The organism is Microcystis aeruginosa FD4, assembly GCF_009792235.1.
Classification (GTDB): Bacteria; Cyanobacteriota; Cyanobacteriia; order Cyanobacteriales; family Microcystaceae; genus Microcystis; species Microcystis viridis.
In genome coordinates, this window is sequence record NZ_CP046973.1 from 3,105,523 (window position 1) to 3,220,865 (window position 115,343).

Annotated in this window: 100 protein-coding genes, 3 tRNA genes, 1 other RNA gene and 13 pseudogenes (2 of these 117 only partly in view); 49 read left to right on the plus strand and 68 right to left on the minus strand. The window is 44.5% G+C overall.

All coding sequences use genetic code 11. The annotated features are described in order from the left end of the window. Positions 1-321 carry the start of a glycosyltransferase family 4 protein gene (locus tag GQR42_RS15690; protein ID WP_158200665.1) on the minus strand. 864 nt of this gene lie to the left of the window's left edge, so the window shows 321 of its 1,185 coding nt (coding positions 1-321); it begins with the start codon at positions 319-321; the stop codon falls past the left edge of the window. A 63-nt stretch (positions 322-384) separates the two neighbouring features. On the opposite strand from GQR42_RS15690, the pseudogene GQR42_RS15695 reads away from it, so the two are divergent. After that, positions 385-858, plus strand: a pseudogene (locus GQR42_RS15695) (ISL3 family transposase); the annotation flags it as partial. A gap of 135 nt (positions 859-993) precedes the next feature. On the opposite strand, the pseudogene GQR42_RS30045 reads toward GQR42_RS15695, so the two are convergent. After that, positions 994-2,192, minus strand: a pseudogene (locus tag GQR42_RS30045) (RNA-guided endonuclease InsQ/TnpB family protein). A 320-nt stretch (positions 2,193-2,512) separates the two neighbouring features. Between GQR42_RS30045 and GQR42_RS15705 the strand changes: the two are divergent. Further along, positions 2,513-4,564 carry an NAD(P)H-quinone oxidoreductase subunit 5 gene (locus GQR42_RS15705; RefSeq protein ID WP_002774199.1) on the plus strand — a complete coding sequence of 684 codons (2,052 nt, stop codon included), beginning with the start codon at positions 2,513-2,515 and terminating at the stop codon, positions 4,562-4,564. A 318-nt stretch (positions 4,565-4,882) separates the two neighbouring features. Here the strand turns inward: GQR42_RS15705 and GQR42_RS15710 are convergent, their stop codons facing one another. Continuing rightward, the gene (locus GQR42_RS15710; protein WP_233271031.1) at positions 4,883-5,035 is read right to left on the minus strand and encodes a hypothetical protein; all 153 of its coding nucleotides are present in this window, start codon (positions 5,033-5,035) and stop codon (positions 4,883-4,885) included. Positions 5,036-5,875: 840 nt separating this feature from the next. On the opposite strand from GQR42_RS15710, the gene cysK reads away from it, so the two are divergent. From cysK to GQR42_RS15730, 4 genes are all read left to right on the plus strand, one after another. Next, the gene (cysK, locus tag GQR42_RS15715) at positions 5,876-6,856 is read left to right on the plus strand and encodes a cysteine synthase A (RefSeq protein ID WP_158200667.1); all 981 of its coding nucleotides are present in this window, start codon (positions 5,876-5,878) and stop codon (positions 6,854-6,856) included. A 349-nt stretch (positions 6,857-7,205) separates the two neighbouring features. Then, positions 7,206-8,165: a serine O-acetyltransferase EpsC gene (epsC, locus tag GQR42_RS15720; RefSeq protein WP_158200668.1), complete on the plus strand. Its 960-nt coding sequence runs from the start codon at positions 7,206-7,208 to the stop codon at positions 8,163-8,165. A gap of 75 nt (positions 8,166-8,240) precedes the next feature. Continuing rightward, on the plus strand, positions 8,241-9,173 hold the full coding sequence (locus tag GQR42_RS15725) for a family 2A encapsulin nanocompartment shell protein (RefSeq protein WP_002750434.1): 933 nt from the start codon (positions 8,241-8,243) through the stop codon (positions 9,171-9,173). Then, positions 9,139-10,845 carry a family 2A encapsulin nanocompartment cargo protein cysteine desulfurase gene (locus GQR42_RS15730; protein ID WP_233271032.1) on the plus strand — a complete coding sequence of 569 codons (1,707 nt, stop codon included), beginning with the start codon at positions 9,139-9,141 and terminating at the stop codon, positions 10,843-10,845. Before GQR42_RS15725 ends, GQR42_RS15730 begins: the two co-directional genes overlap by 35 nt. Positions 10,846-11,629: 784 nt before the next feature. Here the strand turns inward: GQR42_RS15730 and plsY are convergent. The 5 genes and pseudogenes from plsY to GQR42_RS15755 form a co-directional block, all read right to left on the minus strand. Next, entirely contained in the window at positions 11,630-12,286 is a 657-nt protein-coding gene (plsY, locus tag GQR42_RS15735; protein WP_158200669.1) for a glycerol-3-phosphate 1-O-acyltransferase PlsY, read from the minus strand. Between the two features lie 69 nt (positions 12,287-12,355). Then, positions 12,356-12,802 (minus strand): annotated as a pseudogene (locus GQR42_RS15740) (SDR family oxidoreductase); the annotation flags it as partial. A gap of 42 nt (positions 12,803-12,844) precedes the next feature. Then, positions 12,845-14,032, minus strand: a complete 1,188-nt coding sequence (locus GQR42_RS15745; RefSeq protein ID WP_158200670.1) for an RNA-guided endonuclease InsQ/TnpB family protein — start codon at positions 14,030-14,032, stop codon at positions 12,845-12,847. A gap of 91 nt (positions 14,033-14,123) precedes the next feature. Continuing rightward, positions 14,124-14,306, minus strand: a pseudogene (locus GQR42_RS15750) (3-oxoacyl-[acyl-carrier-protein] reductase); the annotation flags it as partial. 806 nt (positions 14,307-15,112) lie between these two features. Beyond that, positions 15,113-15,886 carry a PspA/IM30 family protein gene (locus GQR42_RS15755; protein WP_158200671.1) on the minus strand — a complete coding sequence of 258 codons (774 nt, stop codon included), beginning with the start codon at positions 15,884-15,886 and terminating at the stop codon, positions 15,113-15,115. 220 nt (positions 15,887-16,106) lie between these two features. On the opposite strand from GQR42_RS15755, the gene GQR42_RS30050 reads away from it, so the two are divergent. Then, entirely contained in the window at positions 16,107-16,247 is a 141-nt protein-coding gene (locus tag GQR42_RS30050; RefSeq protein ID WP_371730722.1) for a DUF6444 domain-containing protein, read from the plus strand. A 688-nt stretch (positions 16,248-16,935) separates the two neighbouring features. On the opposite strand, the gene GQR42_RS15765 is transcribed toward GQR42_RS30050, so the two are convergent. Continuing rightward, the gene (locus GQR42_RS15765) at positions 16,936-17,412 is read right to left on the minus strand and encodes a response regulator transcription factor (protein WP_233271034.1); all 477 of its coding nucleotides are present in this window, start codon (positions 17,410-17,412) and stop codon (positions 16,936-16,938) included. A gap of 303 nt (positions 17,413-17,715) precedes the next feature. Beyond that, positions 17,716-18,717, minus strand: a complete 1,002-nt coding sequence (locus tag GQR42_RS15770; protein ID WP_158200674.1) for a DUF4438 domain-containing protein — start codon at positions 18,715-18,717, stop codon at positions 17,716-17,718. 52 nt (positions 18,718-18,769) lie between these two features. On the opposite strand from GQR42_RS15770, the pseudogene GQR42_RS30055 reads away from it, so the two are divergent. Further along, positions 18,770-19,407: pseudogene (locus tag GQR42_RS30055) on the plus strand (Uma2 family endonuclease). Between the two features lie 28 nt (positions 19,408-19,435). Here GQR42_RS30055 and GQR42_RS15780 read toward each other — a convergent pair. From GQR42_RS15780 to GQR42_RS15820, 9 genes are all read right to left on the minus strand, one after another. Further along, positions 19,436-20,491 (minus strand): peptidoglycan-binding protein, encoded by a 1,056-nt coding sequence (locus GQR42_RS15780; protein ID WP_158200675.1) that lies wholly within the window; start codon positions 20,489-20,491, stop codon positions 19,436-19,438. An 18-nt stretch (positions 20,492-20,509) separates the two neighbouring features. Further along, entirely contained in the window at positions 20,510-21,373 is an 864-nt protein-coding gene (locus tag GQR42_RS15785) for a hypothetical protein (RefSeq protein WP_158200676.1), read from the minus strand. A 24-nt stretch (positions 21,374-21,397) separates the two neighbouring features. Next, on the minus strand, positions 21,398-22,489 hold the full coding sequence (locus GQR42_RS15790) for a hypothetical protein (protein WP_158200677.1): 1,092 nt from the start codon (positions 22,487-22,489) through the stop codon (positions 21,398-21,400). Positions 22,490-22,531: 42 nt separating this feature from the next. Further along, positions 22,532-23,026, minus strand: coding sequence for a hypothetical protein (locus GQR42_RS15795; protein WP_158200678.1), 495 nt, complete (start codon positions 23,024-23,026; stop codon positions 22,532-22,534). Then, positions 23,027-24,982 (minus strand): hypothetical protein, encoded by a 1,956-nt coding sequence (locus tag GQR42_RS15800; RefSeq protein ID WP_158200679.1) that lies wholly within the window; start codon positions 24,980-24,982, stop codon positions 23,027-23,029. Positions 24,983-25,061: 79 nt separating this feature from the next. After that, positions 25,062-26,345, minus strand: coding sequence for a hypothetical protein (locus GQR42_RS15805; protein ID WP_158200680.1), 1,284 nt, complete (start codon positions 26,343-26,345; stop codon positions 25,062-25,064). A gap of 24 nt (positions 26,346-26,369) precedes the next feature. Next, positions 26,370-27,317 (minus strand): hypothetical protein, encoded by a 948-nt coding sequence (locus tag GQR42_RS15810; RefSeq protein WP_158200681.1) that lies wholly within the window; start codon positions 27,315-27,317, stop codon positions 26,370-26,372. Positions 27,318-27,351: 34 nt separating this feature from the next. Further along, complete coding sequence (locus GQR42_RS15815) at positions 27,352-28,383, minus strand: hypothetical protein (protein ID WP_158200682.1); 1,032 nt, start codon at positions 28,381-28,383, stop codon at positions 27,352-27,354. 627 nt (positions 28,384-29,010) lie between these two features. After that, positions 29,011-29,091 (minus strand) — tRNA-Leu (locus GQR42_RS15820). A 73-nt stretch (positions 29,092-29,164) separates the two neighbouring features. Here GQR42_RS15820 and lgt point away from each other — a divergent pair. Both lgt and GQR42_RS15830 read left to right on the plus strand, forming a co-directional pair. Beyond that, positions 29,165-30,016, plus strand: coding sequence for a prolipoprotein diacylglyceryl transferase (gene lgt / locus GQR42_RS15825; protein ID WP_158200683.1), 852 nt, complete (start codon positions 29,165-29,167; stop codon positions 30,014-30,016). A gap of 12 nt (positions 30,017-30,028) precedes the next feature. Next, positions 30,029-30,979 carry a branched-chain amino acid ABC transporter permease gene (locus GQR42_RS15830; protein WP_158200684.1) on the plus strand — a complete coding sequence of 317 codons (951 nt, stop codon included), beginning with the start codon at positions 30,029-30,031 and terminating at the stop codon, positions 30,977-30,979. Between the two features lie 6 nt (positions 30,980-30,985). Here the strand turns inward: GQR42_RS15830 and GQR42_RS15835 are convergent, their stop codons facing one another. The 3 genes from GQR42_RS15835 to GQR42_RS15845 form a co-directional block, all read right to left on the minus strand. Further along, on the minus strand, positions 30,986-31,984 hold the full coding sequence (locus GQR42_RS15835) for a Gfo/Idh/MocA family protein (protein WP_158200685.1): 999 nt from the start codon (positions 31,982-31,984) through the stop codon (positions 30,986-30,988). 329 nt (positions 31,985-32,313) lie between these two features. Beyond that, a complete protein-coding gene (locus GQR42_RS15840) occupies positions 32,314-32,589 on the minus strand; it encodes a hypothetical protein (protein WP_158200686.1) in 276 nt (91 codons plus the stop codon). Between the two features lie 388 nt (positions 32,590-32,977). Continuing rightward, on the minus strand, positions 32,978-33,526 hold the full coding sequence (locus tag GQR42_RS15845; protein WP_158200687.1) for a DUF721 domain-containing protein: 549 nt from the start codon (positions 33,524-33,526) through the stop codon (positions 32,978-32,980). Positions 33,527-33,605: 79 nt separating this feature from the next. Here GQR42_RS15845 and GQR42_RS15850 point away from each other — a divergent pair, with 79 nt between their 5' ends. The 6 genes and pseudogenes from GQR42_RS15850 to GQR42_RS15875 all read left to right on the plus strand — a co-directional run bounded on the left by GQR42_RS15850 (position 33,606) and on the right by GQR42_RS15875 (position 37,125). Continuing rightward, positions 33,606-34,496 (plus strand): hypothetical protein, encoded by an 891-nt coding sequence (locus GQR42_RS15850; protein WP_158200688.1) that lies wholly within the window; start codon positions 33,606-33,608, stop codon positions 34,494-34,496. Between the two features lie 22 nt (positions 34,497-34,518). Then, positions 34,519-35,175 (plus strand): PspA/IM30 family protein, encoded by a 657-nt coding sequence (locus tag GQR42_RS15855; RefSeq protein ID WP_158200689.1) that lies wholly within the window; start codon positions 34,519-34,521, stop codon positions 35,173-35,175. Beyond that, positions 35,168-35,350 (plus strand): hypothetical protein, encoded by a 183-nt coding sequence (locus GQR42_RS15860; protein WP_158200690.1) that lies wholly within the window; start codon positions 35,168-35,170, stop codon positions 35,348-35,350. The genes GQR42_RS15855 and GQR42_RS15860 overlap by 8 nt, the downstream gene beginning before the upstream one ends. 115 nt (positions 35,351-35,465) lie before the next feature. Continuing rightward, a pseudogene (locus GQR42_RS15865) lies at positions 35,466-36,355 on the plus strand (IS630 family transposase); the annotation flags it as partial. Between the two features lie 140 nt (positions 36,356-36,495). After that, positions 36,496-37,011 (plus strand): GNAT family N-acetyltransferase, encoded by a 516-nt coding sequence (locus GQR42_RS15870; protein ID WP_002736326.1) that lies wholly within the window; start codon positions 36,496-36,498, stop codon positions 37,009-37,011. 40 nt (positions 37,012-37,051) lie between these two features. Further along, positions 37,052-37,125 (plus strand) — tRNA-Pro (locus tag GQR42_RS15875). 247 nt (positions 37,126-37,372) lie between these two features. Here GQR42_RS15875 and GQR42_RS15880 read toward each other — a convergent pair. The 4 genes from GQR42_RS15880 to rpsT form a co-directional block, all read right to left on the minus strand. After that, positions 37,373-41,377, minus strand: a complete 4,005-nt coding sequence (locus GQR42_RS15880) for a DNA-directed RNA polymerase subunit beta' (protein WP_158200691.1) — start codon at positions 41,375-41,377, stop codon at positions 37,373-37,375. A gap of 328 nt (positions 41,378-41,705) precedes the next feature. After that, complete coding sequence (gene rpoB / locus GQR42_RS15885; protein ID WP_158200692.1) at positions 41,706-45,017, minus strand: DNA-directed RNA polymerase subunit beta; 3,312 nt, start codon at positions 45,015-45,017, stop codon at positions 41,706-41,708. Positions 45,018-45,199: 182 nt separating this feature from the next. Beyond that, positions 45,200-45,979 (minus strand): TatD family hydrolase, encoded by a 780-nt coding sequence (locus GQR42_RS15890; RefSeq protein WP_158200693.1) that lies wholly within the window; start codon positions 45,977-45,979, stop codon positions 45,200-45,202. A gap of 50 nt (positions 45,980-46,029) precedes the next feature. Beyond that, positions 46,030-46,323 (minus strand): 30S ribosomal protein S20, encoded by a 294-nt coding sequence (gene rpsT, locus GQR42_RS15895; RefSeq protein ID WP_002737368.1) that lies wholly within the window; start codon positions 46,321-46,323, stop codon positions 46,030-46,032. A gap of 293 nt (positions 46,324-46,616) precedes the next feature. Here rpsT and gmd point away from each other — a divergent pair, with 293 nt between their 5' ends. After that, entirely contained in the window at positions 46,617-47,699 is a 1,083-nt protein-coding gene (gmd, locus tag GQR42_RS15900) for a GDP-mannose 4,6-dehydratase (RefSeq protein WP_158200694.1), read from the plus strand. A 196-nt stretch (positions 47,700-47,895) separates the two neighbouring features. Here the strand turns inward: gmd and GQR42_RS15905 are convergent, their stop codons facing one another. Continuing rightward, positions 47,896-50,136, minus strand: a complete 2,241-nt coding sequence (locus GQR42_RS15905; RefSeq protein ID WP_158200695.1) for a glycoside hydrolase — start codon at positions 50,134-50,136, stop codon at positions 47,896-47,898. 802 nt (positions 50,137-50,938) lie between these two features. Between GQR42_RS15905 and GQR42_RS15910 the strand changes: the two genes are divergently transcribed. Further along, positions 50,939-51,232, plus strand: a complete 294-nt coding sequence (locus tag GQR42_RS15910; RefSeq protein WP_158200696.1) for a hypothetical protein — start codon at positions 50,939-50,941, stop codon at positions 51,230-51,232. Positions 51,233-51,319: 87 nt separating this feature from the next. Next, a pseudogene (locus tag GQR42_RS15915) lies at positions 51,320-52,391 on the plus strand (WD40 repeat domain-containing protein). Positions 52,392-52,407: 16 nt separating this feature from the next. Here GQR42_RS15915 and rnc read toward each other — a convergent pair. The 3 genes from rnc to rnpB form a co-directional block, all read right to left on the minus strand. Further along, on the minus strand, positions 52,408-53,112 hold the full coding sequence (gene rnc, locus GQR42_RS15920; RefSeq protein WP_158200697.1) for a ribonuclease III: 705 nt from the start codon (positions 53,110-53,112) through the stop codon (positions 52,408-52,410). After that, complete coding sequence (locus GQR42_RS15925; RefSeq protein ID WP_158200698.1) at positions 53,103-53,399, minus strand: hypothetical protein; 297 nt, start codon at positions 53,397-53,399, stop codon at positions 53,103-53,105. Before GQR42_RS15925 ends, rnc begins: the two co-directional genes overlap by 10 nt. Before the next feature lie 61 nt (positions 53,400-53,460). Then, an RNA gene (rnpB, locus tag GQR42_RS15930) (RNase P RNA component class A) lies at positions 53,461-53,956 on the minus strand. Positions 53,957-54,349: 393 nt separating this feature from the next. Here rnpB and GQR42_RS15935 point away from each other — a divergent pair. Beyond that, a complete protein-coding gene (locus GQR42_RS15935; protein WP_158200699.1) occupies positions 54,350-55,177 on the plus strand; it encodes an alpha/beta fold hydrolase in 828 nt (275 codons plus the stop codon). Here GQR42_RS15935 and GQR42_RS15940 read toward each other — a convergent pair. Beyond that, on the minus strand, positions 55,155-56,309 hold the full coding sequence (locus GQR42_RS15940; RefSeq protein WP_158200700.1) for a histidine kinase: 1,155 nt from the start codon (positions 56,307-56,309) through the stop codon (positions 55,155-55,157). The genes GQR42_RS15935 and GQR42_RS15940 overlap by 23 nt on opposite strands. A 147-nt stretch (positions 56,310-56,456) precedes the next feature. Here GQR42_RS15940 and GQR42_RS15945 point away from each other — a divergent pair, with 147 nt between their 5' ends. Then, positions 56,457-58,046 (plus strand): glycoside hydrolase family 57 protein, encoded by a 1,590-nt coding sequence (locus GQR42_RS15945; RefSeq protein WP_158200701.1) that lies wholly within the window; start codon positions 56,457-56,459, stop codon positions 58,044-58,046. Between the two features lie 344 nt (positions 58,047-58,390). Here GQR42_RS15945 and GQR42_RS15950 read toward each other — a convergent pair whose 3' ends face one another. Then, complete coding sequence (locus GQR42_RS15950) at positions 58,391-59,899, minus strand: serine/threonine protein kinase (RefSeq protein ID WP_158200702.1); 1,509 nt, start codon at positions 59,897-59,899, stop codon at positions 58,391-58,393. 943 nt (positions 59,900-60,842) lie between these two features. Here GQR42_RS15950 and cruF point away from each other — a divergent pair. Together cruF and cruG are read left to right on the plus strand one after the other, a co-directional pair. Next, positions 60,843-61,757, plus strand: coding sequence for a gamma-carotene 1'-hydroxylase CruF (gene cruF / locus GQR42_RS15955; protein WP_158200703.1), 915 nt, complete (start codon positions 60,843-60,845; stop codon positions 61,755-61,757). A 1-nt stretch (position 61,758) separates the two neighbouring features. Then, positions 61,759-62,949, plus strand: coding sequence for a 2'-O-glycosyltransferase CruG (gene cruG / locus GQR42_RS15960; RefSeq protein WP_158200704.1), 1,191 nt, complete (start codon positions 61,759-61,761; stop codon positions 62,947-62,949). A 320-nt stretch (positions 62,950-63,269) separates the two neighbouring features. Here cruG and GQR42_RS30060 read toward each other — a convergent pair. Next, positions 63,270-63,452: pseudogene (locus tag GQR42_RS30060) on the minus strand (hypothetical protein). Positions 63,453-63,488: 36 nt separating this feature from the next. Between GQR42_RS30060 and GQR42_RS15965 the strand changes: the two are divergent. Further along, a pseudogene (locus tag GQR42_RS15965) lies at positions 63,489-63,731 on the plus strand (hypothetical protein); the annotation flags it as partial. 148 nt (positions 63,732-63,879) lie between these two features. Here GQR42_RS15965 and GQR42_RS15970 read toward each other — a convergent pair. Beyond that, the gene (locus tag GQR42_RS15970) at positions 63,880-64,857 is read right to left on the minus strand and encodes a glycosyltransferase (RefSeq protein ID WP_158200705.1); all 978 of its coding nucleotides are present in this window, start codon (positions 64,855-64,857) and stop codon (positions 63,880-63,882) included. Between the two features lie 271 nt (positions 64,858-65,128). On the opposite strand from GQR42_RS15970, the gene GQR42_RS15975 reads away from it, so the two are divergent. Beyond that, positions 65,129-65,320 (plus strand): DUF2949 domain-containing protein, encoded by a 192-nt coding sequence (locus GQR42_RS15975; RefSeq protein WP_002738067.1) that lies wholly within the window; start codon positions 65,129-65,131, stop codon positions 65,318-65,320. A 230-nt stretch (positions 65,321-65,550) separates the two neighbouring features. Here GQR42_RS15975 and GQR42_RS15980 read toward each other — a convergent pair whose 3' ends face one another. The 3 genes from GQR42_RS15980 to GQR42_RS15990 all read right to left on the minus strand — a co-directional run bounded on the left by GQR42_RS15980 (position 65,551) and on the right by GQR42_RS15990 (position 67,293). After that, the gene (locus GQR42_RS15980) at positions 65,551-66,009 is read right to left on the minus strand and encodes a nitrate reductase associated protein (RefSeq protein ID WP_158200706.1); all 459 of its coding nucleotides are present in this window, start codon (positions 66,007-66,009) and stop codon (positions 65,551-65,553) included. A 76-nt stretch (positions 66,010-66,085) separates the two neighbouring features. Beyond that, the gene (locus tag GQR42_RS15985) at positions 66,086-66,925 is read right to left on the minus strand and encodes a prephenate/arogenate dehydrogenase (RefSeq protein WP_158200707.1); all 840 of its coding nucleotides are present in this window, start codon (positions 66,923-66,925) and stop codon (positions 66,086-66,088) included. Positions 66,926-66,930: 5 nt separating this feature from the next. Beyond that, positions 66,931-67,293: a cupin domain-containing protein gene (locus GQR42_RS15990; RefSeq protein ID WP_158200708.1), complete on the minus strand. Its 363-nt coding sequence runs from the start codon at positions 67,291-67,293 to the stop codon at positions 66,931-66,933. A 103-nt stretch (positions 67,294-67,396) separates the two neighbouring features. Between GQR42_RS15990 and GQR42_RS15995 the strand changes: the two genes are divergently transcribed. Then, positions 67,397-67,849 carry an SRPBCC family protein gene (locus tag GQR42_RS15995; protein WP_158200709.1) on the plus strand — a complete coding sequence of 151 codons (453 nt, stop codon included), beginning with the start codon at positions 67,397-67,399 and terminating at the stop codon, positions 67,847-67,849. 104 nt (positions 67,850-67,953) lie between these two features. On the opposite strand, the gene GQR42_RS16000 is transcribed toward GQR42_RS15995, so the two are convergent. Beyond that, positions 67,954-69,525: a hypothetical protein gene (locus tag GQR42_RS16000; RefSeq protein WP_158200710.1), complete on the minus strand. Its 1,572-nt coding sequence runs from the start codon at positions 69,523-69,525 to the stop codon at positions 67,954-67,956. A gap of 266 nt (positions 69,526-69,791) precedes the next feature. On the opposite strand from GQR42_RS16000, the pseudogene GQR42_RS16005 reads away from it, so the two are divergent. Then, positions 69,792-70,136, plus strand: a pseudogene (locus GQR42_RS16005) (transposase family protein); the annotation flags it as partial. Positions 70,137-70,296: 160 nt separating this feature from the next. Here GQR42_RS16005 and GQR42_RS16010 read toward each other — a convergent pair. Next, on the minus strand, positions 70,297-71,301 hold the full coding sequence (locus tag GQR42_RS16010) for a glycoside hydrolase family 10 protein (protein ID WP_158200712.1): 1,005 nt from the start codon (positions 71,299-71,301) through the stop codon (positions 70,297-70,299). A gap of 415 nt (positions 71,302-71,716) precedes the next feature. Beyond that, on the minus strand, positions 71,717-72,151 hold the full coding sequence (locus GQR42_RS16015) for a peroxiredoxin (protein WP_158200713.1): 435 nt from the start codon (positions 72,149-72,151) through the stop codon (positions 71,717-71,719). A 241-nt stretch (positions 72,152-72,392) separates the two neighbouring features. Between GQR42_RS16015 and GQR42_RS16020 the strand changes: the two genes are divergently transcribed. The 3 genes from GQR42_RS16020 to pta all read left to right on the plus strand — a co-directional run bounded on the left by GQR42_RS16020 (position 72,393) and on the right by pta (position 76,747). Beyond that, on the plus strand, positions 72,393-74,189 hold the full coding sequence (locus GQR42_RS16020; protein WP_158200714.1) for an N-acetylmuramoyl-L-alanine amidase: 1,797 nt from the start codon (positions 72,393-72,395) through the stop codon (positions 74,187-74,189). 276 nt (positions 74,190-74,465) lie between these two features. After that, entirely contained in the window at positions 74,466-74,654 is a 189-nt protein-coding gene (locus tag GQR42_RS16025; RefSeq protein WP_158200715.1) for a hypothetical protein, read from the plus strand. Continuing rightward, entirely contained in the window at positions 74,651-76,747 is a 2,097-nt protein-coding gene (gene pta, locus GQR42_RS16030) for a phosphate acetyltransferase (protein ID WP_158200716.1), read from the plus strand. Before GQR42_RS16025 ends, pta begins: the two co-directional genes overlap by 4 nt. 346 nt (positions 76,748-77,093) lie before the next feature. On the opposite strand, the gene GQR42_RS16040 is transcribed toward pta, so the two are convergent. Genes GQR42_RS16040 through GQR42_RS16055 form a run of 4 tightly spaced genes read right to left on the minus strand, consistent with a single transcriptional unit; the run spans position 77,094 to position 78,119 of the window. After that, positions 77,094-77,351 (minus strand): type II toxin-antitoxin system VapC family toxin, encoded by a 258-nt coding sequence (locus GQR42_RS16040; protein WP_158200717.1) that lies wholly within the window; start codon positions 77,349-77,351, stop codon positions 77,094-77,096. A 23-nt stretch (positions 77,352-77,374) separates the two neighbouring features. Further along, positions 77,375-77,593: a DUF2281 domain-containing protein gene (locus tag GQR42_RS16045; protein WP_158200718.1), complete on the minus strand. Its 219-nt coding sequence runs from the start codon at positions 77,591-77,593 to the stop codon at positions 77,375-77,377. A 33-nt stretch (positions 77,594-77,626) separates the two neighbouring features. Next, positions 77,627-77,896: a type II toxin-antitoxin system RelE family toxin gene (locus GQR42_RS16050; protein WP_158200719.1), complete on the minus strand. Its 270-nt coding sequence runs from the start codon at positions 77,894-77,896 to the stop codon at positions 77,627-77,629. Between the two features lie 7 nt (positions 77,897-77,903). Further along, a complete protein-coding gene (locus GQR42_RS16055) occupies positions 77,904-78,119 on the minus strand; it encodes a hypothetical protein (protein ID WP_158202494.1) in 216 nt (71 codons plus the stop codon). Positions 78,120-79,019: 900 nt separating this feature from the next. Between GQR42_RS16055 and GQR42_RS16060 the strand changes: the two are divergent. Continuing rightward, a pseudogene (locus GQR42_RS16060) lies at positions 79,020-80,529 on the plus strand (hypothetical protein). Between the two features lie 429 nt (positions 80,530-80,958). Then, positions 80,959-81,525 (plus strand): hypothetical protein, encoded by a 567-nt coding sequence (locus tag GQR42_RS16065; protein WP_158200720.1) that lies wholly within the window; start codon positions 80,959-80,961, stop codon positions 81,523-81,525. Between the two features lie 124 nt (positions 81,526-81,649). Here the strand turns inward: GQR42_RS16065 and GQR42_RS16070 are convergent. Both GQR42_RS16070 and GQR42_RS16075 read right to left on the minus strand, forming a co-directional pair. Beyond that, a pseudogene (locus GQR42_RS16070) lies at positions 81,650-82,090 on the minus strand (YqiA/YcfP family alpha/beta fold hydrolase); the annotation flags it as partial. Between the two features lie 33 nt (positions 82,091-82,123). Next, complete coding sequence (locus GQR42_RS16075; protein WP_158200721.1) at positions 82,124-83,305, minus strand: RNA-guided endonuclease InsQ/TnpB family protein; 1,182 nt, start codon at positions 83,303-83,305, stop codon at positions 82,124-82,126. A gap of 128 nt (positions 83,306-83,433) precedes the next feature. On the opposite strand from GQR42_RS16075, the gene tnpA reads away from it, so the two are divergent. Further along, a complete protein-coding gene (gene tnpA, locus GQR42_RS16080; RefSeq protein WP_233271037.1) occupies positions 83,434-83,790 on the plus strand; it encodes an IS200/IS605 family transposase in 357 nt (118 codons plus the stop codon). 76 nt (positions 83,791-83,866) lie between these two features. Here the strand turns inward: tnpA and GQR42_RS16085 are convergent. The 4 genes and pseudogenes from GQR42_RS16085 to GQR42_RS16100 form a co-directional block, all read right to left on the minus strand. Further along, positions 83,867-84,079 (minus strand): annotated as a pseudogene (locus tag GQR42_RS16085) (YqiA/YcfP family alpha/beta fold hydrolase); the annotation flags it as partial. A gap of 11 nt (positions 84,080-84,090) precedes the next feature. Continuing rightward, complete coding sequence (locus GQR42_RS16090; protein WP_045362894.1) at positions 84,091-84,396, minus strand: DUF2973 domain-containing protein; 306 nt, start codon at positions 84,394-84,396, stop codon at positions 84,091-84,093. Between the two features lie 98 nt (positions 84,397-84,494). Next, positions 84,495-84,902, minus strand: a complete 408-nt coding sequence (locus tag GQR42_RS16095; protein ID WP_158200723.1) for a DUF2605 domain-containing protein — start codon at positions 84,900-84,902, stop codon at positions 84,495-84,497. 15 nt (positions 84,903-84,917) lie between these two features. Next, positions 84,918-85,544, minus strand: coding sequence for a TenA family protein (locus GQR42_RS16100; RefSeq protein ID WP_158200724.1), 627 nt, complete (start codon positions 85,542-85,544; stop codon positions 84,918-84,920). A gap of 157 nt (positions 85,545-85,701) precedes the next feature. On the opposite strand from GQR42_RS16100, the gene GQR42_RS16105 reads away from it, so the two are divergent. Together GQR42_RS16105 and GQR42_RS16110 are read left to right on the plus strand one after the other, a co-directional pair. After that, positions 85,702-85,908 carry a hypothetical protein gene (locus tag GQR42_RS16105; protein WP_002732891.1) on the plus strand — a complete coding sequence of 69 codons (207 nt, stop codon included), beginning with the start codon at positions 85,702-85,704 and terminating at the stop codon, positions 85,906-85,908. A gap of 41 nt (positions 85,909-85,949) precedes the next feature. Next, positions 85,950-86,849: an amino acid ABC transporter substrate-binding protein gene (locus GQR42_RS16110; RefSeq protein WP_158200725.1), complete on the plus strand. Its 900-nt coding sequence runs from the start codon at positions 85,950-85,952 to the stop codon at positions 86,847-86,849. A 108-nt stretch (positions 86,850-86,957) separates the two neighbouring features. Here GQR42_RS16110 and GQR42_RS16115 read toward each other — a convergent pair whose 3' ends face one another. From GQR42_RS16115 to GQR42_RS16155, 9 genes are all read right to left on the minus strand, one after another. Next, positions 86,958-87,302 (minus strand): HepT-like ribonuclease domain-containing protein, encoded by a 345-nt coding sequence (locus tag GQR42_RS16115; protein WP_158200726.1) that lies wholly within the window; start codon positions 87,300-87,302, stop codon positions 86,958-86,960. After that, positions 87,299-87,592, minus strand: coding sequence for a nucleotidyltransferase family protein (locus tag GQR42_RS16120; protein ID WP_158200727.1), 294 nt, complete (start codon positions 87,590-87,592; stop codon positions 87,299-87,301). The genes GQR42_RS16115 and GQR42_RS16120 overlap by 4 nt, the downstream gene beginning before the upstream one ends. 165 nt (positions 87,593-87,757) lie before the next feature. After that, positions 87,758-88,213, minus strand: a complete 456-nt coding sequence (locus GQR42_RS16125; protein ID WP_158200728.1) for a PIN domain-containing protein — start codon at positions 88,211-88,213, stop codon at positions 87,758-87,760. Then, the gene (locus GQR42_RS16130) at positions 88,210-88,464 is read right to left on the minus strand and encodes a hypothetical protein (protein ID WP_061432203.1); all 255 of its coding nucleotides are present in this window, start codon (positions 88,462-88,464) and stop codon (positions 88,210-88,212) included. Before GQR42_RS16130 ends, GQR42_RS16125 begins: the two co-directional genes overlap by 4 nt. Before the next feature lie 521 nt (positions 88,465-88,985). After that, positions 88,986-89,321 (minus strand): type II toxin-antitoxin system PemK/MazF family toxin, encoded by a 336-nt coding sequence (locus GQR42_RS16135; protein ID WP_158200729.1) that lies wholly within the window; start codon positions 89,319-89,321, stop codon positions 88,986-88,988. Beyond that, positions 89,322-89,576 carry a hypothetical protein gene (locus tag GQR42_RS16140; RefSeq protein ID WP_158200730.1) on the minus strand — a complete coding sequence of 85 codons (255 nt, stop codon included), beginning with the start codon at positions 89,574-89,576 and terminating at the stop codon, positions 89,322-89,324. It lies immediately after the preceding gene. 220 nt (positions 89,577-89,796) lie between these two features. Then, on the minus strand, positions 89,797-90,195 hold the full coding sequence (locus tag GQR42_RS16145; protein ID WP_158200731.1) for a type II toxin-antitoxin system VapC family toxin: 399 nt from the start codon (positions 90,193-90,195) through the stop codon (positions 89,797-89,799). A gap of 9 nt (positions 90,196-90,204) precedes the next feature. Then, the gene (locus GQR42_RS16150) at positions 90,205-90,459 is read right to left on the minus strand and encodes a hypothetical protein (protein ID WP_158200732.1); all 255 of its coding nucleotides are present in this window, start codon (positions 90,457-90,459) and stop codon (positions 90,205-90,207) included. Positions 90,460-90,555: 96 nt separating this feature from the next. Next, positions 90,556-91,734, minus strand: a complete 1,179-nt coding sequence (locus tag GQR42_RS16155) for a PEP-CTERM sorting domain-containing protein (RefSeq protein WP_158200733.1) — start codon at positions 91,732-91,734, stop codon at positions 90,556-90,558. A 192-nt stretch (positions 91,735-91,926) separates the two neighbouring features. Between GQR42_RS16155 and GQR42_RS27835 the strand changes: the two genes are divergently transcribed. From GQR42_RS27835 to GQR42_RS16165, 3 genes are all read left to right on the plus strand, one after another. Further along, positions 91,927-92,112 carry a hypothetical protein gene (locus GQR42_RS27835; protein ID WP_199273371.1) on the plus strand — a complete coding sequence of 62 codons (186 nt, stop codon included), beginning with the start codon at positions 91,927-91,929 and terminating at the stop codon, positions 92,110-92,112. Then, on the plus strand, positions 92,105-92,317 hold the full coding sequence (sipA, locus tag GQR42_RS16160) for a regulatory protein SipA (RefSeq protein ID WP_043995397.1): 213 nt from the start codon (positions 92,105-92,107) through the stop codon (positions 92,315-92,317). The genes GQR42_RS27835 and sipA overlap by 8 nt, the downstream gene beginning before the upstream one ends. A 66-nt stretch (positions 92,318-92,383) precedes the next feature. Beyond that, positions 92,384-93,334, plus strand: coding sequence for a transposase (locus GQR42_RS16165; protein ID WP_158200734.1), 951 nt, complete (start codon positions 92,384-92,386; stop codon positions 93,332-93,334). Here the strand turns inward: GQR42_RS16165 and GQR42_RS16170 are convergent. The 5 genes from GQR42_RS16170 to cobA all read right to left on the minus strand — a co-directional run bounded on the left by GQR42_RS16170 (position 93,321) and on the right by cobA (position 97,117). Continuing rightward, on the minus strand, positions 93,321-94,919 hold the full coding sequence (locus GQR42_RS16170) for a peptide ligase PGM1-related protein (RefSeq protein WP_158202495.1): 1,599 nt from the start codon (positions 94,917-94,919) through the stop codon (positions 93,321-93,323). The genes GQR42_RS16165 and GQR42_RS16170 overlap by 14 nt on opposite strands. Positions 94,920-95,085: 166 nt before the next feature. Beyond that, complete coding sequence (gene psaJ / locus GQR42_RS16175) at positions 95,086-95,214, minus strand: photosystem I reaction center subunit IX (RefSeq protein WP_002738148.1); 129 nt, start codon at positions 95,212-95,214, stop codon at positions 95,086-95,088. A gap of 45 nt (positions 95,215-95,259) precedes the next feature. Beyond that, on the minus strand, positions 95,260-95,754 hold the full coding sequence (locus tag GQR42_RS16180) for a photosystem I reaction center subunit III (RefSeq protein ID WP_045362915.1): 495 nt from the start codon (positions 95,752-95,754) through the stop codon (positions 95,260-95,262). 132 nt (positions 95,755-95,886) lie between these two features. Then, entirely contained in the window at positions 95,887-96,306 is a 420-nt protein-coding gene (locus tag GQR42_RS16185; protein ID WP_158200735.1) for a secondary thiamine-phosphate synthase enzyme YjbQ, read from the minus strand. Between the two features lie 10 nt (positions 96,307-96,316). After that, complete coding sequence (gene cobA / locus GQR42_RS16190) at positions 96,317-97,117, minus strand: uroporphyrinogen-III C-methyltransferase (protein ID WP_158200736.1); 801 nt, start codon at positions 97,115-97,117, stop codon at positions 96,317-96,319. A 445-nt stretch (positions 97,118-97,562) separates the two neighbouring features. Here cobA and GQR42_RS16195 point away from each other — a divergent pair, with 445 nt between their 5' ends. Then, positions 97,563-99,863, plus strand: a complete 2,301-nt coding sequence (locus tag GQR42_RS16195; RefSeq protein ID WP_149985571.1) for an N-6 DNA methylase — start codon at positions 97,563-97,565, stop codon at positions 99,861-99,863. An 11-nt stretch (positions 99,864-99,874) separates the two neighbouring features. Here GQR42_RS16195 and GQR42_RS16200 read toward each other — a convergent pair whose 3' ends face one another. From GQR42_RS16200 to GQR42_RS16210, 3 genes are all read right to left on the minus strand, one after another. Beyond that, positions 99,875-100,654 (minus strand): hypothetical protein, encoded by a 780-nt coding sequence (locus GQR42_RS16200; protein ID WP_158200737.1) that lies wholly within the window; start codon positions 100,652-100,654, stop codon positions 99,875-99,877. Between the two features lie 315 nt (positions 100,655-100,969). Further along, positions 100,970-101,242: a ParE family toxin-like protein gene (locus GQR42_RS28875; protein WP_002770838.1), complete on the minus strand. Its 273-nt coding sequence runs from the start codon at positions 101,240-101,242 to the stop codon at positions 100,970-100,972. After that, positions 101,239-101,466, minus strand: coding sequence for a hypothetical protein (locus GQR42_RS16210; RefSeq protein WP_158200738.1), 228 nt, complete (start codon positions 101,464-101,466; stop codon positions 101,239-101,241). Before GQR42_RS16210 ends, GQR42_RS28875 begins: the two co-directional genes overlap by 4 nt. A gap of 545 nt (positions 101,467-102,011) precedes the next feature. Here GQR42_RS16210 and speB point away from each other — a divergent pair. From speB to GQR42_RS16235, 5 genes are all read left to right on the plus strand, one after another. Next, complete coding sequence (gene speB, locus GQR42_RS16215; RefSeq protein ID WP_158200739.1) at positions 102,012-102,911, plus strand: agmatinase; 900 nt, start codon at positions 102,012-102,014, stop codon at positions 102,909-102,911. A 46-nt stretch (positions 102,912-102,957) separates the two neighbouring features. Beyond that, positions 102,958-103,031 (plus strand) — tRNA-Val (locus tag GQR42_RS16220). 166 nt (positions 103,032-103,197) lie between these two features. Continuing rightward, positions 103,198-104,352 carry a DNA double-strand break repair nuclease NurA gene (locus tag GQR42_RS16225; protein WP_158200740.1) on the plus strand — a complete coding sequence of 385 codons (1,155 nt, stop codon included), beginning with the start codon at positions 103,198-103,200 and terminating at the stop codon, positions 104,350-104,352. A gap of 31 nt (positions 104,353-104,383) precedes the next feature. Further along, positions 104,384-106,162, plus strand: a complete 1,779-nt coding sequence (locus GQR42_RS16230) for an ATP-binding protein (protein ID WP_158200741.1) — start codon at positions 104,384-104,386, stop codon at positions 106,160-106,162. A gap of 2 nt (positions 106,163-106,164) precedes the next feature. Beyond that, positions 106,165-107,235 (plus strand): Druantia anti-phage system protein DruA, encoded by a 1,071-nt coding sequence (locus GQR42_RS16235; RefSeq protein WP_158200742.1) that lies wholly within the window; start codon positions 106,165-106,167, stop codon positions 107,233-107,235. Positions 107,236-108,222: 987 nt separating this feature from the next. Here GQR42_RS16235 and GQR42_RS16240 read toward each other — a convergent pair. Continuing rightward, entirely contained in the window at positions 108,223-108,648 is a 426-nt protein-coding gene (locus tag GQR42_RS16240) for a M10 family metallopeptidase C-terminal domain-containing protein (protein ID WP_158202496.1), read from the minus strand. 503 nt (positions 108,649-109,151) lie between these two features. Here GQR42_RS16240 and psaA point away from each other — a divergent pair. From psaA to GQR42_RS16265, 5 genes are all read left to right on the plus strand, one after another. Then, on the plus strand, positions 109,152-111,401 hold the full coding sequence (gene psaA / locus GQR42_RS16245) for a photosystem I core protein PsaA (protein WP_371730748.1): 2,250 nt from the start codon (positions 109,152-109,154) through the stop codon (positions 111,399-111,401). 178 nt (positions 111,402-111,579) lie between these two features. After that, positions 111,580-113,793 carry a photosystem I core protein PsaB gene (gene psaB / locus GQR42_RS16250; RefSeq protein ID WP_002785240.1) on the plus strand — a complete coding sequence of 738 codons (2,214 nt, stop codon included), beginning with the start codon at positions 111,580-111,582 and terminating at the stop codon, positions 113,791-113,793. A gap of 407 nt (positions 113,794-114,200) precedes the next feature. After that, complete coding sequence (locus GQR42_RS16255; RefSeq protein ID WP_158200743.1) at positions 114,201-114,692, plus strand: DUF29 domain-containing protein; 492 nt, start codon at positions 114,201-114,203, stop codon at positions 114,690-114,692. A gap of 317 nt (positions 114,693-115,009) precedes the next feature. After that, on the plus strand, positions 115,010-115,300 hold the full coding sequence (locus GQR42_RS16260) for a nucleotidyltransferase family protein (RefSeq protein ID WP_002770783.1): 291 nt from the start codon (positions 115,010-115,012) through the stop codon (positions 115,298-115,300). Beyond that, a protein-coding gene (locus GQR42_RS16265) for a HepT-like ribonuclease domain-containing protein (RefSeq protein ID WP_158200744.1) crosses the window boundary here: on the plus strand, positions 115,290-115,343 show its 5' portion. 300 nt of this gene lie beyond the right edge of the window; only the first 54 of its 354 coding nucleotides appear in the window; its start codon is at positions 115,290-115,292; its stop codon lies off the right edge, out of view. Before GQR42_RS16260 ends, GQR42_RS16265 begins: the two co-directional genes overlap by 11 nt.

The window sequence follows — 115,343 nt, forward strand, 5'->3', positions numbered from 1 at the left end:
ATAACTCTCTAAAATATCGGCAATTTTGGGCAGAGCAAGAGACATTAAGGGATAATATATAGACAGATAAGGCAACAGTTTAAGTTTATCCTGAAGACTGATGCCAATTTGATGAACTGGAATATGATCGATTGTATAATTTTGACTTTTTTGGGGTGCTTTAAGGGTAGTTCCTAGCAGCCAATCCGTGCGATTTTGGTTCCAATGGGTAATAACTTGAATTGGGTGTTTTTGGTGCAGTTTTTGGGCTAAAAGATGTTGATGCAGTTGCGCTCCACCGATGGCGGGGGGGTAGGCTGTTAAGGTGTAAAGTAGTTTCATATAAGTTTAATTAAGACTGTCTGCTGTGGTTTTTAACCAGAGGATAAAACTATTAATATCTTTGCGGAAAAAAGAGCCGTAGAAGCGCAGAAAAATAAAAAACATAAAGCGGAAAAAGAAGCCAAGCTAGAAGTTTTAAAGCGAAGTAAATATAGCCTGTTAAAAAATGAAGAAGATTTAACGGAACCCCAAAAAATCAAACTAGAAGCTATCAAAAAAACTTGGCCAAATTTGAAAGAGATGCACGAATTAAAGGAAGAATTCAGAAAGATTTACGAAACCTCAAAGAATCCGACAGAAGGACTGCTATCCATCTCGGAATGGTTGGCAAAATCCTCCAGTGTTTTTACCAAGAGTTTTCAAACAATCCGAAACTGGTTTGGAGAAATCATTAGTTATTTTGAGCGAAGAACAACGAATGGGGTGGTCGAGGGAATCAACAATAAACTTAAACTAATAAAAAGAAGAGGCTATGGCTTTAGAAACTTTTGTAATTTTTGGGTTAGAAGTATCTTGTCTTGGCATCTTGTATGTTGATTTAGCATAAAGAGTAACGAAGAGCCTTTGATCGTTTCCTTGCTTTCGTGGTTATTTGTTGACACTCCCTTCGCACTAAGCGCTTCGGGATTCTTGGTTCCGCTGAGTTTCCTTAACCTGACAGGACCTATCCAATCAAGTCAGAGGGAATCTCTCCCCAAGTGTATCAGTTTCTGTGTGTCCCACCGTACTTAGTCCCCTTTTCAGAATGTTGATAGCGGCGTTAATATCTCTATCTTCTACATAGCCACAGTGAGGACAAATAGGGGTTCTTGTGGATAGAGATTTAGGGACTTTTTGACCACAATTAGAGCAATTTTGACTCGTGTTATGGGATGGTATGGCTACGGTAGCCTTACCATATTTAAAGCCAAAATATTCTAACCGTTGTCGAAAAGTTAACACTGAGCTTTGTCGAAGTGTTGACCAAGCCACATCATTAATAGATTTAGCTAGTTTAGAGTTTTTTACCATGCCTTGAATATTTAAGTTGACCTGAGCGATGAAATCGTTAGATTTAATGACGCGCCATGCCTCTTTTGAGGGCATTGCCTCTACGTTGCCTACTTATTCTTAAATGTTTTCTAGCAGCTCTCTTTCTGTCCCTTTGGTAGTTGTTTGATTGGGGTTGACCTTTTCTAAACTTTTGGGATTTCTTCCGATTCAAACGGCTTAATCTTTTTTCCGCCTGGCGATAGTATTGCCGTATTTCTACTGTTTCCCCATCACTATTAGCGTAGAAAACTTTTAAACCTACATCCAATCCTACACATCTTTTAGTTGGTTCTAGGGGTTTAGCATATTCCCGAATATCAACGCTTAGGCAAAATTGGACATAATAACCATCTGCTCGTTTAACAATCCTAACTCGTTTAATTTGGTCAATAGGGTAAAAGTTTAGGTCTCTAGTTCCTTTTAGTTTAACCGTGCCAATGTTTTTCTTATCTGTGAAAGTAATTTTTTTTCTATCCTCCGATAGTTGACCTCCACAGTTTTTATATTCCACAGAACGATTATTTTTCTGAAATTTGGGATAACCTTTTTTACCTTTTATTTTTTTTCTTACAATTATCATAGAAACGAGCAATAGCTGACCAGTCCCGTTCTGCTGATGCTTGTCTAGCAGTAGAATTTAAAGCATCGACAAACTTGAAATGTTGGGCGAGAACTGCTCAATATTTATTGAGAGAATATTTATCGATTTTGTCTTCTCTCTTGGCATCCATCCAAAGCCTTAATGCTTTGTTTCTGATGAATTGTACTGTACGAATAGCTTCATCGATGGCAGAACACTGACTTGGTTTGACCACGGCTTTCATTTCTAAGACAATCATTGTTTATCGACCTCAAACAACTTCTTTTAAGTTAACCTGTACAGCACAGATTGTCAAGATTTTAGTTGACATTGAGCCTTTACATTGAGCCTGTCGAAATGTGTCGAAGTGTGGCCACTGAGCTTTTACATTGAGCCTGTCGAAATGTGTCGAAGTGTGGCCACCGAAGCTCTGTCGAAGTGTCGTGCTTTCATCCCGTCGCTAAAAGCGAGGGTCTTGACTCCGACATTTGAGATAAACACTTTCTTAAGAATTAACCTATGTCACAATAGATGAAGATAAACCAAATAGTATGAAGTTGTAAACTAGGTATTTACTGAATGGAACCGCTTTATCAGTACGCGTGGCTAGTTCCCGTCCTACCCTTGGTAGGCGCTACCCTAGTCGGCGCGGGCTTAATTTCCTTTAATGAAGTCACCAATCGTCTGCGACAGGTGAATGCTGTATTGATCATTTCTACCCTCGGCGCGTCGATGGTGCTGTCTTTTGCGCTGCTGTGGAGTCAAATCAATGGACACGCTCCCTATACCCAAATGATCGATTGGGCATCGGCGGGTAACTTTCACCTGAAAATGGGTTATACGATCGATCACCTCAGCGCTTTAATGTCGGTTATCGTCACCACCGTGGCCTTTTTGGTGATGATTTATACCGATGGTTACATGGCCCACGACCCCGGTTATGTGCGTTTTTACGCCTATCTGAGCATTTTTAGCAGTTCTATGCTCGGTTTGGTCATCAGTCCCAACCTCGTCCAGATCTACGTTTTCTGGGAATTGGTAGGGATGTGTTCCTATCTGCTGGTAGGTTTCTGGTTCACTCGTCCGGCGGCCGCCGAGGCCTGTCAAAAAGCCTTTGTTACCAACCGCGTCGGTGATTTTGGCTTATTACTAGGAATGCTGGGTCTTTTCTGGGCCACCGGCAGCTTCGAGTTTGATATCATGGGTGAACGTCTAGAGGAATTAGTCTCTTCTGGAGCCATTGCCGGCAGTTTAGCGGCATTATTCGCCGTTTTAGTCTTCCTTGGCCCCGTGGCCAAATCAGCCCAATTTCCCCTTCATGTCTGGCTACCGGATGCCATGGAAGGTCCGACCCCGATTTCGGCCCTGATTCACGCCGCCACCATGGTGGCCGCCGGAGTTTTCCTGATTGCCCGGATGTATCCCGTTTTTGAGCCAATTCCCACGGCGATGACGGTAATTGCTTGGACGGGCGCTTTTACTGCCTTTCTCGGGGCAAGTATCGCCCTCACCCAGAATGATATCAAAAAGGGTTTAGCCTATTCCACCATCTCCCAATTGGGTTATATGGTTATGGCTATGGGTATCGGCGCTTATAGTGCGGGGTTATTCCACCTGATGACCCACGCTTATTTTAAAGCGATGTTGTTCCTCGGTTCCGGTTCGGTCATCCACGGTATGGAGGATGTGGTCGGTCATGAGCCGGTTTTAGCCCAAGATATGCGGATGATGGGCGGTTTACGCAAGTATATGCCCATTACTGCCCTAACTTTCCTGGTAGGAACTCTGGCCATCTGTGGGATTCCTCCTTTCGCTGGTTTCTGGTCGAAGGATGAAATTCTCGGTTTAGCTTTTGAGGCGAACCCAGCTTTATGGTTAATCGGTTGGGGTACTGCCGGTTTAACAGCTTTTTATATGTTCCGGATGTACTTTAACACCTTTGAAGGGGAGTTTAGAGGCACTAATAAGGAGATTAAACGCCGACTGTTAGCCAATGCGGGTGCGATTCCGGCCTTTGGACCGGGGGCAATGAATGTTAAGCAATTGGACTCGGAAGCACAGGAAGAAGACAACCACGGCCATCATGCCCATGAACCCCACGAATCGCCAATTACTATGACTTTACCTCTCATGATTTTGGCGGTTCCCTCTTTGTTAATCGGTTTGGTGGGTAAACCTTGGCAGAATTTCTTCGAGGGTTTTATTCATGTTCCTAACGAAGTAGTGGAAGAAGTTCATGCTTTTGATTGGACAGAGTTTTTAATCATGGCGGGTAATTCGGTAGGGATTGCTTTAATCGGGATTACTGTCGCTTCTTTGATGTATCTCCAGAAGAAAATTGACCCCGCAACTATTGCCGAAAAATTCCCCGCTCTGTATCGTTTTTCCCTGAACAAGTGGTACATTGATAATCTGTATGATCGAGTTTTTGTCCAGGGTTGTCGTCGTCTCGCACGGCAAATTATGGAAGTGGATTATCGCGTTATCGATGGGGCAGTGAATTTAACTGGTTTAGCTACTCTTGTCAGTGGTGAAGGTCTCAAATACCTCGAAAATGGTCGCGCCCAATTCTACGCTTTAATTGTCTTTGCCGCAGTTTTGGGTTTAGTAATTGTCTATAGTCTGGTGTAGATTTTTAATCCGTTGACTAAAGATTTTTGGGGGCGCAAAGCCCCTTTTTTCAGCTTTAAGTCCCCCTTTTTAAGGGGAATTTAGGGGGATCAGGAAAGGTGCATTTCCTATTTGTGACTTTCTCTCACATATAGGTGAGCAGCAGAAGTTATTAAAAGAGGACGAAGGCAATTCGCCCCTACAATAATATTATTGCGCCAATGGTAGGGGCGCATCGCGTGCCATTGGTGTCAACTTAATGAAATAGGCCTCCAATTTTGTTGAGAGGGACCTTCTCGACTTTGTGTGATAATTTTTGCTTATGGAATATTAAAGTGCTTATTGGGCAAGACTTTTAGGACTATTTTGCGGATATTCTATCAGTATAGACCTCGTTTCCACACAGAAACCAGAAGAGCCAGCAAGGGATTGGGGAATACCTAAAACCTGCACAATCATGTTTAAACAGGGAAAATGGTACGCCTCAATCACAATGGAATGCACTCCTAATTTGGCTCTCCTCGACTTTGTGTGATAATCGGTGCTTATCATTCGTAGGAGTCTTGCCAGACAAGGCTTTAAAGACTATATTTCCCGAAAATTATCGGCTGCATCTCCTATTTATGACTTTCCCTCACCTATGGTGAGCAGCAGCAGTTATTCAAAGAGGGCGAATGCAATTCGCCCCTACAATAATATGATTGCGCCAATGGTAGGGGCGCACCGCGTGCGCCCAAAATGTCCTCTAGATATTTCGACAAAATTGAGATGCACCCAAATTATCCCTATTCTTCTTCCTTTCACACAAAAACCAGAAGAGCCCCTTGCTTTTCCTCGGATTTTAATTTTACCGTGGAAGTTAGACAGAGTTAAAAAGCCATGATGACCAGAAGAATCAGACTGATCCCAATTTAGTATGCCATTTATAAATTTAGAAAAACTCAATCTCTTTCTTGCTAAAGATTACAGAGCCTAAAATCCAACAGGAAGGTTATCGAGAGCCGAAATCATTGTATGAAAACTGTTTGAGAAATTTGTCTTCGATCTTTAGCATACTGAACTCAGATGAGCCAAGAATCAATTGACCAACCAGCACCATCAGGGTAAGTCCAACGGCTCGGCTGAACGGTGGAGACTGATGCGGATTCGTTCAACCTCATGGTCCCACCCCGCTTGATTGTAAAGATTTGTTTAACTTGACCAGAGGTTGATAGTGCATAGGCTAAGATGAATTTCAAATGGATTCAAAATGAAGTTCAAGTGAATTTTAAATGAATCTAAGATGAACCAATCTGGTGAACTGTCGTATTTTAATCATGGAGTTGCCATTTTGTGAGTAAGAAATGGTTCGCGGATAACAGTTTGTCGATCGGGCGGACTCCTCTAGTGCGCCTTAATCGAATCGTTGGCAACAGTCACGCCACGGTTCTGGCCAAGATTGAAGGTCGCAATCCGGCCTATTCGGTCAAATGTCGTATTGGTGCGGCCATGATCTGGGATGCAGAACAACGGGGATTATTAGGGCCGGGCAAAGAACTGGTGGAACCTACCAGTGGCAATACAGGCATTGCCCTAGCCTTTGTAGCCGCCGCTAAGGGGATTCCCCTCACCCTGACCATGCCTGAAACCATGAGCTTGGAGCGGCGCAAACTGTTGCTCGCCTATGGGGCCAATCTGGTGTTAACAGAAGGGACTAAAGGCATGACCGGAGCAGTGGCAAAGGCAGCAGAAATTGCCGCATCTAATCCCACTCGCTATGTGTTGTTGCAACAGTTCCGCAATGCGGCCAATCCCCGCATCCATGAGGAAACCACCGGCCCCGAAATTTGGCAGGACACAGATGGGGCGATCGATATTCTCGTGTCGGGTGTGGGAACGGGCGGAACCATTACGGGAGTTTCGCGCTATATCAAAAAAACCCAAGGAAAACCGATTTTATCGGTAGCGGTGGAGCCAGAAGCCAGCCCCATACTATCCCAAGCCCGGGCAGGTCAGCCCTTAAAGTCTGGCCCTCACAAAATTCAGGGCATTGGGGCGGGGTTTATTCCCGAAGTTCTGGATTTATCCCTCGTGGATGGGATTGAAACCGTTGCCAACGAAGAGGCCATTCTTTATGCCCAACGGTTGGCCAAGGAAGAAGGGATTATCTCTGGCATTTCCTGCGGTGCCGCCGCTGCCGTCGCCGCTCGCTTGGCAGAACAACCCGAACACCAAGGCAAAACCATTGTCGTGATTTTGCCAGATTCCGGAGAACGGTACTTGAGTTCCATCCTGTTCCAAGGGGTATTTAATGAGCAAGGGTTCGTGGCTTGACATCCTCGCCGCCCTAAAAGTGCGGCGATTCCTAAACCTCACGATTTAAGTTTCTGCTTCCACCACCGTCGCATACCACAGTTAAAAAACCATGTACTGTCTTACACAGAGTCCACAGACTTTCGCCCCATTTCAGAAGCCCGATTCCGTGTGTCCCACGGTACGTTGACCGCCTATAGCTTCTTGTACTTGTTGCGCGCGACTTTTTACCCGGCCAAGCTTTTCTGGTCGGAACCCCCTAAGCCCAGTTTTCAAGGTGCTGCGCCGTCCACTTGGTTTTCGAGACTGGCCTTTTAATTCTAACGTAAAGCCAACCTAGAACGGCGGGGTTTCAGACCCAAAATTTCCCATGACGAGCGAGTATCCGAGCAGTTCCAGCGCTCTCTCCCAACCGCCCCTGTCCTTGGCTCTCGATGAGATTATCGCTCAATTGTCCAAACCTCGTGGCGAGTCGTTCCACAGTTGGTCTCAATCACGAAGCCATTTCCCCTTGCCCTCCCGTGAGGCCTTATTTCGGATTGTCGATCGACTGCGTGCCGTTCTCTTTCCCTATCACTTTGGCAATCCCGATTTAGGCGAAACATCCAGCCGCTATTTTATCGGTCATACCCTCAATGAAGTCCTGCAACTGCTGCATCACCAAGTTTGTCGCGAACAGTGGTTGCTGGGGTCACAGTTGCACTTGCATGCAGACCAGATTGAGACGCACGCCCAAGAAACGGTACAAGCCTTTGCCACTCAATTACCCCATCTGAAAGCTCTACTGGAAACGGATATCACGGCGGCCTATCGAGGTGATCCGGCAGCCAGAAATTTAGATGAAGTATTGTTTTGTTACCCCGGGGTAACGGCAATCACTTATCACCGCATTGCCCATGCCCTGTATCGGTTGGACTCGCCGTTGTTGGCGCGGATTATCAGTGAAATTGGTCATTCCTTAACGGGGATTGACATTCACCCCGGTGCCTCGATCGGCAATAGTTTCTTTATCGATCATGGGACGGGGGTGGTGATTGGGGCCACCACGGTGATTGGAGATCGCGTGCGCCTTTACCAAGCGGTCACGCTCGGCGCGAAAAGCTTTCCCCGGGACGAATCGGGCAGTTTGATCAAAGGTCAAGCCCGTCATCCGATTATTGAAGATGATGTGGTGATTTACTCAGGTGCAACGATTCTCGGTCGGGTAACTATCGGTCGGGGCGCCACCATCGGTGGAAATGTTTGGTTAACCCGCAGTGTGCCGCCGGGGGGTTTTATCTCCCAGGCTCAACTACGACAGGAAATGTTTGATGACGGCTCTGGAATTTGAAGGGCTGTCCGACTGTGAATGTTCGGCCATGACAGTCGCTTTGTTACTTTTTCTTAAATTGGAGGATTTAACTCAATGACCTATACCCAAGATCATGAATTGCAACTGGCTTTGGGAGATGCTGCCGCTCGGCAGTTAGCCAATGCCACGAAGACCGTTCCTCAGTTATTGACCATTTCGCCCCGTTGGTTCGTTCGCCTCTTGCATTGGCTACCCGTTGAAGCGGGGATTTATCGTCTCAACAAAGTCAGGGATGCTTCCCGCGTTGAGGTGGCCTGCTCTGAACGAGATGAGCGGGAGCTGCCCGAAACCTTTGTGGATTACGAAGAGACCCCCCGGGAGTATTTCTTGAGTGCGGTGAATACGGTACTGGATGTTCACACTCGCGTGTCCGATCTCTACAGCAGTCCCCACGATCAGATCCATGAACAATTGCGCCTGACGATTGAAACGCTGAAGGAACGTCAAGAAAATGAGTTGATCAACAACCATGAGTACGGATTGCTCAACAATATTGTTGATTCCCAGAAAGTACAACCTCGCAATGGTGCGCCCACGCCAGACGATTTGGATGAGTTGCTGGTGAAGGTGTGGAAGGAACCGGCATTTTTCCTCGCCCATCCCAAAGCGATCGCGGCCTTTGGCCGAGAAGCAACCCGACGGGGTGTACCTCCTGCTACGGTGTCATTATTCGGGTCTCAGTTTATTACCTGGCGGGGCGTGCCTTTGATTCCTTCCGATAAGTTGGCCGTGAATGAACAAGGCAAAACCAATATTTTGTTATTGCGGGTAGGAGAAAGCCGTCAAGGGGTGGTCGGTCTCTATCAGCCCAATTTACCCGGTCAACAGGGAGTTGGCTTGTCGGTGCGATTTATGGGGATTAGTCGCAAGGCGATCGCCTCTTACCTAGTCTCCCTCTACTGTTCGTTGGCAGTGTTGACCGACGATGCGGCGGCCGTACTGGAGAACGTTGATGTCAACCAATACCACATCTACGACTATGACTAACCCCGAACTGATCCCTGAAAAGGCGGGGGGGAATCTACCCGCTGTATCCCCGCCCACGACTGCCCCAACTGAGGTCGAGAACATTTCTCTTAACCCCTTATTCCAACCTGAAGTTTTTGAGCATCTCGCCCAGACGATAATTCAAGAACTACAACGGCACGACCTTAAGGCCGGGGCGGCGAAGGGGTTGAGTACAGAGCCGGGTGATCTGGTGCCATCCACCGCAGCAACCTACCCAGCTGCTGTGGGCGAACAGCCCATAGTTCCCTTCGACGTAGCTCAGGGTAAACCCTTCGCTGTACCCTTAGCCACCCCCTCTTTCTACTTCATCGAAGAGTTAGAAACAAAAATCCCCGACCTTCCGGCGGTAGTGGCCAAACCGGGCCAGCTTGTTCAAGTCCCAGCGATCGATCCCCTTTTTGTCCCCCATGCCAGCGGGCGAAGCGTTCAACGACCTAGCTTCTTTGATGTTCATACCATTCGCCAGGATTTTCCCATCCTGCAAGAACGGGTCAATGGCAAACCACTGATCTGGTTCGACAATGCCGCAACAACTCAAAAGCCCCAAGCAGTCATCGATCGCCTCGTTCATTTCTATAGCCATGAAAATTCCAATGTGCATCGTGCGGCCCATGAATTAGCGGCTCGCTCCACCGATGCTTACGAAGCGGCCAGAGATACGGTACGCCGTTTTCTCAATGCCTCATCTGCCAACGAAATCATTTTCGTGCGGGGGACAACGGAAGGCATTAATCTGGTGGCAAAAAGCTGGGGACAACAAACCCTGCAAGCGGGGGATGAGATTGTCCTCACCCATCTAGAACATCATGCCAATATTGTGCCTTGGCAGCAGCTAGCTGCCCAAACGGGAGCAAAACTGCGGGTTGTCCCCGTGGATGACCACGGGCAGATTTTACTGGCAGAGTACCAACAATTACTCAACTCTCGCACAAAACTGGTGGCCTTTTCCCATGTTTCCAATGCCTTGGGAACCATTACCCCCGCCAAACAAATCATTGACTTAGCCCATCGGGTCGGGGCCAAAGTCTTGTTAGATGGCGCTCAATCGGTTTCCCACATTCCGATCGATGTTCAACAATTAGGCTGTGATTGGTTCGTCTTTTCTGGGCATAAAGTCTTTGGTCCGACAGGGATCGGGGTACTTTATGGTCAAGAAGACCTGTTGAATGCCACGGTTCCCTGGCAAAGCGGCGGCAACATGATCGTGGATGTGACGTTTGAGCGCACCGTGTATCAGGCGGCTCCCACTCGCTTCGAGGCCGGAACGGGCAATATTGCCGATGCCGTTGGCCTAGGGACGGCCTTGGATTATGTTCAGCAGATTGGTTTGGCCACCATTGCCAATTACGAGCATGAACTTCTGGAGTATGCCACTGCGGGACTAGCAACCATTCCGGGGTTGCGTTTGATTGGGACGGCAACCGATAAGGCCGCCGTGCTTTCCTTTGTGCTGGAGGGATTTGATGTGGAAGTCATCGGACAGGCCCTGAACCGGGAAGGGATTGCCGTGCGGGCAGGCCATCACTGCGCTCAACCCATTCTGCGACGCTTTGGTCTAGAGGCAACGGTGCGCCCTTCCTTGGCCTTCTACAATACTAAAGCCGAGGTGGATGCGCTGGTGGCTGCGTTGGAACGTTTGCAACACGAATAAACTGACTGGAATAGGTGCGGCAGCTCCTACACCTATTCCAGTTCCCCCTGAACTGCCACATATTTAGGGTTTGCTGAATAAGTCCCCAGAGGGAATCTAGAAGCCACACAGTTGGCAAAATGGTAGTTTCGTCACTTAGTTTCTGACTTTTATCTGGCGAGCGCTAATGAAAGTGCAAGGGTTTTGAGTCCCTCGGATCGATTTCTCAACGTTTGTTTCTGGCACTTTTCTTGAAAAAAAAGTCCCTAAACCCTTTTCTAGCCAGGCTTTCACTGATATTCAGCCAGCCCTATTTAAATAGTATAACTGAACTTCCCCCATACATATCTACTACAATAGCCGAAAACCCTTATCCATCAATGGATACACCCATTGACTTTTCTTAATGTACCCATGTAATTTGTAACATCTCTCAATGAACAAGAATTCTCTCAATTTGTTAGAATGATAGCCATGTATAACTCTTGCAAATTAATTAGGGTTTGCTGAAAAAGTTTTTCGTGGGGGTAGGGTGTGGGGTGTAGGGTGTGGGGTGTAGGGTTTTACCGATTTTGAGGGTGTCAATTACCTAATTTTCAGGGAAAAAGTCCCTGAATTTTCCCCCCGATCACTCCCAGGTCTGGTACTTTTTGATTTCCCAAAAGTCTAAAAGTCTTACCCAACAAGGTTTTTAGATTTATTGGGGGTTTCCCTGATTTGTACCCAGTAACGGAGCGGCGGAAATTCTCTTAATGCCTGATACAGCACAGGTTATGGCCTTTTGTCAACGGGGAAGTTCAGTTATTTAACTTACTTCCGATGATTGCTGTACTTTCTGACCTATTTTCGGTTCCGTCCCTGCCAACAATCTTTTAATATTACCCTGATGACGAACAATCACATAGATTCCCGCCATCAAACTAAATAAAATATAGGGGAGAGGTTGACCCAAAACAACCATTAAAATATTCACCACCAGCGCCCCGATAATCGAACCTAAAGAAACAATCCGGAAAAGTGCGAGCATAACTAAAAAACTAGCAAAAGTTCCGAAAGCCACTAGGGGATTCATCACTAATAAAACCCCTAAACTGGTGGCGACGGATTTACCACCGCTAAAATTCAAGAAAATCGATTTACTATGACCGATGACTGCCCCCAATCCTGCCCCGATAATTAACCAGTAATACCAACTTTCTGGGAGAGGATTGACATCCATAAAATATAGTCCTCGTACCAGGGCCACCGCCGCCATTCCTTTCAACATATCAATTAATAACACCGTCGCCCCGGCAGATTTTCCCAGAGTTCTCAACACATTGGTGGCCCCAGTGGAACCAGAACCATAGTCACGAATATCGATACCTTTGCTGTATTTACCGATTAAATAACCCGTGGGAATCGAACCGAGTAGATAGGATAAAAGCAAGATACTAAGACTGATAAGAATCGGAATAAGCATAAATTAACCCCAATTTTTAGCAAGAGCGAGCGCCGTTATCAGTGTATCAGCCTGAAGACAAAAAACCACTCATAGGGAACCATAGACGGGAATTGCCGCCCTGCGCAAGTCTTTCGCCCCTTCCCCCGCCAGAAAACAGATCACCTCGGCTAGAGATTCGGGACTAACCCAGTCCTTGGCATTTGCCTCTCCCATCGCTTCCCGGTTGCTGGGACTGTCGATAATACTGGGCAAAACTACGTTAGCGGTAATATTAGTCTGTTTGGTTTCTTCTGCGATCGCTTGGGTTAAAGCCACTACCGCCGCTTTCGAGGCACAATAGGCGGCCAAATTCGCCCCCGGTTGTACGGCACCACGAGAACCGATAGTGACGATACGACCATAATTATGAAGTTTCATCGGGCGTAAACAGTGTTTACACCGTAAAAAAGTGCTATGGAGGTTTAAATCGCACATTTTTAGCCAATCTTCATAGCTAAACTCCTCCGTCGCCCCCATGGTAAAACCCCCGACTAGTTGACATCCTCACCGCCGTAAACGGACGGTGATTCCCAAACCTCACGATTTGGGTTTCTGCTTCTTTCCCGAAGGATTTTTCGCACCTGCCTTAACAGATTTACTCTGTTCTGGTCTTATGGTCGCGAACCGGACTGACACCGCAAGTCCTGCGGCCAAAATGTTTTTACTAGCGTTAATATCTCGGTCATGGTGCGTCCCACAGTCTGGACAATCCCATTCTCGAATATTTAACGGCATTTTCTCAGCAATATACCCGCAATTACTACACCTTTTAGAGCTAGGAAACCATCTATCTACTTCGAGGTAATTTTTCCCGTACCAACGGCATTTATAAGCTAATTGTCGGGTAATTTCTCCCCAACTAACGTCAGATATTGCCTGAGATAATTTCGGGTTTTTGACCAGATTCTTGACGGCTAAATTCTCAACTACAATCGTTTGGTTTTCACGAAATAATTGAGTGGTTAGCTTATGTAAATGGTCTTTTCTGCTATCGGTGATTTTGGCGTGAATCCTGGCTACTTTGATTCTCGCTTTTTCCCGATTCTTTGAGCCTTTCTGTTTTCGAGAAAGGCTTTTCGATGCTCTTCGCAGTCTCTGATAATGCTTTTTAAAATGCTTAGGATTAGATACTTTGTCACCATCGCTGGTAATCACAAGGCTACTAATTCCTAAGTCAATTCCGATGGCTTTATCTGTTACTGGTAGAGGCTTAATTGTTGGGTCATCAAATCTAATTGAAATATGCCAGCGTCCTGAGGGATGTAATCTGACTGTTACTGTACTTGGTTCACAGCTTTCTGGTATTTGTCTTGACCATCGAATCGGTAAAGGTTCTGTGCATTTAGCTAAATAGATTTGTCTGTCTTTAAATTTAAAAGCAGATTTGGTAAATTCGGCACTTCCTCCTTGATGTTTTTTCCTAAAGTTAGGATACTTAGTACGACCAGCAAAGAAGTTAGTAAAAGCTGTTTGTAGGTGTCTTAACCCTTGTTGTAAAGGTACACAACTAACTTCGTTTAAAAAGTCTAATTCTTCTTGCTTTTTCCAATCGGTTAGCATTGAAGAAGTTTGAGCATATCCTACTCTTTCTTGCTTTTCGTACCAAGCTTGTGTTCTGAGATGGAGAGCTTTGTTGTAAACCAATCTTACACAGCCCAAAGTGCGCCGCAATAGCGACTCTTGTTCGGGTGTGGGGTAAAATCGAAACGAATAGGCTTTTTCCATGGGGAGCATTTTAGCATATATTTGGTAAATGCGCTAGTATTTAACGGTAAAGCCGTCGTAGAACGACGGGGTTTCAGACCCAAAATTTTCGATGAATTAAGACATCGACCCGACCGAGATCATCAATTAATCTAGCCACGGCAGTTTCTTGGGTTAAATCCACCCTGACAAAGCGAATACGCTCAAATTCCGCCGCACTCAGCCGAGATTTCAGACGACCCACCTCCCTTTCCTCCCGATAGGTCATGGTCAGATGACCGCCATGGTTTGACACTCCCCGAAGCACTCATGAGAGGGATTCTCGAAGCTCATCACTGCGCTTTCTGGTTTCCCCTACTCACGTCTTACACAATGAGGTTCTATCCGAACCGACTAGAATATCACTTGTTATCTAGTTGTCCACTCGTGGATAGATCTCCCAGCGTTTTGGTCTTTCAACCAAGATTCGGGTATGCCCTACCCTATCTGCCTTAGGCCAAATGTTTTTAGTTTATTTCAGTCTGGGAAAAGACTTACTCCCCTGTTTTAAGAGTTTTCGGGTGGCTCTTGTCTTCTTTTTTCTCCTCAAAAGTGCCGTACTATTGCAACGGGATTTTCCCCTCGGTGAGCGGCATTTCAACCTGTTGACCCTTAGATTTTAACACAACTGTTTAGAGTTGTGCTTCGTGTCACTGAGCCTGTCGAAGTGCTGTTCTATATTGGCGGAGCCTTTCATCTCCGAGGTAAAACCGAGGGTTCCTTCAAGCCGACATTTAAGGTAAAATCGCCGGAGTGACTCCTAAACCAAGTCCTCCCGTGCCGCCAGTCAGCAATACCCGTTTATAGATTATCCCAAATCAGGTTCTTCGTTACTTGGTATGGTTCGATCGGGGGGCATAAATCGACTAAATCCTTATCTGGCAAGAGACTTAATTGATTAGTTCGTTCTAGAGGGAAAACAATTGACAAAAATCGCAGCAATGTTTTTCTCTATATGGGTTTCATCCATTATAAAGAAAGACATTGCATAACACGAACCGAAGAACCAAAATAATGAATAGAGACGTACCGTAGATAATACGTCTCGACAATCTTAAAGTTTTACAGTTCTTTTAACTTTGATCGCAATTCCTCTAACTCCGCATCCACTGCCGAATCGCTGACGGTGGTTGCTTGGGGTAAAGTGGGTTGACTAGACGTTGTACCGGGTAATGCTCCCCCAGACATTTGCGCTTTTAGCAGTGCCAATTCATCATCCACATCGCTGCCCGCTTCTAGTTTAGCGAATTCCTGTTCGATGCCGATGCCACCCAATTCACCGTAAGCTTGACTACTGGCTTCTAACTGCATAACTTTTTCTTCCATGCGCTCAAAAGCGGACATGGAACCACTGGTATCGATACCGCCGAGGGTTTTTTGGAGTTCTTCGTTAGCTTTTGCGGCTCTAGAGCGAGCTACTAACATATTTTTCTTGGTTTTTGCCTCAGAAATCTTACTTTCGAGTGCAATCAAGTTTTTTCTCAGACTATCTACCTGTAGCGTTTGCTGATCCAGTTGATTTTTGAGAATTGCGGCGGTTTCCGTGTAATCTTTCTTGCGTTTAAGAGCTTCCCGGGCGAGAGTTTCATCCCCTTTAGAAAGGGCTAATTTGGCTCTTTGTTCCCATTTATTGGCCTCTGACTGCTCTTTGCTGTATTTTTGTTCCGTTTGTCGTTGTTCTGCGATCGCTCTAGCGACCGCTTGGCGCAGCTGTACTAGATCTTCTTGCATATCACTGACAGCTTGCTCCAGAATCTTTTCTGGATCTTCAGCCTTGCTCACCATATCATTGAGGTTAGCTCGGACAACTCGGCTAAGGCGATCGAATAAACCCATGACGCTCTTGTTCCTCTCGGTGTGTACTAAATCAGTTAACTGTTCTTAAAATTTCCTATCTTGCCTGACGGCTTATTCTCTAATATAAACTACGGGAGCTAGGTTAGGGGATAGGGGGTAGGGTTTTGGGAGTTGGGCTATTAGGGTTTTGGGGTTTTAGGGTTTTAGTTGAAATTTCGTAACTACCGAGGTAGAGAAAAAAGGTGGTAGAATCTGAACCATGACTTACGAAGAACAAGCCAACAGAATTAAAGCATTAAAGAAGGAAAATCAAACTCTGCGGGAAAAGATAGCCGAGCTTGAGAGAAGACTGGGATTGAATAGTCAGAATAGTTCTCAGCCCCCTCAACAGAGGGACTGAAGAAGGAACAAAGAACAAAAAGTTTCAGGAAAGCAAGTGGAAAGAAGTCGGGAGGACAACGCCAATTCAAAAATGAAACGCACGACTCCTTAAGAGTTGACAGAGAAAGGCTGATCAGCTATTGTCCGATCAACGCAAAAACAAATCAGACCCAAAAACGAAGCCCCGACATCTTAACATAGAACAAAGAAACCTGCTCTACCAACTTAGTCAAGAGGGAAATTTATCTCAACGGCAGGTGAGCGAGACTCGCCCCAAAAACGCCAAACAACCCTTTAACCGCCAATTCAGACTTGAATTGGCGGTTCTTTTTTTGACTTGATCTCCTTCTCGGTAGGAATCAGGTCGAAGAACAGCGGGGGGGGAATTACGGGGGGGGAACTTTTTCTATATAGGGTTTGCTGAAAAAGTTTTTCCTGGGGGCGGGGTGTGGGGTGTAGGGTTTTCCCCATTTTCAGGGGGTCAATTAGCTAATTTTCGGCGAAAAAGTCCCGGAATTTTCCCCCCCGATCACTCCCATATCCGGTACTTTTTGATTGACAAAAGGTCTAAAAGTCTTACCCAACAAGGTTTTTAGATTTATTCAGCCAACCCTATATACACGACTACTATTCTAGCAAATATGCTCCATCCCGTCGGCTCTTGTAGTAGATATGTATGGGGGGAAGTTCAGGTATACCTTAGCTAATCAAATAGTTGCTAATTCCTGAACATCGAAATCTGATTGCAACAGTTGAATGAGAGCGGCACAGCGGTAGACCATAGCGGCACGACTATCTACCCCTAATTTGGCAAAAATTCGCCGTAAATAGGTAGCAACAGTCCATTCACTAATATGTAAGCGATGGGCTATCTGTTTATTAGCCTGTCCCAGTGCGACTAGGGTGGCAATTTGTAGTTCTCTTTCCGAGAGGAGTTGGGCGATTTCTTGAGCGGAAGATTTAATTTGACCAGATACATCGAGAATAATAAAATATTGACCGTTGACTTCAAATTGATCCACCTCAACAAAAGATTTTTTTAATTCTTTTAAATAATTTTTTTCCTGATCTGTCTTTAGATGGATGATACAGTAGTGATGATCGTGCTTATAAATTTCTGAAACCACTTGATAGGATGCAGCGGTGAACAAAGAGCCAAGGTTTTGCTGATGCTGGTTATTCATTGTCTTTTCTTTCCTAACTTGTTTTCTGACTAAATAAAAGCTTCGTCTATCTGGGAAATAGGAAACGATCAATAAAAGTAGGGGCAGGAAGGTCTTGTCAAGATTACAGTAATATACTTCTGCAAATAATTGGGACAATCTTAACATTTAATTTGGGAATATAGATTAGGGAAAAAATCGAGGTTTTAATCAAGACAAAGCTTGATTTGCTATAACCGATTATTGTAAAAGTTTACAGAAAAAAATTGCTAATAAATTAGAAAAACTTAACAATAATTGAGTTTCTAGCTCAACCATAAAAAATTAAGTGCGACTAACAGAAACTTCCCCAGACCGAGGGGTAATACCAGAAGAATTGACCAGAGGAGAATAGACTTGGGCGGGAGGTAGCGATCGCAAATTAAACAGAGCGGCAAAATTAGCCCTGCTATCGTAGAGAGGTCGTAAACGTTGGCAGCAACCCGTTAATAAAGGCATAACCCCAGGACCATGACCACTGACCGTACTATCGCCATGGACGATAATCCCGAAAGTAATCCGACCTTGACGGTAACTAGGCCCGTGACGGGTATCCGCCGAGCCAATGGCAACCAAATCGCCGAATCGAAGAGTATCAAGACGATAGCGGCGGCGAAGTTGTGGATCGAATAGCTGAATATCGTAATCACCACGCCAGACCGTATTTTTGCCCAATCCTGAACCCATAGCGGCAGCGGGGATAAAATGAGTCACGGGGACTTGTAAACCGCGAGCAGTGGGAATTAAACCCCAACGTCGCAGGAAATCGGGGGAACAGTTAAATAAACGCAGATCTGGATAGTCTAATAATTTTAACCCCAAACCATAACTATAGATTTGCACTCGATCGCCGATCCGTAGGCGACGCAAAACCGCAGGGGGAAAATCTACCAAAACATGGTCCACTCCGCCATGTTTTCCCGTCACCAGACCCGATTGACCCGTGGCAGGTCCAGTAATGACTCTAGCGCGATTGCCCAGACAAGCATAGGTAATCAGGGCGAGATTCGGGCCGCGACGACTGCCGATAATTTCCCGACTATTATTATGGAGAGCCACCCCCGGTTCAATATGATCCCCCATTAAACCCACACAGCGATCGCCAACCCGTTGATTGAGGACAATTCCCCCAGTGGCCGGAAGGATTCGGGGTATGCCATCATGACCGATACGATAGGGATTAGTCTGACCGACCGGATGGGCAATTTGACCGGCAACGGCCACCATTACTAAGTCTGGTTGGTTAATACGGAGAGAATTGGCACTATCTGGTCGTGAATTATTCATATATCAGTTATCACTATTCTAAAATGGAAGCATAGGATTTTTGCTTGAATCTATGACTGCAACACTGCTCGCACCGCCGGCTGAAATAATTCACCTGTCCGGGATTAGCTGGAAAACCTACGAAACGCTGCTAGAAGAAATGAGCGATCGCCGTCTGCGGCTGACCTACAATCGTGGCAATTTAGAAATCATGGCTCCTTCGACCGGACACGAAAGATTCAAGAAAGTGGCAGGGCGATTTGTTGAGACAATAGCTGAAGAACTCCAGATTCGGATAGAACCCTTGGGGTCCACAACCTTTAAACGCCCTCAATTAAGTTAAGTGGTGCAGAACCGGATGAATGTTTTTACATTGATAATATTGAGGCGGTTCGGGGGAAAAAGCGACTGGACTTAAATGAAGACCCTGCACCAGATTTAGTCATAGAAGTTGATGTCACCAGCAGTTCCCAAAATCGCCTTCAGGTTTATGCAGATCTAGGCGTGGCAGAGGTTTGGGTTTATAATGGGGAATCTCTGCTCATCCAACAATTACAAAATGGCACTTATATCACCTCCCCAACAAGTCAGTTTTTTCCTAATTTACCCATCTTAGAAATTGCCATATTTTTACAACAAGCTGAAACAGTGGATTACCTAGAGTTAGTAAAAGCATTTCGGAATTGGGTAAGAAGTCAGAGGGAAAAATAAAAGGAAGATTTTTCAATTCCCTCAAATTTCAAAGAACCCCTGCATTACGCAAGTGCCTATCAATTTTGATTCGCCGTTCCTGATCCACTCTTTGCCAAGCCGAAGAAAATCCTTGTCTTTGACCACTGGTAAAGTAGCTGCGATAGAGTGCCGGTCTCATGTGCCATAATCGAATTCCTCGTGCTGCATCTATAGGACTTCCTCCTGCGCGGGTAACTTGTGAAAATAATTCAGCATATTTGCGAATTGGACGGGCAATCTCTTCATCCGGTGTACTATCCCAGGGAAAGGCAGTTTGAGAAACACCTGCTAGTGAACGCCAAGCATCGCGGTTGAACTGAAATACTCCCCAAGCACTGATGTAAGGTCTACCTTGCCGTTGAGACGGTGGGAGGATATTGAATATATTGGCAGGTCGAGCAAATATGCCTTTACTCTCTGTATGAGCCAAATGTCGGACTGTTGTGACGAATGTTTGACCTAAGCCTGTTGAACGAGCAATTTGCTCAATATAAGCTAAAGCAGCCCCTGTCCGACTTGCTTGCCTTGCAGATGCTGGTAGCCCTGGAGGGCGGCGAGATCTCCACCTCGGACCATATTCCTGACCGGCTGCCACTTCATAGGCAATCCCAGATGTAATGCCTCCTCTGGGGCTGGCAGGAATCGACCCTTCAGGTTGAGTCATCCTCATTTGGCTTTGCATTCGACCCCAAGTATTCCGTCCGATAATCCCATCGGCAGTCAGTCCCTGTCTTTGCTGCCAACAGGCGATCGCCTCAGATAAGTCTTGCCAACCAGGGCTGTAGTTGGGTCGAAGGCAGCCTGTGGAGGCTAAAAAGCGGACGATCGCATCATAATGAGACTGCCATCCAAGTTGGCCAGATAAGACCTGGTTGCGCTGGACTGCTCTGCTCATTTGACTAGCAGTGAGAAACTGATCAACATCTTCAAAGTCGTCTAGAATCTCATCAATTGCTTCGTCAAGTTCGTCAGTTAGCCAGTCATCAAAGTGATCCCTTCTCAAACGGCGTGAATGGGAGAAAGGGAAATAGCCATGAATTCCTCTGTCTAAAGCTTCTAACATTTTCCTATTACCTCTACTTCAAATCTCATACCAAAATCCCCTTGCCCCCCGCCAAAAATCAAATTTTTCTCCCCTAGTTTCTGACCAGTCGTCCAATTCCAATTCGCTCGCAGAAATATCTTCGGACCAGGTGGGAGGAGGATCGATCCTGATTGCTTCTGGAACTACTAAATGCAGAACTACTGGGTGGAATCCCATCCAGAGTAATTTGGAGACTCCAGACTGAATGAATAACTGGCGTAATTGTTCCCGTTCCAAAGCAGCGATCGCATCTTGTTGGTCAATTTCCTGACAGTTGATACCCCAACTCTCCAGAGTGGAACAGATTACTGGGGGTAAGTTGCGGGCCCGATCTTCCGGGGAACGATGGGTTAGGATAAAGGCTGACCCCAAGGCGGCACTCAAAGCGATCGCATCTCGAAAAGCATAGCCGAGGATATCGGTGTGAATTTGTCTATCTAAACTACGGGCTAACCATTCCCAACGACTGACCAAACTGCTGTCGGTTTCTTTGGGCAAAAGGGATTCACCAAGCCCATCGCCGATCCAAAATAGATGATGATTACCTAAATCCGTCTCTAGTCGCAGTCTTTCCCATTCCCGCAAAGTGCGACGGGTTTGGGCAGAAAGTTCCGGGGTGAGAAGGGATGGGCAATTGCCCTTCTCTGGGGACGCTTCTAGCCAAGGCCGCCAGCGATCAAAAACATCGCTATTATCAATTAGATGCCAAAATTCTCGCGCTATCCATAATTCGAGAAATCGTCCTAATTGTTTGACTAAGAGCAGACCATAATCAGATAAGGCCAGGTTGGGATCGAGGACACAAGACCAACGGCGTTGATTTAGGTTAATGGAGAAATCGGGCAAAAGAGTGGCACTCATCGGGACACCTCTAAAAAAATAGCGTTACACCCCAGCAGACCCCGAACCGATAACACTGCGTAGCGCCGGAGTTACCCCCTGAAAGGCCCGGCCTTCGGGAGTCATGCGATAGGCAGCTAACCAAGCTTCCGAATGGGGACCCATGGGTCTGAGTTCCGATTGGAATAAAATCGGGTCGAGGGCGGTTTTAAAGTCGTTATCGGCGACAAATTGCAGAATCCGACGACCGCTTTCCGCCATTTTTGCCCGTTGGGAGGGTTCGGCAACACCCCCCAGATAGCGATTGGAGACGATTTCGATTACATCCCATTTGGTATTAGCATCGAAGGCTTTTTTGATATCGGCTGCATCCAAAAGGTTGAGAACGGTATTGAGATAATGTCCAGTTTCCATCGTCAGGGCCAAAATGTTACCGTAGGTGGCGCGATCGAGAGCATAGCGCAGATCCAAGCCGATGCGTTGAACCGTGCCGATACTGCCAAAGGGTCGCTGTTCAATGAGAGTGCCGCCGCGAATTACTTCCCCGATCAATAAATCCCGGAAATATTGGGCAACGGCCACCATAAACCCGACTAATTGCCGATGAAAATTGCGGTTAACGATCGCCCCCGAAGCTGGTTGGGCATTACCGTAGTTAAAGGCGCGACGGTAGGCCATCATCCGGTCGCGGATCGTATAGCGCAAAGGTTTCCATTTGTCAAGTAAATATAGACCTCGCGCCCCCGGTCCCCGTTGAATCCGCATCCGTCCCTCTCTAAACAGACGTTGCAGCACTTGGATGACTTGAAAAACTTTCATCCGTTCGTGTTGGTAGATATAGTACAGTTCGGCGGCGGCGTGCAGTTGACTAGGAACGACGGAATCATCGAAATCCGGCTGGATATAGGGATAGGAAACGTTCTCGAAGGGAATCGGTCCTTTGGGTCCAAATCCGATTAAATCGAGGAAACTATCGGGACTACTGGAACCGTCGGCAGCCCCCTTGAGTAGTTCACCGAAACGGTCTTCCAGTTGCTGTTCGTACTGTTGACGCTCTTCCGGGGGCATCGCTCCTAATTGATCTCTCAAAAAGGTCGCCCACAAGCGTTGAATGGTTTCTGTGGTGTTGTAGGTCATGGTTGGATTCCTTTATTTAATGGCCTCTTCTCTATCTAGCTGTTATGGGCGAGGAGGGAGAGCTTGAGCTTGCCGACACTTATTTAAAGTTTCTCGATGTTTAACTTGGTCGGTATCTGGAGGCAATTTTTCATACAAAATGCCAGGTTTACTTTCACCAAAAGCCAAATCATATAACTTTTCTAAGGTAAGGCGATCTTCTTCTTTTAAGCAGAGAAGAACTTCATTGATTAAAGCATTTCTCTTGCTAAAATCGCCAGAAATAACCGATTCCTCTAGTCTTTTAACTCTTGTTTCTATACCCCCTAATTGCTCCGCTATTTCTCCTACCGTCCTTATTATTTCAGCCAATTTTTCCCGAATTTTAGCTATTTCTTCCGAACAACTATCATCACCTTCGTCACCACAGGGAAGACAGTCAATTATTGCCACCAAATGCTCATTAAGTTCAGCTAGTTGGGTCGCTATTGTTGTTGTCACCTCTTTCATACTTGAACCTCTTTGATTACTGCCAAAATCGCTCACTATTATCATCATCTATTGCTCTAGATCATCATCTATGTCATCGGGTCTGTCACCAGTATCAACAGTTAAACTCTCGGCAATAGTCTCAAGATACTCACTAAGATTTTCAAGGTTATTATTAACAATCGCAGAAGCATCTGCCTCGGCTCGCAAACTCAATTCGTATTGAGGTGGTGTATTGAACAAAGTCGAGGGATTGATGCGGAATTGAGTAAGATTGCTATTGTCACCTAAGGGTAAAGATAAAGCCCGATTTAAGGCTTGTTGAATGAGCTTGGCCATAATATTAAATATTCCCTCATTACTATTACCATTGCCAAAAGGTAGGCAAGAGGGAGCCATAGTTTGGACGAGATCGAGCCAATGACTTTCCATGTCTCCCTGAATGCGTAATTCCTGCTCGACTAGCTTTCTGATATTCTTCCCAGTCTCTGAAGTATTAGGAATAGGAAGTAAATTCCCATTAGAAATAGGAGAGAAAACAGTATCATAAAGAAGGTTGCGAATATTGGTGAGCGTTCTCCGGATACGAATGACCAGATTATCGCTAGTCGAGGAGAGACAAGTTATGTCGCTGGGAAGACTGGGATTAATCACCACATCAATTAGATAACTATAGGCTAAAGATCGATATTCTGGTTCGCGATTTTCTGCGGTTCCCAAAGCATAAAAATCGATCGCCCGGTCCACATCATAGAGAATTTTATCGAAAATAATCTGACACAATAAGCGATCGCCAGTACAACCACACTGTAACCAGCAATCTAATAATTCTGCCAGTAGGTTGCGCTGAAAAGCTAATTCTACCAATTGATTTTCTGTGGTTTCCTCATTAGCAGAGGAGCCGTACAATCCATAGAATAAAATCGGTGGTCGTGCTAAACGTAAGAGGCGAAAACCGCCAGAGCCTTCAAATCCATCGATAAATAACTGAAGTGCCTGTAAAAAAGCATCGAGGGGGGGAGAAGCGGGATTAACCGCCATGACTTCTTGCAAATTCTTACCGATTAGGACTAATCGACGTAGGCGCTGCACATCTAACTGAGCCGTTGCACCTAAATGACGCAACCCTTCCACATTACCCTGACTGGCACGATGAATCAGGGAATCCATCACCCTGGAAAGTTCATTTTCTACCAAGAGGGAGCGAAGATCGTTCTGTCCCTGATTATCGAGAAAAGAGTACAGTTGCCGATAAGCATCCACACCCCTGGGCCACTCATTGGCAGCGTAGGCAGTTTGGGTTGAACCGATAAAGTTGCGTAGGGCATAAATCACCGAATCTCGTCGTCCCTGCAATTCACTGTAGGGAACTTGCAAGAGGTAACGACTCCGGTTAAAACCGACATTAGCTAAAGCTTCCCCCATCATCACCAAGAGGACGGAAGTAACTTCGTCAAGACTTTGAGCCAAATTGCGGTAGTTGACATTAACCACCGGGGAACTCAAAGAGCCGACTAAACGAGATAGACGGGCATATTCCCCTAAATTACGACGAATTCCGAAGGTTTTATCGCGATAGTGGGAATCTAGGGCAAAACGAGCCGAATTAAAGCCTTCTTGAATGGCAGAACGGATCGCCATCGCCCAGCCCGCCAATTCCGAGGAGAGATCCTTGAGAATTGTATTAGTTGTTAATTCTTGTAAATCACGGTTGACATCATCGATCGCTTGCTGCATTTCTGCATCGGAGGATGTGGGAGCTTGCTGCAGGGGCATCGGTGTACCAGAAGCCAAAAGAAAGGGAACTCCCTCCGCCTCCTTGTTGATAGCTACTGCTCTGGGATTGTTTTTATAGCGGTTTAGTAATGCCTCTGCTATCTGTTTGGCATCATTAGGATCGCTGACTTTTAATTCTCGCCGCAGAAGATTATCCAACGCCATACGAGAACTACTGTTCGGCATCAGGCCATTATTTTTGGCCATGGCACTACTATAATTAAACGGATTGCCAGATGAAGTGTTCATAATTTATCAGGGCAAGGAAAAAAGGTGTTGGGGTTTTTTCAGTTATCGGTTATCACTTATCCCCTATATTCCTAAGTTTTCAGAGCAAAGCGGCTTGTATTTCTTTAAAACTGGGTGAAGATGGGGAAATAGGGTGTGTAAGATGGTTAATAACCCGATTGGATAACTGAAGGGCGGGAATTTGACCATTAGCGAGGGCATAACTAGCGGCACTGACCAGAAATCGCGGCGGTAAATCAGGGGGAACCCCTCCTTGGACTAATTGTCTAGCACCGGCTTGAATCGCTTTTTCATCATCTTTAGAGAAGGGAATAATATCGGCCAGGGCCTGTTGGGCGAGATTGCGACGGGTTTGATAGGCAATTTCATCCACCAGATGGGGAATCAATAATTCCGAGGTGGTTAACAGACGTGCCGGCAGACGGTGAAAACGATTAGGGTTATAGATTTGCTGCCAGACGCGCCGCAGGCGATCGCCTTCTTGACCAAATCCCATCCGTCGCAACATTTCCGCTAAGATCAAAATTCTCAGATATGCCGTCGGGTGCGCTCCTCCGGGACGATAGGTAAGGGTACGGGGAGCGGGATGAGCGAGAAAAAGTGCCATTCCCCAAGCTGCGGCCGGACCGGCTAATAAAATCGCCGCCAAATCGGCAAAAACTTCCTTATGCCAGCGTCCGTAGATGCGAGTAATGCCAGGGTCGCCACTGGTGCCGAGAATGCGACGGATCACCGCTTGACGATTTTCCTGCCAGATACCCAGATCCGCTTGCAGATTGTGGGCTACTTCGTGGATAAAGACCGGTTGCCAGGGATTATCTCGATCCCAAGGAATCCGGATAATCGGGAAGGGATTAGGTTCTCCCAAAAGACGAGTCAGCAAAACTCCACGACGCATAGTAGCGGGTGAGAAACCGTGTTCCATATAACACAGGGGTTTTAGCATCGGTGCGCGAAATAATCCCGGGGAGGACTCGCGAATGGCCCGATAACAATCGATCGCGATCAGATCATGGGCGGCGAGAGCGGCGGCAAAAGAGGAACCCCTTTGACTAAAAATTTCAAAAAATAGCCCAAAACTACGGCGAGCGCGGTCAATTTCCCGTTCTACCAGTGCTATATCGATTAAAACTCGCTCTATCGGTGACTCGTTCCACGTCCCTTGTAGATGCTGAAGACGACGTTGAATTTGCCGATCGATCTTAGCCAGACGTTGATTAGCTGCCCGAAAATGGTCAGGAGAGGGAGCGTAGGGTAAATCTTGGGGGCGAATCCCCACGGAAGCATAATTTACCCTGACCAGACGACGCGCTCGCGCCGTTAGATCTAAAATTTTATTGTGTAGAAAAGCTCTCGTTCCCATACTGCCCCCATTGCGGTTGGTTGCCTAACTGCCTTGAATCCGAATCGTTACCGGTCCGCGCAGACGATAGCTATGGCTGCGGCCACAGGTGGGACAAGGTCGTCCCCCGGGCATCGATCGCGAACCATGGCGGGATGTGGTCGTGAGCGGACGGGCTAAACGGCGCACGGTGCGAGGACTTTGGGCGACTCGGGCGGCGGCACGACGCACGGCAGGGGCCACAGACCGGGCGGGTAAACCTCTTTGGGCAACGGTACGACTAACCCCGCGGACAATGCGAGGCACGGCTCTAGCGGCGGCTGGACCCTGACGATGGGCGAGGGTGCGTGTCGCTTGGCTGACACTACTGACCAATTCCCGGCGAGTTTGCCGGGGTAGTCGCGAGATATTGGGCATAGCAGTCCGCAGGGCAACGGCGGAAACAAAGGGAGCGGCCGCATCGATCGCATCTTCGGTCTCGGCCAGGTCAAATAAGTCCTCCAAAGCCTCAAACTCATCGGCCTCATCGGCCAAAAGTCTTCCGGCCACGTTGGCAATACGTCCGATTAATTGCGCTTGCGGTATGGGGATCATACTGGCGATCGGCCCGACCACGCGGGCTACGGAACCAATTCCCCGGCCCACTCTTCCAGCAACTTGTCCGACTCTGCGTCCCACATTGCGAGCGATGCGTCCCAAGCGTCGGAAAAACTCGTCCGTGTCCTCCTCGGCCAGGGCATCGGCCAGGGCATCCTCCAGGGCATCGAAACCCGAATCGTAGCCCTGTTCTCCCCAGTCTTCCATCTCATCAAATCCCTGACCACTGCGAATTAAACCACCGATAAAGGTATCATCATCGGCTTCGGCCAGATCGTATTCCCCGAATTCATCCCCGGCATCGTAGCTATTGTAATAGTCGCCCCTTTGGGCGGGGCCTTCCACTTGATCGTAAAACAAGTCATCCATGACATCGGTTTCAAAGGCTTGGTACATGATTTTTCTCTCCTAATTGCAAGGGCAGAAATAGCTATAGGCGCGTGATCATAATTTCCACGGGTCCCTGTAGTCTTAGGCGCCGGGGCAGACCACCGCGACCGGGACCGGGGCGAACAGAAGTTCTTCTCATCCCCGGGGCGGGACGGGATAACTGCCGTACTAAACGGGGTTGCGCCGCCACTCTCGCCCCGGTTTGTCGGATAGCTTGCGGTAAGCGACTGGGGGATAAACGACGACGAGCGGCGGTTTGTCCGACACTCTGAGCTATCCTCGGCAAAGCTCGCAGGGCAGCCGGTCCCTGACGGCGGACTAGATTTTGAGCCACTTGGGTGGTACTGCGAACGATCTGACGACGGAGAGGGCTACTAAGGGCGGCACGGCGCAGCGCCGGTCTAACCATAGTGCGGGCTGCCATACCAGCTAGTACGGGTAAAGCCTCATCTAGCTCCTCATCGGCAAATAAATCAGCTAAGTCTTCTAGGGCATCCAATTCATCAAAGCCCTGGGCGGCATACTGTTGCAGCAGCGGCGCTATTTGCCCCAAAATACTGGCTAAGGGATTGGCAGCCCGGCCGGCACGTCCCGCCACTCGCTGCACTTGGCCCGCCACTCGCTGCACCTGTCCAGCTACTCGTCCGGCAGTTTGGACTGCCCGTCCCACCCCCCTGGCTACCCGGCCGGCAGTGGTGGCTCCCCGACGGGCCGCCCCCGCCACCCGGCTAATTCCTCCTAATAATTGTCGGAAAAATTCATCGCTGTCTTCTGCGTCTAGGGCATCGGCAACGGCTTCTTCTAGGGCATCCCAATCATTGGCTCCGCTATCGATGAGGTAATCATCGCCGAAATCTTCCCCTAATTCCGCCTCGTATTCGTCTTCTTCCAAAAAGCCCTCTCCTCCCAGATCTTCCCATCCTAATTGCTCTTCGCCAAAACTATCTTCGGCCTCAAATCCTTCAAAACCTTCGCTTTCCATACCTTCCCAAGCATCGAAGGCTCCCTCATCGGCAAAGGAGGAATTAGCGGCTAAATCCTCCATAACATCACTTTCAAAAGGCTGATCCATATAAGTACCTTCCTGAGCGCAAGTAGTCGCTAAAATGTCGATAAAATTAAGAACAATTTCGACGGAATTAGGTCTGACCTAACCTTGTCTGTCTTCTCGCATTCCACATCGAGGGCTAGAGTGGCATCTTGCTAAGGAGTATTCTGCTATCTAGCCCTCTATCACTATTTAGAATAGATTGTTTCTCTCCCTCTTACCAGTCACACGATCTAGGTCACTTATTTGGTGTAACTCATTTAAGGGACGTTGTACTAATTTTCAATAGTCGTGACTGACATCTGCAAGCCCAATTCTTCTCTATTCTTCTCTCAGAGCAAAATTCCGCTTCAGAATCATCAACTAAGTCTGTCATTACTTTGGCAAAATGATATTAGATTTCCTGTAAAAAATTTAAAAACCTCTGGTTGAGTCAGCATTGTCCGAGTCAGCCGTCAAAAGGAAAACTGATCAAAGAGTTTTTGAACTGAAAGAATCCTTATTTATCGAACAAAATGCCTGAATTTGCTAACCCGAGAAATCTCCTATCTCCTGAATCGGAGTCTCAAAAATGGAAATTAATAAGTTTTCCTTTTGGGTCGTCGGTTGTCAATACCAAATTAGTTTACACTTCATCGACCCCAGGGTTAATGCGGATGGAGGGACTCGAACCCACACATCAAAGACACTAGAACCTAAATCTAGCGCGTCTACCAATTCCGCCACATCCGCAAATATAGCACTGTATCTGATCATAGCATAAGATACTATAGGAAAGATAAAATTTTTTATTCTTAATAATTTTATGCTCTTAGGTTTTGTTTTTCAGTCCCCCGGCCCTGTCCTCTGGGAGATCGGACCGATTTCAGTGCGCTGGTATGGATTTCTCATCGCTATGGCGGTATTATTGGGTGTCAAACTCTCCCAGTACCTCGCCCAAAAAAGAGCGATCGATCCGGATTTAATCGCTGATTTGGCCATTTGGTTAGTAGTGGGGGCTATACCTGCAGCCCGTCTGTACTATGTTCTCTTTCAGTGGCAAGAATACGCGCAAAATCCTGCTGATATTATCGCCATTTGGAAGGGAGGTATCGCTATTCACGGGGCAATTATCGGGGGTTTGCTGGCAGCCCTAATTTTTGCCCGCATTAATCGGGTTTCTCTTTGGCAATTACTCGATCTGGTGGCCCCTTCAGTTATTCTCGGTCAAGCGATCGGACGTTGGGGTAACTTTTTTAATTCGGAAGCTTTTGGCAGTCCGACTAATTTACCTTGGAAGTTGTTTATTCCTCCCGCTAGTCGTCCTTTAAAATATATCACCGTCGATTATTTTCACCCCACCTTTCTCTACGAATCTCTCTGGAATCTGGCAGTTTTTGCCCTACTCATCTATCTATTTTTCTGGGGTTTAAAACACCCCAGTAAATTAAAAATTGGCACCCTTACCCTAGTCTATTTTATCGCCTACAGTCTAGGTAGATTCTGGATCGAGGGACTACGCACCGATAGTTTAATGTTTGGGCCTCTGAAAATGGCGCAAATAATTAGTTTAGCGGCGATCGCTGTTGGGCTTTTCGGTTTATTCTGGTTATATAAACTGCAGCGTCCTTTACCGGATGTGGTGGCGACCGTCAGTTATAATCAAAAGTTACCCTAGCTAACCCCGACAATGGATCTAGTAACAGTTTTTCAACAGGTTTTAAACGGTTTATCGATCGGTAGTGTCTATGCTATTTTTGCCCTCGGTTATACTTTGATTTTTTCCATTTTAGGGATTATCAATTTTGCCCATGGCGCAATTTTTACCCTCGGTGCCTATTTTACCTACGCTCTAGCGGGGGGAGTTTTCGGTTTTAATGGTTTATTGGCTAATGCCAAATTACCCTTTTCCTTACCCTTTTTTTTAGCCCTCTTACTAGGCTGCATCCTTTCAGGTTTCACCTCGGTTCTTCTGGAAAGATTAGCCTTTAAACCCCTCCGGGTACGGGGTTCCGATTCTCTCTTAACCTTGGTTTCTAGTCTAGGGGCAGCCGTGGTGATTGTCAATGTCATTCAATACTTATTCGGGGCAGAAATTTATACTTTTCCCGATGATATTTATGGCAATCTTCCTCTCGCAATTAATTTTGGTACAGATGATCGCCCCGTGGCAATTCGCACAATTCAGATTATTATTTTTCTGGTTTCAGCAGTGATGGTAGCTTTACTGACTTATTGGGTTAATTTTACCAAAATGGGCAAAGCTTTACAAGCGGTAGCTGAAGATGTCACCACGGCCAGTTTGTTGGGGATCAATCCCGAAAAATTTATCGTGATTACCTTTTTTATTAGTGGTGCCTTGGCAGGTTTAGCAGGAACTTTAGTCGGTTCTAGTGTTAGTATCGCTGGCCCCTATTTCGGCATTGCTTTCGGATTAAAAGGTTTAGGAGTGATCGTTTTAGGGGGATTGGGAAGTATCCCCGGAGCGGTTATCGGTGGTTTATTATTGGGTATTGCCGAAGCTTTTGTTCCCGCAGAATATTCTGGTTATCGAGAAGCGATCGCTTTTGCTATTCTTTTTATTATGTTGTTAGTTCGTCCCCAGGGTTTACTAGGCAGAAAGTTAATTCAAAAAGTCTAAGTCGGTTTAATTGGCCCCCAGAAAAACTGTTTTTCCCGACAAAGAAGATTGATAGGCAGCATAGGCCACTTCTAGGGCATAAAGACTGGCTTGAGGAGTAACATAGAGAGGAACCCGATCGAACAGATAATCTAGCACCATGGCGGTATCTTTGGCAAAAAGACCGCGACGGGTTTCAACTTCTAAAGCTTGGCTACCTTCACTATTAATTAACTGCCCTGTTTCCCCTTCAAAAATTAAGCTGCCCGCCTCGCCATGAATAGTGAAAGTTCGCTCATTTTGCCAAAAAACTTCGCCTTTGCCGTAGGTAACTTCGGCAATTAAGCCATTTTTAAATAATAACTGCGCCTCACACAAACAGGCTAGAAAATAATCGGATTCTGGGGCATTCCAATAACGACAATGACAGGATACGGACTCCACTTCCCCAAATAAATTAGTCAAGCGATGGATACGAGAAAGGGCAGCAATCAAAGGAAAACCGAATAAATCCCGCTGAAATGTCCAGCGCCGGGGTGCTGGTCTGCCGGGGGCGATCGTGGTATAACGGGCTAGGTGGATATTGCCGAGGCTGGCTAAATACTGCTGTTGGGTTTGATGCAGTCCCCCCAAAAGTTCAATATGTTCGACGTGCAGTAATTTGTTCTCGGTTTCGGCTAGGGTGATTAATTCTGCTGCTGCCGCTGGGTGGAAAGCAAGGGGATACTCGACGATAACGTGCTTACCGGATTTTAAGGCAGTCCGGGCGATCGAGGCATGGGCCTGATTAACGTTGGCAATGACAATCAGATCGAGATCGGGATGGCTGGCCAAGCTTACTGGCGAATCTAGGGCAGAAATTTGGTATTTTTGCGAGAAATTAGTGATCGATTCGGGACTATTCCCGCTAAAATACAGAAGCTGGGCGCGATCATCGGCTTGCCAGCTTTCAGCGCGACGTTGAGCGGCGAACCCCGTCCCAACTATACCAATTTTCAGGGGATGATTAGAAGTCATCAGGCGCATTCTGGCGACATTAATTATCGGGAAGTGGGGTGTGGGGTGCGGGGAGATGGGGTGCAGGGTGTGGGGTGTGGGGTGTGGGGTGTGGGGAGATAGGGGAATTTCAACTAATACCCCAAAACCCTAAAACCCCAACTCCCTAAAACCCCAACTCTCAACTCCTGAATACTTTCTCCTGAATACTTTCTCCTGAATTCTGCCTTTTCCAGCTTTATCTTGGCAATTAACCTATCTATTATCTCAAAAATAGCGCCCTAAAAGATGTGGGAGGGTGAATTCAAATTTTGAATGGGCAACGTCAATTTTTTGCTCCTGTTTAGGCCCTAGATATTCTAAACTGCGATCGGTTGTCGGGGAGCAAGACGACTAGGGGAAACCACCACGGGAGTGGGCGACACTGCACAGGTTAATTCTAGAGACTGTTCTAAACTAACCACCCGATTGAGTTGTTGCCATTCAGTGCTAAAAGGAGGCATCGCTAGAGCGCAGGCTTTCCAATGAGCTTCGACGGGAACATCTAGTTGTTGACAAGTGCCACCGCGCCGACCTTGGGTTTGATAGTATCGGCAGTATCGACAGGAAGAAGTAAGAAAGTTTGCGGCTTGCATGGGTTGGCTTTAAAAGGAAGATGATTATAGGGAACTCAAAGGATGACTCTCTTTTTGCTCTGTGTAATATTGTCCTACCCCGTGCCAAGGGTATTTTCCTGACTACCACAGCTAGAACTGATATGCCATATAGTTTCTAGTGATCCCCAAAAAAAATTTTATTTTTAGAATCTTTTAATAGTTACTTTGCAAAAAGCAGCATTGTCTCAAAACTGAGGAGTTCAACTCAGTTGTGACCGAGGTCATTGGGTCTAGTATCAGCGATAACAGAACGGGGATCAAGCCTTAACTAGACAGAATTGATGAATACAGGTTCGATTAAGACAGAAAATATCGGCCAATTGATTCCTAACTCAAAACCACTCTTTCCACAATACTATAAAAAAAATTAATCTTTTACCCCGCCCGACCGGGCAAAACAAAAAGCACAACATTGCCAACGCTCAAGCTCTCCGGAGGGAGTGGGAGACTGACAACGAGGACAAATCGGCCAGGATCGGGTTCTATGACGTATTTTCTGGCTCCAACTCTCTAAACTGTCCAGTTGCTGGGGATTTTCTGGCGGTTTTTCCGGGGTGACATAACTAGGATGCTCTCTGAGGGAATTAGGCGCAATCGCTTCTAGAGGAATTAACTGACTATCTTGCTGCCAACGGGCAGCAGAAAAGCGGATATCGCCCAAGGGAGTCTCTAACTGACTATTAAGCCGTTTTAATAAGCTATAGCGTTGTAAAGACAATTCCTGTGCTAAAGCGGCGCTACTGGTAGCCACCGATAAAACCCCGCGATTGAGGGAAAAAGGCCGGGTTTGCTCAAGCAGACGGGGATTAATAATTTTTGTCCATAATTGCAGCACTTGATCGTAGTGGCGATATTCTTGCCAACCCGCCTGTTGAGTAATAGCGGCCAAAATTTTGTCAAGAGAATGTAAAGACATAGGGAAAATCTAGGGAATACCACGTTAGACTAGGACGAAAAAACCTGCTAACTTTTCAGCATAACCTTATAATGCCGTCATGAAATCCGATCGATCCCCATCCCCCCAAGATTCCCCTCTCTCGATCGTCCATCAACCCAGTTCAGCCATCGATCCCGATCGGGAACCAGAATACCTAGAAGCTGCTGTCATTAACGTCTATCCCCAAGCTGAAGATGTCTTTTTTACCCCTTGGGGTATCCGGGCAATGGTGATCTTTTTAATTGCTAATAGTCTCCTCAGTCTCAATCAATGGCTAACCAATACTACCCCCACCCCGAGGAAAGCTGAGAATTCCCCCCTCGAGCAGCGCCAAAATAACTCCCGCCACCTCGATCGATTGATAGCGATCGCTCGTCCAGTACAGAAAACTCCTCAAACCAGTCCGATCGTTAATATTCCCGCTCCTCCCCTTAAAACCAGCCCGATAACTAATATTACCGCCCCACCAGTGGTTCAGAGTCCCCCCACCGCTATAAATCCGACTAATGCCCTCTTACCCCCGAATCCGCCACCGTCCCTCATACCCGCCCATCAATTACCCGTCAGTAAGATCAAGCAATCTTTACCTGTCGCCCCCACTTCCCCCAGTACCCCGCCAGTATCTTCCCTAGTTTCCGCACCACCGCCACCACCGTCCCAAGTCACCCCTGCCCCCTCGACCGCGCTCATTAACGAACGAATGTTGGAGGAATTGCGTCAAAGAGAAGAATCACCCGCTAATTTACCCTTTTTTCAACGGGAAAAAACCCGTCGTCTGGCCGATCAAAACCGACAGGATGCCACGGAGTTAATGAAACAGTTACCGCCAGAATTACAAGCATCCCCTTCTCCCAGTAGTCCGGCACCTTCAGAAACAGCCGATCCCTCCCAGTCCCCCGTCCCTAGTTCTATCATTATTGATAGGAGCGGCACTTCGGTAAACTATTAGGGTTCCTATCGGGAGGACGGCAATGGGTTTGTTTGAGCGCATGGGCCAAGCAATTCGCGCCCAAGTCAATAGTCTGATTCAGGAAAATCAAGATCCAGAAAAACTGCTGGAAAAGGCGATCTTGGAGATGGAAGGGGAATTGATGCAAATGCGACAAGCCCTGGCGGCAGCCGTCGCTACCCAGAAACGCACCGAGCGCCAACGACAACAACAGGAAAAAGCGGCCCAAACTTGGCACGAACGCGCCCAATTAGCCCTCAATCACGGTAACGAGGCACTGGCCCGCCAAGCTTTGACTCAATGGCAAACCTATCAAAGTCAGATCGCCCCCCTACAAACCTCCCTGCAACAACAAACGGTCATTATACAAAAGTTAAAGAAAGAACTCTTGACAATTGAACGCAAATATGCTGAGATGAAAGCACAGAAAAGCCTTTATGTGGCCAGATTGCGATCGGCGAGTGCCAGTCAAAAAGCCCAAGAAATTATGGGCAGTTTGAACAGCAGTCAGATGGGGACTATTTTCGAGAAATTAGAAGCAAAAGTCCTAGAAGCCGAATCCCAAGCCGATTTAATCCAGTATAAAGACCCCTTAGAGCGACAATTCCAAGATTTGGAGGGACAAAAACAAATTGAAGCGGAATTACTCAAGTTGAAACAAGAGAACTTGGATGGGTGATGGGGAAATGGGGAGAGAGGGAAAAGGAAATCAAAAAAATCTTGATCAGCGAATACAAGACCTGAGTAATTACTCAAAGGCAGCAAGTTGTTTTGGTTCTTCGTTACTTGGTATGGTTCGATCGGGTGGCATAAATCGATTAAATCCTGATCTGGCAAGAGACTTAATTGATTAGTTTGTTCTAGCTCGAAAACAATTGACAAAAATCACCAAATGTCTTTCTCTATAATGGTTTCATCTCTTATAACCTCGTCTATTGCAGAACACAAACCGAAGAACCAGATACCGCAGCAAAAATCTCGCCAAATACCTGACTAACTTATCTTCGAGATGATCAAGAAGGCGGAATAGAAAAATTAAAATAAATCAACTTCTATCGCCCTAAACGTGAATTAGAGTCTCAAAGAGAAACGCTCAAAAACTATTTCGAGAAAAATCCACCAGCCACAATAAATGAAGCTGTATATAGGGTAGAAGAATTGACGGGAATAAAAGGAAGTTCTACCCAAGTGAGGAAATTCTTGAAATCAATGGGAATGAAATGTTTAAAAGTAGGGTCTCTTCCTTCTAAAGCTGACCGGGATGAACAAGAAGACTACAAAGAAAAAAAGCTAGAACCCAGACTAAATGAGGCTAAAGAAGGAAAAAGTGCTGTTTTTTTGTTGATGCCACTCCCTTGTTTATGGGAGCTTTTCTCGGTATTGGTGTTTTGAGAGACTTTTCGTTAAGTCCACGAACGGGCGTAAACGCTTTAATGTTTTAGGAGCATTAAATGGGATAACTCATGAAGTTATTATGGTAACAAATGACACTTATATTACAGTAAGTCTGTGAACTCCGGTCAAAAATAGCTGCTTTAGGACTAAATATTCCCATTACTCTATTATTAGATAATGCCCGCTATCAAAAATGTAAAATTGTTGAGTAATTGGCTCTTTCTTTGTCAAGAGAGTTACTCTATCTGCCGTCTTATTCGCCTAATTTAAATTTAATTGAAAGGCGGTGTAAATTGGTCAAAAAGAAATGTTTGTCTGGTCAATATCATGAAAACTTTTCTGACTTTTCTTCAGCTATTTATGGATGTCTGAATGATGCCCATCTGAAACATAAAAAAGAACTGGATTCCTTGCTCACTCTCCGATTTCAGAAGTTTAATAAATCTCAGATTATCAACGTCTAAAGTATATGTTGGTCAGGCTGCGGCCGTAAGACTTCAGCCGAACGGTTTCATCCCATCAGTAAAACTGAGGGTCTTCACCTGACATTTATGATAAAGTATACTAGGCTAAAAGGATAATATTGAGGCGGTAGCCCCCTGGCATGGTTTTTTGGAAAAGATTGTTTAATAGCTCGGAAGTCACGGCATCACCTGACTATTCGGGGGACTTGGTAGAGGTTGCCCAGAATGACCTCGGACAGACGCGAGTGTTTTTTAGTACCGATCGAGAGCTAGATCTATATGAGTTAGAAGAACTTTGTGACTCGGTAGGTTGGGCCCGTCGTCCTTTACGCAAAGTTAAAAAGGCGATCGAATGTAGTTTTTTAGTGGTGTCGATGTGGGAAGTGCGAGGTAATCGCCGTCGTTTAGTGGGTTTTGCTCGTGCCACTTCCGATCACGCTTTTAATGCTACGGTCTGGGATGTGGTTGTTCATCCTCACTATCAAAGTAAAGGCTTTGGTAAAGCATTAATGAAATTTATGATCAGGAAGTTGCGGGGTGAGGACATCAGTAATATAACTCTTTTCGCCGATCCGCAGGTGGTGGATTTCTATCGTCGTCTCGGTTTTGTTCTCGATCCCGAAGGTATCAAAGGGATGTTTTGGTATCCCGATTAAGAATGCCGCTCTTAGGCTATACTGAAAAAGGAGTTCACTTCGGGATGTAGCGCAGCTTGGTAGCGCGCCTGCTTTGGGAGCAGGATGCCGCAGGTTCAAATCCTGTCATCCCGACTTTAGAGAAAATTCTTAAAATCTTAACTTTGTCTCCTTTCCGATTGACAAGAGAGGCTGCCTTCTCTTAATTCCCAAACTCAGGGGAATTAGCTGGTGCCCCCCTGACCCGACATCGGGGGGGGGCAGGGGGAGGTGTGGGGAGAGAAGGAGGATGTTTTTGGGGAATAATCAGGGTTTTTTCGGGTAAAAATCGCCCTTGCCTCCCCGTCTGTCCCAATCCTCCTTGTAATATCTCGACAGATGATTATTCTTCTTCGTAATCCTCCTCGAAATCTTCCTCATCTCCTTCCTCATCAGCTTCTGACCAGTGATCGCTGATGGGTTGGCGACTAAAGCGACTGCTGCCGCGGGAAGAGAGGAAAGCCATCTCATCATCCTCTAAATCGACCACATCACCCTCAGCGTAGGCGCGAGCGGTTTGATCGTCAAGAATCATATCGCTATCCTCACTACTATCGCCGAAACCGGGACGAGGGGGCAAGCCGAGGCCGCTGGGGGGAGCGTAATAGCTACGATTGTTGTAGTTATATTCCTCCTCTGGGGGGGTGTAATCGCTGATCCCCGCCATGTTTTCGTGGGAATTGAAGCCAGTACCCGCTGGAATCAGACGACCGATAATCACGTTTTCCTTGAGACCCCGTAACCAGTCAGACTTGCCTTCGATCGCCGCTTCGGTGAGGACGCGGGTGGTTTCTTGGAAGGAGGCGGCACTGATAAAGCTATCGGTATTCAAGGAAGCTTTGGTGATCCCCAGTAGTACAGGCGTATATTTAGCTGCCGCCCCACCGGTGATCGACATGGCTTCGTTTACCGTCTCCACCTGTCGCAGTTCCAACAATTCCCCGGGTAACATACTGGTATCACCGCCGTCATCGATCCGCACCTTAGAGGTCATCTGACGCACGATCACTTCAATATGTTTATCGGCAATATCGATCCCTTGGGATTGATAGACCGACTGTACCTGATCGACGAGGAACATCTGGGTTTTTTCCAAGGCTTTCAGGGCTGCCTCGTAACTGCCCAAGCTATCCACATAATAATTAAAGAACACCTCTAAAATCTCGTGGGGATTAGCCTGACCATCGGTTAACGCCTGGCCCACATCGATACGCTGATTATCGCTCACCAGAGGGTTTTGACTGCCTAAAAGCGGATATTCACTGATCGTGCTGTCATCCTCGACCACCTTAATATCGACAATCTCAGAATCTTGGTACTCCACTTGACAAACTCCCGGTTTGCGTGCTAGGACACAAGCCTCTTTCGGTTTGCGGGCTTCGAGCAGTTCTTCGATTCTCGGTAAACCTTGAATGATATCCCCGGTTTTCGAGCGCTCAAACACCAACAGCACCAAATTATCGCCCCGTTGGACCAGATCTCCCTCATCGATGTGCAGAATTGCCCCAGCCGATACTCGGTAGGGTCGGGCTTTACGCAGACGGATTTCATAGCCAGTGGTGGTTTTGTCAACGGCCAGCACTTGACCGGAATTGGGGGCTAAAACTCCGGCAGCGATCTCGGCTTCGGCGATTACCAGATCCCCGGCTTTGACGGTGGGAGCAACAGCGAGCGGGAGAATAAACTCGTCACGGTCACTCACAATTAAAAGACGGCGCACCGCTTCGCTGCCCTTGCGAATCCCGCGAATTTCTCCAGCTTCCTTACACTGGATCTCGGTCCGGGCCACCACTGCCCCCGGTGGAATTTCATCGCCATCTTGGACGAGAACGCGAGTCTGAATATTACCCCCTAAAGGATCATTATCACTATCTCGACGCAGCACCAGAGATTCCAGAATAACTAACTGTAAACGCTGACAATCACTGTCCTCAATCGGTTCTAACTCGATATCGGCCGTCAGATGGGAGACCGATTCTGGTTCTTCGCTAGAAATTTCTAGGACTAATTGGGTGCTGATCAGTTGACAACCCTCGACGGATTTAACTCTTTCCCCGTCCTTAAAGAAAATGCGCTGCACCGATCGCAGTTCGATATGTCGTCCTCCTTCTTGGTTAGCGGAACCTTGGGTCGGAGAAGTGGATTGGTCTTCTACGGTGAACTCCTGTACTGGTCGCAGTAGTAACCCCAAACCCTCGTTAGTTTCCACCCATTCCGCTTGCCGTAACTCCTCGATCGTGACTTCAGGAGTCAACTGTGTCCCTGGGTAAATTAACTGTTCTTGGGCAATTCCGGAGGATTCCGGTTCTATATCCATAAATAACAGCCCTGGTTTGACAATAATCTCCCGGAGGATGTCATTTTTCTGGATGACTTCCACCACACCGCTAGAGTTACAGAAGACATCTTTAACCACTTCTTCCCCTGCCTCCACATACTGCCCATCTTCCACCTGTAAGAGGGAGATATCTTTATTGACTTCGTGGGTTTCTTCGGGAATCCAGAGGATCGTGCCGCCTTTGGTGATTTCATAACCCTGTTTACGGCCGCCTTTGGCGACTTCGATATCGACGTATTTAATCATCCCGCCAGTGTGGGTTTGATAGCGATCATCGATTAACTCGGCGACAATGGCATGATTCTGTACTTTTGTCCCCGGAGTAGTTTTCAGCAGGAAGCGTTGACCGTCTCCCGTATGAATAATAAATTGTTCCCGACCGGCACTACTTTCTACTTTTACTTCGGCCTGATCCAAGGACACGGAAGCGGTGACGATATCGATTTCCCGGCTATTGGGGGCTAAACGCACCAAACCGCCGTTAGTGGATACTAACTTAGTTTCCGCTAGAACATCTCCTACTTGTACTTGATCGCCGTTACTGACCACGGGTTCGGCCCCAGTTGGCAAGTTATACACTTCTCCGGAGAGAATCCATAGTAATCCCCCCCGTTGGGCGATGCGGGTGGTATTGCCTTGGCGATCGGTTTTTTCCTCCGGCACTAATTGGGAGAATAGCACCTCGCCAGCTAAGTCACTGGTTACGTCTTTTGTGGCTTTTTCCGTGGATTTTTGGACTTTATCGGAGGTGATTTCCGCTAGTAACTGTTCCTCGCTCACCGTTGCGCCATCGGTGACGAATAGCAGCGAACCTGGAGTTAAAGAGTAGGTGACAGTTTCTTTAGTTTTATCCTTGGGTGTTAATTTAATTTCCCCCGGGGCCTCCACCTGATCCCGTTCATCCCCGTGGCGAGTTCGCACGTTACGGATACTTAACCCCGGCAGAAAACGCACGGTTCCCTCGAAGGGACTCCGCACTTGCCGGGCCACTTCTCCGGTAAATACGCCCCCGGTGTGGAAGGTACGCATGGTTAACTGAGTCCCCGGTTCCCCGATCGATTGGGCGGCAATAATCCCCACTGCTTCCCCCATATCCACCGGATGACCGTGGGCCAGACTCCAACCGTAACAGGTTTGGCAAACCGAGCGGGCCGCTTCACAGGTTAAGGGGCTGCGGACTTTGATTTTATCGACGAGTTTGCCCAGTTTTTCGGCGGTTTCGTCATCGATAATCTGGTTGCGGGTGGCGATCACTTCTCCATTGACCACCACATCTTCGGCCAAGGAACGACCTAATAGGCGATCGCTTAAGGGAATTAACACGCGATCGCCATCGGTCATAGCGGTTAATTCGATGTAACGATTGGTGCCACAATCTGCCTCGCGGACGATGACATCTTGGGACACATCCACGAGACGACGGGTCAGATAACCAGAATCTGCCGTCCGTAGAGCGGTATCAACTAAACCTTTGCGGGCCCCGTAGGAGGAAATAACGTATTCGGTAACGGTCAATCCTTCCCGGAAGTTAGTCTTAATCGGGAGGTCAATAATTTCCCCCTGGGGATTAGCCATTAATCCCCGCATTCCGACTAACTGACGCACTTGGCTCATATTACCCCGCGCCCCGGAGAAAGCCATCATATAGACGGAGTTGAGGGGATCGGTAACTTGGAAGTTGCGAATTACTTCATCTTTAAGTGATTCGGATGTACTATTCCAAGTGTCGATTACTTTTTGGAAGCGTTCCACTTCGGTGATTTCCCCGCGCACATAACGCTGTTCGGTTTGCCGGATTTCCTGTTCGGCACTTTCGATCATCTGTCGTTTAGCCGGCGGTACGGTTAAATCATCCACACTAATGGAAACCCCTGCTTTGGTAGCGAAACGAAACCCGAGGTTTTTCAATTCATCGGCCATTTGTGAACAGCGCGCCGAACCGTAGTTTTGATAGGCCCAAGCGATCAGTTTTTTCAGTTTTCCTTTGTCAACAGTTTGGTTATAAAACATCTCGATCCCAGTAATAATTAAACAGCTATTAGCTATCAGCCATCGGTGAACAGTAACAATATTGGTTATAGGGGTTAGGTGTGGGGTGTTGGGGTTTTAGGGTGTTGTGGTTTTAGGGTGTTGGGGTGTTGGGGTGTTAGGGTGTTGGGGTTTTAGGGTTTTAGGGTTTTAGGGTTTTAGGGTTTTAGTTGAATTCCCCCATTTCCCCATTTCCCCATTCCCCATTTCCCCATTTCCCCATTCCCCATTCCCCCATTTCCCCATTTCCCCATTTCCCCATCACCTGACTTCTCACTGATAACTGATAACTGCTCACTGATAACTGAAATTACACTTCCGATTCTTCTTCTTCAAGGTCTTCCGTGGTTAAGGATTCGTAGGTGGGGCGAGAGGGGGCGCGACGACCGACATCGACCATCAGATCCACCTCCACATCACGGGAAGTACCATCGGGGGCATTTTCCACCTTGTGAACGGCGATATCGAGGCCGAGGGATTGCAATTCTCGCATCAAAACCTTAAAGGATTCTGGCGTACCCGGGCGGGGAATCGGCTTGCCTTTTACGATCGCATTTAAAGCCTCATTCCGTCCTTGCATATCATCGGATTTTACCGTTAGCAATTCCTGCAAGGTATAGGCCGCCCCGTAGGCCTCCAGGGCCCAGACTTCCATTTCTCCGAAGCGTTGACCCCCCTGTTGAGCTTTACCGCCCAGGGGTTGCTGAGTAACCAAGGAGTAGGGACCAGTAGAACGGGCGTGAATCTTATCATCAACTAGGTGAACCAGTTTTAACATATAGGCCATACCGACGGTAACGGGACGGTCAAAGGGGTCGCCGGTGCGACCATCGTAGACGGTGACTTTACCCGCGTGTTCTTCCTTGAACACCCAATCGCGATTGGGTTTTTTCGAGGCACTTTCTAGCAATCCGTGGACGGTCAAACGGCTGGCTTCTTCCCCGTACATTTCGTCAAAGGGAGTAATCTTAAAGCGTACGCCTAGATTTTCGCCGGCCCAACCCAGTAAACATTCAAACACCTGACCGACGTTCATGCGACTGGGAACCCCCAGGGGATTGAGAACGATATCGACGGGACGACCATCGGGGAGGTAGGGCATATCTTCTAGGGGCAGAATCCGAGAAATAATCCCTTTATTGCCGTGACGACCCGCCATTTTATCGCCCACTTGGATTTTGCGTTTTTGGGCAACGTAAACCCGCACCACCATATTGGCCCCGGGGGGTAATTCATCCCCCTGTTCGCGGGTAAATACCCGCACATCTACTACCCGGCCTTTTTCGCCGTTGGGGACGCGCAGGGAGTTATCCCGTACATCCCGTGCCTTTTCGCCGAAAATTGCCCGCAGTAGTTTTTCTTCGGGTGGTTGGTCCGATTCGCCTTTGGGGGTGACTTTCCCCACGAGGATATCGCTGGCTTCTACCCAGGCACCGATGCGAATAATACCGCGTTCATCGAGGTTTCGCAGGGCATCTTCACCGACGTTGGGAATTTCCCTGGTGATTTCCTCCGGTCCGAGTTTAGTTTGACGGGCTTCGATCTCGTATTTTTCGATGTGGATACTGGTATAGACATCTTGTGCCACCAGTCTTTCACTGATTAAAATCGCGTCTTCGTAGTTATAGCCTTCCCAGGGCATATAGGCGACGAGGATATTCTGGCCGAGGGCGATTTCTCCTCCTTCGGTGGCGGAACCATCGGCGATGATCTGCCCCGGCACAACTTGTTCACTTTGATAGACTAAAGGACGCTGATTTAGGCAGGTATCTTGGTTAGAGCGTTGATATTTCTGAATTTCGTACTCTATCTCGCTCTTGCCAAAAATCTCTTTGTCTTCATCCGCCACTTTGATGCGAATCCGGTTAGCATCGACGTAGGAAACGACCCCATTGGTACGGGAAACGATGACCATGCCGGAGTCGCGAGCGGCCTGTGCTTCCAATCCCGTACCCACAAGGGGACGTTCGGGACGCAGCAGGGGAACCGCTTGTCGTTGCATATTAGAACCCATCAGGGCGCGGTTAGCGTCGTCGTGTTCAAGGAAGGGAATCAGGGAAGTGGCCACCGAGACAATTTGGACGGGGGAAACACAAACGTAGTCCACTTGTTCGGGGGAAGTGGTGGAGAATTCCTGCCGATAGCGCACTGGGATAGTTTCGCCGAGGATATAACCATTTTCATCGGTGGCCACATCTCCCGGTGCTACCCGCAGATCGTCTTCTTCGTCGGCGGTCAAGTATTTAACGGGGAGATCGTAGCGGACTCGGCCATTTTCCACCACATAACAGGGGGTTTCAATAAAACCGTAGTCGTTGACGCGAGCGTAGGTGGCCAGGGAACCGATTAAACCGGCGTTGGGACCTTCTGGGGTTTCCACCGGACAAATGCGGCCGTGGTGGGAGGGGTGAATGTCGCGCACGGCAAAACCAGCCCGTTCCCGGGTCAGACCGCCCGGCCCAAGGGCGGAAATGCGGCGTTTATGGGTCAATTCCGCTAGGGGATTGGTTTGATCCATGAACTGGGAGAGTTGCGAGGAACCAAAGAATTCTTTAATCGCCGCTACTAGGGGTTTCGGGTTGACTAGGGAAGCGGGGGTGAGGTTTTGGGATTCGCTGACGGTCATCCGTTCCCGAATGATTCTTTCTAAGCGGTTTAAACCCACTCGCACTTGGTTTTGGAGCAGTTCACCCACGGAACGGACGCGACGGTTGCCGAGGTGGTCGATGTCGTCGGTGTTGCCGATGTCAAATTCGAGGTTAATTAGGTAGTCGATCGCCGCTAAGATGTCGGTGGTGGTCAGAACGCGCTGGTTATCGGGGACGTTGAGGCGTAGTTTTTTGTTGAGTTTATAACGACCAACGCGACCGAGATCGTAGCGTTTATTGTCAAAAAAGCGCGATTCGAGCAGTTGTTGTCCTCCCGTGACGGTGGGGGGTTCCCCGGGGCGTAGTTTGCGGTACAGGTCGAGGAGGGCCTCTTCTTCGGTGGGATTGCCTTCTTTGTCGAGGGTTTTTTGGTAGAATTCGGGATGGCGTAGGGAGTCAAAGATTTCGTTATCGCTCAATCCGATCGCTTTCAGGAGAACTTGGGCGGATAATTTGCGGGTTTTGTCGATTCTGACCCAGACTAAGCCGTTTTTGTCGGTTTCAAATTTTAACCAAGCTCCTCGGTTGGGAATCAGGGAAGCGGAGTAAGTACGGCGACCGTTTTTGTCGATTTCGGCCTTGTAGTAAACACCTGGAGAACGGACGATCTGATTGACGATGACTCGTTCGGCCCCGTTAATGATAAAGGTTCCCCGTTCGGTCATCAGGGGTAAATCGCCGATAAAGACTTCCTGTTCGATGTTTTCTCCCGTTTCTTTGTTGATTAAACGGGTGGGAACGTACATCTGAACGGAATAGCTGCTATCGCGTCGTTTGGCTTCATCGACGTTGTATTTCGGTTCTTTGAGTCTGTAGTCCTGACCGAGAAAATGTAGTTCTAATTTACCTGTATAGTCGCTGATGGGGGAAAAGCTATTCAGTTCCTCGATCAGTCCTTCTTCCAAAAACCAACGAAAACTGGAGTGTTGGATTTCGATGAGGTCGGGTAAGAGGTTAAAGGTAAGATTGTTCATTATGGTTACAAGGGCTGATGACACGATAGCGACGGTCGGATATCAGTGAGCAGTGAGGGGTTGGGTGTTGGGGTTTTAGGGTGGTCACTGCGTGCGCGTTGCGGGGGGTTTTAGGGTTTTAGTTGAATTCCCCCATTTCCCCATCTCCCCATTCCCTGCTCTGTGCTAATAAACTATGTTTTTTAACTGGGGAGTTGAAATAAGTGCCTGGCGTTCTGGGTGGTTTGTTCGGCTAGGGTTTCGAGGGAAACGCCGCGCAGACGGGCGACGGTTTCGGCCACAGGTCGGACGAAAGAGGGTTCGCAAGGTTTACCGCGGTGGGGATTGGGTGAGAGAAAGGGGCAATCGGTTTCGATCAGTAGGCGATCGCTGGGAACAATTTGGGCGGCAGCTTGCACGGTTTTACTGTTTTTGAAGGTGATAATACCGCTAAAGCTGATGTAAAAACCCAAATCTAAAAACCATTGAGTTTCTTCGGGGTTGCCAGTCCAGCAGTGCATTACGCCGCCAATTTTGCCCACTTGTTGCCGAAAGGCGCTGATTTCCTCCCGCATGACCGGGGCTGCATCTCGACAATGGATAATCACGGGTTTATCGAGACGATGGGCGATTTCTAACTGCCTCCAAAAGACCTGTTTTTGCTGCTCTTGATTATCCGCTTTATAGAAGTCTAAACCCATTTCCCCGATCGCCACGACGCGCCGATCAGATCGGGCTAGGGATTCGATCTGATCGGCACTATTATCTCGCCATTTTTCGGCATCTAGGGGATGTAAACCGACGGCGAAGGAAATTTCCTCAAATTGATCAGCAATGGCTTTAATCGCTGCAAATTCCTCTGGTTCGACACAGGAGTGAACCAGATGAACGACTCCCACACTTCGCCAACGTTCGGAGATAGCGGGCAAGTCGGCTTGCAAAACGTCAAAGTTCAGATGAACGTGCGTATCTATTAATTGCATCGACCCCCGATCGCTTGTTGCGTCTGTCCTGATTACAGCTTACCTGTTTCTTAGGAAGCTTGGCTAACTTTTTGCAAAGCTTTGGCTAAACCGGCTTTTTTTCTAGCGCCGTTGTTCCGGTGCAAGACGTTGCGCTTGACGGCTTTATCGATTTTACTGTAAGCTTCCGATAGAGCTTGTTGGGCGCTTTCTAACCCTTCTGGGCTGGGGTTGGCTCCGTAGGCCGAGACAGCGACAAGACATTTTTTGATCAGGGTTCTTACGGCTGACTTGTACGCTTTGTTGCGTAGACGATTTCTTTCGGAGATTTGGACTCGTTTGAGTGCAGACTTTGTATTAGCCACAGTCGTTTCTTGTTCTCAATACTGGTATGGTTAATCCGGACACAGACAAACCATAATAACAGATTTGTGCTATTTGTGGCAAGAGTTTTCTGGACAAGAAGATATATTTTAAGGATTGGGACCCCACAGATGGGGAAGGATTGAGGGACTGTCAAACCTGAATCTAGGTTAAGGCGATTTTGCCATGACTGTCTTGATAACTAATCGCCAAACTTGTCCTGAGGGGCTAAAGTATGCTATAAGCAGTCAGACCCTGCCCTGGTCTTTATTCTTTCCGATTAGGTAAATTACTGATGACTGAAGCTAAACGCGCCCTAATTACCGGCATCACCGGTCAAGATGGTTCCTATCTGAGCGAATTATTATTAGAAAAGGGTTACGAAGTCCACGGTATCATCCGTCGTACCTCAACTTTTAACACCGATCGCATCGATCATATCTACATTGACCCCCACCAGCCGGATGCTAAATTATTTCTTCATTATGGCGACCTCACCGATGGGACGACCCTGCGGCGTATTCTCGAACAAGTGCAACCGGTAGAAGTGTATAATTTAGGCGCACAATCCCACGTGCGAGTCAGTTTTGATGCCCCAGAATACACCGTCGATGCTGTGGGGGTGGGAGTTTTGAGATTACTAGAAGCAATTCGGGATTACCAAAAAAGAACTGGCATCGAAGTGCGTTTCTATCAAGCAGGTTCCTCGGAAATGTTCGGGAAAGTCATGGAAGTTCCCCAAAAAGAAACCACGCCATTTTATCCTCGCAGTCCCTACGCTTGTGCGAAAGTTTACGGTCACTGGCAAACGGTCAACTATCGGGAATCCTACGACTTATTTGCCTGTAACGGCATTTTATTTAACCATGAATCCCCCCGTCGGGGAGAAACTTTTGTCACGCGCAAAATTACCCGCGCTTTGGCCAGAATTATTGCTGGACAACAGCAAAAACTCTATTTAGGAAATCTCGATTCTAAAAGAGATTGGGGTTATGCTAAGGATTATGTGCGGGCGATGTGGTTAATGTTACAACAGGAAGAACCGGATGACTATGTGGTGGCGACCAATGAAACCTATTCTATCCGGGAATTTCTCGATATTTCTTTCCAATACGTTAATTTAAATTGGCAGGATTATGTGGAGTTTGATCAACGTTATTTGCGTCCAGCGGAAGTGGATTTATTGATAGGAGATTCTACAAAAGCCAGAGAGAAATTAGGTTGGCAGCCGTCGGTGACGTTCGAGGGACTGGTAAAATTAATGGTAGATGCAGATTTAGCGGCTTTGGGGATTAATCTTAATAACGGTGGTGATAGCCAACAGTTATTAAAAGATTTGGCTTATCTTCGCAATCGTTCCTTAATTGCCGTCGATTAAAAAGTCGGGTGGGTTAGGGAAGCGCAACCCACCCCCTGTCGGCTGGTTTGGGTCAAGTTAATCAGACAGCAAGTTAAATTACGTTCTTCTGTGAGTGAAGACCGAGTATTGCATTTAGATATTCCCGTGGAAGTTAAAGAAACTGATTTAGAGGTGACAGTAACGTTTAACTGATAACTGATAACTGATAACTGATTTAAGGTCTTTGCAGGAAGATTAATTCTTCAACGGGGAGGAAATCATAGTATTGACCTTGATTGGCTAAAACTGCGATTAAATGGAGACGATCATCGGGTTCAATGTGTAATCCTTCCCAGGGGACAGCAATTTCCAAACATTGATTAAAAGAAGCTTTGGCATTACTAGGAACTCGTTGCCAAGTAAAATATTCTTGAGCGACTTCTAACCAAGTAAATTCCGTGATTAAATTAACTCCTAGATGATGATGATAACCGTAATCGAGGGGCGATCGAGGGGGAATATCTGTTAGGGGAATTGGACTTTGCAGACGATGCACTTCGTCATAATACCAATATAAATGCACTTCAGGCGGGATATCTTTGCCTAATTCTGCCCCCGGTTTCCAATCGAAACGCAGATAAAAATTGAGGTGATCCCAACCGAAAAACAGCCTTTGTACTAAGGAATTCCGGTGCATTGTACCACTGGCACCGCCAATTTCGAGCCGTCCGGCTTTATCCCAATCCTGTTCGTCGCCAAAACCGTCGATAATGGGGTGAATGAAAGCCAGTGGACGATTACTTGGTTTATCCCCGTGTTCTTCCACCGGTTCGAGCAAATAGGAGGGAATTGGCTCATTTAAAGCTTGATACAGAGCGATCAGGTGTTCGCGGAAAAGTTGGTCAAAAATTGCGTCATGATTGGAGGAATGGCCATAACCAAACCACCAAAACCAATCGGAACCTTCCGCTGCATACAATGCTTCCCACGCGTCGGGGTTATTATCTTCCGTCGCTTCCGGGTGATTAGCGAGGGTTTGACGGGCTAAAATTAGATATTCCCAAGCTTTATTTTTAGCGGGATCGCCGATCCAAGTGGTAAAATTGGCATCGATCCAAGAGCCGCTATGAAGTTGATTGCTGGGTATTTTGGCATTAGCGGGAAAGCGATCGAGATATTCCGAGACGGTGACTAATTCGATCGCTTGGTGGTCGCTTAAAAGTTGATAAAGGTTCTCTAGGAAGGGTAAACCGTCTTGATGATAGTTTTCCCAACAGTTTTCGCCATCTAGCGCAATGGTAACTAACCAGGGTTTTTCTAGCGTCGTGGTTTCGGCGTTGGTTTGCAGTTGTTCGGCGATCGCTTCTAGGTGTTTAATTAAGTCTGTAGCGGCCTCTTGCGCTTTCATGCCACTATAGCTAAATCCGATCAGATCCGAGAGACGATGATCGCGGAAAACCATCGATAAATTGCCGTTGCTAGTTTCCAGAAGGTAGGGACGATAAAGTAATTCCGGTTCGCTAATATTGCCTTTTTCGTCGCGATGAAAGTAATGTCCTAGGGACCAACCTAACACCCCCTCATCGGAACATAACCACTGAAAACCCTGTTTAGCGACAGCGGGGAGAATCGCGGGACTAACGGATTGTTCCGAGGGCCAAAGTCCTCGAGGATGTTTATCAAAGCGATCGATATAGATTTGCCAAGCTTTCTGGAGATGGCGGGAAATATCTTCAGGATAGTGGAAATATTGCCGAGGAAGGGTCATATTCGGCACTGCTACCCGGCCGGCTTCCGAGTTGGCCAGCAGGGGTAAAATTGGATGGGTGTAGGGACTGGTAATGATTTCTAGTTGTCCGGTTTCCTGCATTAACCGGTGTTGCGGCAAGATACGACGCAGAATTTGACGCTGTTTGGAGATAATTCGCTGGCGATCGCTTAAAGTGAAGTTTTTTCCCTGTTCTAACCAGGCAGCGATTTCTGGGTCACTGTGAAAGATAGGATCGATCCAAGCGAGGTTATGCCAAGCCAAGAGATCGCTATAATCTTGGAGATTCCAATGGCTAATACACCAACTATGACCGTTTTCTTGACGCTGTGCGTATAATTGGGCGTAACGGGGGTGCGGATCGATCAGGGTACGATGGTTAGCATCGAAAAAGTGTTCGAGGATAAAGTGTTTTTGTGCCAGGGTTAACTGCGCTTCTGGGGTGACAGTGAGGGCAAGATAGGGGTCTATAGCTAGTCCGTTGACATAATCCTCTAATTGCAGGATTAAAGAGGGGACAAGGTTGACAGTTTGGTGTAATTTAGGAAAACGTTCTAGAATCAGGATTAAATCGAGATAATCTTTCACTCCATGCAGTCGCACCCAGGGTAAGCGATATTGTCCCGAAGCATCGGTGCGAGTTTGAGAGGATTTGTAGAGGGGTTGGTGTTGATGCCAAATAAAAGCGACGTAGAGAGGATAGGTCATGATAATACCGAGAAAAAGTGCATATAACAGGCTTTTTGTCCGTTATTTGCATGATAATGGACAATAAAACCCATTATAGATTCTTAAAAGTTGATTTCGGTTACTACCATAATCCTATCAACTGGTTTTGAGAGGGTATCGTCTCTTTGTCTTTGTTAAAGGATTGGCTCCTCTGGTGGTGATTATTGGCAGTTCAGCAGTAGAATCTCTAATATTATTCGGCCTTATACCATTTTTAAAAAGTAATGACAGAGATGGTTATGCCTGGTGTATCTCAATTTTGTCGAAATATCTAGATGACATTTTGGGCGCACGCAGTGCGCCCCTACCATTGGTGCAATCATATTATTGTAGGGGCGAATTGCCTTCGCCCTCTTTGAACAACTTCTGCTGCTCACCCTAAGTGAGAGAAAATCACCAATAGGAGATGCACCCAGTTATGCCTGCTACGAATAAAGAAAAATGGTATTACTGTTTACTGTTCACTGTTTACTAGACCTGCCGCCAAAGTCAGTTATCGAGCCGCTATCGGGTCAAAATATCTAAAAATTCAGATGAATTTGACATAATCTCAGTTTTTATGATTGTGAAAGTCATATACTGTCTTTTTTCTCCTCCTGTCTCCGATTATACTCACCTAACGGAAGATTTTTGATTTTTGCAGGAGATATACTGTTCACTGATTACTGATTACTGTTTACTGTTTACTGATAATTGAAAAACCCCCATCACCCGATCGACAACATTTTTCAGGATGATAGGATAAGCTGGAATTATCGAAACCGTAGAAATAATAGATAAAATGGGTAATCTCCTCTGGCCGCGTTTTCTCAAGAAAGCTTACCGTCAAGAACCAATAACTAGCTTTATCTTTACCGTAGCGGCAGTAGATGTCATAATCGGGGTTCTAGGACAAAGATGGACACTGCTATCTTTAGGGGCAACGATTATGGCGATCGCTATCTTCGCCAGGTGGCAACAGAGCCAAAAAACCGAGGCAATCAACCAAGAAGAAGCGGCAAGATACTATTTACCGCCCCAATCGGGTCAAGTAGCTTTACCAACCCTGAAAAACGAAAAAAATCGACCTTCTTAGCTCAAAAATCTCACCTTGCTTGGCAATCAATCCCCTCAAAGGCTAGAATCTATAGCACCGTTTATTTGTTAATATTCAACTAAATTTATGAAATTCCGATTTATGGGTGGGGAGAAACTTGTCGGAGCAATTGTGGTCACTGTCCTAACCACGCTGACAATCGGGCAACATCAGCTTAGTCAGGCCCAAAGTCCTATTGCCCCCCCTAAACCCGCCGCTGAAAGTGGCGAAAAAAACCCCAGAAACTATCCTAGTAGAAGGTTTAGGCAGACTTACCCTCGCTAAAACCTTAGAAGGGCAACAATCCACCCCTAATGCTCTGATTTTCAGCCCCGATAACCAATTAGTTCTCGCTGGTGGTAGTGATACGGATCCTCTCCTGAGAATTTGGTCAGTAAAAACAGGGCAAAAAGTCTCCCAAACTCGCGCCCAAAGAACCAGCGTCAAAGCTTTAGCCATTAGTCCCAACGAAAGATTATTAGTTAGTAGCGGTTTAGATGGTTCCATTAATTTTTGGAATCTGGTGGAAGGCAAGTATTTAGGAATTGCCCTCGAACACGGCAATACTGTCCTCGCTCTCACGGTTACTCCCGATGGTAAAACGTTAATTAGTGGTGGTTTGGAAGGAATTCGCCTCTGGACAGTGCAACCTCCCCGCCGTCCCCTCTATCGTTTAAATTGGGTGGGTAATTTTGTTTATTCCCTAGGGGTGAAATCCGATGGTGTCACCCTTGCTAGTGGTCATGAAAACGGTGAGGTACATTTTTGGGACATCCGCGAGGGCAAATTTTTATCGAAATTTTCCGCCCATCCCCAAGCGGTTAGCAAGCTTTTATACACTCCCGACGGTAAAAATTTAATTACGGGTAGTTTAGACCGCACGATTAAAATCTGGGATACGAGCAATAATAAGTTATTATTTACCCTCATCGGTCATACAGCCCGAATACGTTCCCTGGCACTCCATCCTAACGGACAAATTCTCGCTAGTGCCAGTAATGACGGTGTGCGTTTATGGGATGTGACGACGGGTAAACAGTTGGCCTGGTTTGATAATAATTCCGACTGGGTGGAATCCCTAGCTTTTAGTCCCGATGGGCAGTATTTGGCTAGTGGTAATTATGATCTTAAAATTCGCCTCTGGCAATTCGTCCGTTAGGCAAAAATGCCTTCATTTAGCCTTTAACCACTTCTAGAAAAGCTGATTTAGCCGCTGCCTGTTCCGCTGCTTTTTTGCTTCTGCCAGTTCCCACTCCTAATTTCTGCTCATTTAACCACACTTCCGCACAAAAACGCTCTTGATCTAAACCATTGATTTCTTTTACTAAATATTGCGGCAGTTTTTTGTATGTTGCTTGTGTCCACTCCTGCAAGGCATCCTTATAATTCTGGCGGGCCGGATCTCGACGAATTTCGGCCGCTTTTTCCTTTAGTGGTTCATCTAACCAAGAACGCACTAAAACCATTGTCTGTGTACTAAGATATAAAGCTCCCAAGACTGCCTCAAAAGCGTCTGCTAGTCGGGAAATTCGCCCCGCATGATCAATACTCGTACTACTTGATACCAACAAATAACGCTCGAAACCGTAGCGATCCGCAAATTCCGCCAGAGTGCGATCGCTAACCATCATCGATCGCAGGGCGGCAAATTCTCCCACTAGGGCCTCCGGATAGGTTTCTAACAATACCTCCGCCGCCACGAGTCTTACCACAGAATCGCCCACAAATTCCAATTGTTCATAATTCTTATCACGGGAAATACTGGGATGAGTTAGAGCTAAATCTAATAAATCCCACCTGACGGGGACATCAGCTGATAAACCCAGCTTTTCCACTAGGGTTTTTAATTGTTTTTGGCGACGCGGATCACTTAAGGACATGGGAGCGGGAAGATGGGGTGTGGGGTGTGGGGTGTGGGGAGATGGGTGTGGGGTGTGGGGTGTAGGGTGTGGGGTGTGGGGTGTGGGGTGTGGGGTGTGGGGTGTGGGGTGTGGGGAGATGGGTGTGGGGTGTGGGGTGTGGGGTGTGGGGTGTGGGGTGTGGGGTGTGGGGTGTGGGGTGTGGGGAGATGGGTGTGGGGTGTGGGGTGTAGGGTGTGGGGTGTGGGGTGTGGGGTGTGGGGTGTGGGGTGTGGGGTGTGGGGTGTGGGGAGAATAAATAAAAGCAATCTCCTATCTCCTGAATACTGACTCCTGATAACTGATAACTGATAACTGATTACTGATAAAGGAGAGAGTCAGACATAAGCCGAATTCTGTATTTCCCAACAGCAGTAAAATTGCTTTTACCTTTGTTGGAATAGAGGTTATCTATCTGGGATAATTGTTACCAATTACCTCAAGCGGTTCCTAAAAACGGGACAGGAAAAAGACCAACCTTTGTCCCTCCACCTTGCTCCCCACCGGGGTTTACCGAGCCAGTACCTCTCGATACTGCTGGTGCGCTCTTACCGCACCTTTGCACCCTTACCCCCAATCAGTTATCAGTGATCAGTTATCAGTTATCAGTAGAAAGTTATTAGTGGAAAGTTATTAGTTATCAGTGAATTTACTTTCGTTACTGATCACTGTTTACTGATCACTGAAAAAGGGGGCGGTATTTTTCTGTGGCACTATCCTCACGCTCGCGCGCACTGGACGTTATCCAGCAAGTGTGGTCTTTCGGGAGTTCGGACTTTCCTCGGAATCATTGATAAAATGATCCCGCAACCTCTAGACCAACTCTCTCCCATTCTCTAGTATGACTTACCAGAGACTCGATCGCTCATATATCCTAGTCAATAATCAGTGATCAGTAAACAGTAAACAGTGAACAGTGAAAAGACAGTAGGAAGCTGCTATTTAGGGTATGCTGAAAAAGTTTCTCGTGGGGGTAGGGTGTGGGGTGTGGGGTGTAGGGTGTAGGGTTTTACCAATTTTCATCTGGTCAATTACCTAATTTTCAGAGAAAAAGTCCCTGAATTTTCCCCCGATCACTGCCATATCCGGTACTTTTTGAGGGTAAAAAAGTCTAAAAGTCTTACCCAACAAGGTTTTTAGATTTATTCAGCAGACCCTACATACTGCACACTTAAAACTCAAATCTGATAACTGATAACTGATAACTGATAACTGCTCAATGTCGATCGCTCTCAACGTTAAGATCAAAGGTAATGGCTATCCGATTCTCTGTCTGCACGGTCATCCCGGTTCGGCAGCGAGTATGTCTGTATTTACCGATCATTTTTGCCAACGCTGGCAAACCCTGGCCCCGGATTTGCGCGGCTACGGTAAAAGTCGTTATCGCCGGGATTTTGAGCTAGAAGAACATCTAGAGGATTTAATTGGACTGCTCGATCGCCAAAAAATCCAGCAATGTTTAATTCTCGGTTGGTCTTTGGGGGGTATAATCGCCCTGGAATTAGTATTGCGGCATCCGGAGCGCTTTCCTGGTTTAATTCTAGTGGCCTCGGCTGCGCGGCCTTGGGGTAGTCATCCTCCTGTCACCACCACAGATTTAGTTTTGACGGGGATTGCGGCAATTCTCAATCAGATCAAACCGGGATGGCGTTGGAATATTGATACTTTTGCTCGTCGTTCCCTGTTTCAGTACCTTTTTTCACAACATCAAGCGACATCCTATCAATATCTCGCTCAAGATGCTGTTCCTGCCTACTTAGGCACTTCTCCAGCAGCTAATCGCGCTTTAAATCGGGCTTTAAAAAAAGGTAACAATTGTTTAAAATCTCTTGACAAAATCACAATTCCCTGCTTAGTTCTGGCGGGGGCAAAGGATCGCCATATTACCAGTGCCTCGAGCCAAGAAACGGCCGAAAAACTGAAACTGTCTGGGTGGAAATGTTACCCAGATACAGCCCATCTGTTCCCTTGGGAAATCCCCGACTTAGTTTTAGGGGACATTGATGCTTGGTTAGCCGAGCATTTTAGCGATAAACTGGCAGAGTGAAGTGAAAACTACTGCCGTGGTCGGGGACACTATCTACCCAAATTTGACCGTAGTGGGCGCGAATAATCTTGCGACAGACCGATAAACCGATGCCATAACCTTCTTTGCCCTCATCCCGTTTGAGACGCACATGACCCTCAAAAATATGCTCTTGTTTTTCTTCGGGAATGCCCGGGCCGGTATCACTGATGCTCACCTGTACTTTTTGAGTAGTACGATGGAGGACAGAAAGGGTAATTGCGCCGCCAGCGGGGGTATATTTGATCCCATTCTCCAGGAGATTAATAATCACCTGTCGGATTAACTCCTCGTCAGCATAGACGGGGGGCAGATCTTGGGGAATATCGCTTTGGAGAATTAAAGTCTTTTCCTGAAAAGTATCGGTAAATTGAGACAAAATTTCCTGACAGAGGGATTGGAGATAAAATTTACTCTGTTGGAGAGTGAATTGCGCCGCCATGCTCTTAGAAGCTTGTAGAATATCCGTGATCAAACGGTTCATAATCCGGAACTGTTTGCGGGCCTGTTGGTGCAGTTGTTCTCGTAATTGCAGACTGCGCTCCGTATCCGGTTGATGATAGGCTAATTCTAGGGTTTCCACGGCGATGGAAGCAGCGGTGAGAGGGCTGCGTAAATCGTGGGCTAACATAGCCAAAATTTGGTCTTTAAATTTTAATTGTTCTAATAATTCTTCCTTTTCCTGTTTAAGACGAAAAACCTCATCGGCGATGCGGATGAGTTCGCCCGAATGTTCCATCTCTTGAAGTTGTCCATCCTCAGCGTGATGATTTTTGACCTCCTCTTTAATCGCTTTTTGCCAGCGTACCAACCATTTTTTAAACTGTTCCACCAGATTACTGCCCGCGAGGGTATGACGGGGGCCGGGGGCAATTTTGACCAAGGCGGGGGTAGCTACAAGGCGAAAATGTTCGACTAAATGAGGTTGCTGGCGGATTTCGATGATCTGTAGGTCAATTGGGTAATCAGACTTTAAAGACTGGAGATAGGCCTGAATTTGACGAATAATTTCTTGAGAACTGGGACGGTCATCAACAAATAGCAAAAGTTGAATCGAGAGAGGCGTTGTCGTCTCTGTACCTAAAGCAGTCAGTGGCTCATTAGATGGGAGCATCGGAAAATTAGTAAACCTAGGGATTGACGAGATCGATCGATCATCGATCGACTTTTATCATATTCTTTATTGTAGAAGCTTAAGATAGTATAAAATCTACTCAACCTAATCTTAAAGTTTTATTCCTTAATTCTAAGAAGAAATCCTATGGCTTTTGGCTATGTTGCCCTAGTTCTCCACGCTCATCTCCCTTTCGTCCGCCATCCCGAAAGCGATTACGTCCTCGAAGAAGAATGGTTATACGAAGCAATCACAGAAACCTACATCCCTCTCCTGCAAGTTTTTGAAGGTCTCAAGCGGGACGGTATCGATTTTAAAATGACCATGAGCATGACTCCGCCTTTGGTGTCGATGCTGCGGGATCCGTTACTGCAAGAGCGTTATGAAGAACACTTAGGTAAGTTAGAAGAATTAATTGCTAAAGAAATCGACCATAATCAACATAATGGCCATATTCGCTACTTAGCCGAATATTACGCTGAATCTTTCCAAAGTATCCGACAAACTTGGGAAAAATACGATCGAGATCTGGTCAAAGCTTTTAAACAATTCCTCGACAGTAATAACCTAGAAATTATCACCTGTGGTGCGACTCACGGTTATATGCCCCTGATGAAAATGTACCCGCAAGCGGTGTGGGCGCAAATTGAGGTGGCCTGTCAACACTACGAGGAAAATTTCGGTCGTCGTCCCAAGGGCATTTGGTTGCCGGAATGTGCCTACTACGAAGGGGTAGAAAGAATGTTAGCCGATGCGGGCATTCGTTACTTCCTCGTCGATGGCCACGGTATTCTCTACGGTCGTCCTCGCCCCCGTTACGGCAGTTATGCGCCCATTTTCACAGAAACCGGGGTGGCTGCTTTCGGTCGTGACCACGAATCTTCCCAACAGGTTTGGTCTTCCCAAGTCGGTTATCCGGGGGATATAGTCTATCGGGAATTCTATAAAGATTTGGGCTGGGAAGCGGAATACGAATATATTAAGCCCTATATCATGCCCAATGGTCAACGCAAGAATATAGGCATCAAATACCACAAAATTACTAGCCGGGACGGTGGTTTATCGGAAAAAGGTCTTTATGACCCCTACTGGGCCAAAGAAAAGGCCGCCGAACACGCGGGCAATTTTATGTATAATCGCGAGCGGCAAGTGGAGAGTTTAGCCGGAATTATGGGCCGTCCTCCCCTGGTTGTTTCTCCCTACGATGCTGAGTTATTCGGTCACTGGTGGTATGAGGGACCCTGGTTTATTGATTTTCTGTTCCGTAAGTCTTGGTATGACCAAAATATCTACCAAATGACCCATTTAGCCGATTATCTCCGGGCTAACCCCAATCAGCAGGTCTGTCGTCCTTCCCAATCCAGTTGGGGTTATAAGGGTTTCCATGAATACTGGCTGAATGAAACTAACGCATGGATCTATCCTCACCTGCACAAAGGCACGGAACGAATGATTGAATTAAGTCATCATGAAGCGGAGGATGAATTACAGGAACGGGCTTTAAATCAGGCAGCCCGGGAGTTATTATTAGCACAATCTTCCGATTGGGCGTTTATTATGCGAACCGGTACGATGGTTCCCTATGCTGTCCGGCGCACTCGTTCCCACCTACTGCGGTTAAATAAAATCTATGAAGATGTGAAATCCGAGAAGATTGACTCTGGTTGGTTGCAAAAAGTTGAGGAAATCGATAATATTTTCCCCAATATTGATTATCGCATCTATCGACCCCTGTAATCTGGGTGAATAGTATAGATAAAAAGGGGGGTTATACCAAATTTCTAAATCCATGACAGACATCCACGCTCGAATGCTTGCCAAGCCTGCATTCGTTGTGACGCGAATAAAGAAAAATGGTATCCTATTGGTGATTTTCTCTCACTTAAGGTGAGCAGCAGAAGTTGTTCAAAGAGGGCGAAGGCAATTCGCCCCTACAATAATATTATTTCGCCAATGGTAGGGGCGCACCGCGTGCGCCCAAAATGTCATCTGGATATTTCGACAAAATTGAGATGCACCAGGCATAACCATCTCTGTCATTACTTTTGAAAAATGGTATTAGTTAATGCCCCCCTGATTTTTTAGGGCTGCGGGGGTAATTCTGAGGCTAATTTGGCCAGAATCTGGGGTTTAAGTTGATCGAGTTTCTGTTTTAGCATCCGCTTGCTAATTTGTGGGTTGCCACCCCGGACCGATTGACTATCGGTCAGCCATTGCTGCAAAATTTGGCATTGATTGGCGGGAATATTAGCGGTGATCACATTTTCACAGATCAGGCCGCCTTCGAGGGGGAAAAATAAAATCCAGTATTGACCGGTTTCGGCGAGGGTTTTGGTCATTTTTTGACCCTGGGGGGTTTTTAAGTCCAAATAACAGGGCAACCAGCGGGGTCCCCATTGACGATGATAGAGGACAGTAATCCAGAGAATCATCGGGTGGGGTGTGGGTAAAAAGAGGAATTGATTATAACGGACACTAGCGACCCGGACGGCGATATCTTCTCGAGCCAACATTACCCATAAACTGGCAAAAACGCCGTCGGCAGCCTGGAGACAGCGTGAGAAGACAATTTTTTGGCGCGGTTTATCCTCGGGCCAACGAGACTTGAGAGAGATATCCCTAGCATTAGCGGCAGAAACACTGGTTTGAGCTAAATCATCAGGGGTTTTGGTTTTGCTGGTGTCATTGTCGGTTTTTTTGACTATTTCATTTTTGACTAAGGGTTCCAGTCGTTCGAGAAGTTGTAGTATATCTGTAACACTTTGTGGGCGATCGCTGGGTGCTTTGGCTAAACAGCGCAGGATTAACTGTTCTAATTCTGGCGGTAATTGCAATCTAGAATTAAAGGAACGGGGTTCGGCGTAGTGGTGAACCTCATACCAACCGCCAAAGGAGGGATGATCAGGAAAAAGGGGCGTTTCTCCCGTGATCATCTCGTACATCACAATCCCGAAACTGTAGATATCGGAACGATGATCGAGTTCTTTCCCTTCCATCTGTTCCGGGGAACAATAGGCTAAGGTTCCCATAAACGATTGGGTTTGGGATTCTCCCGATTGGATGAGTTTAGCGATGCCAAAATCGAGAATTTTCACCAATTCCCCTAATCCTGAGTCCTGAATCACGATAATATTGCTTGGTTTGATGTCCCGGTGAATAATCGGACAGATCTCGCCTTGGAAGATAATACCTTTATGGGCGCATTCCAAGCCGAAACAAATCTGACGGGTGAGATTAAAGAAGCGCGAGATAGGCAGCGGGTGATATTTGATGATTTCACTCATGCTTTCCCCCTGCAAAAGTTCCATGACGTAGAAGGGGACTTCCTTTTCATCTACACCATAATCACGAACTTTAACAATATGAATACTTTTTTCACCTAAAAGTGCCGAAATAGTCGCCTCTCGCTCGAAGCGCTCGCGCATTCTGTTGTTGAGGAGAGTTTGCGAGAGGAATTTGACGGCGACGGTTACGCCACCTAAGAGTTTATCTTCTGCTCGATATACTTGTCCCATGGCACCGCTACCGATCAACTCGACCAGTTGGTATCGATTGGCAAGTAGGCGCCGATGTCTAGATTCTGCCGACATAGCTAGGCTACCGTTTTAATTATAGTGAGTCTGGTGGAGAGAGTTTTTTTAAGAACCGCTGCAATCCCTAAGTGATCGAGAGGACTTAACCCTAGAATGCCCTTTTTTCGCGCTAAAAGCATGATTGTTAAGATATATTTTCAGGCATTTTTAGCCATTGCCCCTTGCATAATTAATTTTTGGGGGTTGAAGAAATGAAAAAACTAAGTTTGACACTCCCGTCGCACTCAAGCGAGGGATTCTTGGTTCATGGAGTCCACTTAAACTAGATACCTTGCGTTACCTAACCCAGAGGTGGTTCTCACGCCTGCGCACTACTTTTCGTATGCCCTACGATAGTTGTATTTCTACAAAGTTTGCTTGAATTGAAACGTTAGCTCCAAATACTGCTTTGTCTAGTTCCTGTAAAGATTTTACATCACGAGCAGGGGAGAAACTAGAACTCTTGAGTAGAACCCCATATCTTTAATTGTCAAGGTGCAGAGGTTGTAGTGATTAGACTACTTATGTTTTTAAAGCGGTTAATTACCCTAGCCGCTATACTCATATAGTAGCTATTTAGCCTGAGTAGGTCAAGACCCTTAAAAGAAGAAGTTATTCGAGATTTTGTCAGGAGACTGGACGCTTATTTTTAATCGTGCTTCCTGTGACTGAGCTTGTGGAAGTGCTGTTTTATATTGGTCGGGGTTTCATCCCGTCCCTAAAAGCGAGGGTCTTCACCCCGACATTTGAGATAAAGTAGCATAAAATCTCTAGATAGACAATTTGATTGATTATTATTAGTTCTTGATTCTCCCGCCTACTGACTCCTAAACCACTACTACAGGGAAATCCCTGACCCCTGTAAAATTTTTTTGCCGAAAGTGACCGATCTGCGTAATAATTCTTTAATAAAGATTTGTAAACTTAAAAATGATTATCCCTTCGCAGTGCTAGAGATTTAATGAGACGACTAATTGCGATCGAAAAAGCTCTGTTCATCGGTCATATTGTATCGATGGCTTTTGGACTAGCGGGATTGTTGCTAGTCTTGCCCCATCCCGAATTTGTGGCCAATTTACCGGATTTTGGCAAAACTGCCTTTGCTTGGTCAATGGCCGGCGGGGGTGTGGTGTATATGGTGTTAGGAATGGCAGCCGTGGCTGTTTATGCCTATCGGACTCTAGGAGTGTGGCACTGGTTAGGATTCATGGTTCCCGCTATCAGTTTATCCCTTTGTAGCGAACTATTAGGAACCAGTACTGGCTTTCCTTTCGGTCATTATCGTTATCTTTCGGGCTTAGGTTACAAAATTGCGGGTTTAGTACCGTTTACTATCCCCCTATCTTGGTTTTATCTCGGTTTTAGTGCCTATATCATCGCTCGTGTTGGTTTATCCACTCTTGCTTTACCCCAATGGCTACAAAATCTAGGAGCGATCGCTATCGGGGCGGTATTATTAACTTCATGGGATTTTGTCCTAGATCCGGCCATGAGTCAAACTACTATACCCTTCTGGATTTGGGAACAACCAGGGGCCTTCTTTGGGATGCCCTATGAAAATTTTGCCGGTTGGTTTGGTACAGGCTGTGTTTTTATGACGGTAGCCACTTTAATTTGGCAAGTGCAACCGGTGAAACTGCCAAGTCAAGATTTAACCCTGCCTTTTCTGATGTATTTAGGTAATTTTGGCTTTGCGACGGTCATGAGTATCGGTGCTGGTATTTATCCGCCGATTTTCTTAGGATTGCTCACCGGTATTCTGCCTTTAATCCTTCTCTATAATCGCGCCCAAGCTGTTGCTTCCGGGCAAACAGTGCCGACCAGCGAAGTAACAACCCTAAAAATCCCCGTTGTTTCGGTGAGAGGAGCCAAATAAGTTGTTAACTGAGATAATTCTCGGTGCATTCTGCCTGGGGCTACTGCTGTCTCAGGCTGTTGCCTTTTTTATCCTTCTTTCCCGTCTGCTGAAAGGGGTGCGTCGTCGTCCTCCCCTGACTCCCCAACCTCCCACCCCGGAGATGTTAGGGACGGTGAGCGTGATTGTGCCGACGTTAAACGAAGTGGAGAGGATTGACGGTTGTTTACGGGGATTGAGTCAACAGAGTTACGAAGTGCGAGAAATTCTGATTGTTGATAGCAATTCCCAAGATGGCACGCGGGAAAAAGTCAAGGAGATAGCGGCAAAAGACCCCCGCTTTCGCTTGAAAACCGATTATCCTTTGCCTCCCGATTGGGTAGGTCGTCCCTGGGCGTTACACAACGGTTTTTTGTTTAGTTGCCCTGAAAGTGACTGGATTTTGGGCATTGATGCCGATACGCAACCCCAAGAAAATTTAGTGGCTAGTTTAGTTAAAGCTGCGATCGCCGAAGGTTACGATTTAGTTTCCCTGTCGCCGCAATTTATCCTCTTCTATCCGGGAGAATGGTGGTTACAGCCAGCTTTATTGATGACTTTGCTTTATCGCTTCGATGCGGCTGGAGTGCGCGGGCAAGAGCCCGAACGAGTGATGGCCAATGGTCAATGTTTTCTCTGCCGGCGGTCAGTTTTAGCGGCTTTAGACGGTTATAGCGGGGCAAAAGGTTCTTTTTGCGATGATGTCACCCTGGCCCGTCTAGCGGCAACTAAAGGCTATCGGGTGGGATTTCTCGATGGGGCGAAGTTAATTCGCGTACGAATGTACGAAGGACTCAAGGAAACTTGGCGCGAATGGGGCAGATCTCTGGATCTGAAAGATGCCTCCTATCAAGGGCAATTATGGGGCGATTTAGCCTTATTAGCTCTTACTCAGGGATTACCGATAATTATCACCCCTTTACTGCTCACAGCTTTGATTTTTGGCTACGATTTCCTGAGTTTAAAAATTGTTTTGACTTTAAACCTGCTGCTGTTATTGATTCGCTTTGCCCTTTTATTGGCCGTCTCTCCTAGCTACTATCGAGGCGAAAAAGTCAATCTATCTTCAGGATTATTTTGGCTATCTCCCCTAGCGGATCCGCTGGCAGTTATCCGCATTTTTATCTCTGCTTTCACCCGTCCCCAAAGTTGGCGCGGTCGAGTTTATCAGTAATCGGCCTTTTTCAGTGGCTAGTTTCGTAGGTTGGACCCTCGGAACGAAACCCAACAACTCCACCAATCATGCCTAGTTCTTGTTTAAGGGTTTCTTTTCTGAGAGTTTGCCTTAGATTTTCTCCTTTTTAATTTAACGGGTTTCAAGATAAATTAGGCTTTTAGTCATCACCTAAAATCATGGCTTCGACTTCCTGTTTAGCTTTTTCTAGGTCGTCTTTGGCTTGTTGTTGAAGTTGTTTGGCTTGATTACGAATTGCGGTAATATGCTCACTAATTTTGATTTGTTTTTCAAGAGGAGGTAAAATAATAGGAAGAGATTTATTTATGGTTCTTCGTTACTTGGTCTGGTTCGATCGGGTGGCATAAATCGATTAAATCCTTATCTAGCAAGAGACTTGATTGATTAGTTCGTTCTAGAGCGAAAACAATTGACAAAAATCACCAAATGTCTTTCTCTATAATGGTTTCATCTCTTATAACCCCGTCTATTGCATAACACAAACCGAAGAACCAGTATTATATCAAATCTTAACTCGATTAATAACTAATATGGAGTTACGAGGGATAGAACGCGGTAAGGAAATTGGGGCGTTAGAAAATGCTCGTAACTATGTTAAAACGGTGTTGAAAACCCGATTGGGTGACATTCCAATAGAAATTGAGCAAGCTGTTGATAAAATTTCCGTATTATCGATATTAGACGAGTTACTGAAATCGGCAGTAATTGCAGCAATTTTTGGAACAATGAAGCAAATAACCGCCAATTATGATGAACCCTAGAAAGAAGCATTAAGCGAATATTTTGAAGCGTTTTTATGCTTCTTCTTTCCCGAAGTTCACCAATTGATTTATCGGACAACACCTGATCAGTCTTTCTCTATCAACTCTTAGGGAGTCGTGCGTTTCATTTTTGAATTGGCGATGGAAATCAGGAATAAATTGGGTCTTTTTCCAGCAATCCTAGCAATTTTTGCATTTTAATCCAAGCTCTTCTCATTTGCCAGAATTTACTTTTTTCCATGGCGGCTATTTTACTGTCAGCTTTTTGCAATTCCTCGTCTCTTTCTCGATAATCAAATTGGGTTTTTTGCAAGTCTTGTTGCAATTCTTGTTCATGGATTTCTAATTGTTTAATTCGCTCCCTAGCCTGTTCTAACTGAGCGAATATATCAACTTTTAAGGTGACTAAAGCAGCAAAAATGGCCTGGATATTTTGGGAGTAAAGTTGGGGATGATTATAAAAAAGTTGGGTGTAGGAATAAATATAGTGTTCTGCGGTCATTGAGCGACTCATAGAATCAGCTTTTTGTCGATAGAAAAATAACACTTCCGGGATACGATAGACTTCTCGACCTAATTCGATCAGAGATAGCCAGAAATCGTGATCTTCCCAACCATAAATTAAATTAGTATTATAGCCCCCCGCAGTTTCCCAGTCGGATTTCCGAAACAAACCGGAGCAAAATATCATATTATCTACTAATATATCGGGAAATTTATACTCAGGCAGCGGCCAAATTCCTTGTTGATCGCCAAAATACTCCGCTTCGCAATAAACTATACCTAATTGCTCATTACTTTCTAGCAAAGTAACCGCTTTTTCTAGATAGGAATCGGCAATTTTATCATCAGCATCAAGGGGAAGAATATAGGTTCCTTGCGCTTGGGCAATTCCTAGATTTCTGGCTGTGGCAACCCCTTGATTTTCTGTGCGGATGATCCTGGTTTTTGGCTGTTGATAATCTTGTAAAATCTCGATGGTTTCTGGTTCTGTGGAGCCATCATCAACGACAAGGATTTCAAAACTTTGGTATGTTTGCACCAAAACAGATGCGATCGCATCATCGAGATAGCGACCTTGATTATAGCAAGGAATAATCACGGAAACTTGAGGAGCATGACTCATTGGGGGCAATTCTCTCCTACTTGCTCAAAAACTAGAGGTTATCAATAGCTTATCCCAAAAGCTCCCCTTTCTCGTTTTTCTACTTAAAGTAAGTGTTGATATCCCCACTAGCAATTTCGGGATAGTAGGACATATTCTGGATAAATTCTTAAATTATTCCGATTGGTGGACAAAATCACCCAATTGGGTGATCTCCGTGAGGGAAGCATCTCTTTTTAATAGAGGATAAGTTATTCAATAATCCGATTATCATTACCAATGATCCTTAATCATGGAAGCTCATCAACAAAAACAACTCCGCACTTTCCTCTTGGAAAAATTAGCAATTTCCCCCCGTTCCCTCGATATGGCTGTGCGTCTCTGTGAAGCATCGGTGGGTTCTTTGCCGATGGTTTTATGGCAGTACGGTTTAATCGATTTGTCGCAATTGAATCAAGTTTTTGACTGGATGGAAACTGTATAATTAGTTTCCAAGAATAGGCTCATTAATTATCATTTTTATTAATAAAATTGACCAAACCCCAGAGCGGCAAGTCACTGCAATTTATTTATTAAGTCCCGTTAAAGTTTACCCTGGTAGAAAACCTCACCTTTGCTGGGACTAATTAAACCAGCTATCATCCGCTATTTCGCCCCGTTTTAATTCGAGATCGATATTAAGATAACTGCTGTAATATGGCATAGGTTCTTGAGTTAGGCATCGACTATATGGAACTCTTTGAGAGCTGGATAAAAGTTGAGATTTTCGTGACTAGGACGAGTGAGTTTAATCAGGGCAAAACGTTGGGATGGTTGCAATTTTTGCCATTGTTCTAAACTAATTTCAATCTGTAATTCTCTAGCTTTTTCTCGGACTGTATCGGGAATCTGGCTACCATCTAGCCAAGCGGGATGGGGATCTATTGCTATTTCTCCTGGGGGATTACCAGTTTTTTCGGTGATTAATTTTTGCAGAAAATCTCGATAGATTTTGGCTTCTGCTGCCGTCGTACAAGCCATATTAACTAATACCATTCTTTCTGGTTGAGTTAACTGCATCCAATGGGATAATTTTAATTTAACTCCACAGGTATCTAGTTTCATTCTCACGGTCATTGGTATACAACGTAAGGAGTCAACAAATTCGGCTTCAAAGTCAAAAAAGGTGGTCATATCATTTCATTGGTTGGCTGAGGATAAATCTATGGTACAGTGCTGTGGGATAATTGCTAGGGGCAAAATGTTATTTTTATTGAATAAAATCGGTTCGATATTGCTTACTAGAGACGAGAATTTCCTCTAGTTCCTGCCATTTTTCTCCTGTAATATAGTCAATAATTTGATCAAGATCTTGCCGATAATTTTTCAAGGATATCAATAAAGCTTGACGATTGTATTTAGCCATCATTAAACCTAATTCGGGATTGCCACCGCCGACGCGACTGGTGTCGCGAAAACCAGAACTAGCTAAATTTTCCGCCAATTGGCGAATATCTAGGTCTTCTTCTTTCCCACAAGCTTGGATTAAACTGGTACTAATCATCACTGGAAGATGGGAAATCCATGCCACGGCTCGATCGTGTTCTTCGGGGGAAGAATAATAAATTTGACAGTTTAATTTCTGCACTATTTTAGTTAAGATTTCCACGGCAAAGTTAGGAGTAGATTCTAGGGGAGTAATTACATAAGGGGCATTGACAAATAAACCCAATTGTGCAGCATTAATTCCCTGTTCGGTTTTCCCAGCCATGGGATGACTACCGACAAAATTCGACCACAATCGGCTACAATTGGCTACAATTGCTCCTTTAACTGATCCCACATCGGTGACAACAGCTTGGGTTTTTAAATAGGGAGTTAAGTTTTCCAAAGTTGGCACAATTAAATGTATGGGAGTACAGATAAAGATTAAATCGGCAGTAGCTAATAATTCTAAACTGGTACTAGATTCATCTACCACTCCTTTTTCTACAGCGATATCACAGGTAAATTGTTGACGGGAAACTCCCAAAACCTTATAACCTTGTGAGCGGAAATCTAACCCCAAGGAACCACCAATTAAACCCAGTCCAATAATGCCAATATTCATTAGTTTTACTCAAAGATAATTTCGTCTTCCAGTCGCCAAGCAGGATCGACAATGCACAAGAAAACTAAGGGTTCCTCCCCACAATTATGAATATATTGTTTAGCGAGAGCAGGTATATAAATGGCAGCACCGACAGTCACTAATTGCACTTCCTCATCGATGTGCATTTCCCCTTGTCCTTGCAGAATATAATAAACTTCCGCAGTTTTTAAAGCGTGGGGAGTAGAAGTTTCCCCCACATCTACCCGCGCATGGGCTAAACTATAGCGTAGATTTAACGGCTGTTTATCGGGATGCAATAACTCGCGCAATCTGGTATGATCACCGGCGATGAATTCCTCACATTCGAGCAGTTTTCTGATTAACATAGTAAAATTAGACTGGGAAGATTGTTTTTATTTTATCATTGAGTGAAAAGCTGAAGACTAATACCGTTATCATAGAAATATTCAGCATCGCCAGAATTAACGAATGACTTGGTTAGAACATAGTGTACAGGTAGAAGTGGACGCGCCGATCGATCTGGTTTGGGAGCTCTGGTCAGATTTAGAACAAATGCCCCACTGGATGAAGTGGATCGAATCGGTGAAAATTCTCGAGGAGGAGCCAGAACTTTCCCGTTGGAAGTTAGCCAGTGGTGGTCTAGAATTTACTTGGTTGTCACGGATAATGAAAATTGTCCCCCATCAGATGATTCAATGGGAATCCGTGGACGGGTTGCCTAACCGCGGGGCAATTCGTTTTTATGACCGTCATGGTAGGAGTATTGTGCGACTGACAGCATCCTATGCTATACCCGGTTGGTTAGGAAAATTGATGGATAATCTTTTCCTCGGTCGAGTGGTGGAATCAACTCTGCAAGCTGATCTAGAGCGTTTTCGCCTTTATGCGCTCAATATTGTCAATAATACGCCGCCAAGGTGAGGTAATCATCGGCTTGGCTATGAAATTGCTGACAACCGACTCCCCAAAAGGAAAACTTCGTCAGAATATCCCCAGTAAATTCCGCTATCATGGTTGAGGTATTTCTACTCGATTTTATAGAGATAGGCTTCTGGGGTTTCCAGAAGGGAAGTCATCGGGCGATCAAGAGGGGGAGTTTTGACGAGGGTAAAAATTGGAAATAAATCGTTCATTTGGATAGCCATTTTAAATTTCGGCTGTATATAATAACTACCCGATGGGCAGGCATTGGTGATCGTTAGCTCTCTTTTGGTCATAAAGGTATCGATATAATCGTACTGACCGCGCTCTTTTCTTTTGCCTTTCTTGGCTGGATCACAAAGGGTTGAACCAACCGGAATCTGATTGATAATTTCCACTGTATCGGCCACGGATAGGAGTCTTTCGGAACCGTATTTACTGGCAAGATAACGTTGATCGAAATAGAGATTAGTTGCGATCGAATAGCCGATGATAATTATTAGAACTAGACCGAGTATCCTGTCGAAAGTCTTAGTCAAGTTTAGATAGGCCAGACTAGCGATCGCTAGAAGGATGGGAGCGAACCAGAGTAAGATTTTACGATGGGAATAAAAATGCTCATCAGGATAATTGGAGGAAGCGTAGAGAAAAATTATCCAAATAATCGCCAAAAAGCCGATCAGTGTTTTATTGCCTCGATATTTTTTGATGACTATGTATAGAGAAATGCCGAAAAAAATAGCCGAAACTACGACATTAAAAATCGATACATTGTCATTCAAAAAAAATACTTGATTGCCCAGATAAACCGTTTCCCAAATCGCTTTAAATAGACGGGTGAACAGATTGCTCGATGGTTCGGCACTCGCCCCCTTTTCCGTTAGCGCTCTCAGCAGTCCTTTCGTATTGGCAAATCTCCCAACTATCTCACAGTGCCAATACATAATCAAGGCGAGATTGGCGGAGAGAATCGATAGAAAAGGCAAAAGACATTTACGATTATTCTTGCGATTTCGATAAACAAACCAGAGAGAGGCGATAACAGAAGTCGCTGGGATAATTAACATCGTGGTGCTGTGTAAACTCACCAATATAGCGACGGTAATCCCGAAGAATATCCAAGCTATAGCCTGATAGAGCAGCGGCTTAGTCGTTTCCATCTGGAACCGATAGAGTAAAGCAAAAACGAGCAGGAAAAAGGGTATTGGGCTAGGGGCCCAGGAAAAATTATTAATAAAATAGTCAGCATAAATCGTGCTATACCAAAATCCTGCCAAACTGGACAGGAGAAGACGTTGATCTTGTTCTACATTTTCTAAAAGTTGATAAACAAAGTAGATTAAGAGGGGAATCGATAGAAAAGAAAATAGACCATTAGTAAGGACTTGAAATTCGGGATCAGTACCGAAAATTGTCAGAGGAAATCCTAAATAACCATAGAGGGGAGGAATTACGAATCCATATTTTCCACCTCCCCCCGCGGGTCCCAATTGAGGAAAGTTTCCCTTCCACATATCCATCCAAAGATAAGCACCGCTAATCTGATCGGGATCCGGTCCGATATCGAAGGTAACGTATTCAAAAATACTGACAATCCTGGTGAAAAAGGCAAAGGCGATCGCTAGAATCCCTAAAATCAGCGCCGTTCCTCGGACTTTATTGATTGATTTCCCCATAATTGTCGGTATTTTTATCCTAAAATTGTCTGGTAGCTTCGTGACCGTGTCCCCGAATATGTATCTTCGCACAGTAGCAGGAATTTCTAGTCCTAGTTGCCGATAAAGATGAAGTATAACCTGATTTGGCATCGCCGACCGACGGCCGACTCCCCAAAACTAAAACTTCGTACCCGGGCAAATTCCGCTATCACGGTTAAGGTATTTGGCTCTTCTAGGTTCTGTGTGAGCATGGTATAATGGTAACACAGAACAGGAGGTAGGTTATGTGGATAAATTTTGATCAACTCCTCGATTTACCAAATGTAACAGTGGTCAATTATCAAAAAATTGCTCAGACAATTTTCCTAAAGCTCGCTCTTTTAAATGAAACAATTGAATGTCCGAATTGCCATGAAACCTTGGGCAGAATCAATCAGACAGAGTATAATCTAGTCAGAGATTTGTCAATATTAGGCAATCGAGTATATTTAAAAGTACCACGCCGCCAGTTTCATTGTCAAAAGTGCCAAAAGTATATTAGCGAAAGACTGAGTTTTATGAGATTAAGACAGCCTCAGACAATCCGCTATGAATCGATCATTTATGAGAGAGTAAAAAATTGGGCGTTGCTGAATCAAGGTATGAATGGCAACTGTGCATCGTATCCAAAAGTTAGTTTGAGTCTAGTTTTTAAAAATACCACAAAAGAAGATTCATATCTCAAATCAGCAACGCCAAAAAGTGAACTTGAGCATCTTGATTGTTCAAAAGCAATTACTGTTTAGCCCGTTAAAACCGAGGAATATAATTAAAAAGATGACGCATGACCACAAACTCCCAACAAAACAACGAATAGCCATAACCCTGACGCTCCACCGTCCTCACCTGAGCTTGTAAACCCTTTAAGGAAAAATCAGGATTCCAACCCGCATATAAACCCACCCCCACCGGCACATACCGGGAAGCTGTCGCCAGTCCCGAACCCGAAAGACTTGCCGCCACCTGATTGGGAGTTTTCCGATAGATCTGTAAGACCACCTCATCCACAATCCCTTGACGCACCCAAGCCAACCAATTTTGATTATATTTATTCACCGCAAAAGAGTGAGGATTAGGCGAAAGACTCACCACCAACTTGGGATTAATCGCCTTGACATGATCATGTAACTTGCGGGTTAAATTCGTTAAAGCCTGACTTTTATTACCAAAAACACGCGGAACTGCCCAATGATCATCTAACTGAATCCCCGCCAAATCTTTTTCTTTTAAAATATCTTCCATATTGCCCAAAAGATAGGCTTGCACCTGCGGATTCGCCGGATCTAACCAGACATTCGTTTCCACCACCGTCTTCCCTGTGGGCGTTTTTAATAACCAATCCGGATGCTTTTTGGCAATGGGATCATTAGGCGATAACATCAAACCATACTCAAACCAAGCATAGGGCTTCAAACCCTGCCGTAAAGATTCCTTAACCGCTGCCCTCCAAGGATTGATCAACGGCGGCACAAACAACCAATTCGTCGGACGTTGGGAAGTCGGATAAAGTGTTCCCCCAAACCCATAAACACTAAAATATACCCGGTCATAACCCGATTGCGAAAGATGATTTAACACCTCATCTAAAGACGTAGTGTGATGTAACAATATCGTGCCAATATTGGTTAACCAAACCCCCTTCATCTGCTCATTTTCCACCGCCTTTCGGGGAGCCGCTCGGTGAGTAACCAACAACAAAAAAGCCACTCCAGCAACAATCCCAAACCTCTTTAGGTACTTGCTAAATTTAACCATGATTGCCGACCAACCCCACCAAGATATTTGATAATAGTATTATTGTAGTCCGATTTTTGATATTCAGTTCATCATCAGCAAGCCCTATTTAGGGTTTGCTGAAAAAGTTTTTCGTGGGGGTAGGGTGTGGGGTGTAGGGTGTGGGGTGTAGGGTTTTACCGATTTTGAGGGTGTCAATTATCTAATTTTCAGGGAAAAAGTATCTGAATTTTCCCCCCGAACACTCCCATATCCGGTACTTTTTGATTGACAAAAAGTCTAAAAGTCTTACCCAACAAGGTTTTTAGATTTATTCAGCAAGCCCTATTTAGTTATACCAAATCCGGTTATTAAAAACTGATTATCAGTGAATTGGAAGATATATATCGGGTGTATTAGGCTGCCCTAACACACCCAGAAAAGATTTTAGGGAAAATTAACCGACTACACAGAGAATATCCGATGCGTGACTAGCGGTATTCACTTTGTCATCCACATGGCTAATTTTGCCTTCTGCATCGATGATATAGGTGACGCGCTTAGAATAGCCACCACCATCGACATCATAAGCTTTGGTGATAGCACCATTGGTATCTACTAGCAATTGGAAGGGTAGGCCGTATTTTTCTTTAAATTGTGCATGGGAACCCTGGTCATCCCTGCTCACCCCGAAGACTACTATTTCCTTGTCTTGGTATTGTTCGTAGTTATCCCGGAAGCTTTGCGCTTGCTTGGTGCAGCCAGGGGTGTCATCTTTGGGATAGAAGTATAAAACTACGACTTTACCTTGAAAATCCGACAGGGAAACGGTTTTTCCAGTATCGTCGGTGGTGGTAAAGTTCGGCGCGATTGTTCCAACGGTTAAAGCCATAACTCCGATTCCTTTACAAAAGTTAATCTATATTGATCATAAGGGATTAGGGTCAAAAACAGGGTGATGGGGTGATGGGGAAGTGGGATGATGGGGAAGTGGGATGATGGGGAAGTGGGGGTTCCAGCATTTGTACTACTATTTTCCACGGGCAGTTTAAATACAGTACAGCTGAGAAGACGAACAACAAACCTCCAGAATTTGTCCTAGGATAATATTTGTCAGCTAAGAGGGGGATAATATGGGGCGATTCTGGTTAAAGGTGAGAACTTTTGGGCAAAATATCTTAATCGGTTTAGGTTTAGTCCTATTAATCGGTTTTTATCACAGTATCAGTGCCAAATCTACCTCATTGATGATTGTTTATCCCCCCGATAATCATCAAACCACGGCCTCTAGAATCTTTTTTATTGGTTCTGCTCCTCCATCGGGTCAAGTTTTGCTCAATAATCAACCGATTCAACGCAGTGCTAAAGGATATTTTGCCCCTAGTTTCCCCCTACAAGTTGGCGAAAATAATTTCACTATTCGCTATCAAAACCAAACTATTAATCGTCAAGTAATTCGTCGAGATACTCAAGCAGTTATTCCCCAAGGATTAGCTTTTGCTGATAACTCTCTCAGTCCTTCTGTCCATAAGACGAGGTTAGTGGGGGAATGGATTTGTTTTAGTGCGATTGCCACTCCCCAAGCTCAGGTTTCTGTGCAGTTAGGAGATAAAATACTGCCTCTTTTACCCCAACCTCAAACCACAAAACTGCCTAGTAATGCCGCAGTTTTAACTAATCTTAATCAAGCGAATTCCGAGGATAAGACTGGTTACTATCGAGGTTGTCAACAGTTTCAGCAAGAGGCTAACTTAGGAAAACCTATTTTTACAGCACAATTAAATAATCGCTCAATTAGCCAACCAGGTCAAGGAGAAATTAACATTATTAGCGATCAAAATTTACCAGTGATTGAAATTATAGTTGCGGAAGGGGTAGCGCGCACGGGGCCGGGTAGTGATTATTCCCGTTTAACTCCTTTACCCCAAGGCACGAAAGCGAGAGTCACTGGGAAAGAAGGGGATTGGTTGCGGTTAGATTATGGTGGTTGGATTTTAGAGCGAGAAACCCGTTTAATAGTTAATGAGGTCTTAGACAATGCTAATATTCGTGGTCTCTCTTCTCGCAGTATCAATCAAGCAACAGAAATTATTTTCCCCCTCTCCCATCCTGTACCCATCGCCGTGGCACAAGAAGATGATAAATTTATTTTGACTCTTTATAATACCATTGCCCAAACCGATACAATTTTTCTGGTGGATAATCCTTTAATCAGACGTTTAGATTGGCGACAAATCAACCCGACCACGATAGAATACACTCTTAATCTTAATCAAAAACAACAGTGGGGTTATAGTCTTCGTTACCAGGGGACAAATTTAATCTTAACCCTGCGTCATTCCCCAGAAAAAAGTGATAATTTACAGGGCAAAGTTATTTTATTAGATCCTGGACACGGAGGCAAAGAAACCGGTGCTGTCGGTCCGACGGGTTACACGGAAAAAGAGATTAATTTGCTTATGTCTAAATTAATTAAACGGGAGTTAGAAAAATTGGGGGCAACAGTTTATTTAACCAGAGAAACGGACATCGATCTATCCCTACCAGCACGGGTAGAGATGATTAATAATCTGCAACCAAACCTAGCGCTATCAGTTCACTATAATGCTTTGCCTGATGATGGAGATGCCTTAAATACTCAAGGAATTGGCATATTTTGGTATCATAGCCAAGCACATAATTTATCAGTTTTTCTCCACGATTATTTAACCAAAAATCTTCACCGTCCTTCCTATGGAGTATTTTGGAATAATTTAGCTTTAACTCGTCCCTATAGTAGTCCTTCATTGTTATTAGAGTTAGGATTTATGAGTAATCCCCAAGAATTTGAATGGATTACCGATACTCAGGCACAAAAACAACTAGCGCGAGTTTTAGCCACCGGAATTAGCCAATGGTTTCAACAATCTGGGGTAATCGCTTCCAGTTAAGATTTAATGGCAATCGCAGGGAGATAAGCTTAAATCTTTGTGAAAAACAAGCCCTAGCTGGAAAGCAAGTGATAGGATTGATTTAGGTGCTTGATTTAATCTGAGGAAATTAAATCAAGTTCATGGAAAAATGTTACCAGTGAACAGCAATCGGACAAAATAACTGCTAGATTACAAGGTATAGTCGATCAGTCTCTAGTAGATATTCAAACAGCGATCGCTGTTTGACAAAAATCTCTGGATGAGCAAACAAATAAAGAGAGTTTACTTGAAAAATTGCCAACAGTTCAAGCCCTTATAGACAACTTAATCGCAGAATTTACAACCCTTGATCAACAACTAAAAGTTAATTATTGCCATCAACAGATTCACCAAAATTATCCTGATTTAGCTGAAAAAGCCCACCTCAAGGTTGGGGTAGGCCAATTAAATCCCACCCTCGTTATTATTCTTCTCTACCCATGACTAACTCTTTATATATCAGCACGACGGCAACGGGAAGCGGTAAAGCGTTAGTAGCTTTAGGAATTATCGACTTAATTCTCCGCAAAACTAATAAAGTTGCTTTTTTCCAGCCAATTGTTCTCGACTGTTCCCAAGGTCATCGAGACGAAGACATTGACTTAATCCTCAATTATTTTAAATTAGAACAAACCTACGAAGAGGCCTTCGGTTTATGTTACGACGAAGTGAAGGATTTATTGGTACAACAAAAATTTGATGAAATCATCGAAAAAATCATCAAAAAGTTTAAAAACTTAGAAAAAAAATATGATTTTATCCTCTGTGAAGGTTCCGATTATCTGCAAGAAAATTCCGCCTTTGAATTTGAACTAAATACAGAAATCGCCAAAAATCTCGGCCATCCCATCTTAATATTAGGTAATGCCTACCATCGCAGTATCGAAGATGCCCTTAGTCCGATACTGATTTCCTGCGACACCTACCAAGATAAAGCTTGTACGGTGATTGGGATTATTATCAATCAAGCTGAAGAGGAAAAAATAGACGAATTACGGAAAACCCTCACTAGAATTTTCCCCCCCCAAGAATATGCCCTAGGAGTGATTCCCCACAATGCTAAACTTAGCAGCCCGCGAGTGGCAGAAATCGCCCAACAATTAGAGGCAAAAGTTCTCTACGGACAGCAGAGATTAGATAGTTTAGCCAGTAACTTTCTGGTGGTGGCCATGCAGATGCAAAATGCCCTAGAGCGGATAAAGGAAGATAGCTTAATTATCACCCCTTGGGATCGCGGCGATGTGATTATCGGGATGTTACAGGCCCACGAATCGGCCAATTATCCCCAATTAGCCGGTATAGTCTTAACAGCAGGTCATATTCTCAATCCTTCGATCGCCCGTTTAATTGAAGGTTTGCCCGATCCCTTACCGATTCTCTCCGTCACCACCGATACCTACACCACGGCCGAACGCATCCACGATGTGCGGACTACCCTGACCTCGACGGACTACGATAAAATTAACCTCAGTCTGCAGCTTTTTCACAATAACATCAATCTCGATCGCCTAGAAGCGCAAATTCGCACTTTGCGGACCCAGGGGATTACCCCGAAGATGTTCACCTATAATCTCGTACAACAGGCCAAAGCGCAAAAACGTCACATCGTTTTGGCCGAGGGGACTGAACCGCGCATCCTCCAGGCAGCCACAGTTTTAATCGAACAGGATATCGTCGATTTAACCCTCTTGGGACAACCGGACGAGATCGCAATGGTGATTAAAAAACATGGTATCACTCTCGATCTCGATCGCCTGCAAATTATTAACCCCGTGGCTAGTCCCCATTTTGAAAGCTATGTGCAGACCCTCTACGAAGCGAGAAAAGCCAAGGGAATGAATCTCGATCTGGCCCGGGATTATGCAGAGGATGTCTCCTATTTTGGCACTTTAATGGTGTATCAAGGCGATGCTGATGGTATGGTATCGGGGGCAGTGCATACCACTCAACACACGATTAGGCCTGCACTCCAGATTATCAAAACTAAGCCCGATTGTGCGATCGTCTCCTCGGTCTTTTTTATGTGTTTAGAGGATCGAGTCTTGGTCTATGGGGATTGTGCGGTGAATCCCGACCCCAGTGCCGAGGAATTAGCCGAAATCGCCCTATCTTCTGCCGAAACCGCCCAAAAATTCGGAATTGAACCGCGAATCGCCCTGCTTTCCTATTCTTCGGGTCAATCGGGCCAGGGAGAAGACGTGGAAAAAGTACGACAAGCGACCAAAATCGCTAGGGAAAAACGCCCCGATTTGAAGCTAGAAGGGCCAATTCAGTACGATGCGGCAGTAGATAAGGAAGTAGCCGCCCAAAAAATGCCCGGGTCAGAGGTGGCGGGCCAAGCGACGGTGTTTATTTTTCCTGACCTGAATACAGGTAATAATACCTATAAAGCCGTGCAGCGGGAAACGAAAGCTTTAGCGATTGGTCCAATCCTACAGGGATTAAAAAAACCTGTCAATGATCTCAGTCGCGGTTGTACCGTTCCCGATATTATCAATACGGTGGTAATCACAGCAATTCAATCCCAATCTTTTTGATTTATAGTCATTTCAGATCAGTCCGATACATTCTAGACCGATAAAACCCGTAGGAACTCTGGCATTGATCTGCTCAATCTCAATCTGTGATTTATACCCATAAGCGTTGGATAGGATAACTATCAAGAATATTATCTCGACTCACCAAAATCAGCGAGTTATTTATAGCCTGAGCTACCAAAATCCTATCGGGTGCATCTCAATTTGGTCGCAATATCTATATTACATTTTGGGCGCACGCAGTTCGATCAACTCACTGACCACGGTGCGCCCCTACCATTGGCGCAATAATATTATTGTAGGGGCGAATTGCCTTCGCCCTCTTTTAATAACTGCTGCTGCTTACCTATATGTGAGAGAAAGTCACGAATAGGATAGGTAATAACTTAAATCTTGTTGCTGCGAAACGAGTGTCAAGATTCTCAAAGTCAGAACAGAGAGAGAGTTTACCAATTTTTACCTTGATCGATATTTCCCAAAAACTAGCAATACTTACAAAAACATTATCGGTATTTTCAAGACTATCTCGCAGCGAAACAGGCAAAATCGGGTCATCCTCAGCTAACCAGATAAAGACATGAGTATCTATTAAAGCACTCTTCATTACCTATAGTCCTCAAAGTCTTCTCAGGGAGCATCAAAGTCATTAGCTAAAGGTAAAACGAAAGTTCCTTTCATTGAACCAGCTAAAGTTCTTTTAACAGTTACAGATTCTTTTGCTGCTTGTTTATCTTCTTCTGTTTGGTCAGACTTAGTGATCAAATATTCGGCATAATGTAAAAGTTCAGTTTTGAGAGCATCGGGCATATTCTCAACTATATTCTTAAGGGCTGAATCTATACTCAATAATGGCTCACTTTTAGTTAAATTAATGAATATTTAGGGAAAGTAGCGATAAAATTCACGTCGGTGTAGGAGCCGCATTACCTCAATGTTATTATCAACAACTGCTATTCCTAATCGATATTCACCAAGGCGTATTCGGTAGCGATTGGTAGCTCCCTTCATTGGCTTGACATTACCAATATCCTGCAATGACTTGGCATTGGGTAAATCTCTAAAAGCAAGCTGTAAAATTTTTTCATAAACAGGCTGGTTTTTCAATGCCTTCAAATCTTTGAGAAATCTTTTTCGATATTGAACCTTCAAGGTAAATCTATTCTTCTAAATAAGCCAGTGCCTCTTCGATAGCTAATAGTGGACTCTGCTGTGCCTCATCCATGGCTTGGTTAAGGCAGTAGTCTTCTATTGCTTCGGTGAACTCTTCACAAGACATATCTTCTTGGGGAAATACTTGTCTCCATAGTTCAATCGGAATAACAACGGCTTTGGTTTGTCCGTTTTGGTCAGTTAGGTATTCTATTGAAAGCATAGACAAGACTTGTCAAGTTTGATAAGTCTATGATATAGCACTACGCGATTACATTAGAAAACGGGTTTCTCAAAGAAACCCGTTTTCTCGCTACTCACTCCCACCTCATCCCAGAAGAATTGACGAAAAACATAGATAAAACCCTATAAAATCGAAAAAACAGCGATACTTGACAAAATCGGGGGGTGATAGTCTTTTTGGTCAAATTTATCCAAAATTGCCAATGAATATAGCGTTTCCTAAGCTAGTGAGGTACACCTATTTTTCTTCCCTTTTGCCTCTTGCCTTTTGCCTAAAACCCATAACTTTTGTACCTCAGCAGACTGAAAAACGCGATATCCTCTCTGCTGTTGTAGCCGCCAGTACAGTTAGAACGTAGGTTGGGTTGAAGCATGAAACCCAACGCCCGATTATGTTACGAAGTGCGCTAACCCATCCTACAAATAATTGTGCCTCCCTACTTATCTAAATGGTTGCCTTTTTTAACTTTTTTATTGATCTCATTAAGCATTTCTACTTAGGGCTGGCTGAATAATGGTAAAACCCTTTTAAAATAAGGCTTTTGACCTGTTAAAATCCGATGTTCATGCTGCGAATATAGGATTGGGACATTCAAAAACCTGGCATTATTCTTTCTGTAGTAGATAAACTGGTACAAAAAGCAGGGCAACAAAGCCTGAAACGACCGACTCGGAGACGACCGACTCGGAGACGACCGACTCCTAACCCCACCAACAAACTTTTTGCCGCAAACCCTACTTATTGCAAAGGTGAGATGCTCCCCATTTATCATTGATCATTTAGGTCTCTGTCGCTTGCTATTTTGCGAAACTAGGCTTTTGTATCAGCTTTTGACGGACAATTTAGTAAAGTGATTTTGGCCTTGGCTCTAGGAGGAACGTGCTATCCCTACTACACAAATTAATCCCAGTCAAAACCGTTCATATATGTCTTGTGATTGGTTTACTGACCACCCTGTTAAACGCCTGTGGCGATCGCCTAACGGCCACCAATCTCCCCACTTCCGAAACCCCTCATCTTCCCGTCGTCCAAGGCCGCATTTCTGAGGTTGCCCCCCCGGCCCTAATTCAGGAACTGCGCCCCAGTTTAGATCGTTATGCTCCCCAAGTAACGATTCTCAGTCCTCTGGCCGAACAAGTTTTCGATGATACTCAGGTGACAGTTAAACTACAAGTGTCGGAGCTGCCAATTTTCCAAGACGATACCCTGAAATTAGGACCCCACTTGAGCCTAATTGTCGATAATGAACCGGTAGCGGCTATCTACGACCTCAAGCAACCGATTATCCTAGAAAATCTTGCCCCCGGTACTCACACCCTCCGCGTCTTGGCCCTGCGGCCTTGGCAGGAAAGTTTTAAAAATGATGGGGCCTTCGCTGAAACAACCTTTCATATTCTGACAAAAACAGGCAAAAATGCCCCTGATAACAACTTACCCCTACTAACCTACAGTCGTCCGCAAGGAATCTACGGTGCAGAACCGATTCCTGCTCGATTTTTATCTGAGTAATGCTCCTCTACGTCTGTCCAATACTGCCAACGGGGATAATAATCTTCAAGATTGGCGCATTCGTGTCACTGTCAACGGTGAAAGTTTTCTGCTTGATACTTGGGAACCAATCTATCTCAAGGGTTTTGACAAGGGCAATAACTGGGTACAACTAGAATTCATCGATGGTAAGGGAAATAAAGTCGAAAACGAGTTTAATACCAGCGTGCGCGTGATTAGCTTTGATCCCTCTTACCAAGACGGCCTCAGTCAATTAGTCCGCGGCGATTTATCCCCTATAACTGCCCGTAGCATCGTTGATCCCAACTATCAAACTATTCCCAGTCTAGAGGAAGAAACCCCCGTTATTGAGGAAGAAACCCCTGTTATTGAGGAGGAAAAAACTCCCATAGTTGAGGAAACCCCTATAGTTGAGGAGGAAAAAACCCCTATAGTTGAGGAAAACCCTGTTATTGAGCCAGAAAGCCCCATAGTTGAGGAAACCCCCGTTATTGAGGAAGAAGAAACCCCAATAGTGGAGGAAAACCCTGTTATTGAGCCAGAAAGCCCTGTTATTGAGCCAGAAAGCCCAATAGTGGAAGAAAAACCAGTAGAGACAGAAACAATCGAAAAGCTAGAGGAAACGCCTGAAGCGATCGAATCTCCCCTAGCCACCATACCACAGACAAAGGAGATTAACGAACCGGCCCCTGGGACTCAGCCTTGGGTAGAAGTGGAACCTATTCCCGAACCCCAGAACAATAGCGAGCAAAAAATCACCATTTTTGATCGCATTCAACAAACCTTAAACCGCTTCCAGTTGGCCTCTCCCCCAGCAGCCAAAGATATCGAACTACCCACCCTCGAGCCTGAATTATTCACCAATATCGATCGATCTTAAAGCCTAGCTTCATCCGGTTTTTAGGGGAAGTGGGTATTTTTCAGTGAGCAGTGAACAGTAAACAGTAATCAGTGAAAAGAAAGTTCCCAAGTTTGCTTCTATTGGAGTTAAAGTGATAAGCTTATCTTATCGAAAAAAGGGCATCAGCCTTATGTCCCTACCATTAATATCGTGCCGGCTGTAGGGGCGCAAGGTTTGCGCCCATTATGTAACATAGTGAACATTTTTCACCTGATGTCCAGAAGACCCCAAAGTTTTCACCTAACACTGTCCACTTAAAACTGCAATCTGATAACTGATAACTGAAATCCCCAACCGCTCGATCGAGGAATTATTAAACAAATATTTCGTAATATAGACAAAATTAGGAACTAAGTTATAATCTAGAACGTCTCTAGGTAATTTACTAACTTTTTGCTTGAGGTAATTGTGTTTAACAAAATTTCCCTTGTCGCTGGTTTTGCCGGTTTAGTTGCCCTGACTACCGTTGGCGCTGTACCCGCACAAGCAGGACCGGAAAATAACGAAATCCTGATCAGTCAACTGCGCGGCCATAACACCTACAGAGGTGAACCGCAACTCAACCCCGGTGACTATATACTAGGTCGCGTTCGGGGAACCGTGGGTGGCATTATGTCCATCCAATTGATCAGACCTGTAACAGTGGATGGCAAAGAAATTTTCAGTGGCGACTTTGCTGACGGAACCACCGCTCGTATTACTGGGGATGCCACGGGTGGCGACGATGTACTATTGCAAGTGGTAGATGGCAAATTAGTTTATGTGGGTAAAGCTCGTCCCTATTGGGTTTCCCGCTTGAAACTAAGATCGGAAACCGCTACCAGCAGCAATCGCTCGCAACTTTTAAGAGAACTTAACCAAAAAGAACCCGCTTGGGGACTTCCCGCTTTACCCCCGGAAACTAGAACCTTTACTGAAGTTGCTCCTCAACCCGCTACCGAGCCTAGTGTATCTCCTATCCGCGGACTTTGGTAGTGGGAAGACATCAGCAGAAAATCTCTTGTCTTTAGACTGAGAAGCTGAAAAATCCTCTCAAAATTTGATACAAATGCACTAAATGTACCCCTCTTTTTTCGATCGAAGGGGGGTTTTTATTTAATCAAAAATTGAGAAATAATTGTATTTCAGTCCAAATTCTCGTCAAAACACCGGTAAGGGCATGATCGCTATCTAATTCGATTAATTTTACCCAGGGACGATTTATGCGATAATGGCGACTATTTTCCAGGGGAATCACCTCATCGGCACGACCATGAATAATCAGGGTGGGGAGCTGCCTGATTAACTTTTCTTGGGGATAATTAGCTAAATCCTCAATAAATTTGGAATAAATTGGCAGATAACGACGATAACCGTAGTGATAAACCGATAAACTCCCAGATTTTTGCCAATTGGCTAGGGTTTCTGCTCCCAATTGTCCCAACCAAATGGGCCCGAAATTAAAAGCGGGAGCTAATAAAATTAGCCTTTGCACCTGAAAATAAGTTTCTGCCAGCCAAGCTGCCGTTAAACCGCCAAAACTGGAACCAATCAGATTGACGCTCCCATCGCACTCAAGCGAGGGATTCCCTGTTCATCCAGTTACCTTATCTATTAGGCTTTCACCTAATAGACAGAGGGTAGTCTGTCCGAGGGCTTGAATTTCTGTCCGCCCGACAGTATTTGCTCTCTGAAGTATGTTGATAGCGGCGTTTTCATCTCTGTCTAGAACACAGCCACAAGAACAAATATGAGTTCTAACAGACAATGTTTTCTTGACAATGGAACCACAATTAGAACATTCTTGACTTGTATATTGTGGATTGACCGCTATAACGAACTTCCCGTGTATTTGTCCAAAGTAGTCCAACCAATTGGTGAACATAGACCAACTTGCATCACTAATAGACTTAGCAAGCTTTCTATTTTTCACCATATTAGAAACCTTCAAATCTTCATAGACTACCAAATCGTTAGATTGGATTAACGCTTTTGCTGTCTTAACAACAAAATCTTTACGTTGTCTAGAGACTTTTAAATGAAGGCGGGCTACTTTTGACTTCTGCTTTTGACGCTTGTTGCTTCCTTTTTTCTTCTTAGATAGCCTACGTTGGGCTTTCTTTAAACGCTTCTCTGCTTGACGAAGGAATCGAGGGTTATTTACTTTTTCCCCATTGGAGTCAGTCAAGAAATGGTTTAAGCCAACATCAATTCCTATTTCCTTTCCTGTAGAATCAAGGGGTTCTACTCGCTCAAGGTCTAGAACAAATTGACAATAAAATCCGTCAGCCCTTTTAAGGGGCCTAACTCTTTTAATTAGCGACTTATCTAAAATTTGACGATTATAAGAGCCAACTAGCTTTAACTTACCAATTCCAGTTTTATCTGTTATGTGGATAGACTTTTTATCTTCTGATAGTTTCCAGCCAGAAGTTTTATACTCCACAGACCTTGAGAACTTCTTGAATTTAGGGTAGCCTTTTTGAGCTAAACCTTTCTTACAATTGTCATAAAAACGGGATATAGCAAACCAAGCTCTTTCAGCACTAGCTTGACGAGCCATAGAGTTAAGTTTACCTACAAACGGAGTGTCTGAATCATTACTCAACGTTGTTACAAATTTGCAAAAAGAAGCATAATTTACCTTATCTTCTCTGTGAGAATCCATCCAGAGTCTAATGCACTTATTCCGAATGAACTGTCCTATTCTAATAGCTTCTAAGATAGCCATTTGTTGTTGTTGTGTAGCTTTAACCTTAAACTCTATGACTCGCATTGACCCGACCTCTCAATGTGTTATGTTATCACTATATCATCTCACCGTACAAGTTGTCAATAGGTATGGAACCCAATTACTTTAAGACCCGCAGGGCTACGTTTAATCTTACTGTTCATATAGTGTTGGTGACTAAATATCGGAGAAAAGTATTCAAGAAAGAACATTTAGAGTTCTTAAATGAGGCTTTTAAGTCTATTGCTGATAAATGGGATGCCAGTATCGTAGAGTTTAGCGGTGAGTCTGACCATGTTCACATTCTTTTAACTTATCCCCCCCATAAATTACTAAGCGGGTTAATTGCTAATTTGAAATCTACTTCAAGCAAGCTTTTGTGGGATAACTACAGTGACCATTTAAAGAAGATTTACTGGAAAGACAAGAGAGTATTATGGACAGGAGCTTACTTTGTGGCTAGTTGTGGTGGCGTTACGATAGATCAACTTAAAAAATATGTGGAGAGCCAAGACTCCCCAGAATATTAATCGTGCTTCGCCGTTCTATACTGGCGGAACCTTTCATCTCCGAGGTAAAACCGAGAGCCTTCAAGCCGACATTTTGGGTAACGGGAAGCTGAGATTGTTCAATCAATTGGCCGATTTGAACAATCTGACGAGTGAGAGTTAAGCTAGAAAAGTCATCACCGTTAAGATCGGGAATTTCCAGTGCTAAACCCCTATTTTGCCAACAATGTGCCAAAAATTGCGCTTTTGTTGATTGGGGGCCAGAAGCAAAACCGTGTAGATAAATATATCTGTTTTCAAGGACTGCCATTCTAGAACCAATTAGATTTCTTCGTCTTGCTCTTTGGTAGCACTGGGAGAAGAATTATAAATGGCATCTAACTGCTGACGAGCATCTTCGACAGTGAGAGAACGAATCACTAACAGAGGTTCATTAATCAGCTGTCCGGCCTCGTCCAAAAGTTCCGGATGGGAAGTCATGGGATAACCGTAGGGATTATAGGAATTAGCCGATTTAGCAGGACGTTTCTGGGAATCCATGCTGACAGTAATCAGACTCCGAATTAAATTATTAATGGTCAAAAAAGCGATAACTGTGAAGGCGAGGATATAGAGCAGATGTAACATTGGCCAAGTCTCCCATGAATTATGTGTGAATATTCCTAATTGCCAAAACTTTATGCTAAAAATTCGCTCAACTCTCTAGCTTACCAAAAAGTTTCAGGTTAAGCGTCAGTTTGAGGAGATTGATGTTCTCCCCAACCCTGTAATCGACGACGACGACTGCTGACACCCCAACACTCTGCCACCAACTGATGCCAAGGCAACAACATCTTGGCCTCGATACCCACCTGACCACCTGTGGTTTTAAAGAGTAAATGAGCCGTGGCCACCTCCTGTTGGGCGTTTTTGACTCTTGCTAATAAATCGTTTTGTTCCTCGAGGCTGAGAAAGGATAATCTCTCGGATTCGAGGAGGAGACGGGAACGGGAAAACCAATGGGTGAAATCCTCTAGTAGAGGTTCCAGGATAGTTTTCAGGAGTTCGTTTTCGGTGGGTTGCGAAGGAAACATTATTCTTATAATGACGATTTTGCTTACCTTAATCTTAGCGTCATTTATATTTCTTAACATTGTGACGGGAAAATTTTAAGATTTGCCCCGGCTGTAGGCGGCACTAAAGAAGTCCTGTTCACAACTAAGGGCATAACGATAGGATAAAGAGATATTTTCCGTCATCGGGGCGTATTTATCGGCTAATTCCTCTAACTGGCTTGCTAAAGCGGCGAATTCATCCCCACTATAACTATCAATCCAAGCTTGATAGGGATTCTCAGAAATCGGCTCTAAGGCTAATTGTTGACCCAGATAGGCATAAAGACTCATACAGGGACTCATCGCCACTGCAATCGCACCGATGTCACCCATCCAAGCGGTAGCGAGAAGAAAATCCGTATAGCGACGGGTGGCGTTAGCGGGCTGAACCTTTCTCAGGTCAACCCCCCACTGGAAAGCGTAATTTTCGTGTAATTCTAATTCCTGTAATACCCCTGCGGCTAACCGATGAAAGCTAGTGAATCCCTGCCAATCGGGAGCTTTAGCGGCGGCGATACTATAAGCACGGGCGAAAGATTCCAGAAAAAAAGCATCCTGACCGACATAGAAAGCGAAACAGTCTCGTTTAAGCTCTCCTGTGGCGATACCTCGCACAAAAGGGTGTTCTAGACAAGCTTGCACTAGATCTTGATGGCTGTGCCAAAGTTGCTGACTAAGCATGGGAAAATACTAATTAGGTGGACAAGGTTGGTTAACTAGAGTTGGGCATCTCACAGGGTGACAGAGAGCCTGAGTGGTCACAGTTTCATTTCCTTAACCCAAACTGACGTTAAGCCTGTTACAATAAAGATAACTGACTAAATTGGAATTAAAAACTATGCGACTTAAGCGATGGGAGTCCCCCCGCCGGCAGGGACGTAACGACAAAGGCAAGGGCGGTTCGGCCCGACAGCGACAACTGAAAAAACAATTTAAAATGTTGTCGAAAAAACTGAAAGGGGGAGAGAGTAACATCTCTCCTCTTTTTTTGTCCCCAGCAATCGCCGCTAAAAAATCTTCCTCGGGGAAACTCTCGGTCTCCTAAAACAGTCGGAGACTTGAGCCACTTTCAGATTAGGGAAAAAAATGAAGCGTACACTTGCCGTCATGACGATGACAGTAGCTTTAACCGTCACCAGTAACCATTCTAGCCTTGCGGGAGCAATCTTCGATCGCATTCAAAAAACTGGGGTAATTACTGCCGGCGCTCGTAAAGATGCTATTCCCTTTGGTTTTGTCAACTCCCAGGGCAAGTGGGTGGGTTACAGCCTTGATATGTTAGAGTTAATTCGCAAGGAAACCGAACGGAAGTTAGGAAAACCAATTAAGTTAAAAATTGTTGAGATTACTCCCCAAAATCGTTTTGAAAAGTTGAAAACAGGGGTTATCGATATCGAATGTGGCTCCACTACTTTTACTTGGAAAAGAGAAAATGAAGTGGATTTTTCCGTTAGTTATTTTGCCAGTGGCACTCAATTACTCACCCGCAAAGGTAGTAATCTCGATGACATCGGTAGCCTGGCAGGCAGACGCATTGGAGTAATTGCCAATACTACTAATGAAGCAGTAATTAAAAACCAACAACCCGCCGCTATTTTGGTCAAAGTTAAAAATCGTGGCGAGGGTTTACAAAAACTAGAAACGGGAGAAATTGATGGTTTTGCCAGTGATGGCATTACCCTAGAAGGTTTAAGAAAAAGTGCTAAAAATCCTAATAATTTAGCTATAGTTCCCTCCTATCCCTACGCCTACGAATCCTATGCCTGTACTTTACCTGAAAATGATTCTAAATGGCGCGATACAGTGAATTATACGCTATTAAAATTCATGGAAGGGATCGTTAGTGACCAACAACAAGCGGTGACAATTTATGAACGTTGGTTTGGTGAAGATGGTGTTGTTCCCTATTCCAGAGAGACTATTAATGATTATTTTCAAGGCATTGTCAACACCTACGAATGGATTCCTTTAACTGTATTTCCCTAAAATCAAGACCTTTTTAGGGAAAGGTTCAAAAAGGCACTCTTGCAAGTGGGAATTATGAATGGGGAAGTAGGAAGTGGGGAAGTGGGTTTTTAAAGGAGGAAGGAAAATTTATTGTAATTTCTCAATGATACTGATAATGATTCTCTTTAGCTGGGGGAGATTGTTTTGAATCACTTTCCAGACGACTTTTTCATCAATTGCCCAATATTCATGAACTAATTTATCCCGCATACCTGCGATGTTTTTCCAAGGAATATTGGGATAATTAACTCTCACTTCATCAGGAATATTTTTGACGGCTTCCCCGATTATTTCAATTAATTTTACTGCCGAAAGAAAGATTTCTATCTTAGTTGAAAATTCTGCAAAGCTTAGATACTGAGTCATCTTTTCTAGTTGACAAATTGCCTCTAGAATGTCTTGCAAGAAATCTCTAAATTCCCGTTGCGTCATACATAAATAACCTCCGATAAAATTCTTTCTCTCCTGTTTCCTTTTAAGCCATTTTTACTGATAACATCCGCTTTTACCTTAAGTAAATCACTTAAATAATATTCCAGATCTACTAAATCTAGTAAACTAGGCGGTTCTGTATAATCTATCAGAATATTAACTTCACTATTTTCCTGCACTTCTCCTTTTACATAATCTCCAAAAATACCTAATTCACTGACATGATACTTTTCTTTTACTAAGGACTTAACTTGACCCAAAATCGCTTTAATTTCTTCTAAATTTTTCATGATGCTTACCTTCTAAGATAACGGAAAAGACTTCCACCCTACTGATCAAAATTTTATTTCCTGTATCTGTATTGTAGCAGCTTTCGGCTCCCAAGATAAACCATACTCCTTGAAATCATGGGAATTGAGAGAGTTATGCCAAAAATACCCCTTCAAGTGAGTGAATTAAGGGGGCATTTGTCGCAGATATTTATCAAGAAATTCCTCTGATGTTAAACAATCAAAATCAGCAATAATTTTGATTAATTCTCGATTTTCAGACAAAAAAATTTCTGCCGCACCATATTTGGCAGTTAGATAGATAAAAACATCTTCAGAAGGCAATAATTTTTCTGCAATTATCTGACTTGCTTCTGCTTTCATTTCAATCGTTTCTGGTATAAATAAGCAATTAATATTCTGCCAGATTTGATCTACTATTTTGGCTGCCCAATCTTTACCTTGAAGTCTTTTGCCAACTCGTAAAATTTGGTTAATGAGTTCCTGCGAAATAATAACTTTGATTGAAGATTGATTATTGGGGGTATAATATCCTAACCATGTAAGAATTCGCTCTTGTGGTGAGAGGGGTTTTAATTGACCAATAATATAAATATTTGTATCTAAAAAAATTCTCCTCATTCATACCGCTCCTGAAATAGTTCTTGCTTCACTTTACGAATAAGCTCTAAAATCTGTTCATCAGTTTCGATACCTGCTTCTTTAAATGCAGCTTGCATCTTAGTACGAGCTTGTTCAAATTCTACTTGTTCATTTTGATCGGGAACAATAATAACAAGTTCAATCTCTGTGTCTGTTGGCAAATCTTGATGGGGTTGCTCGATAATTAATTGTCCATCTTTGATTTTGGCTTTAGTCTGAATAAATTGCATTTTTGATTTCTCCTCAGACTCAATCTGGTTTATTATATCTATCTTATCATTTTCGAGCGACTAATGTGTAAGAGGAAGATATATAAAAAAACAAAACCCCCTCAACTGACTAATTGAAGGGGAATTTATCGTATTTTGTGGGCAATTTAGCCTACTTTTGTGGTTTAGTTTTTGTCGGATTTAGAGGATTTTAGTTTGCGCTTCAGGGTTGAAGCTGCGCCGATTGTACTGATTACCAGGAGACTTAAAGTTCAAGTTTTCCATAAAGAAAATTCAACTAATTAGGGTTTGCAGCAAAAAGTACGGGCGAAGCATTCGGATAGAAAATCTACGGTTTCACCGATAGGTTATTGCCCGAATGCTTCGCCCCTACAGGACGCGGGCCGATGAAGATGCAAGGTTTTGAACCACGATTCTCTCAAAATCTTGCACCTGTTTCGCTCGTAAAACCCCAAAACCCTTACTTTGCATACATTTCACATTTATTCAGCAAGCCCTAATTAAACATTCCTATTAGTGTTTTATGTTAGATCTAATGTATATCGCATCGCTTCTTCCAATTGCTGTAAATAACTAGAAGAAAGTTTCCCCAACTGTCGCTGAAGTCGTTGTCTATCAATAACAACAATTTGATAACATAAGGCTACTGATTCCTGATTTAAGCCTCCTTGTCCTGCGGGAATAACCATTGTTCCGGGGATTTGTGCGCGACGTAAATTACTGGTTAATGGAATTACAACAACAGTGCTAGTGAAGCGCTCGATATTGTTATGTTGGACAATAATAACAGGTCGAATACCAGCTTGTTCTGAACCACGACTCGGATTCAAATCAGCTAGATAAATATCGCCTCGCATTTATTTCTTATCCTCTTGTTCAAGGTGAGATAAATAATCGGGTAAAATACTTTCTGAAAAGCTAATATCCTCTTGAGCAAATTCATTTTGTAACGATTGTGCTTCTGCATCTGAAATATTATCCCATTTCTGAAAACGTGAATTTCTTTGTAAGGATTGGGCGAATTCAAGGACTTTTTGCTGTTTTTCTAGCGGTAAAGTCTTAATACTTTGCAAAATCTGGTCTTGAAGATTATTAATATGGGTGATAGACATTGCAACTTTTACTATATTTACACTAGGCCGACTATTCTACCACAAAAAACGCTCTTGTTGTCAATTAGTTAGCAACAATTAAATAATAGACAATAAACAATAGACAAAAAATACTGACTGAATGAAGGGGCGATCGCAAGTTTTTTTATTAATGGTTTTTAGGAGACTTGTGTGGGTTCCTTTTCTGAGGGTTTGGAGGGTTTTAGTTGGCACTTGAGGGTTATCTCCATACTTTCACCCGCATTATATCAAAATGATAATCATAGCTCCAAACAGGTAGATTTAATTCGATTGAGATTATAGCAGTCAAAGCATCAACAATAGTAATAGTTTGATCAGGAAATTGTTTAGCTTTTGCTATGGCTGCGAAATACTGATCTTCTGTCGGATTGATCAGATTAGCCGATTCTAAGCAATTTTGTGTGAAATGAGTGGCTTGTTCAAATCCTAATCTATATAGAAGCAAGCTGTAAGTTTCTACATATACGGGGAAAGAGATAATAACTGTTAAATCTTCCGATTCTATGCGTCTTAGCTCTGCTTGCGCTCTGCTATGATATTGATCACTGGTATCTATCGCTCCGTAAAGGGGGGTTGTGTCGGCAATAATCGCTTTCAAGATTGGCGCTTAAGGTAATTTATGGGACAGAGTAAATTCGGCTAAAACAGCGTCATGATTGATGGATGTGTCAGTATAGCCACTTCCTTGGGGTGCGGGAGATAAGTGAAAAGATTTTTTCGGTTTGGATAAATAGCCTTTCGCTATTAAAAATGATTCTATAGCCGTTTGTACTGTATCAGAAGACGATACCTTATGCTCTTGATTGTAGGCGGCTAGAGCATTAATTATGGTGGTGGGTAGCTCAATCGTCACCTGTTGCATAACCAAAATCCTCTTGATTTAATCATGTCCCTATTATACAATAAACCCCCTCAACTGACTGAATGAAGGGGCATTTATTCTACTTTGGTAAGCAATTTAGCCTACTTTTGTGGTTTCTTTTTCGGTGGATTGGGAGGGTTTTAGTTTGCGCTTCAGGGTTGAAGCTGCACCGAGAGTGCCAAGGGTTAATAAGCTGAGGATTGTAGAGGGTTCAGGGGTAGCAACCGCTTCCAGTGCGTCAATGTTCTCAGTTCCTGGTCTTAATCCTGTCCAGTCCTCTACTGTGTCCTTGACATTGAAAACTGTATCCCAGACGTGTCCACCGTGGATGAGAAACTTCGCTGAAGGTTCAGTTGATCGCCAAACAAAGATCTCCCCACCATCTAAGTCTTTTGAGGGATCGTTGTCAGTAATAGAGCCATCGTTATTTCCATCGATTGGCTTGAGGCTAAAGAGGATGTCGTTTTCCCATGTCATCAGTCCATCAAGGTCAATCTTAGCAGAAGTGATATCTAAACCGGGAAAAAGAGGGGTGATTGCACCGGCGATATTCGCTTTAAGGAAGAGACAATCGCCATTACTCTTGAATACACTACATCCCAGAGGATCGCCGAAAAGGGAGTAACGGTTAGCATCATCTACAGGTATTTCAGGACCTTGTAGCAGTACACTGTTGACTCTATCTTCTAAAGGCACTGTCGGATCTTGAACCGGCGCCCAAAGTTCTAAACCTTCCACGTTATTTGGTGCAACTTGGTTAATCTGTGCTGGTGTCGCCCACACCCCTATCTCTTTGTACGGGAAAGGCAAAAGCACTTTATGGTTAGGACGTTCATAGAAGATATAGTTATCGTAATCGGTGCGCGGTCCTCCGGGCAACCCGGTCGAAAACACGAGTGGAACTTGATCTTCGATCACTTTATAGAATAGTAAATCCTTCCGGTTGGCTAAGGCATCGACCTGGAAAGGATCGGGTGCTGCAATGCCAGATTGAGGATTCCAAAGAGCTAAAAAGTTACTCGTGTTGGTTGTCCCACCCGTCCCATCCCAGGCAATTACTTGACCAGGATTAGGGGTATGTGAGGGATTTCCATTCCTGTCTGGATCTTCGGAGTACTCCTTTCCTGGAACTTGAGGGGGAAATGGTACCTCCTTTCCACTGGGATCGACAAAGGGACCGGGGGAGTTAAATGGTCCTGCCAATACTTGGGATGGGGCTACTGTGACACCCAGTAAGAGACAGGAAGAGAACAAAAGTTTATGAGTGATTTTCATGATTATTGCTCTAGCAGATTTTCTATTGCGATTATCCCCTCGCCGCTAGGTCAGGCAACACCCCAACCCCACGCCAAAGGGAGACAAGGGGATTATACACATTCCCCCCCCCCACAACTGTATTAAAAAGCACAATTTTATAAATCTTTATATTCTTCTCGCCAACTAGCGATTCAGATTTTGGGGTTTTTTTTGATTGTACTGATAGCGATCGCCACCCTCGCCGCTAGGTCAAGCAACACCCCAACTCAAGGACAAAGGCGGATGGCAACAGTTTACACAACACCTATTCCCTGGGGAATCTATCTTGAGAATGATTTGAAATATGCTAACTTGGGATGTTATGTCACGATCGCATTTAGCCAGTACCATGAGTGAAATTAGCGTCGGGGGAAAAGTCCGTCTGATTGCCATTCCCCCTTACCTGAAAACCGCCGATCCTATGCCTATGTTACGGCCGCCAGAGCTGCTCAATATCGACGATATCGGCACGGTTATCGATCGCCGGCCGGGTGGTTATTGGGGTGTAAAATTCGATCGAGGCTCTTTTCTGCTCGATAGCAAATATTTAGAGGCTATTTAAACCAGTTAAGTGCATCGCGGTCAAGACAACTTTGATAAATCACAACCAAATCTAACGAGTTAATTTATGTCTAATACTTTTCTATCGATCGTTATCCCGATGCGCGAGGGATTTGGCGAATATTGGCTAGGAGAATTGTTGAAAGTCAAGGGAGATATAGAATTTATTTTAGTTCATCCTCCCGGGGTCAAACCTTCGCCGGTGAATGATCCACGCATGAAACAGATTGTCTGTGCTTTACGGGGTGAAATTATTCAAAGAAGTACAGGATTTTTAAATGCCAGAGGTACTTATATTCTCACAATCAATTGCGATGAATATTTACACCCGGAGATCGTCACCTTAGTCAAAGACTATTTTGAACGCTTTCCCAACAGTTGGGTATTGCGATTAGCCAGATGTGGATTTCCCTACGGTGAACGAGAAAAATTAGAGAGTCCTTGGCCAACAATTCCCGATGTAAAAAGTTTAGCTATCTGTAGCAGAAGAGAAAATAATAGTAACTTATTTAAAGAGAATACTTATTTATTAGAAGCACCGATCGCTCCTTTAGATAATCCTTTTAATCCTAGCGCCCTGATCGGGAAACGTCGAGATCACAAGGGTCCTCACATGGAAAACTTTGATAAAAAAGTTTGGAAAAACGAACTGGTACAACCGGCAGTTAAAGAGATTACCGCTTCCATGAGTGTCACTGGCCCGATTAAATATATTCCCTTTTGGTGTTTAGATAGATTACTGGGTTTATATATTCAGGCCAAGTTTTTTGAGCAAGGTAAAACTATCGGTCATTGGCTGCCAGAAATACATGAACAACTGCGGATTGAAGATAATCCTCCTGAGTATAAAAGAACTAAACGTTTTTACTTTATTGCCGAGGTGATTCTCCTGAGAAATTTCCCTAAATACGGTTATCTTTGGAATTTAATTCTCGCTCAAGCGACGGAAGTACCCGGACGAGCGATCGATTCCCTAAAACGCAAATTATTGCCAGAAAAACCTTCTATATCCAAGTGATCGGTAATCCAGAATAATAACCTAAATTTATGGAACTATGCTCTGTTTCCCAATCTAAAACCTGTTCCACACGCTGATAAATTGCTGCCGCTTCCTCACTAGAATTGCCGATACAAGTTAACCCTAATTTACCAAATTCCGACAGCGCACCCATGAGATGAAAAACTGTTCCCGTTTTACTGCTACTATCAAAATGTAAGCGATGTTTAGCAATAATATCCATTAAATCATCGGGAAGTAAACCTTTGTATTGGGGTTTGTGGAGATTATCGGAGGCAATATAGTATTTTTCTTGGTGAGGTTGACTGAAAAATAATCCAGTTTCTCGATCGTATTCACCATTAGTTAAAAGCTTTAAAGTCATAAAAGGATGGGTGGTTCCTCCTTTTCGCAGATTAATTTCGATCGCCTGTAAATCCCAGACTAAAGTTTCTGGATTTTTGACAGCGACGAAATCAACTCCATAGCGTTCAATTGCTCCCTTGGCTGCTAGAATTTCCCCTATTTTTAGCCCTAATTCCTGTAATTGTAGGCGATAATTTTCATCAGCAGGAAAATGACAACCCAGATAAATTTGACCATCGGGACCCCCTAAAATTTGATCGTGAGTGGAGAGAATCTTCACTTCTCCCGTCGGTGTAATATAACCTTGCACACTCGGCGATCGCTTTTCTTCTCCTTCGATAAAAGCTTCGACAATTGCCCCTAATTCAGCAATTTTGCCCGAAAAACTCTCCCAATTTTCATCCCTTGCTTGAAAACTCATCTTGTCTAATAGTTTAGACAATAGATTCATTCTCTCGCTTAAATCTCGGCTGTTACTATCAACAATTTCCCCTAAAGGACGTAAATCTAAAACCGCATTTCCTTCTCCCGATAACCCCTCATTTAACTTAACTACCATGCGTTTTAGTTGCGGTTGACGAGACCACAAAGAAGCGGCTTCGTATAACAAATCCTTGACCGTATTTACCTGTAAACTACCGTCAGGATGGGGAATATTGCCTTGATCAAAAATCTCGCGACTGCCACTTTTGGAACCCCAATACAATAAGTCTGGACTACAGGCAAATAAAGGAATATCTAATTGTAAAGACAATTCTCGCTCTAAATTAGTAGAATTAAAACAAACCATGTAGGCACGATCTCGACGCAACGCTTGCCGGATTCTTGCTACTAAGCGCGGTCTTTCCAGAATTTTTTGGGTTAAAGGTTGAAAAGAGTTATCGTGAGTTGTCAATAATAACAGACGATTATTAGCATGGGAAAAAGGAATCCCCGGTAACAATTGCAGGTAATAATCAATCACCATCCGCGAAAGTGGCTGCGCTGTTACATAGATTAAACGGGTTTTCGGGTGTCGCAACCGAATCAGAGAAAATAATAATCTTTCTTCGTAATGCAAAAAACCCGCTACTTTTTGACCGACTCTCTGATCGATACTAAAAGAAGGGACAACTAGGATATCATAATCCCATTTATCCGATTCGGGAACGTTTTCTCCCTGCCAAATCTCTTTTAATTTTTCTTGTAATTCTTGATAGCGCAGCCGCTTTCCTAGCATCAAATCTCTATCTAATACCATGGTTTGTCCCACCTCTGTGGTTGCAGACATCTGTATCTTATCGATTTTGAGAGCCTGTCGTCTCCAGTGCCTTTCTTTTCTTAATATTCCCCCAATCCCTCCGCTCATTGCCATTAAAAAGGGATACAGTGGACTCTGTATCCCCTTTAATCACCTGAGATTGCCTTTAACCTAGCGGGTGGAATAAGAGATCGGGATAAAAGCGATTAAATTCGATTAAAATCCCGGCGGTGAAAGTCAGCAGCGCCATAATTAACACGGGTGCGGACGAGAGAAATTTAGTAAGTCCTTCCATCTGAGTTCTCCTAGGGAATAAAAAGTCAAGGGTTTGACACAAAAATTAACGAGGGGAAACGGTAATTTCCGAATCCTTAACGGTTAATTTACCGGAAGTGGCTTCTTGTAAAGCCGCCAACGGCCAGAGGAACCCCGTTAACATTTTGCTGAGAGCGAGGGGAACATCGATGATGATTTCCTTCATTTCGGCATCTTTGCTGTCGCGCACGGCGATTAAATAGGCCCGACCAACCCAACCGATCCAACCAGTAATGTACAGGAAGAGGATGCTAGGGATAAAGAAATCGCCCATGTGGTCCCAACGACCATCCACAATTAGGTGAGGATAGCCTTCCGGTCCACAGAGAGCTTGGGAGTAGGTTTGAGCGCGTTTGGCTCCCGATTCGGGGTCGAGAGTGGTGTTGCGGAAACTCTTCGCTTTTTGTAGGAAAGCGGGATTTTCGCTACAAGGAGTCAGATTGGACAAATCAGCCGACGCTGGAGCGGCAAAGGTGAACCAGAGAGATAGCACCAGGGCCAGAGCGAACAATTTTCGCATAAATTGTTTCCTTTTGTTACGAAATATGAAGTTCTTTGTTCAAAAAGCGAACAATTTGATCGTACACGGAAAAAATCTTACTCCGATGAGGGGTACGAGTAAAGTTTCTATTACAAAACTATACGCAACGCTTCAGACCCCGGTGATATGAACCACCACTTGCCTTTGGTGACGACTCTGACGGTGTTCCCAAAGATAGATACCTTGCCAGATGCCTAAAACTAATTTACCCCTAGCGATCGGGATTTGTTCCGATGTTCGGGTTAGGACCGAGCGAATGTGAGCGGGCATATCGTCTGGCCCTTCGGTAGAGTGATAGTAGAGACTGCTATCTTCCTGGACTAACTTGGCGAAGAAATTGGCCAAATCGGTGAGAACATCGGGATCGGCATTTTCTTGGATCAGCAAGGAAGCGGAGGTGTGACAGACAAAGACACTGCATAATCCCGTCGTTATGCCCGATTCAGCCACGATCGCTTCTATGGGGGCAGTGAGACGATGGAAATTCTTGGGACTGGTGGTAATCGTCAGGGATTTTTGATATTGACGCATGGCAACCGAATCAGAGAGAAATGGGGGTGGGGGGGATTGTCCTGGAGAGCAAAGGTTGTCCCGCTTGTAAGAGATCGTGAAGGTTCACCACCGCCCCGATAACAGCGATCGCTGGGGCTTCAAAGCCGGTGGCTTCGATCTGGCCCATAATCGTGCTGAAAGTACCGATTAACTGCTGTTGTTGCGGTGTTGTTCCCCAGCGAATCAGGGCGATCGGTGTTTCTGGACTTCTGCCGGCCTTGGTTAACTCGCCGATAATATAGGGTAAATTATGCACACCCATGTAAACGACAATTGTTTCCGCACCATGGGCGATCGCTGACCAGTTAACCAGGGGACGATATTTACCCGCCATCTCGTGGCCGGTGACGAAAGTAACGGAAGAACTATAATTGCGATGGGTGAGGGGAATACCGGCGTAGGCAGGCACGGCAATTCCTGAAGTGATCCCCGGCACGATCTCGACGCTAATTCCGGCCGCGATCAGATCGAGCATTTCTTCACCCCCGCGACCGAAAACAAAGGGATCCCCCCCCTTGAGACGAACAACCACGGTATTAGTCTGGGCCTTCTCGATCAGTAAAGCGGTGATTTCTTCCTGTACCAGAGAATGACGACTGCGACGCTTACCCGCATGGATTTGTTCGGCCCGGTGGTTAATCATGGCTAGAATCGAGGGACTGACTAGGGCATCATAGAGGACAACATCGGCATTTTCTAAGAGAACTTTCGCTTTTAAGGTCAACAAACCGGGATCCCCGGGACCCGCACCGACGAGATAAACCTTACCGCAACTTTCTGATTGATTCATAGATACTGGGGAGAAAATTCTTGCTTCGATCGAATGCGCTTGATCCCTACTTTATTCTGACTGGGGCAAAATTTGGTATTTTTGGCTACAGTTACTCGGCGATCATGCGCTTTCTTCTTGAAGAATTATAATTTTAACATTACTTAATCTTTAATCTAGCGATCGCTCTGATCCTAAATCCCGTTTAAGGGGAGTAGAAAGTGGGGAAAAGGGAGCGGGTTTTTCCAGTGGGATTGGGAGTTAATCATGCTATTAAAAACCGATTCAGTATAACGGCTAAGATAAGCGGCGGCAGATAACCTTTGCCCCCGAATCGGCTTTAGTCCGTCCGCTGCCGTGACGTGTTATACAGCTTGAGTAACGTCAGAGTGCATGAGGCTCTTCATGATTGCACAACATCTTATAAGGTTATACAATTTAGATCGAAGTCAAACCTTATAAAAACATGAAAGAGCAGAAGCAGTTTTTTACGGTTAGCGAGGCCGCTGATTTACTGGGTGTAACGACAACGACACTCAGGAACTGGGACAAGGCAGGTAAGCTTAAGCCATCTAGAGATCCAATAAATAGCTATCGCCTCTACCGAGCAGAGGATATAACTTGTTTACTCCAAGAGCGACGTTTTGGGACAACAATATCTGAAAATGTTCTACAAATTCCCCTCTTTAATGAGGAAAGAGCCAAAAGATCTGATGAAGAAAAGAAAGAGAAATCGATCACACTAGATTTACGATCACTACGTTTTCTAACGAGACAAATGAATGCTGCCTTTAGAGATTCTATGGGGGGTGGGTTACTGGAACGTTTTGAAGAGATAACGAAGATTTTATACTCAAAACTTTACATGGAAAAAATCGAAATAGACGATCCAAAACAAGTATCTAAATTTTCCATTAAAGATTTTTCTTCATTTGACGATATATATGAAAAAATCAAAGAAATTTATCAAGACGCTATCAGCTATTTTCCGAAAGAATTGCTCAATGGTCACAGTTCCCTTGGGGAGGACAAAATTGCGATTGCTAAGGTATGTAGACTACTGTGGAATATTAAACTTTCCGAAGTTGAAGCTGATATTAAAGGCTTCATGTATGAAGAACTAGTTAGAAATACTTTTGAGAAAACTGACCATCAACAATTTTTCACACCTAGAACAGTTGTTGAATTTATGGTTGGTTTAGTTTCTGCTATGACATCTTCGACAGAAGATACAATATATATTTGTGATCCTGCTTGTGGTAGTGGCGGCTTTCTAATTGAAACATTCAAGTCAATAAACCTAAATCAGAAGATTATAGGTTTTGAAATTGATAAACGAATGGCATGGGTTGCACAAATGAATACCATAATGCATGGGGGGAGCATTAATACGATTCACTACCTAAATGATGGTGGTTCTCTTGGCTACAATGACAAGCTAAATGAACTCATACCAGAGAGTGGTTTTGATGTAGTAATTACTAACCCTCCGTTTGGCAGTGATTTTTCAGACGAGACTGCACTATGTACCTACGAACTTGGAAGAGGAAAAGCATCAAGGAGGCGTGGAGTTCTATTCATAGAACGCTGCATCAAGTGGTTGAAAAGTGGAAGTGGACGATTGGCAATAGTTGTAGATGACAGTATTTTAAACGGAAAAACAAATCATGATACTCGTGATTTGATCTTCAGATATTGCATAATTGAAGCTGTAATTAGCTTGCCAGAAGTTACATTTAAACCATATGCATCTGTCAAAACATCAATTCTATTCCTCAGAAAACGCAGCAAGTCTAAAACAGAAGCCCAACCTTCTATCTTCATGGCCGAAGTCAAAGAAGTTGGTCGAAAGGCAAATGGCGATTCTAATTTTCGTCATGATGACAAAGGAAACCTAGTGCTAAATAATGAATTGCCAATCATAATTAATGCTTGGAATTCTTTCAAAAAAGAGGGAGAAAATTCTATAAGAAGTTTATCTCCAAAAGTCTTTGTCTGTCCGGCAGAACGTTTTTATAGTAAGTCTAATCAACTTATTGTAGATAGGCTTGACGTTGGGTATCATCATCCTTCTAGATCTATAGCAGAAAGAACTCTAAAGCGTTCAAAATATCCAACACCTAAGCTTGCAGAACTAGTCGTTGAGCGTAATATATCTGTAGTACCTGACAAAGCAGATCCTTATGATCTATGGCGTTATATTGGTTTGGCAGATATTTCATCAAGAACTGGTGAATATGTTGTCTCTGAAGTTTTTGGAAATCAGATAAAAAGCAATGTCAAGTTATTCAAGGGCGGAGATATTCTATTTTCAAAGCTCCGTCCAGAATTGAGGAAATGTATTTTATTAGAAGCCTTGGAAGAAGATGGATATGCTTCGTCTGAATGCTTTGTTTTTCGGACAATTTCCACTTCTAGTAATGACAATCACCTAAAGGATAAAATTAGCTATGGAGCATTGATCGATCAATTTGAAGTAGATAATGAATATTTGGCAATACTCTTGAGAAGTGACATAGTTTATGGTCAGCTAGTTTATCAAATTTCTGGTACAGGTAGACCTCGAGTCAACCGATCAGCAGTTTTAGGGGCTAGAATTCCTTTGCCACCTTTAGCCGTACAACGTGAAATAGTAACTGCACATAAGATCGCACATCAAAGTTACCTAGAGAGCCAAAGACGTAGTGAGGATGAACTTCAACGGGGCATTAATTTTTTAGATTCAGCCTTTAGTTTTTCATCCGAAAAGCTTTGCCCATCTGACTGACAATTCAAACTTTAAAACCTTTTTCTGGCAGCTTTTTCATCAACTGAGCGCAGGAAAATTAAAAATTTCTGAATAGAAAGGTGTAGATCTGGGGAACCAATTCTAGATGCATGAACAATTCGCCAAAACTTTCCATAGTTGCCTGGATCAGCAACATACTGTTGACTGCGACTACTAAAAACTAAAGTCTTCTCTCCTTCGATTTTTCCCCCAGTAATTTCTAGGCGTATGTCGCGCTCTCTTGCTATGTCTCCCGCCGGCACTACCAAGCTTGAGAAAATATGGGGATATTCTCCAAGACTGCCATTTTCTAGTGTTATTTTTGTCCACTCCCATGCTACTAATAAGAGTAAATCTTGCTCGTCGTTAATCCATATTGTCGGCGTACCGAAGCGTGCAGCTTGCTCATCAGATTCAGCATCTACAGCTTTCATTTCTAAACGTAGTAAAGGGATTAAAGATGAATCTCGAAAATAAAAATCTGGATACTCATGGGAGGTTGCAAATGTAAAGAAAAATAAAGAGTTATAGCGTTCCTCAAGTATCTCAGTGATAGCCGTGCTTAAGCCATATTCAAGCATTGTTCCGATACGAGTGCGATAGCTCGATAACTGCCTCATTTCTGTAGGTAACGGTTCGATACTGCGAGGCTGCTTTATTAATCGCTTGATGCTAAAGCCTCGATTTATTCTTGCTACTGCTTCTTTCACCAGAGCATCAAAATAATCACTAATTTGTTCAATATCTTTTTCAGATGCTAAAAGCAAACTTTGGAGAGAAGGTAATGTCATCTATAGTATGGTTCAATAAATTCGGCTGCTCAGTGTAACATTTTTGAGCTAGGGATGCAGGGACTATAGCTGTATAACTACATATTATGGGTCAACTTTCGGTATATCACCCGATTTAGGCACAATCGCCAGAACTTTTCCCTATATCACGCCCAAAAGCCTGTTAGCCAGATTAGCTTACTGCAAACAATCTCCTTTAAGGAAACTTATCACAGAAGCTTTCCAGAACTATAGCAAAGATTCTTAGATATGACTGCACTTTGTTACAAAATTTCACTATTATTTCGGGTGCGGTGATTTGTTATGTTTCTTGGTTCACAACTTCTTTAACAATTTGTCATACTCTGCGTGAGAGCCTATCCAAAACCAAACAATTACATTCTTACTCTTGATTCTTCCTAGCGCTCTCCAACCTATACCGACTCTGATTGACCAGATCTGGTCTTCTTGATTGACCTCCTTAAATTCTAAGCTTGGATGACTGGGGTTATCTTTCCATAACTTGTAATTTTTTCTGGCTGTTCTTTTCACTCTTTCTGGTAGCTGTTGAAATAAGCCGACGAAATCTGGATTTAGTTCCGACTTCATAGCTCATCAAATCCCATTTCTTCAGTCTGTCCGTTTTCTGAATCCGCAATAGCTTTCTGAGCAAGTTCTTTGAGAATTAGGCTGTCTTGGGGTTTAGATAATGTTTCTTGCCATTTGATTTCATTTTCGATGTCTTCAATAAACTGCTCTGCCAGTTCGTCTTGAATTTCTTCTGGCAGTTCTTGAGCTTTTTGTACAGCTTTACTTAGAAGTCTTGATAACATTTCTTCTCTTCTCTTCTCTTGAAAACATAACTACATATTATAGGTCAACTTTCTGTATAACACTCTCCAGAGTAAGGATATGGGTCAACTTTCTGTATAACACTCTATTTAGGCGCGATTGCCAGAACTTTTCCCTATATCAAGCCCAAAAGCTTGTTAGCCAGATTAGCCTATTGCCAAAAACCTTGTTTAACTAAATTCCTGACAATTAGGCTCATTCTAGCGATGATTCCTATATCTGACCGCACCCCTTGACAAAAACTGACAATTATTCGACCTTTAGCGATCGCTATCGGGGGATAGTTGTTTTTTGTTACAGCAGTATGAAGCAGCCTAACTGATGGCTATATTTCCAGATTATCGCCCGCAGCAAACCAATCTTGAGCGAGAAATCGAGGGATGTAGCCATTGATGGATAAGGGTTTTTTGCTATTACAGTAGATATGTATGGGGTCAGTTGAGGTTGATGAGAAAGTCTGTAATAGACAAAAATAGTCAAAATATTTATAATAAAAGATTGGACTAAAATTTTCTGTGACTTGCCCATGTTATTGTCTTGCGCCACCGGTAGCGAACAGTTTTTAGGTAGTGAAGCGATCGCATCTTACGCCACAGCTAAGGCCGTGATCCTGCCGATTCCCTACGAGGCCACCACCACCTATCGTAAAGGTTGTGAAACCGGGCCGGCGGCGGTGATTACCGCTTCCCAACAACTGGAAGCCTATGACGAGGAACTTAAGAGGGAAACCTGTTTAGAAGTGGGCATCTATACTCATGATGCGATCGCCGATACCCGTCAGCAACCGCAATTGTCCGCCGAGGAGATGTTAGCCGTCACCACAGCTACAGTTTCTCGTTTAATTGCCGATGATAAATTTGTCGTCGCCGTCGGGGGTGAACACGCTATCACTACGGGAGTAGTACAAGCTTATCGACAAGCTTTATCGGAACCTTTTACTGTGGTTCAAATTGATGCCCATGGCGATATGCGTTTTGAGTACGAAGGCTCCCACCATAACCACGCCTGTGTGATGCGTCGGGTGTTAGAAATGGGTTTACCGACCTTACCCGTGGGAATTCGGGCTATTTGTCGAGAAGAAGCGGAATTAATCGCTAAACAGCAGATTCCCGTGGTTTGGGATCGAGATATCGCCGGTGATCCCGATTGGATCGAAAAAGCGATCGCCAAAATTACGACTGAGAAGGTATTTTTAACCATAGACGTAGATGGCATTGATCCCGCTTTAATTCCGGGGGTGGGAACACCCGAACCGGGGGGGTTAAGTTGGCATCAAACCCTAGGCTTTCTCCGTCGTCTTTTCCAAACCCATCAGGTGATTGGCTGTGATGTGATGGAATTGGCCCCGATTAGTGATTCGGTGGTCTCGGAATTTACCACTGCCAAGTTAATTTATAAATTAATTGGCTATCAATTTATTGCCTAGGGGCTTGCCTAATTAGGAGCAATCGTGTTATAATGGCAATTCGTGCGGACGTATAGCTCAGTTGGTTAGAGTACATCGTTGACATCGATGGGGTCACTGGTTCGAATCCAGTTACGTCCATAATTGATTTTGATAGCTTTCAGCAACGGGCAAAAGCTAAACCTAACAAGGTGGCTTGATGTTCGGTAAATTTACGGTATGTCAGACAAAACTCTCTGTCGTGAGCTAAAAATATCAAGCCCGTGATTTTCTGGCCTTTAGATTATTTTTTTATGATTTTCTAAACATGACTAACAATAAAAATGACAACTATGCTAACTTGCCAGATGAATTACTAGAAGACATTCTGGAAGATGCTCCTAAAATAGCAGAAAAAATCAAGCCACTTTTCAATGAATTACAACAACAAAGAAAAACCCTGCATCAAATCTTAGATGATAATGATTTAATTTGTAGAGTTGACAATTTAGAAAACCCACCTATTCCTTCTGTTGCAGCGGTTGACGGTGGACAAGCTATTGAAAAATCTATTGGTGCTGATACTTTAATTGCAGTTGGTGTTGGTGTTGAAGGATTAGTTAGAGAAGATCAGCGAAAATGGGGTTCAGTTCAATACAAAAATTGGCAAGATGTTCTCCCGCACAGTTCTGAGAGTAATCCTAAAGTGACTAGAGGAGCGATGACAGCTTTAGAATTATTAGTTATTAGTCAAACACCACATGATGTGATTATTGCCGATGGTTCTCATCAAACACCAGTTATCGGAATTAATAGTTTAACCAGTATGTCAACGTTGGATGAACCGCATTTTCAACAAGCTACATGGGATATAATTAATAGGTTTAGCTTGATAGATTCTCTGAAAAAAGCGATGACCAATCCCAATATAGTATATATGGTTAAATATGATTCTTCTCAAGAAATTGGCTTAAGTGTTTTAAAAAACTTTGACCTCAAGCTTGACGATAAAACCAGCATGACATTAATTTTAAATGCGGGGGAATTTACTAAACCGTTACCTGTGGGTCAAACCACAAAAACAGAGCGAGTTTGGAAAGATTTATATATTTCAGTTTCAAGTAAATTTGATTTTCAAGGTAAGCGAGACAAGATAAAAGAGGACTTAAACCAAGCTATTATTTTGCCTAAAAGCCGAAAAGTATATTTTACTTATTATAAACCTTATCAATGGTCGCCAGCTTATAGGATAGAAATGAAGGAAAGCTGTGCTAATACAGAAATTGAATTAGCCAAAGTATTAAAAGCTATCAAAGAACAAGTTGTTTCAACAGAGATCAAAGAACCTTATCCTCAATATTTAGCGGATCTGATGGCTAAAAGTATTAGTGGTGGTTTAGAAGCGTTAAGAGCCGTGGTACAATATCAGTTTATTGATAACCCTGACTTTCTCCAATTGTTGACCCAATCTTACAGAACTTAATCAATCTTCATCAAATTACAGGAAAAAGACAATGGATTTACTTGACAAACTCAACAATCACTCAGATCAATTTAACATCGGTAGCGTTGGTTCACCGAGTAACACGACAGAAATTATTATAGATATTAATCAAAAAAGTGAGAAAAAGAGAAATTTAGGGCAGTTAGTTTGTCTGGTTCAACCGCAAGATCAAGAAAATTTAGTGGTTATCGGACAAATTAGTGAGATAGAAACTCAAAATCGCTGGCATGAAGATTTAACCTTTAGAGGTATTATTAAGCGTAGAGGTTCACTTCCTCATCTTAGTGAAAAAGCAGATGTGAGAACAGCTAAATTAAACGTTCAGGCTTGTTTTAGTATTGCGCCAGATGGAAAAATCACCCCAGGAACGTTAGGAACTTCCCCTGCAACGGGTACGCCTATTATTTCAGTTCGAGATGAAATTTTAGATAAGCTTTTAGAGCAGTACAAAAATCAAATTATTTACTTAGGTAATGCTTATGCTACTGATGTTAAAATGCCTCTTTGGTTAAAACATTTTGATAGAGGAGAAGGGGGTGCGGGAGAAGCTTATCATATCGGAGTTTTTGGAAAAAGTGGCTCTGGTAAGTCTGGTTTAGCCGCTTATATGCTTCTAGGTTATGGTCAACATAAAAATATGGGCATCATTTTTATAGATCCTCAAAATCAATTTGCAAGTGAGACAGATTTGCCCTTTAAACTACATGACTCGCTCCGAGAGTTAGGTAGAAAAGTTGCAGTTTATCGTTTAACTAATCAAATTAGATTAGGAACTAAAAATAATGCTGTAAATTTATTTTGCTCTCTTTTACTAAAAACAGAGTTTTATCGAAATATTGGAGTTAGAAGTAAAGAAAGTCAAGACTATGCTTCTGACGAAGTATCTCGAATTATTAGAGATACTTTATCCAATCAAGAAGTAGAGCTAAAAAAGGGTGGTGATGACTTATTATTAAATGTCTTACAGTCATTAAGACAAGATAATAATGCTCTACAAAGGGTCTATGCTTCTAATCAGCCAAGACAGCGTTTACAAGATACTCTTCAAGAGCTTATAGATAATGACAGGGAATTTAAAAGAGTTCAACAAGAAATTTGGCAACCTGTATTAGATTTATTTCTTGAAAATGATAGTCAAGGTAATCGTAGAAGCTCATTGTGGCATATTGTTCAAAAATCTGCTAGTGATGAGCAAAAGCCTATTGTATTTTTAGATATTAAGGGTGAGGGTACAACTTTCGCAGATAATGAGGAAATCAAAGCACTGATTCTTAAAGAGATTAGCACAATTTTAAAAGTAGCGGGAGAAAATGCCTTTAAAGAGGATAAAAAATTAAACTGTTTAATTTGTCTTGATGAAGCTCATCGCTTTGTTAAATCCTCTTTTGGTAATGATGACAATAGTGAAATGTCCAACCTAACAAGAACATTTGTAGATGGGGTAAGAACCACAAGAAAATATGGCTTGGGTTATATGTTTATTACTCAAACAATTGCATCTTTACATAAAGAAATTGTCGGTCAATTAAGACTTTACGCTTTTGGATATGGTTTAACTTCTGGTAGTGAATACAGACAAATTGAAGAATTAGTAAGTGATAAACAGGCTTTAAGCTTATACAAATCATTTGTTGACCCTCAAAGTAATAAACAATATCCGTTTATGTTTCTCGGTCCCGTTTCCCCTTTGTCTTTTACGGGTTCTCCTTTATTTGTTCAGATGTTTACAGAATTCAGTCAATTTCAAAATGCTAATAATCTTCAATCCTCGGATGAGTTCCATTTTTAAACATGAAAAAACACCAAAAAGATCACGTTCGAGATCAATTGTTATCAAAGTTATCTGAATATGGAGTTGCATGGGATTTTGACTCTCAAAAGTTAATAGTTGATGATTTACGATTTATGCAAAATCGATTAGCTAAACATACGAACTCAAAAGGTTTAAAATATGAGGAGGAATTTAAAAATTGTTTAGCTAAACCTGAAGAAATAGATATTCTTAAAATCAATCCTTACTTAGAAGTTGTGAACACCCAGAAACAAAGAGAACTTTGGACTTATGCTACTTCTTTTTGGTCAATCCCTGTTACAACTGGTTATGGTAGAAGAATACGTTTTTTAGTTTTTGATGAACAAAATAATAAATTAATTGGTATTTTTGGACTCAGTGATCCAATTATTGGTTTAGGAGTTAGAGATCAGTATATCACTTGGACAAAAGATCAAAAGCTAGAGAGATTATATAATTGTATGACTGCTTATATTTTAGGTGCTGTACCTCCTTATAATCTAGTTCTCGGCAGTAAATTAATTGCTTTATGTTTGATGTTCCCTGAAGTTAGAAAGCACTTCTATGAAAAGTATAAAAATAGAGTATCCATTATTTCTGGACAAAATAAACAAGCTGATTTAGTTTATATAGATACTTTAGGAGCATTTGGAAAATCAGCAATATATAACCGTTTAATGAACTGGAAATTTATAGGTTATACAAAAGGTCAAAGCCATTTACATATAACAGCTAACGGAAGTTGGGAATTAATTAAACAAGTCGTTCCAGAAACCTTTTTTGATACTTATAAATTTGGTCAAGGTCCCAATTGGAAACTAAGAGTTTTAAAAAAAGGACTAAGAGAACTAGGATTTTCAGAAGATATGCTAAGTATTGGTTGGCAAAGAGGATATTATAGTTGTACAATAGCTGAGAATTGGCAAGAGTATTTATTAGGAGAATCTAATCAACCACAATGGAAGATTTTAGATCGTAATAAATTGATTAAATACTGGAAAGATCAATGGATTATTCCACGTTTAGATAAATTAGAGGAAAATCTAAGGAAAACGAAAAGTTTAGATTAATGAAACAGATTATAGATAAATCATCATAATAATTAGACAAAACTTAATCATTTTAAGTAAACTTTTGTAAAATTCCAGCAGCAAAGGTCATCAAATTTTCTGGCTCTTCTGGTTTCTGTGTGGAAACGATGTCTATAAGCTGTAAGTATCTAAGCACAATTAATTACACATCTAATACCATTTTTCTTTATTCGTAGCAGGCATAACCGGGTGCATCTCCTGCTGGTGATTTTCTCTCACCTATAGGTGAGCAGCAGAAGTTGTTCAAAGAGGGCGAATGCAATTCGCCCCTACAATCATATCATTGCGCCAATGGTAGGGGCGCACCGCGTGCGCCCAAAATGTCATCTAGATATTTCGACAAAATTGAGATGTACCAGGCATAACCATCTCTGTCATTACTTTTGAAAAATGGTATAATCCACTACTCCGTCAGACTGCTGCTGTGATCAGTAAACAGTGAACTGAAAACTCAAATCCGATCTCTAATAGCTGTCTTGTGAGTCTTGTGAGTCTTGTGAGTCTTGTGAGTCTCGGAGTCTCGGAGTCTCGACTAGGAAATTAATTTTGCACGACCACTTACTGAATTTAAACTGCGTATTGGAATTTTTAGTACAAATGCTCAAACTGCTTCTCCCTGCTCCGCAGCTCCGGCGCTCCCCTGCAATCTTAACGAGTAATTTAGATAGTCAACAGCTTACTGATAGTTTCTTCCGCTTTTTTACTTGTATCATACTTATTTGAAATGACTATATCTTCTTACAATAAACAAAAGACTCCATTTGATCACACTCTATAATTAATTGGCCTTTTGATTTTTCAACAAACCTTTACTTGACGGGGGAGAGCCGCCAATTTATTGTTGACGTAATTCTGTAACCATGACCAACTTACAAGCTGGAAATCCTGTTTAAAAAGCCCAGAAAAGTAGGCAATGCCTAGAAAAAAACAGTTATCCTGATGATTGCCTACTCCCTTTAATGATGCTTAGAAAACCACAAAATTGCTGGCAGTTACAGCTAAAGTTGGAGAAAGTGTCGCAATTTGGCTGGCTGCTGTTGTTCCTGTACCATCAATGTCGTACAATAATTGACCATTACTGGCATTATAAATAAAACGATGAGCAGAGGTCGTCGCTGATGTTCCGGTAGTAAACTGGGTATTTAGTAACGTACCAACCGTTAAACCGCCACTAAATCCACTCCGAGATACCAAAATCGTGTCATCTAGAACATTAAAGTCGGCAATCGTGTCAATGCCTTCCGTGCGTGAGTTATAGCGGAAGAAATCACGGCCACTTCCTCCTGTCAAGCTGTCATTTCCTGTCCCTCCTATGAGAGTATCATCGCCATTTCTGCCGAGTAGGGTATCATTACAATCAAAACATGAGGATTTTGGGGAAGATGCAAGAATTTATTGGCGATTTTCGGGGCATCGAACCCCTCAATCGCTGCGCTCTACCTCCCTACCCCGCGTTGCTGAGGGCTTCGGCCGTGAGTTCAGGCTTCGACGGTGATCTCAGCCGAACCGCCGAACGGTAGGGAGGTAGAGCGGTTTCGTTGAATTTTTTATCTGGTCTGGTGAGGGAGAAAAGGGGGAAATCGGCTTCCGGAGGGACAATTGATAAACTTTTGTAAAGAAAAATCACCGGTCTGACCCTGACTAAGACCGCCCATAGCAGAAAATGTCTCTCCTATCAAGGATTGAGAGAATTTTAATTATTGTTAAGCATAACGAACAGACAAGAGAACAAAGACTTATCATCTACTATTGATGCTTTCGACTGGAATCTCACCCAAGAGGAAAGTCAAGCGACATTAACAAAAGGTGGGTCAGATTTCAACTTGCCTTTTTTAGGTTAAAAAATCTATCCTCAAATAAAACGCTAAGTCTATTGTCGAGAGAGGAGAATCCTCATGGCACTCCCCCCCAAAGAGGCGGTAGCTAAAGTGATTGTAGATAAAGACCCAGTACCTACTTCCTTTGAGAAGTGGGGTCAGCCGGGGCATTTTGATCGCACTTTAGCCAAAGGACCCAAAACCACCACCTGGATTTGGAACCTACACGCCAACGTCCACGATTTTGATAGTCAAACCAGCGATCTCGAAGATATTTCTCGGAAAATCTTCAGCGCCCACTTCGGACATCTCGCCGTTGTCTTCGTTTGGCTGAGTGGAATGTACTTCCACGGCGCGAAATTTTCTAACTATGAAGCTTGGTTAACCAACCCGCTCGCCATCAAACCCAGCGCCCAAGTGGTCTGGCCGATTGTCGGTCAAGGCATCCTCAACGGCGATGTGGGCGGTGGTTTCCACGGTATTCAGATCACCTCTGGTCTGTTCTACCTCTGGCGCGCCTCCGGGTTCACCAACAGCTATCAGCTATACTGCACCGCTATTGGTGGTTTAGTTATGGCGGGTCTGATGCTGTTTGCCGGTTGGTTCCACTACCACAAAAGCGCACCGAAACTGGAATGGTTCCAAAACGTGGAATCGATGATGAACCACCACTTGGCGGGTTTACTCGGCTTAGGTTCCCTAGGTTGGGCCGGTCATCAGATTCACGTTTCTTTACCGGTGAACAAACTCCTCGATGCTGGAGTCGCTCCCCAAGATATCCCCTTGCCCCACGAGTTCATTCTCGAACCGAGCAAGATGGCGGACTTATATCCCAGTTTCGCCCAGGGTTTGACCCCTTTCTTTACCCTTAACTGGGGTGCTTACTCGGATTTCCTCACCTTCAAAGGTGGCTTGAACCCCGTGACCGGTGGTCTCTGGCTTTCCGATACCGCTCACCATCACTTGGCGATCGCTGTATTATTCATCATTGCTGGTCATATGTACCGTACCAACTGGGGTATCGGTCACAGCATGAAGGAAATCCTCGAAAACCACAAAGGTCCCTTCACCGGTCAAGGTCACAAAGGACTGTACGAAATCCTGACCACCTCTTGGCACGCCCAGTTAGCGATTAACCTGGCTCTCTTAGGTTCGCTAACCATCATCGTGGCCCACCATATGTACGCCATGCCGCCCTATCCCTATCAGGCGACTGACTACGCCACCCAACTATCCCTGTTTACTCACCACACTTGGATCGGTGGCTTCTTAATCGTCGGTGCGGGAGCGCACGGAGCGATCTTCATGGTGCGGGACTACGATCCGGCCAAAAACGTGGATAACCTGCTCGATCGGATGATCCGTCATCGCGACGCAATTATCTCCCACCTGAACTGGGTATGTATTTTCCTTGGCTTCCATAGCTTCGGTTTATACATTCACAACGACACCATGCGGGCTTTTGGTCGTCCCCAAGATATGTTCTCGGATACGGGAATTCAACTACAACCCATCTTTGCCCAATGGGTACAAAGTCTCCACACCCTGGCCCCCGGCAACACCGCTCCTAACGCTCTCACTACCGCTAGTTATGCTTTCGGTGGCGACGTGGTAGCAGTGGGTGGCAAAGTGGCCATGATGCCGATCACTCTCGGTACTGCCGATTTCCTCGTGCATCACATCCACGCCTTCACCATCCATGTCACCGTGTTGATTCTCCTCAAAGGGGTTCTCTACGCTCGCGGTTCCCGTCTGATTCCCGATAAAGCGAATCTCGGTTTCCGTTTCCCCTGCGATGGTCCCGGTCGCGGCGGTACCTGCCAAGTTTCGGGTTGGGATCACGTCTTCCTCGGCCTGTTCTGGATGTACAACTCCCTCTCGGTCGTAATCTTCCACTTTAGCTGGAAAATGCAGTCCGATGTCTGGGGAACCGTCGCCCCCGATGGTACTGTCACCCACGTTACCCTCGGTAACTTCGCCCAAAGTGCCATCACCATCAACGGTTGGTTACGGGATTTCCTCTGGGCGCAAGCAGCTCAAGTGATTAACTCCTATGGGTCTGCCCTGTCTGCCTACGGAATCATGTTCCTAGCCGGTCACTTCGTCTTCGCGTTTAGCTTGATGTTCCTGTTCAGTGGTCGCGGCTACTGGCAAGAATTAATCGAGTCGATCGTCTGGGCGCACAACAAGTTAAGAGTTGCCCCCGCTATCCAACCTCGCGCCCTGAGCATCATTCAAGGTCGTGCCGTTGGTGTGGCTCACTACCTCTTAGGCGGTATTGTCACCACTTGGGCATTCTTCTTGGCCAGAAGTCTCTCGATTGGCTAAACTTGCCTATAAGGGCTTGCCAGTCCCCCGGGGATTGGCAAGACTAGGCTCAACCAGCGTCGATTGACCGATACCTCTGTAAGCGTTTCCTATTACAGAAGGTGAATTGAAAAAAGGAAATAACCAGCACTCGTGTAAGAGCCTCAGTTATTTAGAGAGGAGAATTTCCTAAACAGCTATGGCAACTAAATTCCCTAAATTTAGCCAAGATCTAGCCCAAGATCCGACCACCCGTCGGATTTGGTACGGGATCGCCACAGCCCACGATTTTGAAAGTCATGATGGCATGACGGAAGAGAATCTCTACCAAAAGATTTTCGCGTCGCACTTCGGCCACATTGCAATCATTTTCCTGTGGACTTCCGGCACTATATTCCACGTCGCTTGGCAAGGTAACTTCGAGCAGTGGATCAAAGATCCCTTAAACATCCGTCCCATCGCCCACGCGATTTGGGATCCCCAGTTCGGTAAAGGCGCTGTAGATGCCTTCACCCAAGCTGGCGCTTCTAATCCGGTTAACATCGCCTATTCCGGGGTTTACCACTGGTTCTACACCATCGGTATGACCTCCAACCAAGACCTATACCAAGGTGCGGTCTTCCTGCTGATTCTCTCGGCGATTTTCCTCTTTGCTGGCTGGTTACACTTACAACCTAAGTTCCGTCCTAGCCTCGCTTGGTTCAAAAACGCTGAATCTCGCCTGAACCACCACCTCGCCGCTCTGTTCGGTGTTAGCTCCTTAGCTTGGACCGGACACCTCGTTCACGTTGCTATCCCCGAATCCCGCGGTCAGCACGTTGGTTGGGACAACTTCCTCTCCACTCCCCCCCACCCGGCGGGTTTACTACCCTTCTTCACCGGTAACTGGAGTGTGTATGCAGAAAACCCCGATACTGCTAACCACATTTTCGGTACTGCCCAAGGCGCGGGAACTGCGATTCTCACCTTCTTAGGTGGTTTCCATCCCCAAACCGAGTCCCTCTGGTTAACCGATATGGCTCACCACCACTTGGCGATCGCTGTGATCTTCATTGTGGCTGGTCATATGTACCGCACCAACTGGGGCATCGGTCACAGCATCAAGGACATCCTCAATGCCCACAGACCCCCCAGTGGTAAGTTAGGAGCCGGTCACAAAAATCTTTATGACACGGTTAACAACTCTCTCCACTTCCAACTCGGTTTGGCTCTCGCTTCTTTAGGCGTGATCACCTCTCTGGTGGCGCAGCATATGTACGCGCTACCCCCTTATGCCTTTATCGCTAAGGACTACACTACCCAAGCGGCTCTTTATACCCACCACCAATACATCGCTGGTTTCCTAGCGGTGGGTGCTTTCGCTCACGGTGCTATCTTCTTCGTGCGTGACTATGATCCCGAAGCGAACAAAGATAACGTGCTGGCGCGGATGCTGGAGCATAAAGAAGCGATCATCTCTCACCTAAGCTGGGTTTCCCTTTTCTTAGGTTTCCACACCCTCGGCCTCTACGTTCATAACGATGTGGTCGTCGCTTTCGGTACTCCCGAAAAACAAATCCTGATCGAACCTGTGTTCGCTCAATTCGTGCAAGCAGCTTCGGGTAAAACCCTGTACGGCATGAACGTACTGTTGTCTAACCCCGATAGTATCGCTTACACCGCCTATCCCAACTACGGTGATGTTTGGTTACCCGGTTGGCTAGACGCAATCAATAGCGGCACTAACTCCCTATTCTTAACCATCGGTCCTGGCGACTTCCTCGTTCACCATGCGATCGCTCTTGGTTTACACACCACCGTTCTAATCCTGGTTAAAGGTGCTTTAGACGCTCGTGGTTCCAAATTAATGCCCGATAAAAAAGACTTCGGGTATTCCTTCCCTTGCGACGGTCCCGGCCGTGGCGGTACTTGCGACATCTCTGCTTGGGATTCCTTCTACCTAGCCATGTTCTGGATGTTGAACACCCTGGGTTGGTTAACCTTCTACTGGCACTGGAAACACCTCGGTGTCTGGTCGGGTAACGTGGCTCAGTTTAACGAAAACTCCACCTACCTGATGGGCTGGTTCCGCGATTACCTCTGGGCTAACTCGGCTCAATTAATCAACGGTTACAACCCCTACGGTGTTAATAACCTTTCTGTCTGGGCCTGGATGTTCCTCTTTGGACACCTCGTTTGGGCAACCGGTTTCATGTTCCTGATCTCTTGGCGTGGTTACTGGCAAGAGTTGATCGAAACTATCGTTTGGGCCCACGAACGCACTCCTCTGGCGAACCTCGTTCGTTGGAAAGACAAACCCGTGGCTCTCTCGATCGTTCAGGCTCGTTTGGTTGGTTTAGCTCACTTCACCGTTGGCTATATCTTCACCTACGCCGCCTTCTTGATCGCTTCCACTGCTGGCAAGTTCGGCTAAACCTTGAATTAGGTAACTAAAAAACCCCCTGCCCATTGGTGGGGGGTTTTGTTTTTGACATCCTCGCCGCCCTAAAAGTGCGGCGATTCCTAAACCTCACGATTTAAGTTTCTGCTTCCACCACCGTCGCATACCACAGTTAAAAAACCATGTACTGTCTTACACAGAGTCCACAGACTTTCGCCCCATTTCAGAAGCCCGATTCCCTGTGTCCCACGGTACGTTTCCAGCTAAACGCTTCTTGTACTTGTTGCGCGCGACTTTTTACCCGGCCAAGCTTTTCTGGTCGGAACCCCCTAAGCCGAGTTTTCAAGGTGCTGCGCCGTCCACTTGGTTTTCGAGACTGGCCTTTTAATTCTAACGTAAAGCCAACCTAGAACGGCGGGGTTTCAGACCCAAAATTTCCGATGATTAATAATAAAAGCGCGGCTCAATCTCAAAAATCTATGCAGTGGGAAGAATTAAAACAGCTTTATGATCAGGACTTTGTTTTGTGGATTGAGCGAACCACCGAACAAATTCGAAGCGGGGAGATGAAAAATTTAGATTGGGAACATCTTTTAACGGAGATAGAAGATTTGGGGAGAGAACAAAGAAACCAAGTGGAAAGCTATCTAATTCAAACCGTTAAACATTTATTGATGTATCAGTATTGGCTGACTGAAAAAGGTAATTGTGGCCAGGAATGGGCCGATGAAATCGATAATTTCCGTCTGGAACTAGAAATTTTATTCCAGTCAAAAACCCTCTACAATCATGGGGCTTCTAGGCTAGATATTATTTATGATAAAGCCAAGCGATCGGTAATCAAAAAAACTGGTTTATCTTTGGATAGGTTTCCGCAAGTTTGTCCTTATACCTTTGCAGAAATTATAGATTTTGATTTTTTACCAGTTTAGAATAGGAGAATTAAAGCTGAGAAAGACATTCATAAGTTATCCTCTTGTTCAAGAGACATCTCCAAAAATTATCACCCAATCACAGCTTGCTTTTATACCATGTACTAATTAAGTAGTTCTATAGCTGAAATGTATATCTATCGTTGCCAATTTGATTTCATTGAAAAAATATGGGGCGATTAAAATCATTTTTATTTGGGTAAGTTTCTTAACTAAAAAGACTTTGAGCCTTGAGATAATATTAGATCGAGGTCTAATGTTATTCATCAAACAAACATTAAGGTTACAATGAAGGAATCAGATTTCAGGAAATAGTCATGAAACGAGATGAGGTACTAACAATTCTCGCAACACACCGAGAACAATTAGAAAAACTAGGGGTAAAATCTCTGTCTCTATTTGGTTCAGTAGCAAGGGATGAAGCACGTTTTGACAGTGATGTAGATTTATTGGTAGAATTTAGTAAAGCGGTAGGGTTATTTGAGTTTATCGAGGTACGACTTTACTTAGAAGATATATTAGGATGTTCTGTTGATTTAGGGACTCAAGATTCTTTAAAAGAACATTTACGACAACCTGTATTAAAGGATGTGATTAATGCCTTTTAGAGATTGGCAACTTCGTCTTCAAGATATTATTGAATCCATTGAT

What these genes read in the sequence shown, in the direction of transcription:
- GQR42_RS15705 (WP_002774199.1), top strand. Translation starts at nt 2,513, where the DNA reads ATGGAACCGCTTTATCAGTACGCGTGGCTAGTTCCCGTCCTACCCTTG.
- epsC (WP_158200668.1), top strand. Translation starts at nt 7,206, where the DNA reads ATGACGAGCGAGTATCCGAGCAGTTCCAGCGCTCTCTCCCAACCGCCC.
- GQR42_RS15725 (WP_002750434.1), top strand. Translation starts at nt 8,241, where the DNA reads ATGACCTATACCCAAGATCATGAATTGCAACTGGCTTTGGGAGATGCT.
- GQR42_RS15730 (WP_233271032.1), top strand. Translation starts at nt 9,139, where the DNA reads ATGTCAACCAATACCACATCTACGACTATGACTAACCCCGAACTGATC.
- plsY (WP_158200669.1), bottom strand. Translation starts at nt 12,286, where the DNA reads ATGCTTATTCCGATTCTTATCAGTCTTAGTATCTTGCTTTTATCCTAT.
- GQR42_RS15745 (WP_158200670.1), bottom strand. Translation starts at nt 14,032, where the DNA reads ATGGAAAAAGCCTATTCGTTTCGATTTTACCCCACACCCGAACAAGAG.
- GQR42_RS15755 (WP_158200671.1), bottom strand. Translation starts at nt 15,886, where the DNA reads ATGGGTTTATTCGATCGCCTTAGCCGAGTTGTCCGAGCTAACCTCAAT.
- GQR42_RS30050 (WP_371730722.1), top strand. Translation starts at nt 16,107, where the DNA reads ATGACTTACGAAGAACAAGCCAACAGAATTAAAGCATTAAAGAAGGAA.
- GQR42_RS15765 (WP_233271034.1), bottom strand. Translation starts at nt 17,412, where the DNA reads ATGAATAACCAGCATCAGCAAAACCTTGGCTCTTTGTTCACCGCTGCA.
- GQR42_RS15770 (WP_158200674.1), bottom strand. Translation starts at nt 18,717, where the DNA reads ATGAATAATTCACGACCAGATAGTGCCAATTCTCTCCGTATTAACCAA.
- GQR42_RS15780 (WP_158200675.1), bottom strand. Translation starts at nt 20,491, where the DNA reads ATGTTAGAAGCTTTAGACAGAGGAATTCATGGCTATTTCCCTTTCTCC.
- GQR42_RS15785 (WP_158200676.1), bottom strand. Translation starts at nt 21,373, where the DNA reads ATGAGTGCCACTCTTTTGCCCGATTTCTCCATTAACCTAAATCAACGC.
- GQR42_RS15790 (WP_158200677.1), bottom strand. Translation starts at nt 22,489, where the DNA reads ATGACCTACAACACCACAGAAACCATTCAACGCTTGTGGGCGACCTTT.
- GQR42_RS15795 (WP_158200678.1), bottom strand. Translation starts at nt 23,026, where the DNA reads ATGATGATAATAGTGAGCGATTTTGGCAGTAATCAAAGAGGTTCAAGT.
- GQR42_RS15800 (WP_158200679.1), bottom strand. Translation starts at nt 24,982, where the DNA reads ATGAACACTTCATCTGGCAATCCGTTTAATTATAGTAGTGCCATGGCC.
- GQR42_RS15805 (WP_158200680.1), bottom strand. Translation starts at nt 26,345, where the DNA reads ATGGGAACGAGAGCTTTTCTACACAATAAAATTTTAGATCTAACGGCG.
- GQR42_RS15810 (WP_158200681.1), bottom strand. Translation starts at nt 27,317, where the DNA reads ATGTACCAAGCCTTTGAAACCGATGTCATGGATGACTTGTTTTACGAT.
- GQR42_RS15815 (WP_158200682.1), bottom strand. Translation starts at nt 28,383, where the DNA reads ATGGATCAGCCTTTTGAAAGTGATGTTATGGAGGATTTAGCCGCTAAT.
- lgt (WP_158200683.1), top strand. Translation starts at nt 29,165, where the DNA reads ATGCTCTTAGGTTTTGTTTTTCAGTCCCCCGGCCCTGTCCTCTGGGAG.
- GQR42_RS15830 (WP_158200684.1), top strand. Translation starts at nt 30,029, where the DNA reads ATGGATCTAGTAACAGTTTTTCAACAGGTTTTAAACGGTTTATCGATC.
- GQR42_RS15835 (WP_158200685.1), bottom strand. Translation starts at nt 31,984, where the DNA reads ATGCGCCTGATGACTTCTAATCATCCCCTGAAAATTGGTATAGTTGGG.
- GQR42_RS15840 (WP_158200686.1), bottom strand. Translation starts at nt 32,589, where the DNA reads ATGCAAGCCGCAAACTTTCTTACTTCTTCCTGTCGATACTGCCGATAC.
- GQR42_RS15845 (WP_158200687.1), bottom strand. Translation starts at nt 33,526, where the DNA reads ATGTCTTTACATTCTCTTGACAAAATTTTGGCCGCTATTACTCAACAG.
- GQR42_RS15850 (WP_158200688.1), top strand. Translation starts at nt 33,606, where the DNA reads ATGAAATCCGATCGATCCCCATCCCCCCAAGATTCCCCTCTCTCGATC.
- GQR42_RS15855 (WP_158200689.1), top strand. Translation starts at nt 34,519, where the DNA reads ATGGGTTTGTTTGAGCGCATGGGCCAAGCAATTCGCGCCCAAGTCAAT.
- GQR42_RS15860 (WP_158200690.1), top strand. Translation starts at nt 35,168, where the DNA reads ATGGGTGATGGGGAAATGGGGAGAGAGGGAAAAGGAAATCAAAAAAAT.
- GQR42_RS15870 (WP_002736326.1), top strand. Translation starts at nt 36,496, where the DNA reads ATGGTTTTTTGGAAAAGATTGTTTAATAGCTCGGAAGTCACGGCATCA.
- GQR42_RS15880 (WP_158200691.1), bottom strand. Translation starts at nt 41,377, where the DNA reads ATGTTTTATAACCAAACTGTTGACAAAGGAAAACTGAAAAAACTGATC.
- rpoB (WP_158200692.1), bottom strand. Translation starts at nt 45,017, where the DNA reads ATGAACAATCTTACCTTTAACCTCTTACCCGACCTCATCGAAATCCAA.
- GQR42_RS15890 (WP_158200693.1), bottom strand. Translation starts at nt 45,979, where the DNA reads ATGCAATTAATAGATACGCACGTTCATCTGAACTTTGACGTTTTGCAA.
- gmd (WP_158200694.1), top strand. Translation starts at nt 46,617, where the DNA reads ATGACTGAAGCTAAACGCGCCCTAATTACCGGCATCACCGGTCAAGAT.
- GQR42_RS15905 (WP_158200695.1), bottom strand. Translation starts at nt 50,136, where the DNA reads ATGACCTATCCTCTCTACGTCGCTTTTATTTGGCATCAACACCAACCC.
- GQR42_RS15910 (WP_158200696.1), top strand. Translation starts at nt 50,939, where the DNA reads ATGGGTAATCTCCTCTGGCCGCGTTTTCTCAAGAAAGCTTACCGTCAA.
- rnc (WP_158200697.1), bottom strand. Translation starts at nt 53,112, where the DNA reads ATGTCCTTAAGTGATCCGCGTCGCCAAAAACAATTAAAAACCCTAGTG.
- GQR42_RS15935 (WP_158200699.1), top strand. Translation starts at nt 54,350, where the DNA reads ATGTCGATCGCTCTCAACGTTAAGATCAAAGGTAATGGCTATCCGATT.
- GQR42_RS15940 (WP_158200700.1), bottom strand. Translation starts at nt 56,309, where the DNA reads ATGCTCCCATCTAATGAGCCACTGACTGCTTTAGGTACAGAGACGACA.
- GQR42_RS15945 (WP_158200701.1), top strand. Translation starts at nt 56,457, where the DNA reads ATGGCTTTTGGCTATGTTGCCCTAGTTCTCCACGCTCATCTCCCTTTC.
- GQR42_RS15950 (WP_158200702.1), bottom strand. Translation starts at nt 59,899, where the DNA reads ATGTCGGCAGAATCTAGACATCGGCGCCTACTTGCCAATCGATACCAA.
- cruF (WP_158200703.1), top strand. Translation starts at nt 60,843, where the DNA reads ATGAGACGACTAATTGCGATCGAAAAAGCTCTGTTCATCGGTCATATT.
- GQR42_RS15970 (WP_158200705.1), bottom strand. Translation starts at nt 64,857, where the DNA reads ATGAGTCATGCTCCTCAAGTTTCCGTGATTATTCCTTGCTATAATCAA.
- GQR42_RS15975 (WP_002738067.1), top strand. Translation starts at nt 65,129, where the DNA reads ATGGAAGCTCATCAACAAAAACAACTCCGCACTTTCCTCTTGGAAAAA.
- GQR42_RS15980 (WP_158200706.1), bottom strand. Translation starts at nt 66,009, where the DNA reads ATGACCACCTTTTTTGACTTTGAAGCCGAATTTGTTGACTCCTTACGT.
- GQR42_RS15985 (WP_158200707.1), bottom strand. Translation starts at nt 66,925, where the DNA reads ATGAATATTGGCATTATTGGACTGGGTTTAATTGGTGGTTCCTTGGGG.
- GQR42_RS15990 (WP_158200708.1), bottom strand. Translation starts at nt 67,293, where the DNA reads ATGTTAATCAGAAAACTGCTCGAATGTGAGGAATTCATCGCCGGTGAT.
- GQR42_RS15995 (WP_158200709.1), top strand. Translation starts at nt 67,397, where the DNA reads ATGACTTGGTTAGAACATAGTGTACAGGTAGAAGTGGACGCGCCGATC.
- GQR42_RS16000 (WP_158200710.1), bottom strand. Translation starts at nt 69,525, where the DNA reads ATGGGGAAATCAATCAATAAAGTCCGAGGAACGGCGCTGATTTTAGGG.
- GQR42_RS16010 (WP_158200712.1), bottom strand. Translation starts at nt 71,301, where the DNA reads ATGGTTAAATTTAGCAAGTACCTAAAGAGGTTTGGGATTGTTGCTGGA.
- GQR42_RS16015 (WP_158200713.1), bottom strand. Translation starts at nt 72,151, where the DNA reads ATGGCTTTAACCGTTGGAACAATCGCGCCGAACTTTACCACCACCGAC.
- GQR42_RS16020 (WP_158200714.1), top strand. Translation starts at nt 72,393, where the DNA reads ATGGGGCGATTCTGGTTAAAGGTGAGAACTTTTGGGCAAAATATCTTA.
- pta (WP_158200716.1), top strand. Translation starts at nt 74,651, where the DNA reads ATGACTAACTCTTTATATATCAGCACGACGGCAACGGGAAGCGGTAAA.
- GQR42_RS16040 (WP_158200717.1), bottom strand. Translation starts at nt 77,351, where the DNA reads ATGAAGAGTGCTTTAATAGATACTCATGTCTTTATCTGGTTAGCTGAG.
- GQR42_RS16055 (WP_158202494.1), bottom strand. Translation starts at nt 78,119, where the DNA reads ATGCTTTCAATAGAATACCTAACTGACCAAAACGGACAAACCAAAGCC.
- GQR42_RS16075 (WP_158200721.1), bottom strand. Translation starts at nt 83,305, where the DNA reads ATGCGAGTCATAGAGTTTAAGGTTAAAGCTACACAACAACAACAAATG.
- GQR42_RS16090 (WP_045362894.1), bottom strand. Translation starts at nt 84,396, where the DNA reads ATGTTACATCTGCTCTATATCCTCGCCTTCACAGTTATCGCTTTTTTG.
- GQR42_RS16095 (WP_158200723.1), bottom strand. Translation starts at nt 84,902, where the DNA reads ATGTTAAGAAATATAAATGACGCTAAGATTAAGGTAAGCAAAATCGTC.
- GQR42_RS16100 (WP_158200724.1), bottom strand. Translation starts at nt 85,544, where the DNA reads ATGCTTAGTCAGCAACTTTGGCACAGCCATCAAGATCTAGTGCAAGCT.
- GQR42_RS16105 (WP_002732891.1), top strand. Translation starts at nt 85,702, where the DNA reads ATGCGACTTAAGCGATGGGAGTCCCCCCGCCGGCAGGGACGTAACGAC.
- GQR42_RS16110 (WP_158200725.1), top strand. Translation starts at nt 85,950, where the DNA reads ATGAAGCGTACACTTGCCGTCATGACGATGACAGTAGCTTTAACCGTC.
- GQR42_RS16115 (WP_158200726.1), bottom strand. Translation starts at nt 87,302, where the DNA reads ATGACGCAACGGGAATTTAGAGATTTCTTGCAAGACATTCTAGAGGCA.
- GQR42_RS16120 (WP_158200727.1), bottom strand. Translation starts at nt 87,592, where the DNA reads ATGAAAAATTTAGAAGAAATTAAAGCGATTTTGGGTCAAGTTAAGTCC.
- GQR42_RS16125 (WP_158200728.1), bottom strand. Translation starts at nt 88,213, where the DNA reads ATGAGGAGAATTTTTTTAGATACAAATATTTATATTATTGGTCAATTA.
- GQR42_RS16130 (WP_061432203.1), bottom strand. Translation starts at nt 88,464, where the DNA reads ATGCAATTTATTCAGACTAAAGCCAAAATCAAAGATGGACAATTAATT.
- GQR42_RS16135 (WP_158200729.1), bottom strand. Translation starts at nt 89,321, where the DNA reads ATGCGAGGCGATATTTATCTAGCTGATTTGAATCCGAGTCGTGGTTCA.
- GQR42_RS16140 (WP_158200730.1), bottom strand. Translation starts at nt 89,576, where the DNA reads ATGTCTATCACCCATATTAATAATCTTCAAGACCAGATTTTGCAAAGT.
- GQR42_RS16150 (WP_158200732.1), bottom strand. Translation starts at nt 90,459, where the DNA reads ATGCAACAGGTGACGATTGAGCTACCCACCACCATAATTAATGCTCTA.
- GQR42_RS16155 (WP_158200733.1), bottom strand. Translation starts at nt 91,734, where the DNA reads ATGAAAATCACTCATAAACTTTTGTTCTCTTCCTGTCTCTTACTGGGT.
- sipA (WP_043995397.1), top strand. Translation starts at nt 92,105, where the DNA reads ATGAGTGAAATTAGCGTCGGGGGAAAAGTCCGTCTGATTGCCATTCCC.
- GQR42_RS16165 (WP_158200734.1), top strand. Translation starts at nt 92,384, where the DNA reads ATGTCTAATACTTTTCTATCGATCGTTATCCCGATGCGCGAGGGATTT.
- GQR42_RS16170 (WP_158202495.1), bottom strand. Translation starts at nt 94,919, where the DNA reads ATGGTATTAGATAGAGATTTGATGCTAGGAAAGCGGCTGCGCTATCAA.
- psaJ (WP_002738148.1), bottom strand. Translation starts at nt 95,214, where the DNA reads ATGGAAGGACTTACTAAATTTCTCTCGTCCGCACCCGTGTTAATTATG.
- GQR42_RS16180 (WP_045362915.1), bottom strand. Translation starts at nt 95,754, where the DNA reads ATGCGAAAATTGTTCGCTCTGGCCCTGGTGCTATCTCTCTGGTTCACC.
- GQR42_RS16185 (WP_158200735.1), bottom strand. Translation starts at nt 96,306, where the DNA reads ATGCGTCAATATCAAAAATCCCTGACGATTACCACCAGTCCCAAGAAT.
- cobA (WP_158200736.1), bottom strand. Translation starts at nt 97,117, where the DNA reads ATGAATCAATCAGAAAGTTGCGGTAAGGTTTATCTCGTCGGTGCGGGT.
- GQR42_RS16195 (WP_149985571.1), top strand. Translation starts at nt 97,563, where the DNA reads ATGAAAGAGCAGAAGCAGTTTTTTACGGTTAGCGAGGCCGCTGATTTA.
- GQR42_RS16200 (WP_158200737.1), bottom strand. Translation starts at nt 100,654, where the DNA reads ATGACATTACCTTCTCTCCAAAGTTTGCTTTTAGCATCTGAAAAAGAT.
- GQR42_RS28875 (WP_002770838.1), bottom strand. Translation starts at nt 101,242, where the DNA reads ATGAAGTCGGAACTAAATCCAGATTTCGTCGGCTTATTTCAACAGCTA.
- GQR42_RS16210 (WP_158200738.1), bottom strand. Translation starts at nt 101,466, where the DNA reads ATGTTATCAAGACTTCTAAGTAAAGCTGTACAAAAAGCTCAAGAACTG.
- speB (WP_158200739.1), top strand. Translation starts at nt 102,012, where the DNA reads ATGTTATTGTCTTGCGCCACCGGTAGCGAACAGTTTTTAGGTAGTGAA.
- GQR42_RS16225 (WP_158200740.1), top strand. Translation starts at nt 103,198, where the DNA reads ATGACTAACAATAAAAATGACAACTATGCTAACTTGCCAGATGAATTA.
- GQR42_RS16230 (WP_158200741.1), top strand. Translation starts at nt 104,384, where the DNA reads ATGGATTTACTTGACAAACTCAACAATCACTCAGATCAATTTAACATC.
- GQR42_RS16235 (WP_158200742.1), top strand. Translation starts at nt 106,165, where the DNA reads ATGAAAAAACACCAAAAAGATCACGTTCGAGATCAATTGTTATCAAAG.
- psaA (WP_371730748.1), top strand. Translation starts at nt 109,152, where the DNA reads ATGGCACTCCCCCCCAAAGAGGCGGTAGCTAAAGTGATTGTAGATAAA.
- psaB (WP_002785240.1), top strand. Translation starts at nt 111,580, where the DNA reads ATGGCAACTAAATTCCCTAAATTTAGCCAAGATCTAGCCCAAGATCCG.
- GQR42_RS16255 (WP_158200743.1), top strand. Translation starts at nt 114,201, where the DNA reads ATGATTAATAATAAAAGCGCGGCTCAATCTCAAAAATCTATGCAGTGG.
- GQR42_RS16260 (WP_002770783.1), top strand. Translation starts at nt 115,010, where the DNA reads ATGAAACGAGATGAGGTACTAACAATTCTCGCAACACACCGAGAACAA.